At 62.6% G+C, this 113,127-nt stretch carries 109 protein-coding genes and 1 pseudogene (1 of these 110 only partly in view); 43 read left to right on the top strand and 67 right to left on the bottom strand.

Translation table 11 applies throughout. The features are described 5' to 3' along the window. The 5 genes from IB272_RS15830 to IB272_RS15810 all read right to left on the bottom strand — a co-directional run. On the bottom strand, positions 1-915 hold the 5' portion of the coding sequence (locus IB272_RS15830) for an ABC transporter ATP-binding protein (protein WP_034794095.1). The gene continues 87 nt to the left of window position 1, outside the view; the window shows 915 of its 1,002 coding nt (coding positions 1-915); the start codon lies at positions 913-915; its stop codon lies off the left edge, out of view. Between the two features lie 11 nt (positions 916-926). Next, the gene (locus tag IB272_RS15825) at positions 927-1,757 is read right to left on the bottom strand and encodes a carbohydrate ABC transporter permease (RefSeq protein WP_034794097.1); all 831 of its coding nucleotides are present in this window, start codon (positions 1,755-1,757) and stop codon (positions 927-929) included. A gap of 5 nt (positions 1,758-1,762) precedes the next feature. Next, a complete protein-coding gene (locus tag IB272_RS15820) occupies positions 1,763-2,635 on the bottom strand; it encodes a sugar ABC transporter permease (RefSeq protein ID WP_060518902.1) in 873 nt (290 codons plus the stop codon). A gap of 142 nt (positions 2,636-2,777) precedes the next feature. Beyond that, positions 2,778-4,088 (bottom strand): sugar ABC transporter substrate-binding protein, encoded by a 1,311-nt coding sequence (locus IB272_RS15815; RefSeq protein ID WP_060582418.1) that lies wholly within the window; start codon positions 4,086-4,088, stop codon positions 2,778-2,780. A 199-nt stretch (positions 4,089-4,287) separates the two neighbouring features. Further along, positions 4,288-5,241, bottom strand: a complete 954-nt coding sequence (locus IB272_RS15810) for a sugar-binding transcriptional regulator (RefSeq protein ID WP_060605140.1) — start codon at positions 5,239-5,241, stop codon at positions 4,288-4,290. A 312-nt stretch (positions 5,242-5,553) separates the two neighbouring features. Here IB272_RS15810 and IB272_RS15805 point away from each other — a divergent pair, with 312 nt between their 5' ends. Further along, positions 5,554-6,915, top strand: a complete 1,362-nt coding sequence (locus tag IB272_RS15805) for an NAD(P)-dependent oxidoreductase (protein WP_034794104.1) — start codon at positions 5,554-5,556, stop codon at positions 6,913-6,915. A 20-nt stretch (positions 6,916-6,935) separates the two neighbouring features. Continuing rightward, entirely contained in the window at positions 6,936-8,249 is a 1,314-nt protein-coding gene (preA, locus tag IB272_RS15800; RefSeq protein ID WP_034794108.1) for an NAD-dependent dihydropyrimidine dehydrogenase subunit PreA, read from the top strand. Positions 8,250-8,314: 65 nt separating this feature from the next. Here the strand turns inward: preA and IB272_RS15795 are convergent, their stop codons facing one another. Beyond that, positions 8,315-9,337 carry an NAD(P)-dependent alcohol dehydrogenase gene (locus IB272_RS15795; RefSeq protein ID WP_034794110.1) on the bottom strand — a complete coding sequence of 341 codons (1,023 nt, stop codon included), beginning with the start codon at positions 9,335-9,337 and terminating at the stop codon, positions 8,315-8,317. 107 nt (positions 9,338-9,444) lie between these two features. Here IB272_RS15795 and IB272_RS15790 point away from each other — a divergent pair, with 107 nt between their 5' ends. The 3 genes from IB272_RS15790 to IB272_RS15780 all read left to right on the top strand — a co-directional run bounded on the left by IB272_RS15790 (position 9,445) and on the right by IB272_RS15780 (position 13,429). Further along, positions 9,445-10,344 (top strand): LysR family transcriptional regulator, encoded by a 900-nt coding sequence (locus tag IB272_RS15790; protein ID WP_034794112.1) that lies wholly within the window; start codon positions 9,445-9,447, stop codon positions 10,342-10,344. A 327-nt stretch (positions 10,345-10,671) separates the two neighbouring features. Next, positions 10,672-12,348, top strand: a complete 1,677-nt coding sequence (locus IB272_RS15785) for an adenylate/guanylate cyclase domain-containing protein (protein ID WP_060518911.1) — start codon at positions 10,672-10,674, stop codon at positions 12,346-12,348. Positions 12,349-12,499: 151 nt separating this feature from the next. Further along, entirely contained in the window at positions 12,500-13,429 is a 930-nt protein-coding gene (locus IB272_RS15780; RefSeq protein ID WP_051659304.1) for a DMT family transporter, read from the top strand. Between the two features lie 8 nt (positions 13,430-13,437). Here IB272_RS15780 and IB272_RS15775 read toward each other — a convergent pair whose 3' ends face one another. Continuing rightward, positions 13,438-14,091 carry a TetR family transcriptional regulator C-terminal domain-containing protein gene (locus IB272_RS15775; protein WP_034794116.1) on the bottom strand — a complete coding sequence of 218 codons (654 nt, stop codon included), beginning with the start codon at positions 14,089-14,091 and terminating at the stop codon, positions 13,438-13,440. A 282-nt stretch (positions 14,092-14,373) separates the two neighbouring features. On the opposite strand from IB272_RS15775, the gene IB272_RS15770 reads away from it, so the two are divergent. After that, positions 14,374-15,624: a Zn-dependent hydrolase gene (locus IB272_RS15770; RefSeq protein WP_089045634.1), complete on the top strand. Its 1,251-nt coding sequence runs from the start codon at positions 14,374-14,376 to the stop codon at positions 15,622-15,624. A gap of 79 nt (positions 15,625-15,703) precedes the next feature. Beyond that, the gene (gene hydA, locus IB272_RS15765) at positions 15,704-17,158 is read left to right on the top strand and encodes a dihydropyrimidinase (protein WP_060582416.1); all 1,455 of its coding nucleotides are present in this window, start codon (positions 15,704-15,706) and stop codon (positions 17,156-17,158) included. Positions 17,159-17,251: 93 nt separating this feature from the next. Here hydA and IB272_RS15760 read toward each other — a convergent pair whose 3' ends face one another. Next, positions 17,252-17,665, bottom strand: a complete 414-nt coding sequence (locus IB272_RS15760; RefSeq protein WP_060582415.1) for a cupin domain-containing protein — start codon at positions 17,663-17,665, stop codon at positions 17,252-17,254. 121 nt (positions 17,666-17,786) lie between these two features. On the opposite strand from IB272_RS15760, the gene IB272_RS15755 reads away from it, so the two are divergent. The 9 genes from IB272_RS15755 (at position 17,787) to IB272_RS15715 (ending at position 28,045) form a co-directional block, all read left to right on the top strand. Continuing rightward, on the top strand, positions 17,787-18,578 hold the full coding sequence (locus IB272_RS15755) for an ABC transporter ATP-binding protein (RefSeq protein WP_034794266.1): 792 nt from the start codon (positions 17,787-17,789) through the stop codon (positions 18,576-18,578). Beyond that, complete coding sequence (locus tag IB272_RS15750) at positions 18,568-19,032, top strand: GNAT family N-acetyltransferase (RefSeq protein ID WP_060518919.1); 465 nt, start codon at positions 18,568-18,570, stop codon at positions 19,030-19,032. Before IB272_RS15755 ends, IB272_RS15750 begins: the two co-directional genes overlap by 11 nt. Next, positions 19,029-19,364: a hypothetical protein gene (locus IB272_RS15745; RefSeq protein WP_060582414.1), complete on the top strand. Its 336-nt coding sequence runs from the start codon at positions 19,029-19,031 to the stop codon at positions 19,362-19,364. Before IB272_RS15750 ends, IB272_RS15745 begins: the two co-directional genes overlap by 4 nt. A 2-nt stretch (positions 19,365-19,366) precedes the next feature. Next, on the top strand, positions 19,367-20,251 hold the full coding sequence (locus IB272_RS15740; RefSeq protein WP_034794141.1) for an ABC transporter permease: 885 nt from the start codon (positions 19,367-19,369) through the stop codon (positions 20,249-20,251). Beyond that, entirely contained in the window at positions 20,248-21,117 is an 870-nt protein-coding gene (locus tag IB272_RS15735; RefSeq protein WP_060518921.1) for an ABC transporter permease, read from the top strand. Before IB272_RS15740 ends, IB272_RS15735 begins: the two co-directional genes overlap by 4 nt. A 51-nt stretch (positions 21,118-21,168) precedes the next feature. Continuing rightward, positions 21,169-22,161: an ABC transporter substrate-binding protein gene (locus IB272_RS15730; RefSeq protein WP_034794145.1), complete on the top strand. Its 993-nt coding sequence runs from the start codon at positions 21,169-21,171 to the stop codon at positions 22,159-22,161. Between the two features lie 524 nt (positions 22,162-22,685). Further along, complete coding sequence (locus IB272_RS15725; protein ID WP_060582413.1) at positions 22,686-23,873, top strand: efflux RND transporter periplasmic adaptor subunit; 1,188 nt, start codon at positions 22,686-22,688, stop codon at positions 23,871-23,873. Positions 23,874-23,887: 14 nt separating this feature from the next. Beyond that, positions 23,888-27,205, top strand: coding sequence for an efflux RND transporter permease subunit (locus IB272_RS15720; RefSeq protein WP_034794149.1), 3,318 nt, complete (start codon positions 23,888-23,890; stop codon positions 27,203-27,205). Between the two features lie 159 nt (positions 27,206-27,364). Then, complete coding sequence (locus IB272_RS15715) at positions 27,365-28,045, top strand: Crp/Fnr family transcriptional regulator (RefSeq protein ID WP_192444559.1); 681 nt, start codon at positions 27,365-27,367, stop codon at positions 28,043-28,045. 47 nt (positions 28,046-28,092) lie between these two features. On the opposite strand, the gene ureG is transcribed toward IB272_RS15715, so the two are convergent. The 14 genes and pseudogenes from ureG to IB272_RS34955 form a co-directional block, all read right to left on the bottom strand. Beyond that, positions 28,093-28,704 (bottom strand): urease accessory protein UreG, encoded by a 612-nt coding sequence (gene ureG / locus IB272_RS15710; RefSeq protein WP_034794155.1) that lies wholly within the window; start codon positions 28,702-28,704, stop codon positions 28,093-28,095. 78 nt (positions 28,705-28,782) lie between these two features. Beyond that, on the bottom strand, positions 28,783-29,454 hold the full coding sequence (locus IB272_RS15705; protein ID WP_060582412.1) for an urease accessory protein UreF: 672 nt from the start codon (positions 29,452-29,454) through the stop codon (positions 28,783-28,785). Continuing rightward, on the bottom strand, positions 29,447-29,920 hold the full coding sequence (gene ureE, locus IB272_RS15700; RefSeq protein ID WP_060582411.1) for an urease accessory protein UreE: 474 nt from the start codon (positions 29,918-29,920) through the stop codon (positions 29,447-29,449). The genes IB272_RS15705 and ureE overlap by 8 nt, the downstream gene beginning before the upstream one ends. Positions 29,921-29,922: 2 nt before the next feature. Continuing rightward, positions 29,923-30,219 carry a putative quinol monooxygenase gene (locus tag IB272_RS15695; protein ID WP_034794161.1) on the bottom strand — a complete coding sequence of 99 codons (297 nt, stop codon included), beginning with the start codon at positions 30,217-30,219 and terminating at the stop codon, positions 29,923-29,925. A gap of 169 nt (positions 30,220-30,388) precedes the next feature. After that, a complete protein-coding gene (locus IB272_RS15690; RefSeq protein ID WP_034794163.1) occupies positions 30,389-30,928 on the bottom strand; it encodes a peroxiredoxin in 540 nt (179 codons plus the stop codon). Positions 30,929-31,218: 290 nt separating this feature from the next. After that, complete coding sequence (locus tag IB272_RS15685; protein ID WP_060582410.1) at positions 31,219-31,890, bottom strand: TIGR02117 family protein; 672 nt, start codon at positions 31,888-31,890, stop codon at positions 31,219-31,221. A 17-nt stretch (positions 31,891-31,907) separates the two neighbouring features. Then, positions 31,908-33,620: an urease subunit alpha gene (gene ureC, locus IB272_RS15680; protein WP_034794169.1), complete on the bottom strand. Its 1,713-nt coding sequence runs from the start codon at positions 33,618-33,620 to the stop codon at positions 31,908-31,910. Positions 33,621-33,623: 3 nt separating this feature from the next. Then, positions 33,624-34,268 carry a Urease operon accessory protein gene (locus tag IB272_RS15675; protein WP_083523655.1) on the bottom strand — a complete coding sequence of 215 codons (645 nt, stop codon included), beginning with the start codon at positions 34,266-34,268 and terminating at the stop codon, positions 33,624-33,626. A gap of 3 nt (positions 34,269-34,271) precedes the next feature. Then, positions 34,272-34,682 (bottom strand): lysozyme inhibitor LprI family protein, encoded by a 411-nt coding sequence (locus IB272_RS15670; protein WP_060582409.1) that lies wholly within the window; start codon positions 34,680-34,682, stop codon positions 34,272-34,274. Then, a complete protein-coding gene (locus IB272_RS15665; protein WP_060582408.1) occupies positions 34,679-34,984 on the bottom strand; it encodes an urease subunit beta in 306 nt (101 codons plus the stop codon). Before IB272_RS15665 ends, IB272_RS15670 begins: the two co-directional genes overlap by 4 nt. A 98-nt stretch (positions 34,985-35,082) precedes the next feature. Beyond that, on the bottom strand, positions 35,083-35,385 hold the full coding sequence (locus tag IB272_RS15660) for an urease subunit gamma (RefSeq protein WP_034794185.1): 303 nt from the start codon (positions 35,383-35,385) through the stop codon (positions 35,083-35,085). 123 nt (positions 35,386-35,508) lie between these two features. Further along, entirely contained in the window at positions 35,509-36,342 is an 834-nt protein-coding gene (locus IB272_RS15655; protein WP_060582407.1) for an urease accessory protein UreD, read from the bottom strand. Positions 36,343-36,517: 175 nt separating this feature from the next. Further along, positions 36,518-37,492, bottom strand: a complete 975-nt coding sequence (locus IB272_RS15650) for a D-glycerate dehydrogenase (protein ID WP_060582406.1) — start codon at positions 37,490-37,492, stop codon at positions 36,518-36,520. 140 nt (positions 37,493-37,632) lie between these two features. Next, positions 37,633-38,082: pseudogene (locus tag IB272_RS34955) on the bottom strand (alpha/beta hydrolase); the annotation flags it as partial. On the opposite strand from IB272_RS34955, the gene IB272_RS34950 reads away from it, so the two are divergent. Beyond that, positions 38,083-38,499: a MarR family transcriptional regulator gene (locus IB272_RS34950; protein ID WP_060583011.1), complete on the top strand. Its 417-nt coding sequence runs from the start codon at positions 38,083-38,085 to the stop codon at positions 38,497-38,499. Positions 38,500-38,588: 89 nt separating this feature from the next. Here IB272_RS34950 and IB272_RS15635 read toward each other — a convergent pair whose 3' ends face one another. From IB272_RS15635 to IB272_RS15585, 11 genes are all read right to left on the bottom strand, one after another. Further along, complete coding sequence (locus IB272_RS15635; RefSeq protein WP_034798823.1) at positions 38,589-39,707, bottom strand: branched-chain amino acid ABC transporter substrate-binding protein; 1,119 nt, start codon at positions 39,705-39,707, stop codon at positions 38,589-38,591. Positions 39,708-39,821: 114 nt separating this feature from the next. Next, positions 39,822-40,166, bottom strand: coding sequence for a DUF6867 family protein (locus tag IB272_RS15630; protein WP_034798825.1), 345 nt, complete (start codon positions 40,164-40,166; stop codon positions 39,822-39,824). A 24-nt stretch (positions 40,167-40,190) separates the two neighbouring features. Further along, the gene (locus IB272_RS15625) at positions 40,191-40,916 is read right to left on the bottom strand and encodes an ABC transporter ATP-binding protein (protein ID WP_034798827.1); all 726 of its coding nucleotides are present in this window, start codon (positions 40,914-40,916) and stop codon (positions 40,191-40,193) included. Next, positions 40,916-41,800, bottom strand: a complete 885-nt coding sequence (locus IB272_RS15620; protein ID WP_034798829.1) for an ABC transporter ATP-binding protein — start codon at positions 41,798-41,800, stop codon at positions 40,916-40,918. The genes IB272_RS15625 and IB272_RS15620 overlap by 1 nt, the downstream gene beginning before the upstream one ends. Next, positions 41,800-43,185: a high-affinity branched-chain amino acid ABC transporter permease LivM gene (gene livM / locus IB272_RS15615; RefSeq protein WP_060520354.1), complete on the bottom strand. Its 1,386-nt coding sequence runs from the start codon at positions 43,183-43,185 to the stop codon at positions 41,800-41,802. The genes IB272_RS15620 and livM overlap by 1 nt, the downstream gene beginning before the upstream one ends. Positions 43,186-43,189: 4 nt before the next feature. Beyond that, positions 43,190-44,092 (bottom strand): branched-chain amino acid ABC transporter permease, encoded by a 903-nt coding sequence (locus IB272_RS15610; protein WP_034798833.1) that lies wholly within the window; start codon positions 44,090-44,092, stop codon positions 43,190-43,192. 287 nt (positions 44,093-44,379) lie between these two features. After that, on the bottom strand, positions 44,380-46,806 hold the full coding sequence (locus IB272_RS15605) for an FAD-dependent oxidoreductase (protein WP_060583007.1): 2,427 nt from the start codon (positions 46,804-46,806) through the stop codon (positions 44,380-44,382). A gap of 253 nt (positions 46,807-47,059) precedes the next feature. Then, positions 47,060-47,614, bottom strand: coding sequence for a sarcosine oxidase subunit gamma family protein (locus IB272_RS15600; protein WP_060583006.1), 555 nt, complete (start codon positions 47,612-47,614; stop codon positions 47,060-47,062). Between the two features lie 10 nt (positions 47,615-47,624). Further along, entirely contained in the window at positions 47,625-50,582 is a 2,958-nt protein-coding gene (locus IB272_RS15595; RefSeq protein ID WP_113135522.1) for a sarcosine oxidase subunit alpha family protein, read from the bottom strand. Then, positions 50,579-50,857, bottom strand: a complete 279-nt coding sequence (locus IB272_RS15590) for a sarcosine oxidase subunit delta (protein ID WP_060583005.1) — start codon at positions 50,855-50,857, stop codon at positions 50,579-50,581. Before IB272_RS15590 ends, IB272_RS15595 begins: the two co-directional genes overlap by 4 nt. A 74-nt stretch (positions 50,858-50,931) precedes the next feature. Next, positions 50,932-52,182 (bottom strand): sarcosine oxidase subunit beta family protein, encoded by a 1,251-nt coding sequence (locus IB272_RS15585; RefSeq protein ID WP_034798844.1) that lies wholly within the window; start codon positions 52,180-52,182, stop codon positions 50,932-50,934. A gap of 215 nt (positions 52,183-52,397) precedes the next feature. On the opposite strand from IB272_RS15585, the gene cysQ reads away from it, so the two are divergent. Next, positions 52,398-53,174: a 3'(2'),5'-bisphosphate nucleotidase CysQ gene (cysQ, locus tag IB272_RS15580; protein ID WP_060583004.1), complete on the top strand. Its 777-nt coding sequence runs from the start codon at positions 52,398-52,400 to the stop codon at positions 53,172-53,174. A gap of 28 nt (positions 53,175-53,202) precedes the next feature. Here cysQ and IB272_RS15575 read toward each other — a convergent pair whose 3' ends face one another. Further along, a complete protein-coding gene (locus IB272_RS15575; RefSeq protein WP_034798951.1) occupies positions 53,203-53,589 on the bottom strand; it encodes a response regulator in 387 nt (128 codons plus the stop codon). Positions 53,590-53,855: 266 nt separating this feature from the next. Between IB272_RS15575 and IB272_RS15570 the strand changes: the two genes are divergently transcribed. Next, positions 53,856-54,368, top strand: coding sequence for a DNA starvation/stationary phase protection protein (locus tag IB272_RS15570; protein ID WP_060583003.1), 513 nt, complete (start codon positions 53,856-53,858; stop codon positions 54,366-54,368). A 62-nt stretch (positions 54,369-54,430) separates the two neighbouring features. Here the strand turns inward: IB272_RS15570 and IB272_RS15565 are convergent, their stop codons facing one another. Further along, complete coding sequence (locus IB272_RS15565) at positions 54,431-55,186, bottom strand: Crp/Fnr family transcriptional regulator (RefSeq protein ID WP_034798848.1); 756 nt, start codon at positions 55,184-55,186, stop codon at positions 54,431-54,433. Positions 55,187-55,375: 189 nt separating this feature from the next. On the opposite strand from IB272_RS15565, the gene IB272_RS15560 reads away from it, so the two are divergent. Next, positions 55,376-56,233 (top strand): SDR family NAD(P)-dependent oxidoreductase, encoded by an 858-nt coding sequence (locus IB272_RS15560; RefSeq protein WP_060583002.1) that lies wholly within the window; start codon positions 55,376-55,378, stop codon positions 56,231-56,233. Between the two features lie 92 nt (positions 56,234-56,325). Beyond that, complete coding sequence (locus IB272_RS15555; RefSeq protein ID WP_060583001.1) at positions 56,326-57,882, top strand: VOC family protein; 1,557 nt, start codon at positions 56,326-56,328, stop codon at positions 57,880-57,882. Between the two features lie 148 nt (positions 57,883-58,030). Here IB272_RS15555 and IB272_RS15550 read toward each other — a convergent pair whose 3' ends face one another. From IB272_RS15550 to speB, 11 genes are all read right to left on the bottom strand, one after another. After that, complete coding sequence (locus IB272_RS15550) at positions 58,031-58,594, bottom strand: NADPH-dependent FMN reductase (RefSeq protein ID WP_060520347.1); 564 nt, start codon at positions 58,592-58,594, stop codon at positions 58,031-58,033. 182 nt (positions 58,595-58,776) lie between these two features. After that, a complete protein-coding gene (locus IB272_RS15545) occupies positions 58,777-59,730 on the bottom strand; it encodes a ring-cleaving dioxygenase (RefSeq protein WP_060583000.1) in 954 nt (317 codons plus the stop codon). 159 nt (positions 59,731-59,889) lie between these two features. Continuing rightward, the gene (locus IB272_RS15540) at positions 59,890-60,669 is read right to left on the bottom strand and encodes a carbon-nitrogen hydrolase family protein (RefSeq protein WP_060582999.1); all 780 of its coding nucleotides are present in this window, start codon (positions 60,667-60,669) and stop codon (positions 59,890-59,892) included. Further along, positions 60,666-61,466, bottom strand: a complete 801-nt coding sequence (locus IB272_RS15535) for an ABC transporter permease (protein WP_060582998.1) — start codon at positions 61,464-61,466, stop codon at positions 60,666-60,668. The genes IB272_RS15540 and IB272_RS15535 overlap by 4 nt, the downstream gene beginning before the upstream one ends. Beyond that, the gene (locus IB272_RS15530; RefSeq protein ID WP_034798859.1) at positions 61,463-62,317 is read right to left on the bottom strand and encodes an ABC transporter permease; all 855 of its coding nucleotides are present in this window, start codon (positions 62,315-62,317) and stop codon (positions 61,463-61,465) included. The genes IB272_RS15535 and IB272_RS15530 overlap by 4 nt, the downstream gene beginning before the upstream one ends. Then, positions 62,314-63,351: an ABC transporter ATP-binding protein gene (locus IB272_RS15525; RefSeq protein ID WP_060520343.1), complete on the bottom strand. Its 1,038-nt coding sequence runs from the start codon at positions 63,349-63,351 to the stop codon at positions 62,314-62,316. The genes IB272_RS15530 and IB272_RS15525 overlap by 4 nt, the downstream gene beginning before the upstream one ends. Before the next feature lie 121 nt (positions 63,352-63,472). Next, the gene (locus IB272_RS15520; protein ID WP_034798862.1) at positions 63,473-64,552 is read right to left on the bottom strand and encodes an ABC transporter substrate-binding protein; all 1,080 of its coding nucleotides are present in this window, start codon (positions 64,550-64,552) and stop codon (positions 63,473-63,475) included. Between the two features lie 73 nt (positions 64,553-64,625). Further along, complete coding sequence (locus IB272_RS15515) at positions 64,626-65,273, bottom strand: amino acid ABC transporter permease (protein ID WP_034798864.1); 648 nt, start codon at positions 65,271-65,273, stop codon at positions 64,626-64,628. Beyond that, positions 65,270-65,938 (bottom strand): amino acid ABC transporter permease, encoded by a 669-nt coding sequence (locus tag IB272_RS15510; protein ID WP_034798866.1) that lies wholly within the window; start codon positions 65,936-65,938, stop codon positions 65,270-65,272. Before IB272_RS15510 ends, IB272_RS15515 begins: the two co-directional genes overlap by 4 nt. Positions 65,939-65,998: 60 nt before the next feature. Then, positions 65,999-66,793 carry a transporter substrate-binding domain-containing protein gene (locus IB272_RS15505; RefSeq protein WP_034798868.1) on the bottom strand — a complete coding sequence of 265 codons (795 nt, stop codon included), beginning with the start codon at positions 66,791-66,793 and terminating at the stop codon, positions 65,999-66,001. A 92-nt stretch (positions 66,794-66,885) separates the two neighbouring features. Next, positions 66,886-67,947 (bottom strand): agmatinase, encoded by a 1,062-nt coding sequence (speB, locus tag IB272_RS15500; protein ID WP_034798870.1) that lies wholly within the window; start codon positions 67,945-67,947, stop codon positions 66,886-66,888. Positions 67,948-68,171: 224 nt separating this feature from the next. Here speB and IB272_RS15495 point away from each other — a divergent pair, with 224 nt between their 5' ends. Further along, a complete protein-coding gene (locus IB272_RS15495; RefSeq protein WP_034798872.1) occupies positions 68,172-69,218 on the top strand; it encodes a LysR substrate-binding domain-containing protein in 1,047 nt (348 codons plus the stop codon). Positions 69,219-69,236: 18 nt separating this feature from the next. Then, a complete protein-coding gene (locus IB272_RS15490) occupies positions 69,237-70,415 on the top strand; it encodes an aminotransferase (RefSeq protein WP_060582997.1) in 1,179 nt (392 codons plus the stop codon). 21 nt (positions 70,416-70,436) lie between these two features. Here IB272_RS15490 and IB272_RS15485 read toward each other — a convergent pair whose 3' ends face one another. Then, a complete protein-coding gene (locus IB272_RS15485) occupies positions 70,437-71,282 on the bottom strand; it encodes a DMT family transporter (RefSeq protein ID WP_082572801.1) in 846 nt (281 codons plus the stop codon). Between IB272_RS15485 and IB272_RS35385 the strand changes: the two genes are divergently transcribed. Then, positions 71,281-71,415: a hypothetical protein gene (locus tag IB272_RS35385; RefSeq protein WP_256385289.1), complete on the top strand. Its 135-nt coding sequence runs from the start codon at positions 71,281-71,283 to the stop codon at positions 71,413-71,415. The two genes, IB272_RS15485 and IB272_RS35385, sit on opposite strands and share 2 nt — an antisense overlap. 58 nt (positions 71,416-71,473) lie before the next feature. On the opposite strand, the gene IB272_RS15480 is transcribed toward IB272_RS35385, so the two are convergent. The 6 genes from IB272_RS15480 to IB272_RS15455 all read right to left on the bottom strand — a co-directional run bounded on the left by IB272_RS15480 (position 71,474) and on the right by IB272_RS15455 (position 77,607). Continuing rightward, on the bottom strand, positions 71,474-72,907 hold the full coding sequence (locus IB272_RS15480; protein WP_060582996.1) for an aldehyde dehydrogenase family protein: 1,434 nt from the start codon (positions 72,905-72,907) through the stop codon (positions 71,474-71,476). Between the two features lie 16 nt (positions 72,908-72,923). Further along, positions 72,924-73,658, bottom strand: coding sequence for an MBL fold metallo-hydrolase (locus IB272_RS15475; RefSeq protein WP_060582995.1), 735 nt, complete (start codon positions 73,656-73,658; stop codon positions 72,924-72,926). A 4-nt stretch (positions 73,659-73,662) separates the two neighbouring features. Continuing rightward, positions 73,663-74,763: an ABC transporter ATP-binding protein gene (locus IB272_RS15470; RefSeq protein WP_060582994.1), complete on the bottom strand. Its 1,101-nt coding sequence runs from the start codon at positions 74,761-74,763 to the stop codon at positions 73,663-73,665. Next, entirely contained in the window at positions 74,760-75,551 is a 792-nt protein-coding gene (locus tag IB272_RS15465) for an ABC transporter permease (protein WP_034798882.1), read from the bottom strand. The genes IB272_RS15470 and IB272_RS15465 overlap by 4 nt, the downstream gene beginning before the upstream one ends. 2 nt (positions 75,552-75,553) lie before the next feature. Further along, the gene (locus IB272_RS15460; RefSeq protein ID WP_034798883.1) at positions 75,554-76,435 is read right to left on the bottom strand and encodes an ABC transporter permease; all 882 of its coding nucleotides are present in this window, start codon (positions 76,433-76,435) and stop codon (positions 75,554-75,556) included. A gap of 74 nt (positions 76,436-76,509) precedes the next feature. After that, positions 76,510-77,607: an extracellular solute-binding protein gene (locus IB272_RS15455; RefSeq protein ID WP_192444554.1), complete on the bottom strand. Its 1,098-nt coding sequence runs from the start codon at positions 77,605-77,607 to the stop codon at positions 76,510-76,512. A 116-nt stretch (positions 77,608-77,723) separates the two neighbouring features. On the opposite strand from IB272_RS15455, the gene IB272_RS15450 reads away from it, so the two are divergent. Together IB272_RS15450 and IB272_RS15445 are read left to right on the top strand one after the other, a co-directional pair. Continuing rightward, positions 77,724-78,341: a TetR/AcrR family transcriptional regulator gene (locus IB272_RS15450; RefSeq protein WP_060582993.1), complete on the top strand. Its 618-nt coding sequence runs from the start codon at positions 77,724-77,726 to the stop codon at positions 78,339-78,341. A 51-nt stretch (positions 78,342-78,392) separates the two neighbouring features. Beyond that, positions 78,393-78,785, top strand: a complete 393-nt coding sequence (locus tag IB272_RS15445; protein ID WP_060582992.1) for a nuclear transport factor 2 family protein — start codon at positions 78,393-78,395, stop codon at positions 78,783-78,785. Between the two features lie 8 nt (positions 78,786-78,793). Here the strand turns inward: IB272_RS15445 and IB272_RS15440 are convergent, their stop codons facing one another. The 4 genes from IB272_RS15440 to IB272_RS15425 all read right to left on the bottom strand — a co-directional run bounded on the left by IB272_RS15440 (position 78,794) and on the right by IB272_RS15425 (position 82,954). Beyond that, on the bottom strand, positions 78,794-78,943 hold the full coding sequence (locus tag IB272_RS15440; protein ID WP_034798890.1) for a hypothetical protein: 150 nt from the start codon (positions 78,941-78,943) through the stop codon (positions 78,794-78,796). Between the two features lie 134 nt (positions 78,944-79,077). Then, on the bottom strand, positions 79,078-79,992 hold the full coding sequence (locus IB272_RS15435) for a transglutaminase family protein (protein ID WP_060582991.1): 915 nt from the start codon (positions 79,990-79,992) through the stop codon (positions 79,078-79,080). 284 nt (positions 79,993-80,276) lie between these two features. Continuing rightward, the gene (locus IB272_RS15430) at positions 80,277-81,590 is read right to left on the bottom strand and encodes an FAD-binding oxidoreductase (RefSeq protein WP_162732980.1); all 1,314 of its coding nucleotides are present in this window, start codon (positions 81,588-81,590) and stop codon (positions 80,277-80,279) included. Next, complete coding sequence (locus tag IB272_RS15425; protein ID WP_034798892.1) at positions 81,587-82,954, bottom strand: glutamine synthetase family protein; 1,368 nt, start codon at positions 82,952-82,954, stop codon at positions 81,587-81,589. The genes IB272_RS15430 and IB272_RS15425 overlap by 4 nt, the downstream gene beginning before the upstream one ends. Positions 82,955-83,143: 189 nt before the next feature. On the opposite strand from IB272_RS15425, the gene IB272_RS15420 reads away from it, so the two are divergent. Beyond that, complete coding sequence (locus IB272_RS15420; RefSeq protein ID WP_060520336.1) at positions 83,144-83,836, top strand: GntR family transcriptional regulator; 693 nt, start codon at positions 83,144-83,146, stop codon at positions 83,834-83,836. 317 nt (positions 83,837-84,153) lie between these two features. Next, positions 84,154-85,257, top strand: coding sequence for an aminopeptidase P family protein (locus IB272_RS15415; protein ID WP_192444552.1), 1,104 nt, complete (start codon positions 84,154-84,156; stop codon positions 85,255-85,257). A 59-nt stretch (positions 85,258-85,316) separates the two neighbouring features. Here the strand turns inward: IB272_RS15415 and IB272_RS15410 are convergent, their stop codons facing one another. Further along, positions 85,317-85,568 carry a hypothetical protein gene (locus IB272_RS15410; protein ID WP_060520335.1) on the bottom strand — a complete coding sequence of 84 codons (252 nt, stop codon included), beginning with the start codon at positions 85,566-85,568 and terminating at the stop codon, positions 85,317-85,319. 146 nt (positions 85,569-85,714) lie between these two features. Here IB272_RS15410 and IB272_RS15405 point away from each other — a divergent pair, with 146 nt between their 5' ends. From IB272_RS15405 to IB272_RS15350, 12 genes are all read left to right on the top strand, one after another. Continuing rightward, positions 85,715-86,431 (top strand): FadR/GntR family transcriptional regulator, encoded by a 717-nt coding sequence (locus tag IB272_RS15405; protein WP_060605244.1) that lies wholly within the window; start codon positions 85,715-85,717, stop codon positions 86,429-86,431. Next, positions 86,428-87,600: a PLP-dependent transferase gene (locus IB272_RS15400; RefSeq protein WP_192444550.1), complete on the top strand. Its 1,173-nt coding sequence runs from the start codon at positions 86,428-86,430 to the stop codon at positions 87,598-87,600. The genes IB272_RS15405 and IB272_RS15400 overlap by 4 nt, the downstream gene beginning before the upstream one ends. A gap of 69 nt (positions 87,601-87,669) precedes the next feature. Further along, the gene (locus IB272_RS15395; protein WP_060582988.1) at positions 87,670-88,932 is read left to right on the top strand and encodes a sugar ABC transporter substrate-binding protein; all 1,263 of its coding nucleotides are present in this window, start codon (positions 87,670-87,672) and stop codon (positions 88,930-88,932) included. 146 nt (positions 88,933-89,078) lie between these two features. Continuing rightward, positions 89,079-90,014, top strand: a complete 936-nt coding sequence (locus IB272_RS15390) for a sugar ABC transporter permease (RefSeq protein WP_051659467.1) — start codon at positions 89,079-89,081, stop codon at positions 90,012-90,014. 4 nt (positions 90,015-90,018) lie between these two features. Beyond that, positions 90,019-90,852, top strand: coding sequence for a carbohydrate ABC transporter permease (locus IB272_RS15385; RefSeq protein WP_060520333.1), 834 nt, complete (start codon positions 90,019-90,021; stop codon positions 90,850-90,852). A gap of 11 nt (positions 90,853-90,863) precedes the next feature. Then, positions 90,864-91,931, top strand: coding sequence for a sn-glycerol-3-phosphate ABC transporter ATP-binding protein UgpC (ugpC, locus tag IB272_RS15380; protein WP_034798909.1), 1,068 nt, complete (start codon positions 90,864-90,866; stop codon positions 91,929-91,931). Positions 91,932-92,135: 204 nt separating this feature from the next. Beyond that, a complete protein-coding gene (locus tag IB272_RS15375; protein WP_034798911.1) occupies positions 92,136-92,522 on the top strand; it encodes a cytochrome c family protein in 387 nt (128 codons plus the stop codon). Positions 92,523-92,762: 240 nt separating this feature from the next. Continuing rightward, positions 92,763-93,605 carry a cytochrome c oxidase subunit II gene (locus tag IB272_RS15370; RefSeq protein WP_034798913.1) on the top strand — a complete coding sequence of 281 codons (843 nt, stop codon included), beginning with the start codon at positions 92,763-92,765 and terminating at the stop codon, positions 93,603-93,605. A 155-nt stretch (positions 93,606-93,760) separates the two neighbouring features. Next, entirely contained in the window at positions 93,761-95,539 is a 1,779-nt protein-coding gene (gene ctaD / locus IB272_RS15365; protein ID WP_060582986.1) for a cytochrome c oxidase subunit I, read from the top strand. Continuing rightward, the gene (locus IB272_RS15360) at positions 95,536-96,240 is read left to right on the top strand and encodes a cytochrome c oxidase subunit 3 (RefSeq protein ID WP_034798917.1); all 705 of its coding nucleotides are present in this window, start codon (positions 95,536-95,538) and stop codon (positions 96,238-96,240) included. The genes ctaD and IB272_RS15360 overlap by 4 nt, the downstream gene beginning before the upstream one ends. Before the next feature lie 12 nt (positions 96,241-96,252). Then, positions 96,253-96,975 carry a heme-copper oxidase subunit III family protein gene (locus IB272_RS15355; RefSeq protein ID WP_034798919.1) on the top strand — a complete coding sequence of 241 codons (723 nt, stop codon included), beginning with the start codon at positions 96,253-96,255 and terminating at the stop codon, positions 96,973-96,975. Positions 96,976-96,984: 9 nt separating this feature from the next. Next, a complete protein-coding gene (locus IB272_RS15350) occupies positions 96,985-97,359 on the top strand; it encodes a cytochrome C oxidase subunit IV family protein (RefSeq protein WP_034798923.1) in 375 nt (124 codons plus the stop codon). A gap of 48 nt (positions 97,360-97,407) precedes the next feature. Here IB272_RS15350 and IB272_RS15345 read toward each other — a convergent pair whose 3' ends face one another. The 7 genes from IB272_RS15345 to IB272_RS15315 all read right to left on the bottom strand — a co-directional run bounded on the left by IB272_RS15345 (position 97,408) and on the right by IB272_RS15315 (position 105,205). Beyond that, entirely contained in the window at positions 97,408-98,166 is a 759-nt protein-coding gene (locus IB272_RS15345; protein WP_112976603.1) for an ATP-binding cassette domain-containing protein, read from the bottom strand. A gap of 11 nt (positions 98,167-98,177) precedes the next feature. Then, complete coding sequence (locus tag IB272_RS15340; RefSeq protein ID WP_060582984.1) at positions 98,178-99,377, bottom strand: alanine racemase; 1,200 nt, start codon at positions 99,375-99,377, stop codon at positions 98,178-98,180. Positions 99,378-99,388: 11 nt separating this feature from the next. Next, a complete protein-coding gene (locus IB272_RS15335) occupies positions 99,389-100,366 on the bottom strand; it encodes an ABC transporter permease (protein ID WP_034798931.1) in 978 nt (325 codons plus the stop codon). A gap of 154 nt (positions 100,367-100,520) precedes the next feature. Then, complete coding sequence (locus IB272_RS15330; RefSeq protein ID WP_060582983.1) at positions 100,521-101,585, bottom strand: substrate-binding domain-containing protein; 1,065 nt, start codon at positions 101,583-101,585, stop codon at positions 100,521-100,523. Between the two features lie 61 nt (positions 101,586-101,646). Next, positions 101,647-102,708 (bottom strand): substrate-binding domain-containing protein, encoded by a 1,062-nt coding sequence (locus tag IB272_RS15325; protein WP_034798936.1) that lies wholly within the window; start codon positions 102,706-102,708, stop codon positions 101,647-101,649. Positions 102,709-102,734: 26 nt separating this feature from the next. Continuing rightward, positions 102,735-103,994: a M20/M25/M40 family metallo-hydrolase gene (locus tag IB272_RS15320; RefSeq protein ID WP_060582982.1), complete on the bottom strand. Its 1,260-nt coding sequence runs from the start codon at positions 103,992-103,994 to the stop codon at positions 102,735-102,737. Next, on the bottom strand, positions 103,994-105,205 hold the full coding sequence (locus IB272_RS15315) for an ROK family transcriptional regulator (RefSeq protein ID WP_113135517.1): 1,212 nt from the start codon (positions 105,203-105,205) through the stop codon (positions 103,994-103,996). Before IB272_RS15315 ends, IB272_RS15320 begins: the two co-directional genes overlap by 1 nt. 357 nt (positions 105,206-105,562) lie before the next feature. Between IB272_RS15315 and IB272_RS15310 the strand changes: the two genes are divergently transcribed. Continuing rightward, entirely contained in the window at positions 105,563-108,124 is a 2,562-nt protein-coding gene (locus IB272_RS15310; RefSeq protein ID WP_060582980.1) for an FAD-dependent oxidoreductase, read from the top strand. An 81-nt stretch (positions 108,125-108,205) separates the two neighbouring features. Here the strand turns inward: IB272_RS15310 and IB272_RS15305 are convergent, their stop codons facing one another. Continuing rightward, positions 108,206-109,135 (bottom strand): aldo/keto reductase, encoded by a 930-nt coding sequence (locus IB272_RS15305; RefSeq protein ID WP_348646790.1) that lies wholly within the window; start codon positions 109,133-109,135, stop codon positions 108,206-108,208. A 258-nt stretch (positions 109,136-109,393) separates the two neighbouring features. Beyond that, positions 109,394-110,182, bottom strand: a complete 789-nt coding sequence (locus IB272_RS15300; RefSeq protein WP_060582979.1) for an SDR family oxidoreductase — start codon at positions 110,180-110,182, stop codon at positions 109,394-109,396. A gap of 97 nt (positions 110,183-110,279) precedes the next feature. Between IB272_RS15300 and IB272_RS15295 the strand changes: the two genes are divergently transcribed. Then, positions 110,280-110,855, top strand: a complete 576-nt coding sequence (locus IB272_RS15295; RefSeq protein ID WP_060582978.1) for a TetR/AcrR family transcriptional regulator — start codon at positions 110,280-110,282, stop codon at positions 110,853-110,855. 220 nt (positions 110,856-111,075) lie between these two features. Continuing rightward, positions 111,076-112,941, top strand: a complete 1,866-nt coding sequence (locus IB272_RS15290) for a DUF262 domain-containing protein (protein WP_060582977.1) — start codon at positions 111,076-111,078, stop codon at positions 112,939-112,941. Positions 112,942-113,127: the final 186 nt, after the last annotated feature.

Genomic DNA, 113,127 nt, shown 5'->3' with positions numbered 1-113,127 from the left:
GAAATCGCCGCTGACCCGCGCCGTCACCGTGCCGACATTGTCGACATTGACGTGCAGGAAGGTGTCGGAGCCGAGATGCTCGGCAACACCGACCGTGCCCTGCCAGGTTCCGCTTTCCTTCGAAAGCGCCAGATGTTCAGGCCGAATGCCCATCGTGTGCGCCTGATAGGCGGAAGCCGCCGCACCGCTGACGATGTTCATGCGCGGCGAGCCGATGAAGCCGGCGACGAACAGGTTGTCCGGCTTGTGGTAGAGGTCGAGGGGCGAGCCGACCTGCTCGATGCGACCACGATTGAGCACCACGATCTTGTCGGCCATGGTCATCGCCTCCACCTGGTCGTGGGTGACGTAGATCATCGTCGTCTTCAGGTCCTGGTGAAGTTGGCTGATTTCGAGCCGCATGTTGACGCGCAGCGCCGCGTCGAGGTTCGACAGCGGCTCGTCGAACAGGAACGCCTTCGGCTGGCGCACGATCGCTCGGCCGATCGCGACGCGCTGGCGCTGGCCGCCCGAAAGCTGACGCGGCTTGCGGTCGAGATAGTCGGTGAGGTTCAGCACGCGGGCTGCATCCGACACCTTCTTGTCGATGACGGCCTTGTCCTCGCCCGCCATTTTCAGGGGAAAGGCGATGTTGGAACGCACGCTCATATGCGGATAGAGCGCATAGGACTGGAACACCATCGACAGGCCGCGCTGTGCCGGTGGCAGTTCGGTGGCGTTCTTGCCGTCGATGACGATGTCGCCGTCACTGACGTCTTCGAGGCCGGCAATCAGCCGGAGCAGCGTCGACTTCCCGCAACCGGACGGTCCGACGAAGACGACGAACTCGCCATTGTTGATGTCGAGGTCGATCGAGGGGATGACGGCATGGGCGCCGAAGACCTTCGAAACCTTGCTGAGTGTAATGCTTCCCATTGTCGTATCCCTTATTTGACCGCGCCGAAGGTGAGGCCGCGTACGAGCTGCTTCTGCGAGAACCAGCCGAGTATGAGGATGGGGGCGATCGCCATGGTCGAGGCGGCCGAGAGCTTGGCGTAGAACAGGCCTTCAGGGCTCGAATAGGAGGCGATGAACGCCGTCAGCGGTGCTGCCTTGGCGGCACTGAGGTTCAGCGTCCAGAACGCCTCGTTCCAGGCGAGGATGATGTTCAAGAGCAGCGTCGAGGCGATGCCCGGGATCGCCATCGGCGTCAGCACATAGATGATCTCCTTGGAGAGCGATGCACCGTCCATGCGCGCGGCCTCCAGGATCTCGCCGGGGATCTCCTTGAAGTAGGTGTAAAGCATCCAGATGATGATCGGCAGGTTGATCAGCGTCAGTACGATCACGAGGCCGGTGCGGGTGTCGAGCAGGCCGGTGTTGCGGAACAACAGATACATCGGCACCAGCACACCGACCGACGGCATCATCTTGGTGGAGAGCATCCACATGAGCACGTCCTTGGTGCGCTTGGTCGGCGAGAACGCCATCGCCCAGGCGGACGGGATGGCGATGATCAGGCCGATCAGCGTCGAGCCGAAGGAGACGACGACCGAGTTCATGAAGTGCAGGAAGTAGTTCGAGCGGCTTTGCACCTCGTGATAGTTCTCCGTCGTCCAGTCGAAGAAGAACAGCGACGGCGGCGATGCGATCGCCTCGGCCTCGGTCTTGAAGCTCGTCAGGAACGTCCAGAGGATCGGGAAGAAGATGAGGATGCCGATCGTCCAGGCGACGACGGTCACGACGATCTTTCTTTGGGTGGAGACGTTGCGTGCCATGGTTCTCAAGCCTCCAGCGTCTTGCCGATCATGCGCATCAGGAAGAATGCGACGATGTTGGCGAGGATGACCGCGATGATGCCGCCGGCCGAAGCACCGCCCACGTCGAACTGCAGCAGGGCCTGCGCATAGACGAGGAAGGTCAGGTTGGTGCTCTGCGTGCCCGGGCCGCCATTGGTGGTGACCAGAATTTCGGCAAAGACCGAGAGCAGGAAGATCGTCTGAATGAGGATGACGACGGTGATCGCGCGGGAAAGATGCGGCAGCACCAAGTAGATGAAGCGGCTCAAGGCGCCGGCGCCATCCATCTGCGCTGCTTCCTTCTGCTCCTCGTCGAGCGATTGCAGCGCGGTCAGAAGGATCAGTGTCGCGAACGGCAGCCACTGCCAGGCGACGATCAGGATCACCGACATCAGGGGTGCGTTGGCGAGAAAGTCGAAAGGCTGCAGCCCGAAGAGCTTGGCGATCCAGGCAAAGAGCCCATTGACCGGGTTCATGAACATGTTCTTCCAGACGAGTGCCGCCACCGTCGGCATGATCAGGAACGGCGCGATGACCAGAATACGCACGATCCCCTGCCCGAACATCGGCTGGTCCAGCAGAAGCGCCAGCGCGATGCCGCCGATGACAGTGATGAACAACACGCCGAGCACGATCGCCAGCGTGTTGAAGAGCGCCTGGAAGAAAGCGGGATCGGTCAGGAAGTAGCTGTAGTTGGAAAAGCCCGCGAACTCCTCCATCCCCGGCATCAGAAGATTGTAGCGCAGGAACGAGAAGTAGATCGTCATGGCCAGCGGAACGATCATCCAGGCCAGAAGCAGAAGCACCGAAGGCGCAATCATCAGACGCGCGGCGGAGCGGGTGTGCAAGGTCGCCATGGCGTCCCCCCAAATGACGGAATTCAACGCTGTTTCGAGATCGGGTCGGGCGGCGCGTTTTTCCGCGCGAGCCCTGCGGCTACCTTCGGGATTTACCGGGGCGCCAGCCATTTGCGGCCAGCACCCCGGGCCCTTGGGAGCCTTACTTGATGTAACCGGCCTTGGTCATTTCGCGTTCGGTCAGCTTCTGGGCGCTGGCAAGCGCGTCGTCGACGCTCATCTGGCCGGCAAGAGCCGCCGAGAACTGCTGGCCGACCGCCGTGCCGAGACCCTGGAATTCCGGGATCGCCACGAACTGCACGCCGACATAGGGAACCGGCTTGACCGCCGGGTTCTTCGGGTCGGCCGCGTTGATCGAGTCGAGCGTCATCTTCGCGAAGGGTGCTGCCTTCTGGTACTCGGGGTTGGCGTAGAGCGAGGTGCGCGTGCCCGGAGGAACGTTCGCCCAGCCTTCCTTGTCTGCGACGAGCTTCAGATAGTCCTTGCCGGTTGCCCAGGAGATGAACTTCTCGGCCGAGGCGACCTTCTGCGAGCCCGCGGGGATCGCGAGGTTCCAGGCCCAGAGCCAGTTGCCGCGTTTGCCGAGGCCGGTGTCCGGCGCCAGCGCGAAGCCGACCTTGTCGGCAACGGTCGATTCCTTCGGGTTGGTGACGAAGGAAGCGGCCACGGTCGCGTCGATCCACATGCCGCACTTGCCGGTCTGGAACAGCGACAGGTTCTCGTTGAAGCCGTTGGAGGATGCGCCGGGCGGTCCGGCGTCGTTCATCAGCTTGACGTAGAAGTCGAGCGCGTTCTTCCATTCGGGCTGGTCGAACTGCGGCTTCCAGTTCTCGTCGAACCAGCGGGCGCCAAAGGCGTTCGCGGTCGCCGTCAGGAAGGCCATATTCTCGCCCCAGCCGGCCTTGCCGCGCAGGCAGATGCCGTAGACTTCGGCGTTCTTGTCTGTGATCTTACGTGCCGCGTCGGCGATGAAGTCCCAGGTCGGCGCGTCGGGCATGGTCAGCCCGGCCTTCTCGAACAGGTCCTTGCGGTACATCACCATCGAGCTTTCGCCGTAGAAGGGTGCCGCATAGAGCTTGCCGTCGATGGTGAGGCCGGAGCGGATCGCCGGCAAGAGGTCGTCGACATCGTAGTCGGCACCGAGATTGTCGAGCGGCAGCAGCCAGCCCTGCTTCGCCCAGATCGGCACTTCATAGGTGCCGATCGTCATGATGTCGTACTGGCCGCCCTTGGTGGCGATATCGGTCGTCACGCGCTGGCGCAGCACGTTTTCCTCAAGCGTTACCCACTCGAGCTGAATGTCCGGATTCTTGGACGTGAAATCTTCCGTCAGCTTCTGCATCCGGATCATGTCGCCGTTGTTCACGGTCGCGATCGTCAGGGTTTCTGCTTGGGCCAGACCCGACAGTGCGACTGCCGAGCACGTGCCCAGCAGGAAAGTTCTCAAGTTCATCGACTTCCTCCCAGAAGAAATTGAGCATTTGCCTCGCTCATGGGCAATTACTCACTTCTCATGACGAATTGTCAATGCGCATTCGTTGCTGCGGCGCACACAGAAACATTAGAAGATTGTTTTGATTGCCGATTTTTTCGTTTCGCAAATGCGAAAGGCCGGCGCTGGGACCGGCCTTTTCAATCGTTTCGCATAACGATCATGCGTTGAGCAGATAGATCGCCGTCGCCTCATCGGTGATAAGGCCGTTGATAATGCCGCCCTTTACGGCCGCCCGCAGCGCCTCATATTTGCGCTGCCCCTTGGCAAGTCCGATGACAGACGCCCGGTCGCGCGGCGGCAAGGGAACGGAGGCGACGCGCTCGTTGAAGCTGCCCGAGAGCAACGCGCCATCATGATCGAACATCCAGCCACAGATCTCGCCCGCGGCACCCGCCTTGGTCAGACCGGCCATCTCGTCCTGGGCGAGGAACCCGTCCTGGCAGAGCGGCGCGTCCGGGCCGAGCTCGCCGACGCCGACGAAGGCGACATTGGCTTCGGCGCCTAGCTTCAGAGCCACCTGCACCAGGCTCTGGCTGTGCAGCACCTCCCGCTCCTCGGCCGAAGCGGCGAGCACCGGCAGCGGCATCGGAAAATGCCGGGCCTTGACCGCATCGGCCATGCTGAAGATGACGTTGTAATAGGCGGCCGAACCGTCGAGGCCGATATTGCCCGTGAGCGACACGATGCGGTGCTGCGGACATTCCATCGGCGGCAACTGATCGACCGCCGCTTTCAGCGTGCGCCCGGTACCGATCGCCAGCACCTGCGGCTCGGACGATTTCAGCCAGCGCTCGATCTCGGCGGCCCCGGCTTCCGCGATGCCAACGGTCGTCGAGGTCGAACCGGGATCGCTCGGCACCACCTCCACATGTTTCAGTCCGTACCTGTCGCGAAGACCTGCGGCCGCCTCGAGGCAGGCGGCAATCGGATGGTCAAGCCGAACCTTGATCAGCCGCTCGGACATGGCGAGCGAAACCAACCGCTGCGCCGACTGGCGCGAGATTCCCATGACGGTGGCGATCTCATCCTGGGTGCGGCCAGCGACATAGTATAGCCAGCCTGCCCGGGCAGCATCGTCAAGCCTGTTGTTCGCCTCGCCCCTGCGTGCCATCGCTGTTCTCCATTCCCCCCCGATCACGATACTTTTGGATCCTGTCGATCCAAAAGTATCGTGATCGATCCTCATAAGCAGAGCGGGGTGCGGGCGGAAAACCGCGCACACTTTTCCTCACCCCGCTCTGATCTGCTGCCACTATTGCCCCGCCCTGTCAAACATCGGCCAAGAACAAGGGCTTGGCAGGTCTGCCGCAAGGCCCGGGATCACAAGGCTTTTCGCCCGTTTCGACCTTAAATTTTTACCGTTTGATAAAAAAATAAAGCGTGTTACCGTTCCATCATCCTGAGAAAACATTGGGAGCCAAAAATGGGAACGACACAATCTGGGATCCTCGGCGGCCGCCTGCCGCTCGGGGAGTACGAGAGCAATTTCTCCGACCTGCATCCACCGCTCGACAAGCACGAGGCCCTCGTCGCTTCCGACCGCTGTTATTTCTGTCATGACGCGCCGTGCATGACGGCCTGTCCCACCTCCATCGACATCCCGCTGTTCATTCGGCAGATATCGACAGGCAATCCGATCGGCTCGGCCAAGACGATCTTCGACCAGAACATTCTGGGCGGCATGTGCGCCCGCGTCTGTCCCACCGAAACGCTCTGCGAGCAGGCCTGCGTTCGCAACACCGCCGAGGAGCGCCCGGTCGAGATCGGCCGCCTGCAGCGCTATGCAACCGACGTGGCGATGAAAGAGAACAAGCAGTTCTACACCCGTGCTGAAACCTCCGGCCGCAAGATCGCCGTCGTCGGCGCCGGCCCGGCCGGCCTTGCTGCTGCCCATCGGTTGGCCGTCAAGGGCCACGACGTCGTGATCTACGATGCCCGGCCGAAGTCCGGCGGCCTCAATGAGTACGGCATTGCCGCCTACAAGTCGGTCGACGACTTCGCGCAGAAGGAAGTCGACTACGTGCTGGCGATCGGCGGCATCGAAGTGCGCCAGGGCCAGGCGATCGGCCGCGATTTCACCCTCGCCGACCTCTCGGAACAGTATGACGCCGTCTTCCTCGGCCTCGGCCTTGCGGGCGTGAACGCGCTGCGTCTCGAAGGCGAAAGTGCCGAAGGCGTTGACGATGCCGTCGACTTCATCGCCGCCCTTCGCCAGTCGAAGACCAAGGCCGATATCCCGGTCGGCCGTCGCGTCGTCGTCCTCGGTGGCGGCATGACCGCAATCGATGCGGCGGTGCAGGCAAAGCTGCTCGGCGCGGAAGAAGTGACTATCTGTTATCGCCGCGGCAAGGAGCACATGAACGCCTCCGAGTTCGAGCAGGACCTGGCGGCCTCCAAGGGAGTCACCATCCGCCACTGGCTGCAGCCGAAGCGCATTGCCGAAAAGGATGGCAAGGTCGCCGGCATCGAGCTGGAATACACCACGCTCGAAGACGGAAAGCTGACGGCGACCGGCGAAACCGGTATCATTGCTGCCGACCAGATCTTCAAGGCGATCGGCCAGAGCTTCCTCGGAGCAGGCCTCGGCGCGCTGCAACTCGAAGGCGGCCGCATTGTTGCCGACGCCGAAGGGCGCACGTCGCTGCCCAACGTCTGGGCCGGCGGCGACTGCGTGCTCGGCGGTGAAGACCTCACGGTCTCGGCCGTCGCCATGGGCCGCGACGCGGCTGAATCGATCAATCGGGCCTTCGCCGCGGCAGCGCCGCGCGCGAGCGCAGTTGCCTAAGGGATCGGGAGGAGAAACCAATGGCTGATCTTCGCAATAATTTTGTCGGCATCAAATCCCCGAACCCGTTCTGGCTGGCATCCGCCCCACCAACGGACAAAGCTTACAACGTCGAGCGCGCCTTCAAGGCGGGCTGGGGCGGCGTCGTCTGGAAGACGCTCGGCGAGGAAGGCCCGCCGGTCGTCAACGTCAACGGCCCGCGCTACGGCGCGATCTGGGGCGCCGACCGCCGGCTGCTCGGGCTGAACAACATCGAGCTCATCACCGACCGCGACCTCTATGTGAACCTGCGCGAAATGAAGCAGGTGAAGATGAACTGGCCGGATCGCGCCCTGATCGCCTCGATCATGGTGCCCTGCGAGGAAGAGGCGTGGAAGGCGATCCTGCCGCTGGTCGAGGAAACCGGCGCCGACGGCATCGAACTCAACTTCGGCTGTCCGCACGGCATGTCTGAACGTGGCATGGGTGCTGCGGTCGGCCAGGTGCCGGAATACATCGAGATGGTCGTGCGCTGGTGCAAGCAGTACACGCGCATGCCTGTCATCACCAAATTGACGCCCAATATCACCGACATCCGCAAGCCCGCCCGCGCCGCCAAGGCCGGCGGCACCGACGCGGTGTCGTTGATCAACACGATCAATTCGATCGTCTCGGTCGACCTCGACAACTTCGCCCCCAACCCGACGGTCGGCGGCAAGGGCACCCACGGCGGCTATTGCGGCCCGGCGGTGAAGCCGATCGCGCTCAATATGGTCGCCGAGATCGCTCGCGACCCGGAAACCTACGGCCTGCCGATCTCCGGCATCGGCGGCATCACCACCTGGCGCGACGCGGCCGAGTTCCTGGCACTTGGCGCCGGCAACGTCCAGGTCTGCACCGCAGCCATGACCTATGGCTTCAAGATCGTCCAGGAAATGATCTCGGGCCTCTCCGACTGGATGGACGCCAAGGGTCACCGCAACCTCGATGATATCACCGGACGCGCGGTCCCGAACGTTACCGACTGGCAGTATCTGAACCTCAACTACATCGCCAAGGCGAAGATCGACCAGGATGCCTGCATCAAGTGCGGTCGCTGCCACATCGCCTGCGAGGATACCTCGCACCAGGCGATCACGCAGTTCGTCAACGGCGTACGTCACTTCGAGGTAATGGAAGACGAGTGCGTTGGCTGCAATCTCTGCGTCAACGTCTGTCCCGTCGAAAACTGCATCACCATGGAAGAACTGCCGGCCGGCACGCTCGACCAGCGCACCGGCAAGCCGGTCGATCCGAACTACGCCAACTGGACGACCCATCCGAACAACCCGATGGCCCGCCAGGCCGCTGAGTAGCGGATCTCGTCACTTCATCGAAACGCCGCCGGACCACAAATCCGGCGGCGTTTTCTCATGTGCCCTCAGAACTCGACGACGACCTTGCCGAACGGGCCGCGGTCGAGATGCGCCAAAGCCTCGCGGAACTGTTCGAACGAATAGCGCGCATCGATGACTGGCTTGATCGCGGTCCGGTCGATCGCCACGACGAAATCCTGCAGCGCCCGGCGGTGAGCGACGCCAATGCCCTGGATGACCGGCGATTTCAGCAGGACCGGCGTGACCGGCGCCGAGATCTCCGCGCCCTCGAACACCCCGATCACCGATATCCGCCCTTGCACGGCAACCGCCTGCAGCGACTTGCCAAGATTGGCACCACCCGCCATCTCCAGAATATGATCGGCGCCGTGATCGCCGGTAATCTCAAGAACCCGCTCCGCCCAATCCTCTCTTACGCGGTTGATGCCATGGTCGGCGCCCAGAGCAAGCGCGCGCTCGAGCTTTTCCTGGCTGGCCGACGTGACGATGACCTCGGCGCCATGCGCCTTGGCGATCTGCAACCCGAACAGCGATACGCCGCCGGTGCCCTGCACGACGACGCGGTCGCCGGCCTTGGGATGCCCCTTCTCGACAAGGGCGAACCAGGCCGTCACCCCGGCACAGGGCAAGGTGCTCGCCTCGCCATCGTCCAGGCTCTCGGGTGCTGCGACGAACCAGTCCTCGGGGAAAGCGACATATTGCGACGCGACACCCGGGTTCAGGCCGCCAAGGGCAAACGACGTTGGGTGACGAGCCGTTCCCGGCTTTTGACCGTCGATCCAGGTCGGATCGAAAACGGAGATGACCCGATCGCCGGGCTGGAAGCGCGTCACGCCGCGGCCGACCGCTTCCACCACCCCTGCCATGTCGGAGCCCGGCACGAAGGGGAAGGAAAGCGGCATGCCCATGCCGTTTTCCAAGACCAGCTTGTCGCGAAAATTGAGCGACACGGCCGTCGTGCGAACAAGCACCTCACCTGGGCCCGGCTCCGGAACACGGCGCTCGGTAATTTTGAGGTTTTCGGCTCCAAGCGCGTCGATCGTCCATTCCTTCATCAGTCTTGCCATAGTCCGTTCCTTTCACTGGATTGATCTGATGGAGGAAGCATAGCGTTGAATTTATCTCTCCAGTTGCGATAAGAATTCGCCATATTGGTTCTTAAAAGGAGACAATCTTGGAGCGGTTGGGAGGCATTTCGATCTTCGTCGAGGCGGTCGAAGCTGGTGGATTTTCAGCGGCGGCCGAACGGCTGAACCTCTCGCGCTCCGCTGTCGGCAAGACGATTGCCAAGCTCGAACAAAGACTTGGCGTCCGGCTCTTCCATCGCACGACCCGCACACAGAGCCTGACGGCCGAAGGCCAGCTCTATTATGAAAGTTGTCTCAGAGCCGTTGGTGAGATTCGTGCCGGCGAGGCACTGCTGGAATCGGGCAAGCAGGAGATCAGAGGTCGGCTGCGCATGTCCCTGCCCGTGGTTTTCGGACGGCAATGCGTCATGCCGCTCTTGTCGGAACTGCTGGGTCAGCACCCGCTCCTGGAACTCGACGTCAATTTCAGCGACCGCAGGGTCGATCTTGTCGAGGACGGCTTCGATCTCGCCATTCGCACAGGTCCACTGCCCGATGAACCCGATGTGATGGCGCGCAAGGTTGCCGACCAGCCCATGACGGTCTGCGCCTCCCCCGCCTACCTGCAGCGGCACGGCACGCCGCGCAGCATCGATGACCTTCTTCACCATCAGGCGATCCTCTATCGGCGCAGCAGCGATGCGCTTTCCTGGTCCTTCCCGGTCAAGGGAGCGGTACCCCGGCAGGTGACGCCGCCGGCACGGCTGAAACTGGACGACCTGACCTCGATCGCCGATGCGGCGGCAGACGGCTTCGGCCTTGCATGGCTGCCGTGCTGGCTGGTGCGCAGCCACATCGACTCAGGACGGCTCGTCCGCATTCTTACCGATGTGCCCGCCCTCTCCTTCGCAGCCCATGTCGTGTGGCCGCGCACGCAATACATGCCGCCGAAATTGCGGCTGATGATCGACACGCTGGCCGATCGACTGGCCCCCATGATGCAATGATCCGCGGAGCATTCCTGCTTCCGAAGGCGGCGGCGTGCGGATAATGGTCGGCTTTGGCGGCCGCTTCGCCCGGCTCTGCGGATCCCGCCCGCACCCGAGCGCGTTCCTGCGGCCGGATTCGGATGAATAGCGTGCTGCGCCGATAACGAACAGGACACGAAAACGAAACAGATTGTGTAAAAATGGTAAGTTGTCGGCTCGTACGATCTGGATAATAAGGGAGTACTCATACGGGGTGCGTCGCGGGCTCGATCATGGCCGCAACGCGATCTCCAAAGGTTTTGACACTGCAGCCGGACGACGCTCCGGCAGAGCCGGACTTGTTGCTTGACGATCATTTCGGCCAACCGACGCAAGCGAATGCACCTCGTCTCCGGGGCCATACTCGGTACGTTCGTTCTGGCGCATTTCTTCAACCACTCGCTCGGCCTGATCTCCGTCGAAGCGATGGAAACCGCCCGCAAAGGCTTCAATCTCATCTGGCACAGCCTGCCCGGCACGGTGCTGCTCTACGGCGCCCTGCTGCTGCATTTCGCCATGGCGCTCGAAAGCATCTATCGTCGGCAGACGCTCAGAATGCCGGCGCGCGAGGCGCTGAAGATCGTCTTCGGCCTCAGCCTGCCTTTCCTTTTGATCGGCCACGTGACGGCCGCACGCGTCGAGCCACTTCTTACCGGGGTCGACGCGGATTATCCGGACATGCTCCGCATGCTCTGGTCGAATTCCGTCAATGCCACGAGACAATCGCTCGCCCTGCTGCTCGTCTGGGGCCACGGCTGCCTCGGCGCCTGGTTCTGGATGCGCGGCCGCGCCTGGTTCCCGCGTTACGAAATCCTGCTCTACACGGTCGCGATGCTCGTGCCGATCTTCGCGCTGCTCGGCTTCGTCAGCGGCGCCCGCTCGATCGAGGACGGTTACGCCGAACATGGCGGCTACGGCGACCGTTCCTATTCGAAGCCTCAGTTCGACCTCACGCTTCTCGAGGATATTCGGCTCGGCCTCTATTTCGGCTTCGGCGGCCTGATCGCCGGCACGTTCCTGCTGCGGGCCATGCCAAAGGGCGGGCGCATTCGCGTGCGCTATCCCGACGGTCGGGTGGCCACCGTCAATCTCGGCTTCAGCGTGCTTGAGGCGAGCAGGGCCGCGGGCATCGCCCACGTCTCGGTCTGCGGCGGCCGTGGCCGATGCTCGACCTGCCGGGTACGCATCATCCAGGGGCTTGAAGACCAACCGCCACCCGAGGATGCGGAGCTCGCGACACTCACCCGGATCGGCGCACCCGACAATGTCCGCCTCGCCTGCCAGTTTCGCCCTGTCCATAACGTCACCGTCGTGCCGATCCTCGACAGCGACAGCCTCGGCATCAAGAAGCAGATCGGCCGCGAGGGCGGCGAAGGTCGCGAACGGCGCATCGCCGTGCTCTTCTGCGACCTGCGCGGCTTCACCAGCATTGCCGAACACAAGCTGCCTTTCGACACCGTGTTCCTGCTCAACCGCTACTTCGAGATGGTGGGCGAAGCGGTCGAGGATTCCGGCGGCGTCATCGACAAGTTCATCGGTGACGGCGCATTGGCGATCTTCGGGCTGAAGAGCACCTACACGGAGGCCTGCCGGCAGTCGCTTGCCGCCGCCGTGCGCATATCCAAGGGCCTCGAGACGCTGAACCAGACCTTCCGCGGCGAACTCGACGAGCCGCTGCGCATCGCCATGGGCCTGCACGCCGGCCCGGCGATCATCGGCGAGATCGGCTACGGCCAGGCCACATCGCTGACGGCGGTCGGCGATACGATCAACACGGCGAGCCGTCTGGAAGGCCTCGCCAAGGAACACGACGTACAATTGGCCGTCTCGGCCGAGCTCGTCAACCGCGCGGGCCTGGTGATCGAAGGGCATGAGCGGCTGGACATCGGCCTGCGCGGCCGGCAGGCGACGCTCGAAACCTGGATCGTCGGGGATGCCGCCGGTATCTCCACGGCCTTGCAACCGGCACCGTCAAACGCGTAGTGCAACCCCTTGAAAGCGTGAAACAGTTTTTACGCCCGAAGTTGCATACCTTCAAGGCTTTGGATCTTTTCACGGTTTCAATGAAGCGCTGAAATGATCTAGTAGTCGAGATCCTTCCCGCCCTCGCCGCCGATCCAATCCGGAAGCCCGCATGAAACAGGACGTCTCCCCGAAAACCGCGCACCAGGTTCATGCGAAGGGCGCCGAGAAGCTGAAGGCGCACCTGGCGATGATGACCTTCGCCGTCCTGATCGCAGGCTCCTTTTCCTTCGGCGGCCTTGCCACCCAACATATGGGCGCCGGGCCGCTGACGCTCTGGCGCTATCTGTTGACCGTCGTGGTCCTTGGCCTGCTCACCTTCGGCTATGCGCGCGTTCCCTTTCGCTTTCCCAAGCAAGCGTGGCGTTTCGTGATCCTCGGCGGGTTGATCGCCGTCTACATGCTGACGATGTTCAAGGCGCTGGAGTTCACCAGCCCTGTTTCGACAGGCGCGGTCTTCACGCTGATGCCGCTCTTGAGCGCCGGCTTCGCGTTTGTGTTGCTCGGTCAGCATACGCGCCCGGGCGTGCTCGCCGGGCTCATCATCGCTGCCCTTGGCGCCGTCTGGGTGATCTTTCGCGCCGATGTCGGCGCGATCCTTGCCTTCGACGTCGGCCAGGGCGAATTGATCTTCTTCGTCGGCGTCGTCTGCCACGCGGTCTATGTGCCGCTGATCCGCAAGTTCGGCCGAGAGGAAAGTCCATTCGCCTTCGGCTTCTGGGTGGCTGTCTTCACCGTGCCCTGGCTGCTGGTACCGGGCGCGGCCGGTCTCGTCACGGCCGATTTCGCCAGCCTGCCACCGGTCGTCTGGCTCGCCGTCCTCTATCTGGCCGTTGTGACCACGGCGATCACCTTCCTGCTCCTGCAATACGCCTCGATGCGGCTACCCGCATCGAAAGTGCTTGGCTACGGCTATCTGACGCCGAGCTTCATCATCCTGCTCGAAGGTCTGCTCGGTCATGGCTGGACCAGCCTGCCGGTGCTTGCCGGCGCGCTGACCACGGCCTGCGGCCTGCTGCTGATGGCGCTGCTGCCAGATTGAAATGCGGCTCAAGCCGCCGGCTGCTCGCTCACCTGCAGCCCGTCGACGAAGAGCCGTTCCAGGAAGCGTGCCGCATCCTCAAAGCGCCCGTCCCCGGCGTTTCCCTGGCCGAGCACGGCGCGCACCTGCACGTCGAAGTCGGCGTAGTGCTGGGTGGTGGACCAGATCGCGAAGATCAGGTGATAGGGATCGCATTTGGCGATCTTGCCGGCCTTGGCCCAGGCCCGGATTACCTCGGCCTTCTCGTCGACCAGCGACTTCAAGGGCCCCTTGAGCTCGTCCTCGATATGCGGCGCGCCCTGCAGCACCTCGTTGGCGAAGAGCCGGCTTTCGCGCGGATAGTCACGGGCCATTTCCAGCTTGCGCCGAATATAGCTGCGGATTTCGGCGACCGGGTTCCCCTCGGCGTTGAATTCTCGCAAGGGGTCGAGCCAGGTGTCGAGCACCCGGTCGATCAGCGCCCGGTGCATCGCTTCCTTGGTGCGGAAATAATAGAGCAAATTGGGTTTCGACATGCCCGCCACTTCGGCGATCTGATCGACCGTCGAGCCGCGGAAACCGTTGGCGGAGAAGACTTCGAGCGCGGCCTCGAGAATGCGCTCTTCCTTCTCCCCTTGTATGCGGGTCCGCCTCTGGGTCCTGGCCGCTCTCGGTAATACCATATGTCCCCCTGGCCATGCCTGCGCAGCTCGTCGCGCAGGAACCGGCTGCCCAATTTCCGGCCCCGCCATCTTATTGGGCAACAACTTCGTTTTTTTGTTTTTCCGGCTTGAGTGCCGCAACGGAAGTTGTAATGTTTACCAACCGGTCAAATTATCAGCCAGTTCACCGCCAAAGGCAACGGCTGATCGAAGGGCACCAGAAAAAACCAAGCCTGGATTTGACCACGGGAACATGAGGGCGCGCCGATCAAGGCAAAGCCCTGAAAAGATGAGGAGACCGCCGTGGCTGCACCTGGCGAGAACATGCGCGTCAATGCCGACCGCCTGTGGGATTCACTTATGGAAATGGCCAAGATCGGCCCTGGTGTCGCGGGCGGCAACAACCGCCAGACGCTGACCGACGAGGACGCCGAAGGGCGCCGGCTGTTCCAGTCCTGGTGCGAAAAGGCCGGCCTCACCATGGGCGTCGACACCATGGGCAATATGTTCTTCACAAGGCCCGGCACCGACCCGGATGCGCTGCCCGTCTATATCGGCTCGCATCTCGATACCCAGCCGACCGGCGGCAAGTATGACGGCGTGCTCGGTGTGCTCTCAGGCCTCGAGGTCGTACGCTCGATGAACGACCTAGGCATCAAGACCAAACATCCGATCGTGGTCACCAACTGGACCAACGAGGAAGGCGCGCGCTTCGCGCCGGCCATGCTCGCATCGGGCGTCTTTGCCGGCGTGCACAGTCAGGATTTCGCCTATGGCCGCAAGGATCCCGAAGGAAAGACCTTTGGCGACGAACTGAAACGCATCGGCTGGGTCGGCGACGAGGAAGTCGGCGCCCGCAAGATGCACGCCTATTTCGAGTACCATATCGAGCAGGGCCCGATCCTCGAAGCCGAGGGCAAGGACATCGGCGTCGTCACCCACTGTCAGGGCCTGTGGTGGCTGGAGTTCACGCTGACCGGCCGCGAAGCCCATACGGGCTCGACCCCGATGAACATGCGCGTTAACGCCGGCCTTGCCATGGCCCGCATTCTGGAAATGGTCCAGGGCGTCGCGATGGAAAACCAGCCGGGCGCCGTCGGCGGCGTCGGCCAGGTGTTCTTCTCGCCCAATTCCCGCAACGTGCTGCCGGGCAAGGTGGTCTTCACCGTCGACATCCGCTCGCCGGACAAGGCCAAGCTCGACCGCATGCGGGCAAAGATCGAGGCCGAGGCACCGAAGATCACTGACGCGCTTGGCGTCGGCTGTTCCATCGAGGCGATCGGCCATTTCGAGCCGGTCACCTTCGATCCAAAGCTCGTCAGCGCCGTGCGTAACGCCGCCGAGCATCTCGGCTACAGCCACATGAACCTCATCTCGGGCGCCGGGCATGATGCCTGCTGGGCCGCCAAGGTGGCGCCGACGACGATGATCATGTGCCCCTGCGTCGGTGGCCTCAGCCACAACGAGGCGGAGGACATCTCCAGGGAGTGGGCCAGCGCCGGCGCCGACGTCCTCTTCCACGCCGTCGTCGAAACGGCCGAAATCGTCGAATGAGTTTGCGGGCGGGACGAAAGTTCCGCCCTTTTTCGTGGCGGTTGCCTGGCCGCCGGAAGCGCAATCGCGAGGAACAATCATGAGCACTGTCATCAAGGGTGGAACCATCGTCACGGCCGACCTGACCTACAAGGCGGACGTCAAGATCGAGGGCGGAAAGATCGTCGAGATCGGCCCGAACCTGTCGGGCGACGAAACGCTCGATGCGAGCGGCTGTTACATCATGCCCGGCGGCATCGACCCGCATACCCATCTCGAAATGCCCTTCATGGGCACCTATTCCTCGGACGACTTCGAAAGCGGCACGCGGGCAGCCCTTGCCGGCGGCACGACCATGGTGGTCGACTTTGCACTGCCCTCGCCCAACCAGTCGCTGCTCGAAGCGCTCACGATGTGGGACAACAAGTCCACCCGCGCCAACTGCGACTATTCCTTCCACATGGCGATCACCTGGTGGAGCGAGCAGGTCTTCAACGAGATGGAGACCATCGTCAAGGACAAGGGCATCAACACCTTCAAGCACTTCATGGCCTATAAGGGCGCCCTGATGGTGGATGACGACGAGATGTTCTCGTCCTTCCAGCGCTGCGCAGCACTAGGTGCGCTGCCCTTGGTGCACGCCGAAAACGGCGACGTCGTCGCCCAGCTGCAGGCAAAGCTGCTTGCCGAGGGCAACAACGGGCCGGAAGCGCACGCCTATTCGCGCCCGGCCGAGGTCGAAGGCGAAGCGACCAACCGCGCGATCATGATCGCCGACATGGCCGGATGCCCGGTCTACATCGTGCACACCTCTTGCGAACAGGCGCACGAGGCGATCCGCCGGGCCCGCTCCAAGGGCATGCGCGTCTTCGGCGAACCGTTGATCCAGCATCTGACGCTCGATGAAACCGAGTATTTCAACAAGGACTGGGACCATGCGGCCCGCCGCGTGATGTCGCCGCCGTTCCGCAACAAGCTGCATCAGGACAGTCTCTGGGCCGGCCTTGCCTCGGGCTCGCTGCAGGTGGTGGCGACCGACCACTGCGCTTTCACGTCCGACCAGAAGCGCTTCGGCGTCGGCGATTTCACCAAGATCCCGAACGGCACCGGCGGCCTTGAAGACCGCATGCCGATGCTGTGGACCCATGGCGTCAACACCGGCCGCATCACCATGAACGAGTTCGTGGCCGTGACCTCGACCAACATCGCCAAGATCCTCAACATCTACCCGAAGAAGGGCGCGATCCTCGTCGGCGCCGATGCCGATCTCGTCGTCTGGGATCCGAAGCGCACCAAGACGATCTCCGCTAAGAGCCAGCAGTCGGCGATCGACTACAACGTCTTCGAGGGCAAGGAGGTCAAGGGCCTGCCGCGCTTTACCCTTACCCGCGGCGTCGTCGCGATCGAGGAAGGCACGGTCAAGACCCGCGAAGGCCATGGCGAATTCGTCCGCCGCGATCCCTTCCCGGCGGTCAGCTCAGCCCTTTCCAACTGGAAGGAAGTCACCGCCCCCCGCGCCGTCCAGCGCACCGGCATTCCGGCCACGGGCGTTTGAGGCCTCATGTTTCGCGGCTTGCACGTCTTCGCGCCGCTCTGTCCCACCGGACATGTCCCACCACTATGGCGGGGCAGTTCGGCGCGGGCGGCGTCAGGCGGGCACGAACTGATCGAGCTCGGGCAGCAGCACGAGGCTTTCGCGCTGGTTCGGATCCGTGCGCGCGATGACGGCCGAACAGGGCGCGTTCGAGCGGTTCTCCGGCAGATGCGGCATGCCGGCGGGGATGTAGACCATCTCACCGGCCCTAGCGACGACGTGCTCCTCAAGCCTCTCGCCAAACCAGGTCCAGGCCTCCCCGGAAAGTACGTAGATCGCCGTCTCGTGGCTCTCATGCAGATGCGCCTTGGCGCGCGCACCGGGCGGGATCGTGACGATGTGCATGCAGAGCCCGGTTGCCCCGACGGTCTCCGCTGTAATGCCCTCGAAATAGTTGAGCCCCTGCTGGCCGGCCACGGCGCCTTCAGGACGAACCACGCGACAGCCCGGATTGGATGATCGAGACATGAGCGTTCTCCAGAATTCCCTGAAAAACCAGCAACAAACGGCTTCGCACCCAAATCCGCGATTGCATGTTGCCGGTCCGGATAGCAGTCTGACACAGACCAGCCAGAATGAGTATTCGCCGATGACGTCCAATACCGCATCCGTGGTTTCGGCCCGGGACCTCTGCCTGACTTTCGAAACCGCCGATGGCCCGGTGCATGCACTGACCGGCGTCAACCTGGATGTCGCCAAGGGTGACTTCGTTTCCTTCATCGGTCCTTCCGGCTGCGGCAAGACGACCTTCTTGCGCGTGATCGCCGATCTGGAAAAAGCGACCTCCGGCACGATCAGCGTCAACGGCATGACGCCTGAGCAAGCGCGCAACAAGCGCGCCTATGGCTACGTCTTCCAGGCCGCAGCGCTCTATCCCTGGCGCACCATCGAAAACAACATCGCTCTACCGTTGGAGATCATGGGCTATTCGAAGGAAGAGAAGAAGGCCCGCATCGAGCGCACGCTCGACCTCGTCAACCTCTCCGGCTTCGGCAAGAAATATCCCTGGCAGCTCTCCGGTGGTATGCAGCAGCGCGCCTCCATCGCCCGCGCACTGGCGTTTGATGCCGACCTGCTTCTGATGGACGAGCCCTTCGGCGCGCTCGACGAGATCGTTCGCGACCACCTCAACGAACAGCTCTTGAAGCTCTGGGCCCGCACCAACAAGACGATCTGCTTCGTCACCCATTCGATCCCTGAAGCTGTCTACCTCTCCACCAAGATCGTGGTGATGAGCCCCCGCCCCGGCCGCGTCACCGATGTGATCGAATCGCCGCTGCCGCGCGAACGGCCGCTCGGCATTCGCGAAACGCCCGAGTTCCTCGAAATCGCCCATCGCGTCCGCGAAGGCCTGCGCGCGGGACACAGCTATGACGAATAGCATCGGCATCCGCCGGGCCGAACAGACCGACATGGCCGCCTGCGCCGGCATTCTCAACCGCTGGATCGACGCGACGGCCTGGATGCCGCGGGTGCACGAGCATGCCGATGTCGAACGCTATTATGCCGAGACCGTCTTTGCCGAACGCATCGTGCTCTTGGCAGAGGACGACGGCGAGATCGCCGGCTTCCTTTCCCTCTCTGACGACCACCACGTCACCGCGCTTTACATCGATGAGTGGCATCGTGGCGCAGGCATTGGCGCCCGGCTGATCGACACCGCCAAGGCGATGTCACCGGATGAATTGAGCCTATGGACCTTCGAACACAATCGTGATGCCCAGCGCTTCTACGAGCACCAGGGCTTCGAGGCTGTGCGGCGGACCGACGGCGACAACGAGGAGCAACTGCCGGATATCCTCTATCGCTGGCGCGGCAGAGAGGTGCGGGCATGAACCTTACCTTCGGCCTCTGGATGCTCTTGGCAACGACGATCTTCCTCGGTGGCGCGACCGCCTCGCGCGCCTATGTCTCCAACAACCACCTCGGCATGCTCTTGCTCGCACTCGGGCTCTACGTGATCGGCAACATCATCATGGTGAAGCTCATGCGCGAGGGCGGCCTCGGCCTGGCAATTTCGCTGTCGGCGATCGTGCAGCTCGTTATGGTCAATGTCATCGCCTTCACCGTGTTCGGCGAACGATTGAGCCTCACGCAGGCCGCCGGCGTGCTTCTCGGCATCGTCGCAATGGGCCTGATGTTGTTCCCCGCAAGCGGAAAGGCGTGACGATGCAGGAACCAAGTTTCTTCAGGGACAAGTTGGTGCCGGTCGGCACCGTCGTCCTGCTGCTGATCGCCATCTGGTATGTCGCGGTCGTCTTCCTCAACGCCCCCTTCGAGCGTGATACGGCAGCCCGCGCCGGCACCGAGATCAGCTTCTCTGAGATCGTGCGCAACACCATGGCGCAGGAACGTCCGGTACTGCCGGCACCGCACCAGGTGATCGCCGAGATCTGGGACACCACCTTCAACAAGGCAATCACCTCGAAGCGCAGCCTCGTCTACCACGCCTGGATCACGCTTTCGGCGACCCTTCTCGGCTTCGGCATCGGCGCGGCCCTCGGCATCCTCCTGGCAGTCGGCATCGTGCACAACCGCGCCATGGACCGCTCGCTGATGCCCTGGGTCATCGCCAGCCAGACGATCCCGATCCTCGCGATTGCGCCGATGATCATCGTCGTCTTGAACGCCATCGGCATTTCCGGACTTTTGCCGAAGGCACTGATCTCAACCTATCTCTCCTTCTTCCCGGTCGTCGTCGGCATGGTGAAGGGCCTGCGCAGCCCGGAGACGATCCAGCTCGACCTGATGCACACCTACAATGCCTCCCCGTCGCAGACCTTCTGGAAGCTGCGCTGGCCGTCGTCGATGCCCTACCTCTTCACCTCGCTGAAGGTTGCCGTCGCCATCTCGCTGGTCGGCGCCATCGTCGGCGAATTGCCGACCGGTGCGGTCGCAGGTCTTGGTGCCCGGCTGCTGGCCGGCTCCTACTATGGCCAGACGGTGCAGATCTGGGCCGCTCTCTTCATGGCGGCAGCCCTTGCGGCCGTTCTCGTCATGATCGTCGGCTTTGCCCACACCGCCGTCCTGAAGCGCATGGGAGCCAAGCCATGAACCTTCCCGTCCTTGCCGCCGCGATCATCTTCTGGCTCGCCGCCTGGGCCTTCAACGAATGGCTGGTGCGCCAGAACTTCCAGAGCGCGGCCGCAAACAGCGCCGCCCGCTTCGCCGTGCCGGTAATCTTCGGCATCACTATCCTGGTTCTCTGGGAAGGCATCGTCCGCGGCTTCCAGGTCCCCTCCGTGCTTTTGCCGGCACCCTCGATGATCTGGCAAAAGCTGATCAATTCGCTGCCGACGCTTGGGGCCGATTTCCGCCAGACCTTCCTGAAGGCAGTGTTGATCGGCTATGCGCTCGGCTGCGGCCTCGGCTTCGCCGTTGCGATCCTGATCGACCGTTCGCCCTTCCTGCAGAAAGGCCTTCTGCCACTCGGCAATTTCGTCTCGGCCCTTCCCGTCATCGGAGTAGCCCCGATCATGGTCATGTGGTTCGGCTTCGACTGGCAGTCGAAGGTCGCCGTCGTCGTCATCATGACCTTCTTCCCGATGCTGGTGAACACGGTTGCCGGCCTTGCCGCCGCCAGCCACATGGAACGCGACCTGATGCGCACCTACGCCGCCTCCTGGTGGCAGACGCTGGTCAAATTACGCCTGCCGGCCGCCTGGCCGTTCATCTTCACCGCGCTCAAGATCAATTCGACGCTGGCGCTGATCGGCGCCATCGTCGCCGAGTTCTTCGGGACCCCCATCGTCGGCATGGGGTTCCGGATTTCCACGGAAGTGGGACGCATGAATGTCGACATGGTCTGGGCCGAGATCGCCGTTGCGGCGGTCGCCGGTTCCGCCTTCTACGGCGTGGTCGCACTCATCGAGCGCGCCGTCACCTTCTGGCATCCCTCCATTCGCGGAGGGCGCGCCTGAGCCTGCTTGAAGAACTTAAATAAAACGAAGTAAAAACAAGAGGGAACTGACATGAACAAAAGACTTGCATCGCTTCTCGCCGCAGGCGTCTTTTCGCTCGCAGCGTTCCAGGCTGAAGCTGCCGAAAAGGTGACGCTGCAGCTGAAGTGGGTGACCCAGGCGCAGTTTGCCGGCTACTACGTCGCCAAGGACAAAGGCTTCTACGAAGAAGAAGGCCTCGACGTCGACATCAAGCCCGGCGGTCCGGACATCGCCCCGGCCCAGGTGATCGCCGGCGGCGGCGCCGACGTTATCGTCGACTGGATGCCGTCGGCCCTTGCCACCCGCGAAAAGGGCGTGCCGCTCGTCAACATTGCCCAGCCGTTCAAGAAATCCGGCATGATGCTGACCTGCCTGAAGGAAACCGGCGTCACCAGCCCGGACAAGTTCAAGGGTCAGACGCTTGGCGTGTGGTTCTTCGGCAACGAGTATCCGTTCCTCTCCTGGATGGCGCACCTGAAGATCCCGACCGACGGCGGCCCGAACGGCGTGACCGTCCTGAAACAGGGCTTCAACGTCGACCCGCTGATCCAGAAGCAGGCCGCCTGCATCTCCACCATGACCTATAACGAGTACTGGCAGGTCATCGATGCCGGCATCAAGACGGACGACCTGGTGACCTTCAAGTATGAAGACCAGGGCGTGGCGACGCTCGAAGACGGCCTGTACGTACTTGAGGACAAACTCAAGGATCCCGCCTTCAAGGACAAGATGGTCAAGTTCGTGCGTGCCTCGATGAAGGGCTGGAAATATGCCGAGCAGAACCCGGATGAGGCCGCCGATATCGTTCTTGAAAACGATTCCACCGGCGCCCAGACGGAGAAGCACCAGAAGCGCATGATGAGCGAAGTGGCAAAGCTCACCGCCGGCTCCAACGGCTCGCTCGACGAAGCAGACTACAAACGCACCGTGCAGTCGCTGCTTTCGGGTGGTTCCGATCCCGTGATTTCCAAGGAGCCCGAGGGCGCCTGGACACATGAGATCACCGACGCCGCGCTGAAATAGGCCTGTCTCCGCAACGCAAAAGAGGGTCGCACGGCTCAGTATCGTGCGGCCCTCTTCCGTTTTCTTAGCGGTCGTTCGCATCCGCCAAGCTGCTGCCGGGTACCGGGCGTGGGGGTGGTAATCCGGCGAACAACGGCGCTACCTTTGCTTGCCATTGTCAAGATCGTGTCAAGATCGCAACCATAACCGCAGAACGAACGGAATATTGAGGCACCATCGCTTCGTGCACCCTTGTAAGCGTCGAAGGCCGAGATTACATAGGCCACGATGTTTGTTGGAGGCAGGCATGACGGAGGAAGTCTTTTTTCCAGTGCCTTGCCTGCGGTAACCGGTCCCAGTTCCGCCCGCGTCTACGGTCTGATACCGTGCACGCGGAGCGCGAAGTGAGGAATACGCCATCTCCTGTTCCCGAGCACTTTGCCGGGACCTTGTGGCGGTGCGGTAAAATAGCCTGATTGCCCGTGGATCCTGCATCAAGCGGAGATCCGCTCGATATTGTTTCCATTGCCGGGACTGTGAAGCCGATGGCTCAAAAAGTATTGCCTGTCCTCAGCGTGTGCGCTGCGATGACCCTTGGTTCGCTTTCCTTCGCCCGGGCGGAGGAAGCAGCGCAACCGAAACCAGCACCGAGCTTGCCCTCCATCGTCGTGACGACCGCGGTCGACCAGTCGATCAGCGACCGGGTGGTCGCGACCGGCACCATCCAGGCCGTCGAGCAGGTCTATGTCGCCCCGATGGTCGACGGCCTCTCCATCCGCACGCTCAATGTCGATGTCGGCGACACGGTTGAAGCCGGCAGTGTTCTCGTGGTCCTCAACGACGACGCGCTTCGCCTGCAAAAAAGCGAACTCGAAGCCTCGCTTGCCAAGGCCGAGGCCGGGCTTGCCCAGTTGAGCGCCCAGCTCAGCGAAACCAAGGCTAACAACGACGAAGCCAAGCGCGTCAGCGACCGTGCGGCCGAACTCTCCAAGAACGGCACCGTCTCGACGGCCGAGGCCGATCGCGTCCGGGCGCTCGCGATCGCGACGCATGCCCGTGTGCTTTCGGCCGAACAGGCCGTTGCCGTGGCCAGTGCCGACATCAAGGTCGCTGAAGCGCAAATCGACGACATCGACCTGCGCCTCGCCCGAACCGAGGTCAAGGCACCGGTCGCAGGTGTCATCTCGGCCAAGAATGCCAAGGTCGGCGCGATCGCCACCGGTAACAGCGACCCGCTCTTCGCCATGATCCGCGACGGTGCCATCGAGATGAAAGCCGACGTCGCCGAAGCCGATATCATCAAGCTCGCCGTCGGCCAGCCGGCCATCGTGACGCTTGCCGGCGGCAACACCAAGGTCGAAGGCAAGATCCGCCTGATCGCTCCGACGGTCGATCCCGTCAGCCGCCTCGGCACCGTCTTCATCAGCCTAATGGACACCGAGAAGGCACGCGCCGGCATGTATGCGAGCGCGCTGATCACCGCCGAACAGAAGCAGACGGTGGTCCTGCCGCAAACGGCCGTTACCAATGAGAACGGCCGCACCATCGTCCGCAAGGTCGAAAACGGCGTCATCCGCATCCTGCCGGTCAAGACAGGGATTTCCGACGGCAAGTTTATCGAAGTCCTCGAGGGCCTGAAGGCCGGGGAGGAAGTGGTAGCGAGAGCCGGCGCCTATGTCCGCGACGGTGACCGCATCAACCCCGTCAAGTCCGCCGCATCAGCGACCAACTGACAGGAACCGTGACCATGAACTTCTCAGCCTGGTCCATACGCAATCCGATCGCTCCGATCCTCTTCTTCGTCGTCCTGATGGTGCTGGGCTACCAGTCCTTCGTGTCGTTGCCGATCACCCGCTTCCCCAATATTGACGTCCCGATCGTCTCGATCAACGTGACGCAGAGCGGCGCCTCTCCGGCCGAGCTCGAAACCCAGGTCACCAAGGAAGTCGAGGACGCGGTCGCAAGCGTCACCGGCGTCGATCATATCCAGTCGACGATCAACGACGGTACCTCGACCACCGCCGTCATTTTCCGCATGGAGGTGCCTACGGCCCAGGCGGTGCAGGACGTCAAGGACGCGATCGACCGTATCCGCAGCGACCTGCCGACCTCGATCGAAGAACCGATCGTCTCCAAGGTCGACGTCGAAGGCCAGGCGATCCAGACCTTCTCCGTGTCCGCGCCGGGCATGTCGCTCGAAGAACTCTCCTGGTTCGTCGACGACGTCATCAAGCGTGAGATCCAGGGCAAGAAGGGCATCGGCCGCGTCGACCGTTACGGCGGCGCCGACCGCGAAGTCCGGGTCGAACTCAACGAAGACAAGCTGAATTCGCTCGGCATCACCGCCGCCGACGTCAACGGCCAGCTGCGCCGCATGAACATGGACCTCGGTTCCGGCCGTGGCCAGGTCGGCGGCAGCGAACAGGCGATCCGTACGCTGGGCGATACCCGCAATGTCGAGCAACTCGCCAACACGATGATCTCGGTGCCGAGCGGCCGCTTCGTGCGCCTGTCCGATCTCGGCACGGTCACCGATACCTATGAGGAACCGCGTTCCTTCTCGCGCTTCAACGGCAACCCTGGCGTGACCTTCGCGGTCTTCCGGGCGAAGGGCGCCTCGGAAGTCAGCGTCGCCGAGACGGTCGCAAAGTCGCTCGAAAAGATCCGCGCGGCCAACCCCGACGTCACCATCGAGATGGTCGACGATTCCGTCTACTTCACCTACGGCAACTACGAGGCGGCGCTGCACACGCTGATGGAAGGCGCGCTGCTTGCCGTCATCGTCGTCATGCTCTTCCTGCGCAACTGGCGGGCAACGCTGATTTCCGCCGTGGCCCTGCCGCTATCGGCGATCCCGACCTTTTGGGTCATGGACCTGCTCGGCTTCTCGCTGAACCTCGTCAGCTTCCTGGCGATGACGCTCGCAACCGGTATTCTCGTCGACGATGCGATCGTCGAGATCGAGAACATCGAGCGGCACATCCATATGGGCAAATCGCCCTATCGCGCCTCGATCGAAGCGGCGGACGAGATCGGCCTTGCCGTTATCGCGACGACCTTCACCATCATCGCGGTCTTCGTGCCCGTATCCTTCATGCCGGGCATTCCTGGCCAGTACTTCATCCAGTTCGGTCTGACGGTCGCCGTGGCGGTATTCTTCTCGCTGCTCGTCGCGCGTCTGATCACGCCGGTCATGGCCGCCTATCTGATGCGCCCGTCGGACGCCGGCAGTGATCATCATGACCGGGACGGCTTCATGATGCGCAACTATACGCGCCTCGTGGTCGCCACGACGAAGCACTGGTACACCCGCTACCTGACGCTGCTTGCGGCAATCGTCTTCTCGGTCGGGTCTGTCTTCGCGCTCGTCCTCTTCGTGCCCGGCAGCTTCCTGCCGCCGGAAGACGCCTCGCGCGTCAGCCTGTCGATCGAGCTGCCGCCGGACGCCATGCTCGAGGACACGGACCGCACCACCACCGAGATCTACGATCGGATCAAGGATATCGAAGGCGTCGACAACATCTTCGTACTCGGCGGTGCCTCGCCGAAGGGCGACCTGGAACTGCGCCGCGCGACGGTGACGGTGCTTCTCAAGAAGCTCGACCAGTCGCTCGTCAACAAGATCGTCAATGACGTCATCGGCCGCACGCCGGTGATCGGCGCGTACCTGCCGAAGATGCCGCCTGCCGGCCGCATCATCCCGCAGTCGCAGATCGAGAAGGAAATCTTCGCTCGCGTCCGTGACATTCCGGATGTGCGGGTGATCAAGCTCAACGACCGCGGTGAGCGCGACCTCTCCTTCAACCTGCTCTCCAACAACGAGGCCGATCTCGACCAGGCGGTGGCGACGCTGGAAGGCAAGTTGAGGAGCGACTCGTTGCTGGCCAATGTCAGCCCGGATGGCGCCCTTCCCCGTCCGGAACTGCAGATCCGTCCGCGGGACGAGCAGATGTCGCGCCTCGGCATCACCACCGCGCAGATCTCCGAGGTGATCCGTGTCGCCACCATCGGCGATATCGACGCGGCGCTGACCAAGATTGCCCTCGACGGGCGGCTGATCCCGATCCGCGTGCAGATCAACCGCGACTTCCGCACGGATATCGCCGCGATCCGCAATCTGAAGATCACGACCGCCGCCGGCGCCACCGTGCCGCTGTCGAGCGTTGCCGACATCAACTATTCGGAAGGCCCGAGCTCGATCAAGCGCTACGATCGCAACCGCGTCGTATCGCTCGGCGCGGACCTCCCGGTCGGCGTCGCGCTCAACACCGCCTCGGAGCGCTTCAAGCAGATCGCCGGCCAGGCCGATCTGCCGAAGTCCGTGCAGTTCCTCGAAAGCGGCGACGCCGAGGTGCAGGCGGAAATGCAGCAGAGCTTCGGCAACGCCATGCTGCTCGGCCTGATGCTGGTGCTGGTGGTGCTGATCCTCTTGTTCAAGGACGTGATCCAGCCCTTCACCATCTTGTTCTCGCTGCCGCTCGCAATCGGCGGCGTGGCGGCCGCGCTGATCCTGACACAGAACGCGCTATCCATGCCGGTTCTGATCGGCATCCTGATGCTGATGGGTATCGTCACGAAGAACGCCATCCTGCTCGTCGACTTCGGTATCGAGATGATGCATCACGGCATGGACCGGCAGGTCGCCATGATCGAGGCCGGCCGCAAGCGCGCCCGCCCGATCATCATGACCTCGATCGCCATGTCGGCGGGCATGCTGCCCTCCGCACTCGGCGTCGGCGAAGGCGGTTCGTTCCGCGCCCCGATGGCGATCGCCGTGATCGGCGGCATCATCGTCTCGACGGTGTTAAGCCTCGTGATCGTGCCGTCGTTCTTCCTGATCATGGACGACCTCTCGCGACTGCTCGCCCGCATCTTCGGCCGCTTCGTCGGCAAGAAGGACGAGGAAAACCTGCCGCTCGACCGCGAGGCCCTCACGGATCTGGTGCACGAGCAAGGCAAGACGATCGAAGGCCTGGAGGACCGGCTGAAGACGCTGGAAACGGACCAGACCAAGGGACGGTCCGGCGGCAAGGTCATCAACCACCCGGCGCTCGCTGCCGAGTAGGTCATCGCCGAAGAGGCTCTCCGCCCGGGGCGGCCACAATTCTAAAGCAAGCCCGCGCCCTGCAAGCGCGGGCTTTTTGTGATTTCTATTTGATCGAGGTCAAACCAAGATCTGCAAAGCCCTCTACCCTAGCACTGGATTTTACTCAGGACGGGTACGATGAAGACGTTGCGATTGAACTCGAACGACAGGGCAGTGCTGCTCCGCTCCTGCTTTTTCGAAAAGCTGCCGGCGGCGGCGTCGAGCGCCATTCTCGATGATGTCGTGGTTTCCACACACGAGGAGCACGACATCCTCTTTGGCCAGGGCGAGGCACTGGATCAAGTCTTCTTGGTCCTCTCCGGTCTGGTGCGGCTCTACCGGCTGGGCAAGGACGGGCGCGAGGCGGATATCGCCGTCTTCCCGAAAGGCGAACTGTTCGGCGAAAGCGCCATGTTCCTTGGCAACCGCGCCACCGCCAACGCCCAGGCGATCGAGACGACGATGCTTGCGCGCATCGACAGCCGCAGGCTTCGCAAGCTGGCCGAACAGACGCCCGAGATCGCCGACGCACTTATGCAGCTTTTGTGCCGGCACGCGCAAATGGCGGAGGATTGCCTGGCCGAAGACCGGCTGCTCACGGCACCGCAGCGGGTCGCGAGCTATATCCTCGGCAATTGCCCCGATGGCATCACCAACTTTTCCTTCCGCCTGCCCTTCCAGAAGAATGTGCTGGCCGGCAAGTTGGGCCTGGCGCCCGAGGCACTGTCTCGCGCCTTCTCGGCCCTTCGCCGCTCCGGCGTCACCGTCAAGGGCCGCGTCATCGAGATCCATGACCGGCAGGCGCTGGAGCGCTTCTGACGCGCTGACGAAGGTTCAGGCGCCAGGAGCAACAAAAGCGGACGGCGTCAGAGGCCGCCGTGCAGCGTCAGGAAATCGACGATCCGGTTGATGCCGTCGCCGCGCTTCATGTCGGTAAAGACGAAGGGCTTTTCCGCCCGCATGCGCGTCGCATCCCGCTGCATCACGTCGAGATCGGCCCCGACATAGGGCGCCAGATCCTTCTTGTTGATGACCAGAAGGTCCGATTTGGTGATGCCCGGCCCGCCCTTGCGCGGGATTTCCTCGCCCTGGCAGACCGAGATGACATAGATCGTCAGGTCAGCGAGATCAGGCGAAAAGGTCGCCGCAAGATTGTCACCGCCGGATTCGATGAAGACGACATCGAGATCGGGGATGCGGCGGTTGAGATCGGCGATCGCCTGCAGATTGATCGTGGCGTCCTCGCGGATCGCCGTATGCGGGCATCCACCGGTCTCCACCCCGACGATGCGATCGGAGGGCAGCGCCTGCATGCGCACCAACGCCTCGGCATCTTCCTTGGTGTAGATATCGTTGGTGACGACGGCGACGGAGTACTTCTCCCGCATCGCCTTGCAGAGCTTGTCGGTCAGCGCCGTCTTGCCCGAGCCCACCGGCCCGCCGATGCCGACGCGAAGGGGACCGTTCTTCGATGCCATCTGGATGTCCTTTCAAGGTGGAAGCAATTCCAGGGAAGCGTGAGACAGTTTCCGTCCGAAATTGCGCAGTTCTATGAGTTACGAACGGAAGAGCCGCGAATGCAGGCTCTCGTGTCTGAGCGACGAAATATCCGCTGTCATCGTGGCCGAGCCGAGATCGTCGAGCGAGGCGCCGGCGGCCTTGACGGCTGTCGCCGCGATGACCGGTTCGAGTGCTGCAATGATGCCGACGCCATCGCGCTGGCCGGTCACGCCGCAACGGATCGCCACCGAGACGGCGTTCGAGACCGAGGCGTTGAGATAGGCGGCAAGCGCCGGCTCGAGGCCCGTTTCATGAGCGCCGGCGACGGCACCGACTGCGACCGGATAGGCGACACTCTCAGGCAGCGCATCGAGAACCGGATGCGGCCACGAGCGCGCCGCTGCCAGAAACGCCTGGCCCTGCAGCATCGTTTCCATATGGCGCTCGCGGCCTCCCGCCAGGGCTTCGGCAAGCTCTGCCGCCGCAGCCAGCCGGGCATGGTCGTTCACGGCGCGATAGCTCTCGGTCAGAAGCAGCGCATCGTTCCAGCCGTAGCCCAGAGAGATGACCGCCTCCAGCCAGTTGCGAAGCTCGCCGGCGTCGCTCACCAGACGGTCGTGAACCGCCTGCTCAAGCCCGCTGGAATAGGAAAACGCGCCGACCGGAAAGGCCGGCGACATCCATGTCACGAGGCGAAGCAGCGCTTGCGTGTCGACCCGCTCAGCCATGGTGGTGATGATTATGGCCATGATTGTGGCCGCCGGCATGGTAGGCGCCGCGCAGCGGATGGAAAGGCAGCGAAACCTCGTTCACCGCCGCGCCCAGGCCTTCGAGCATCTGGCGGATCACCGGATCGCGGGCAATCAGGATGCGGCTCTCTTCGAACTGTGCCGGCAAGTGGCGATTGCCGAGATGCCAGGCAAGCTCGATCAGATGCATCGCGTCGCGCGGGCGGATCTCGTAGAGCGCCTCGGGCGCGGCAGCGATGCGGATATGGCCGCCGCCTTCGAGCACCAGGAGGTCGCCATCGGCAAGCATAACCGCTTCCTTGAGATCCAGCATCACCACATCGTCGTTTTCGAGATGCAGCAACTTGCGGCGCAGATGCCGCGCGTCGTGCGTCAATGTCACGCTATGAAGCGGCGCAATATCGGCCGGCCCCGGCGAGAGAACCTCTGTCGAACGATAGGGCATCGTCAGAGAACCTCGACCTTTTCCGGCGTCACGAGCTCGAGGCGCGCCTCGACGAGCAGGTCGGCCATCGCCGCCTGAAAGGCCTTCAGATGTGGTTCCTCGAAATGCGCGTCGACGGCTGCCTTGTCCTTCCAGGTTTCGACAAAAACCAGCGCGTCGGGCTCGGCCGGCTTGCGGTAGAGATCATAGGTGATGCAGCCGGCCTCGCGCCGGGTGGCCTCGATCAGCGGTGCTGCGAGCGACACTACCTCATCCCCCTTGCCGGGGTGTGCGGTCAGGTAGGCGATAATGTAAACCATTGAACCCTCGATATCTTTTCTGCCGGCTACTTTAGCAAGAAAAAGCCCTGGCGCCAGCGGCGCGTGCGGCTTTTCAGGCGCTTGCGGCGGCTGTACCGCGCAAGAAAAAGCCCGAAGACCGGATCCGATCTTCGGGCTCTTTCCAATCAGGAACGATAGGTCGCTGCCATCAGGCGGCAAGCTTCTGGGACTTCAGCGTCTCCAGAATGTTCTGCGGCGAGGAAACGCCATAGGGGTCGCTGTCGCAGTTGTCGGAATAGCCCTCTTCCTCGAACCACTGCTCGACAACGCCGTTGTTGACGACGGCAGCGTAGCGCCAGGAGCGCATGCCGAAGCCGAGATTGTCCTTGGCGACGAGCATGCCCATCTTGCGGGTGAACTCACCCGAACCGTCCGGGATCAGCTTGACGTTTTCGAGGCTCTGGGACTTGCCCCAGGCGTTCATGACGAAAGCGTCGTTGACCGAGATGCAGTAGATTTCGTCAACGCCCTCGGCGCGGAAATCGGCCGTCAGCTTTTCGAAATCGGGCAGCTGGAAGGTCGAGCAGGTCGGCGTAAACGCGCCCGGCAGCGAGAACAGCACGACGCGCTTGCCTGCGAAGTAATCGTCGGAGGACACGTCCTCCCAGCGGAACGGGTTCGAGCCGCCAACGGCCTCGTCGCGAACGCGGGTGCGGAACGTTACAGCGGGTACTTTTCTGCCAAGCATCGTCATCTCCTTTGGACCACGATGATTTGGATCGGTTCGACCAAAATCATGAACGTGATCGTCTCTTGTAAGTTAGAGCGGGATACATGCGGAGAACCGCAAACCGCTCTGGCGCAGCTCTCGGTCGGCAGGTCTTGGGAGGATTGCTGGCAACCGAGGAAGGTCAGCCGTCTTCCTATCGGATATTGCGCTGCGACGCAGCACGAAAGGCCCCAATTCACATGCGAGCATGGCAGCCATGCGGTGGCCGCATGGCTGCCGCCTGCCAATCACTGCCTGCCAATCATTGCTCAATTGTGGAGCCGCAGCGACAGCCCGAGGCTTGGCGGGACCGGGTTCCACAGGCCCGTTCGCAAGCCCGCCTCACGCAACGCCCGCGCCGTCCATGTGTTGCAGCCGAAAAGCGCGTTGAAGCTGCCTCCGGCCTCGAAGAAGCGGTCGTTGCCATTGTAGGAAAAACCCTCGATCGAAACGACAGCTCCGGCCTCGCGGGTGAAGCTTTCGGCAATAAAGCCGAGCAGCCGATCGTATCCCGCTTCGTCCAGCTCGAAGCCGGTGACGGCAGCCTGCGGCTCGACGATCCGACCGGCGATATCCACATGCATCACCGAGCGGTCGACGGTCAGCGCCTTGAACACGGGCCCGGGCTTCAGCTCAGACCAGGTCGGCGTTTCCAGATAGAAGGACCGCCCGCCCCAGCCAAAGATCAGCCATTCAGCCTGCGGATGCGCAAGCGGCACGCCGGCCGCCTCGACAAAGCCGAACCGCGCTCGAATCTCGTCCGTCAGGGGTATGGCGATGTCCGTGTGGATCGGGCCGGAAAGCAGAAGGATGCGCGTGCCCCCTGCTCCCGCCGCAGAGGCGGAAACCGGCAGGAGCGGCCGCGGCAGCAAGGTTCCGGCAACGATGGCAAGTATCGCCGCCAGTAAGCCGAAGAAAGCCCATTTCAGGCCACGCTTCATTCCCTGTCCCTGCTTGTTCAGAACAGGAAATAGCGCTGTGCCATCGGCACGACCGTCGCCGGCTCGCAGGTCAGAAGCTCACCGTCGGCGCGCACCTCATAGGTCTCCGGATCGACCTCGATATGCGGCAGCAGGTTGTTGTGGATCATCGATGCCTTGCCGATGCCGCCACGGGTGTTGCGGACCGCCACAAGCTGCTTGGCAACGCCGAGCTTGGCGGCAAGGCCGGCGTCGAGCGAGGCCTGCGACACGAAGGTTACAGACGAACTCGTGCGGTTCTTGCCGTAGGCGGCAAACATCGGCCGGTAGTGCACCGGCTGCGGCGTCGGGATGGAGGCATTCGGATCGCCCATGGGTGCCATCGCGATCGAGCCGCCAAGAAGCACGAAGTCGGGCTTCACACCGAAGAAGGCTGGGTTCCAGAGGACGAGATCGGCGCGCTTGCCGACCTCGATGGAGCCGATCTCATGGCTGAGGCCGTGGGCGATCGCCGGATTGATCGTGTATTTGGCGATATAGCGCTTCACCCGGAAATTGTCGTTGTCGCCGGTTTCCTGCGGCAGCGGCCCGCGCTGACGCTTCATCTTGTCGGCAGTCTGCCAGGTGCGGATCGCCACTTCGCCGACGCGGCCCATGGCCTGGCTGTCAGACGAAATGATCGAGAAGGCGCCGATATCATGCAGGATGTCCTCGGCGGCGATCGTCTCCTTGCGGATGCGGCTCTCGGCAAAGGCGATGTCCTCGGGGATCGACGGCGACAGGTGATGGCAGACCATCAGCATGTCCAGATGCTCGGCAAGCGTATTCTTGGTGTAGGGCCGCGTCGGGTTGGTCGAGGACGGAATGACGTTCGGCTGGCCGCAGATCTTGATGATGTCGGGCGCGTGGCCGCCGCCGGCCCCTTCCGTGTGGAAGGCATGGATGGTGCGGCCCTTGATCGCCGCGATCGTATCCTCGACGAAGCCGCTCTCGTTCAAGGTGTCCGTATGGATCATCACCTGCACGTCGTATTCGTCGGCGACACCGAGGCAGCAATCGATCGCCGCCGGCGTCGAGCCCCAGTCCTCATGTAGCTTCAGCGAGGTGGCGCCGGCGAGCACCATTTCCACCAGCGCGCCCGGTCGCGACGCATTGCCCTTGCCGGCAAAGGCGATGTTCATCGGGAAGCCATCGGCCGCCTCGATCATGCGGGCGAGATGCCAGGGACCGGAGGTACAGGTGGTGGCGAGCGTGCCATGCCCCGGCCCGGCGCCGCCACCAAGCATGGTCGTAAGCCCGCTCACCAGCGCTTCCTCGATCTGTTGCGGGCAGATGTAATGAATGTGGCTGTCCATGCCGCCCGCGGTGATGATCTTGCCTTCGCCCGCGATGACCTCCGTGCCGGGACCGACGATGACGGTGACGCCCGGTTGCGTGTCCGGGTTGCCGGCCTTGCCGATGCCGGCGATGCGTCCGTCCTTGAGGCCGATATCCGCTTTGACGATGCCCCAGTGATCGACGATCAGCGCATTGGTGATGACGGTGTCGACGGCGCCCTCGGCGCGTGTCGCCTGACTCTGCCCCATGCCGTCGCGAATGACCTTGCCGCCACCGAACTTCACCTCCTCGCCATAGGTCGTGAAGTCCTTCTCCACCTCGACGAAAAGTTCGGTATCAGCGAGCCGCACCTTGTCGCCGACCGTCGGGCCGAACATGTTGGCATAGGCCGCGCGCGACATCTTGTAGGGCATGGTTCAGGCTCCTTGGGACGAAGTAGAAATGGGATGGAGGCGGCGAAGACGGCCGCTGGCTGCAAGCGCATCGACATGGCGGCGCTCGGCGGCGAAGGGATGCCATTCCCAGCCGACATGGCCGAAGCCGGCAAGAACGACCTCGTCGTCGGGTGTCGCAAGATGCGCGAGCACATCGGCAATGACGATCATCCCGCTCGATGGAACGACATAAGGGGCCGGCGAAAAGCCGGCGAGATCCTGCTCCACCTGGTCGTGCACATCGACCGGGACGACGCGAAAACCGCGGTTGGTCGAACGGGCGAAGCTCTCGAAACCGACAGTGTAATCGTCGCAGAAATCGTCGAGATCCGGATGCGTTTCCGCAAGCCCGGCCCGCATGGCGGCAAACTTCGCGCCGGAGCGAACGCACCATATCTCCCGCGCCTGGCGCACGGCGGCATTCGTCTTCCAGCGACCACCGCCGAGCATGGAAATCCCCGGGCGTCCGGTATTGCAGACCGCGACGATATCGGTCCTGTGGCCACCGGAGCCGACAGAGCGGCAATCGTTGAAGCGCACGACCAGATCGGCGGCATCGATCGTTGCGCCGGCGCCGTCAGGCACCTCGCCATTGCCCACGATCATGATGACGCGGCGAGCCTGCAACGGTCAGTTCCCTTGAGCTTCGAGAAATTCGTTGAGTTCGGCGGTACGCTTCTGCGTGAGCTGGGCAAGGCAGCCTGAAACCAGCATCGGCTCCGCCTGGCCGCCTCGGGCCTGGAAACCGGCCAGCTCGCATTGTCCGTCGCGATAGCCGATCCAGGCGCGCTGCGCCGTCTTCAGCGCCTCGACCGCGCCGATATCGGCGCCTTCCAGCTCCTTGTCGACCTTCTGCGCCGCCATCATCGCCTGCCTGTAGACCGCATTCAGTTCCGCGTCCGCCGCTTCGTATTCCCGGTAGGCGCAGTCATTCAGATCCGGCTGAGCCATCGCATTCGCGCAATCCACGTCCGGCTCATCCTCGGCGAGCGCCGGGGTGGCAAGCACCAGAAGCAAACCGAGAACCGGCAGCACTCTCATAGCTTGCCCATCACCTGCTGGCGGAAGCCATAGACCTCGCGCTTGCCGGAAAGCGGTATCAGCGTCACCTGGCGCGTCTGGCCCGGCTCGAACCGCACGGCCGTGCCGGCGGGAATGTCGAGCCGGCAGCCGTAGGCTGCTTTCCTGTCAAACTGCAGCCCCGCATTGGTTTCAGCGAAGTGATAGTGGCTGCCGACCTGGATCGGGCGGTCGCCGGTGTTGGCAACCTCGATCGTCGTCGTGTCGAGACCGGCATTGAGCTCGATCTCTCCGGCCGCAGCAATGATTTCTCCTGGGATCATGGTCTTCTCCTCAAGCCGCCCTCGGCCGGCCGCATGCTTTTGTCCCGCGTTCAGGCCTCAGGCACCCTGCGCCAACAAGCCACGTCCTCACCTCACGCTTAGCGGATCGGCTCGTGCACGGTGACGAGCTTGGTCCCGTCAGGAAACGTCGCCTCGATCTGGATGTCGTGGATCATCTCGGGGATTCCCTCCATCACCTGATCGCGCGTCAGCACCTGGGCGCCCGCCTCCATCAGTTCGGCAACCGAGCGCCCGTCACGCGCGCCCTCGACGACGAAGTCGGTGATCAGCGCGATCGCTTCGGGATGGTTGAGTTTCACGCCGCGCTCCAGGCGCCTGCGGGCGACCATGGCCGCCATCGAAATCAGCAGTTTGTCTTTCTCGCGCGGGGTAAGATTCATGCGTCGCCACCGGTTGTTCGTGAAGCAATTCCCTGGAAATCTGCGAAGCGGTCTTCCGCCAGGAATTACAAAGTTTCAATGCGTTAGATCATTTCACTGTTTCAAATAAAAATGCGAAACGAGCTAGAGAACCCAGACTTTCGGCACAGTCTTCTGCTTGCGCAAGTGCGAAATAACCGGGATGAGGATTTTTCTGAGCGCGAAGCCATCCGGCGCCACGAAACGGGCAACCAGCTTGTCGCGGCCATGGACCTGAAAATGGCTGATGCCGACGCCCGCTGCGCCATCGACGAGCGACCGAAGACGCGGCAGCAAGGGTTCGCAGTCGGGACCGACATGGAGCAGCGTGGCGAAGGCGGCCCCGCCATCGAGCACCGCCTTGCGCTGACTGAGGCGCGCGACCTCTCCTGATAGCGCCAGATTGTCCGCATGCAGCAGCTTGCCCTCGACGCGGATACGCCAGCGATCGCGGAAGAGCCCGGTTTCAACCGCCTCGCCCATCGCCTTGCGACCGAGCAGAACCGCTTCCACCGCGAGAAACGTCGCGTCGGCAGCAAGCTCCACCTCCAGCGAGCGCGACAGCGAGGCACGGTCGAAGAGGATCGTCTCCTGTGGCAACCAGTCGACACGGGCGCCGGCGGCAACCTCGATGCGCGTTTTCACTTCGACGGTATCGGCGCTCGCCTTATAGATCTTCTCGCAGGCCTGCGTCGTCACCGTCACATCGGTTCCAGCCCCCGCCGCGACCTCCCAGACCATGCGGTCGCCGCCGGTGAGGCCGCCGGAGGAATTGATGAGCACTGCCTCCATCGAGGTGTCGAAGGTCTTTGGCAGGCGGATCTTGGCGCAGCCTTCCTGGTAGAGTTCGGCAATGCGGCTGTGGCCGAGCGCCGCCTTGGCGACCACCCGTCCCTTGCCCCAGGCCCGCTGCGGGGCGATGCGTGCTGCCTTGTCCATGTCAGACCGCTAAGCGGCGTCCTTCATTTTCGACGCGGCGCCCCATAGGCCCGATCGCCTTATCTTGGCGCTATCGTCCGCATCGCGGCACGACAAGTCAAGTTATTGTTTTGCAAAGAAAATCGTCAGCATGCCGCATTTCCGTGCAGGCCTTGCGCAGAAAACGGGCAGCCGCCTACGCCACGCGATCCGGCGGTTCGCGACCGTCGAAAAACGCCGTGATATTGTCGGCCACCTTCATGCCCATGGCGACGCGCGTCTCCTCCGTGGCACTGCCGAGATGTGGAAGCAGCACGACATTTTCCAGCCCGCGCAGACGTTCCGGCACGTTCGGCTCCGCCTCGAAGACATCGAGCCCGGCGCCGCGAATGACGCCGTTTTCGAGCGCCGCAATCAGCGCCGGCTCGTCGATCACATCACCCCGCGCCGTGTTGACGAGGTAGGCGCCCTTTTTCATCAGCGCCAGCCGTTCGGCGTTGATCAGGTGACGGTTTTCGCCGCCGCCGGGGCAATGGAGCGACACGAAGTCTGCAACCTTCAATACGTCCTCGACCGTGTCGAGTTGACGCGCACCGTAGCGGCTTGCCTCGGCCGGGTCGATGCGCGAGCGATTGTAGAAGACGACATCCATGTCGAAGCCGAAATGACAGCGCTTGGCCATGGCCTTGCCGATGCGGCCGAAGCCGATGATGCCGAGCGTCTTGCCGGTGACCTTGCCGCCGATCATGTGGGTCGGCCGCCATCCGCTCCATTCGCCGGCCCGTACCTGCCGCTCGCCCTCGCCTGCCCGCCGCGCGACCGCAAGCAGCAACGTCATGGCGATGTCGGCGGTGCAATCTGTGAGAACGCCGGGCGTGTTGGTGACGACGATGTCGGCAGCCTTGGCGGCCGCGACGTCGATGTGATTGTAGCCGACGCCATAGTTGCCGAGGATCTTCGCGCGGAGGCCGCCACCGGCGAAGAGGTCGGCCGGAAGTCGATCAGAAACTGTCGGAAGAACGGCGTCATAGGTCCGGAGTGCTTCAGCCAGTTCTGCAGCCGTCAGAGGCACGTCCCCTTCGTTCAAGGTGACGTCGAAGCGTTCGGCAAGCACCTGCTCCACCGCCGCCGGCCAACGACGGGTGAGGAGAATGCGGGGTTTCGAGCTCATGCCTGCCTCCGGATCAGAATCGCTGCGAGATAGTGCACGAAACGGCGCGACGCGACAGCTATCTCCACAAGCGAAACACCTATCACGAAAAGCAAAAAAGAGGCGCCGTTGCGGGCGCCTCTTCTCGGGCTTCGGACATGTCAGGCCTTGGCGAAGGCGAGCAGGTCGGCGTTGAGCTGGTCCTTGTGCGTGTCGGTGATGCCGTGCGGTGCGCCGGCATAGACCTTGAGCTCCGCATGCGGCACCAGCGTCTTCGAGGCCCGTGCCGCCGCATCGATCGGCACGATCTGGTCGTCGTCGCCATGGATGATCAGCGTCGGGACGTCGAACTTCTTCAGGTCCTCGGTAAAGTCGGTCTGCGAGAAGGCGACGATCGAGTCATAGGTGTTCTTGTGTCCCCCCATCATGCCCTGCAGCCAGAAGCTGTCGATCATGCCCTGAGAGGCGACCGCGCCCGGGCGGTTGAAGCCGAAGAACGGACCGGACGCGATGTCGCGGTAGAGCTTCGAGCGATCCTTCAGGCTTGCCGCCTGCAGGCCGTCGAAGACTTCCTTCGGCAGGCCGCCGGGGTTCTTGTCGGTCTTGAGCATCTGGCGCTCGATAGTTTCCTGTGCTTTGCGGTCTATTCCGCAAACCACGCCTTCACGCGCATCTACAAGCCGCTGCTGGAAGAGCTCGATCTCACCTATCCGCAATATCTGGTGATGGTGCTGTTGTGGGAAAAGGACGACCAGACGGTCGGCAGCCTCGGCGAGCGGCTCTTCCTGGAATCGAGCACTTTGACCCCGATGCTGAAGCGCCTGGAGGCCGCCGGCTACATCGCCCGCGTGCGCGATAAGGCGGACGAGCGGCAGGTCCGGGTGCAATTGACCGAGATGGGCAAGGCGCTGCGGCAGAAGGCAATCGACGTGCCCCGCAACCTTGGCGAAGCGACAAAGCTCGGCCCCGGCGATCTCGAGCGACTGCGCGCCGAAGTCTCGTCGCTCAGAGACACGCTATTGAAATAATAGACCGCTGCGCCGAGCGTCACCAAAAGAAAAGCCCGGCGATTGCTCGCCGGGCCCCAACCAGTCGGACACAAGGTCCGAAATCAGAACTACTCGTTCTGGAAGTAGTTGTACTTGCCGTCGTCACCCTTCTTCCAGGTGTACATGACGTAGTCTGGACGCGTGATGTCGCCCTTTTCGTCATAGCCGAGTTCGCCGATTGCGGTCTTGAACGGACCCTTTGCCTTGATGGCTTCGGCAACTGCCTGCGGGTCGTTGCCGCCGGAAGCCTTGGCAGCTTCGGCGATGACCTGGAGAGCGGCGTAGGCGTAGAGCGTGTAGGCTTCCGGTTCGAAGCCGGCAGAGCGGAACTTCTCGACGAGGTCCTTGGCAGCCGGGTTCTTGCGCGGATCCGGAGCGAACGTCATCAGCGTGCCGTCAACGGCGTCGCCGGCGATCGAGGCCAGTTCGTTCGAAACGATACCGTCGCCCGACATCAGGGTAGCCTTGAGGCCCTGGTCCTTCATCTGGCGCATGATCAGGCCAGCTTCGGTGTGCAGACCGCCGTAGTAGACGATCGAAACGCCGGCTTCCTTCATCTTGGCGATCAGAGCCGAGAAGTCCTTGTCGCCGGTGTTGATGCCTTCATAGAGGGCTTCGGTGAGACCGGCTTCGTTCATCGACTTCTTGGTTTCGTCGGCAAGGCCCTGACCATAGGGGGTCTTGTCGTGAATGACGGCGATCTTCGCGTCCTTGAAGTTGGCAGCGAGGTAGGCACCGGCAACCGCACCCTGCTGGTCGTCACGGCCGCAGGTACGGAACGTGTTCCAGAGACCGCGCTCGGTGAACTGCGGGTTGGTGGAGGCCGGGGTTACCTGCAGGATACCGTTTTCGGCGTAAACTTCAGAAGCCGGGATGGACACGCCCGAGTTGAAGTGACCGACAACGAACTTCACACCGTCAGCAACGAACTTGTTGGCAACCGAAACGCCCTGCTTGGCATCCGAAACGTCGTCGCCGAGCACAACCTTGATCTGTTCCCCATTGATACCGCCAGCGGCATTGATGTCAGCGGCGGCCTGCTCTGCACCTTTCTGGAGCTGTGCACCGAAAGCGGCGTTCGGGCCAGTCAGCGGGCCGGCGACACCAACGAGAATATCAGCCCAGGCGCTGCCGCTGAAGGCAACCATAGCCGTCAGCGCGACCGCCGACAGAAGAGACTTTTTCATCTTGTTACTCCCAATTATTCGAGCGGGTCTCGTTACCAACCTGCGCAATGCCCACCATAGTTGCGCCGGTGTTTCTTTCGCACCGGCCGCGGCGGCCGGCGCGCGCTGTTCCCTTTATTTGGCTTTCCAGGAGAAAGGCGAAGCCTTCTCATAGAGCCAATAGTAGTTATTGGTCATTTGCTTGGTCCGGTAGTACCGGAAACCTGCGGTAGCAAACAACAAAAGTACGATCGTGTCCACGATATAGTATTGCAGGCTGAACATGGTGCCTTCGAACAGCGCATGGTGGACGAAACGGATGCCCAGTCCCAGCAACGCCACGTAGAGGATGAGCCGCGGCATGCCTTCCCAGCTTTCAGCCACGCTCTTGCCCGTGCGCCAGGCGGTCCAGCCGCCAAGCACGCAGCTTATGAAAAGAAACTGCCAGATCGACACTTCTTCGTAGAGAATTCCCTGCATGTCACTTGCTCCAGATGCGGCCGGTCAATGACGGCCGCCTTCGAGATAGGCCGCGCGCACTTCCGGATTGGCGAGCAGTTCCTTGCCGGAACCGCTCATCGTCACCCGGCCGTTCACCATCACGTAGCCGCGGTCCGAAAGCTTGAGCGCGCCGAAGGCGTTCTGCTCGACGAGGAAGACCGTCAGCCCCTCCTCCTTGTTGAGTTTCTTGATCGCTTCGAAGATGCCCTTGACGATCAGCGGTGCGAGACCGAGCGACGGCTCGTCGAGAAGCAAAAGCTTCGGCCGGGCCATCAGCGCACGGCCGATCGACAGCATCTGCTGCTCACCGCCCGAAAGCGTGCCGCCGCGCTGCGCCTGGCGCTCCTTCAGGCGCGGGAAAAGCGTAAACACCTTTTCCACGTCCTGGTCGAAGTGCTTCAGGTTGTCGAGGCTGGCGCCCATCTGCAGGTTTTCGAACACGGTCATGCGCGGGAAGATGCGCCGACCCTCAGGCGATTGCGCAATACGCAGCCGGGCGATCTCGTGCGTCGGCATACGGGTGATGTCCTGGCCTTCGAAGAAGACCGAACCGGTGCGCGCCTGCGGGCTGCCGCAGATGGTCATCATCAGCGTCGACTTGCCGGCACCGTTGGCACCGATCAGGCAGACGATTTCACCACGGTGAACTTCGACATCGACCCCGCTGAGCGCCCGGATGTTGCCGTAGTAGGTCTCGACGGCTTTGACTTGGAGAAGTGGCGCCGTCATCAGTGGGTGCCCCCCTGCCCGCCTTCGATTTCCTCGATTTGTTCGATCACCTCTTCAACCTCTTCATCCTCGACACCCAGATAGGCCGCAATGACCCTCGGATCGTTCTTCACGAAATCCGGTGTGCCGTCGGAAATCTTCTGTCCATATTCCAGGACCACCACGTGGTCGGAGATCTCCATGACCACGGACATGTCGTGTTCGATCAAAAGAATCGACGTGCCGGTATCTGCGCGAATGCTTTTCAGCAATTCGTTGAGCGCCAGAGACTCGCGCGGATTGAGACCGGCGGCCGGCTCGTCCAGGCAGAGAAGCTCGGGCCCGGTGCACATGGCACGCGCGATCTCGAGACGACGCTGGGCGCCATAGGAGAGATCGCCGGCCGGATCGTCGGCACGGTCGATCAGCGACGCCTTTTCCAGCCAGTGCTTGGCAAGTTCGATCGCCTCGTGCGACGCCTGGCGGTAGGCCGGGAAGCCGAGCAGACCGAGGAAGGTGTAGCCGGATGCCTGCATCAGCTTGTTGTGCTGCGCGACGAGCAGGTTTTCGAGCACCGTCAGACCGGAGAACATCCGGATGTTCTGGAAGGTACGCGCTACCTTGGCGAGCTTGGTGATCTCGAAGTCCGGCAGACGCTCCAGCAGGTATTCCTTGCCGGCCTTCTGCTTCATCGTGATCATGCCCATCGTCGGCTTGTAGAAGCCGGTGATGCAGTTGAACACCGTGGTCTTGCCCGCTCCGTTCGGGCCGATCAGCGCGGTGATGTCACCGCGATAGGCTTCGAAGGAGAAGTCGTTGATGGCCATGAGACCGCCGAAGCGCATCGACAGGTGCTCAACCTTGAGAATGGGGTCTTTTGTCATTGTCGTTGTCTCGCGGGCCATCAACCGTGCCCTTCCTTGGTGAAGCTGCCGGAGACTGCCTTGCGTTCGTGCAGGAAGGCTGTCGGTTCGCGTGATCCGACGAAGCCGCGCGGCTTCCAGACCATGACGACGACCATGGCCAGGCCAAAGATCAGCATACGGTAGAGTTCAGGTGTGAAGTCCGGTCCGAAGACCATCTTCAGGAAGGAAAGCTCGCGCAGGATTTCGGTGCCGCCGATCATGACGGCCGCAGCGACCGCGATGCCGGTGAGCGAGCCCATGCCGCCGAGAACCACGATCGCGAGAATGACCGCGGATTCCAGGAAGACGAAGGATTCGGGCGACACGAAGCCCTGGCGCACCGCGAAGAACGAGCCGGCGATGCCGCCGAACATGGCGCCCGTCGCAAAGGCGGTGAGCTTGGTCGTCACCGTGTTGATACCGAGCGAGCGGCAGGCGATCTCGTCCTCGCGCAACGCTTCCCAGGCGCGGCCGATCGGCATGCGGCGCAGCCGGATCGTCACGTAAGCCGTGAGCAGCGCAAGTGCCAGGATCAGATAGAACAGGAAGATCTTGTAATAGGCCGACGACATCGGCAGGCCCATCATTGCTGCAAATCCGTCCTTCGAGGCATCGAACTTGATGCCGAACAGCGTCGCCTTGGCGATACCGGAGACGCCGAAGGTACCCTTCGTCACTTCGGTCCAGTTGATCAACACCAGTCGGATGATTTCACCGAAGGCGAGCGTCACGATCGCCAGATAGTCACCGCGAAGACGCAAGACCGGGAAGCCGAGAATCATGCCCCAGAAGGCGGCGAGAATGCCGGCGACCGGAAGAAGAACCCAGAAGGACAGGCCGAAATAGGTCGACAGCAGGGCGTAGGAATAGGCACCGACCGCGTAGAAGGCGACGTAACCCAAGTCCAGCAGGCCAGCGAGGCCGACGACGATGTTGAGCCCCCAGGCCAGCATCACGTAGATCAGGATCTGGATGCCGAAATTGTCGACCCACTTCAGCGAGCCCTGGACGCCGAAGATCGCGACGACGAGCGGCGGATAGATGAGCAGGAACGCAATCGCGAGCTTGGAGAAGTTGCGGCTGAAGAAGGTCTCCTCCTTCACCGCATCCTCGGCCTCGGCCTTGGCGGCCTTGCGCCGAGCCATGGCCGGCTGGACATAGGCAACCATCAGGAAGCGGCCGACGGCAGCGACGATCACGAAGATCGCCAGCAGTCCCCAGCGCTGGTTGAGGATAAGCTCGTTGCGGATGTTCTGGTCGGACTTGAGACCGACGAACAGCACGAAAAGGCCGAGCGAAATCAGGCCCGCGAAGACAGCCTCGCGCAGGGCCCGCGCCGTCACGTCAGTGCCGGCGCTTGCAGTCGTAGAAGCAATGTTTGCCATGGAATTATACCTTCTCGACTTCCGGTCGTCCGAGAATGCCAGACGGCTTGAAGATCAGGACGATGGCGAGAATGGAGAAGGTCGCGACGTCCTTGTAGTCGATGGTGAAATAGGCCGACCAGAGGGACTCGATGAGCCCGATCAACAGTCCGCCGAGAACGGCGCCCGGCAGCGATCCGATGCCGCCGAGAACGGCCGCGGTGAACGCTTTGACGCCAGGTACGAAACCGTCGGTGAAGACGACGACGCCATAATACATCAGATACATCGTGCCGGCGACGGCAGCGAGTGCTGCACCCATGATGAAGGTCACCGAGATGGTGCGGTCGACGTCAACACCCAGCAGCGCCGCCATCTTGCGGTCCTGTTCGGTCGCGCGCTGGGCACGGCCGAGCGGCGTCTTGTTGACGATGTACCAGAAGATCGAAAGCAGAGCCGCCGTGATGACGATGATGATGATCTGCTTCAGCGAGATGGTGATGCCGAAGACTTCGTAGACCGAAGAGACGAGCGGCGGGATCGGCTTGTTGCGCGGGCCCTGCGTCACCTGGATGAAGTTCGACAACGCAATCGACATGCCGATCGCGGTGATCAGCGGCGCAAGCCGGAACGAACCGCGCAGCGGCCGATAGGCCACTTTCTCGATCGTCCAGTTCCAGAGACCTGCGGTCAGCATGCCGACGATCATCATCAGCAGGAGAGCAAGTACAACCGGGACGCCCCCGATGAATGTTGTGAGAATAAGAAAGACAATCAAAGCAGCAAAGCCGCCGAGCATGAAGATATCGCCGTGGGCGAAGTTGATCATGCCAATGATGCCGTAGACCATGGTATAACCGATTGCGATCATACCATAAATAGACCCAAGAGTCAGCCCGTTGACGAGCTGCTGGACGAAATACTCCATCAATCTTCCCCTGGACCAGATCCATAACGGTCCGGTCTCTTGTTTTTTGAGCTCATTGTTGAGCGCTGTGTTTGCTCGATTCCATACCTCTTTCAAACGAAAAGGAAAGCTAAAAAACGCGACTTCGCCAAAAACTTCCTCGATAAAATCGATTTGACGCTTTTACAGCCAGAAAAATCAAATCTTTCGCAGCTTTCGCCCGCGAAATCATCAACTTTAGTCGTAAAAGCGTCGGGTATTCTATGAAGCTTCGACAGCCACTTCGGTCTGCATTACACCTCGAATGCTCAGGCGCGCATGCGCTGGCCGTTCGAATCGAACAGCGGATGCGGCTGAAGACGGGCCGGCAGGATCTCACCCAAGAGTTCGATCGACCAGCCATCGCTTCGGTCGGCGATCTCCTTGGGCACGTAGCCCATGGCGACCGAAACCCCACTTGCATGCGCATAGCCGCCCGATGTCACCCAGCCGCGCACGACACCGTCGAGATAGATGGGCTCGTCGCCGATGACGTCCGCATCCCTCGCATCGAGCACGAAGGTCCGCAGCCGCAACGCGCCGCCATCCGCCTTCTCCTTCACGGCCGCCGCCTTGCCAATGAAATCGGCATCCTTGCCGGTCGCGACGAAACGGCCGAGCCCAGCCTCGACCGGGCCATAGAGCGGACGATATTCGCGCGCCCAGCTGCCGAAGGATTTTTCGACGCGCAATGCATTCAGCGCCCTCAGGCCGAACAAACGGATCCCGGAAGCCGCCCCCTTCTCCATCAGCAGTTCGAAGAGATAACGCTGGTACTCCGGTTTCATCCAGATCTCGTAGCCGAGATCGCCGGTGTAGCTGACGCGGCCGACGAGCGCGGGCGCCATGCCGAGATCCATCCGGCGGATGTCCATGAACGGGAAAGCGGCGTCGGAGACATCGAGATGGGTCAGGCTTTCAAGCACATCGCGCGCCTTCGGCCCGGCGATCGACAGGCCGGCCAGCTCCAGCTTCAACGCCTTCAGCGTCACCGAGCCGTCCGCCGGCAGATGCGCCTCGAACCAGCGCATGTGGTAGTCCTCGGCGATGCCGGATCCAACAAGCAGGAAATCCCCCTCTTCGAGCTTGGCAAGGGTGAAGTCGCCGATCAGCTTGCCGTCCTCCTTCAGCATCGGAGCCAATGTCATGCGCCCCACCTCAGGGATGCGGCAGGCAAGCATGCGGTCGAGCCAGGCGTCAGCGCCCTTGCCGGTGATCGCATATTTGGCAAAGCCCGATGTCTCCATCAGGCCGACGCCTTCGCGCACGGCCCGGGCCTCCGCGCCCACCGTCTCGAAATCGGTCGAGCGCCGCCAGGAGAAGGCGTCCTTGACGCCTTCGGGTGCAAACCACAGCGGCGTTTCAAGCCCGTAGGACGCGCCGAAGACGGCGCCCGCAGCCTTCAGCCGGTCGTAGATCGGCGTCGTCAACAGAGGCCTTGCCGCCGGCAGCTCCTCGTTCGGATAACGGATCGAGAAGCGACGCGAGTAGTTCTCGCGCACCTTGGCATTGGTATAGGCAAGCGTGGCGAAATCGCCGTAGCGCGAAACGTCCATGGCAAAGACGTCGAAGCCGGGGTCGCCATGGATCATCCAGTTGGCAAGCGCCAGGCCGACGCCGCCACCCTGGCTGAATCCGGCCATGACGGCGCAGGCCGACCAGAAATTCCTCAAGCCCCGCACCGGGCCGACCAGCGGGTTACCGTCCGGCGAGAAGGTGAAAGGACCGTTGATGATCTTCTTGATGCCGGCCTTGTTGAAGGCCGGGAAGTGCCGGAAGCCGACCTCGAGTTCGGGCGAGATACGGTCGATGTCCTCGGCGAGAAGTTCATGGCCGAAGTCCCAGGGCGTCGTGACGGGCGACCACGGACGGCACGCCTTCTCATAGGTGCCCATCAGCATGCCGTTCCGCTCCTGGCGGAGATAAATCTCGCCGTCGAAATCGACACAGTGCATCAGCTCCTTGCCGCGCGTCTGGTTGAACTCGATGACCTCTGGCATGTCCTCGGTGATGAGATACATGTGCTCCATAGCGAGCACCGGGAGTTCCAGCCCCACCATGCGCCCCACCTCGCGGGCCCAGAGGCCGGCGGCGTTGACGACATGCTCGGCGACAATCTCGCCCTGGTTGGTGATCACCCGCCAGCAACCGTCTTCCCGCTGCACCAGGTCCTCGACCTTGGTGTGCAGATAGATCTCCGCACCGTTCTTCTTCGCCGATTTGGCATAGGCATGCGTCGTGCCATAGGGATCGAGATGCCCCTCGACCGGGTCGAACACCGCGCCGACGAATTGGTCGGGATCGAGCAGCGGCATCAGATCGTGCGCTTCCCTGGGTGTCAAAAGTTCAGCTTCGAGCCCCATGTAGCGGCCCTTGGCAAGGATCGACTTCATCCAGTCGAAACGTTCCTTGGTGGCGGCGAGCATCATGCCGGAGGTCATGTGCAGGCCGACATCCTGGCCGGAATACGCCTCGATCTCCTTGTAGAGCTCGACCGTATATTTCTGCAGCTTGGCGACGTTCGGGTCACCGTTGATCGTGTGCATGCCGCCGGCCGCGTGCCAGGTGGAGCCGGAGGTGAGTTCCGATCGTTCGAGCAGCACGGCATCGGTCCAGCCGAATTTCGTCAGGTGATAGAGCACCGAACAACCGACGACACCGCCTCCGATAACGACGACCTTGGCATGGCTTTTCATGCGTACACTCCGTCTCCCCATGCTCCTGCCGGAGGCATGGCCAAATTGTCAGGAAGAAACTCAGGCACGGCGACCGCTTGCTTCAGGGACAGAAGTGCAAGCGACGAATGATGAAAGCCTAGTCAGAAAGACGGCGCCGATAAAGACACGGCTGCGAAGGACGCTTGTCCATTTCCGCCGTTTGCTGGCGGATGGGCGACCTGTTTGCGGCATTACATGCCGCATTTGATTTCGACCTCTTGAAGGGGCCGTCTCAATCCGAGAAGGCGGCGGTGAGATCGAAGGCCCGCCCCATCTTCATCAGGTCATCGAAGAGCGATTCCGCATAGCTCCGCGGCACGATCAGCTCGAACGTGTCCTCGTTCGTCCGGGCGAGATTGACCGGGATGTGACCGCACAGCGCATTGGTGCTGCCGCCAACCGTGAAGGCTGAGGGATGAAGATCAAGGCCGATGCCCTTGGCGAGGATGCTGCGCACGTTCGGGCCGGCGATCCGGAAGACGACGCGCCCATCGCTTTGGTCGACAACATAGGCACCGCCGTCGCAAAGCTCTTCGAGCCAACGCACGAGCCCGCTCGGCGCTTCCACCTCGGAGACGACAAGCCATTCCCCCGGTGCCGAAAACCGCATGGACAAGTCGGACTGTGCGGCGATCGCCTCACGCACGGTCTCCTCCCGGCCAACGCGCGCAAGAACCGTGGCCATCGTGCGCCAATGCCCGACCATCAGGTGGTCGGCCGCCGGCGACGTGGGTGCCGATCGCAGTTTCTGCTCCAGTGCGTGGCGGTTGTTGTAGTCGCGAACCATCACCGCCTCCTCAGGCCTTCAGCTTTGCATTTTGCGGATCGACGAAGACCGGGTCGCAGACCTCGGCGACGATCTCCTGATCGCGCAGCTTGTCGAACACCACGACCTTCTCGCCATAGCGTTCGCGCCCGGATTTCAGGAAGGCGAGCGCGATGGCGTGCCCAAGGACCGGCGAGAAACCGGCCGAGCTGACCCAACCCTGATCGTTCAGCGTCGAGGGCTTGGTCCCCTCCTTCAGAAGATGCGCTCCGGCCCGCATGTCCTTGTCGGCATCGACGGGCTTCAGACCAACGAGCTGCATGCGATCCGCCGCCGTCAGGCCGTAGCGCGTCGACAGGCGCTTGCCGATGAAGTCGGTCTTCTGCATCGAGAGCATTCGGCCGAGCCCGGCATCGTCTGGCGTCACGCGACCGTCGAATTCGGCATGCGTCAGCAGACCCTTCTCCAGCCGCAGCACGTTCAAGGCTTCGACGCCATAGGCACAGATTTCATGCGGCCGGCCGGCCTCCATGATCTGGTCGGCCACCGCCTCGCCATAACCTGCCGGCACCGCCAGTTCGAAAGCCAGCTCCCCGGAGAAGGAAATGCGAAAGAGCCGCGCCGACACGCCGCTTTTCAGGGCGATCTTGCGGGCTGACAGGAACGGAAACGCACCATCGGAAATATCGCCATCGACGATCTGCTGCAGCACCGCGCGCGCTTTCGGACCAGCGATCGCCATCTGCGCCCATTGGTCGGTCGACGAGGTGAAGCGGACTTCGAGTTCCGGCCAGAGCGTCTGGGCGCAATATTCCAGGTGCGCCATGACGGGACCGGCCATCGCCGTCGTCGTGGTGACGAAGAAATGTTCCTCGTCGAAGCGGCTGACCGTACCGTCGTCGAAGACGAAACCGTCTTCGCGCAGCATCAGGCCGTAACGCGCCTTGCCGATCGGCAGCTTCAGGACCGGGTTGCAATAGAGACGGTTGAGGAACTCCGCAGCGTCGGGGCCGAAGACCTCGATCTTGCCGAGGGTCGAGACGTCACAGAGGCCGACATTGGCCCGCACGTTCAAGACTTCTCGATCGACGCTGTCGCGCCAGGTCTTTTCGCCGGCGCGCGGGAACCATGCGGAACGATGCCAGAGCCCGGCCTCGACGAAGGTCGCGCCATTTTTCATCGCCCAGCCATGCAGCGGCGACTTGCGCGCCGGCGCTGCATGCTCATCGCGCGCCGTGCCGGCAAGTGCACCGAAGGAGACCGGGGTGTAGAACGGCCTGAAGGTGGTGGTGCCGACCTCTGCCGGGCTGACGCCGCGCATGCCGGCGAGAATGCCGACGGCATTGATGTTGGAAAGCTTGCCCTGATCGGTCGCCATGCCGCTGGTCGTGTAGCGCTTGGCGTGCTCGACATGGCCGAAACCTTCGCGCAGCGCCAGGCCGAGATCCTTCGCATGCACGTCGTTCTGGAAATCGACAAAGGCCTTCGATTTGGCGCCCGGCACATACCAGAGCGCTGAAAAGGACGTGGCCTCTTCGCCATCGACGACCGGTGCTGCGGCCGAGCTGGCGCTGAAACCGAGGTCGGCCGCAATCGCTGCGGCCTTCTCCGCACCATCGGACAGGCAGCCCGAGAGCGTGTAGACACCGTTTGCAGCGCCCACGGGACGCAGGCCGCCACCGACATCGGGTGCGACGAAGGCGTTCAATTCCTCCAACCAGACCGGTCTTGCGCCGCGCTGGCAGGCAAGATGCACGACAGGGCTCCAGCCACCGGACATCCCCAGCGCATCGCAGGCGATCAGTTCCTCGAAGCCGGAGCGTTCGACGAAGATGCCCTTGAGGCGCTGCCTGCCCTTGGTGTCGACGATCGAGGCCGAGCGGATCACCCTGACACCCTCGGGCGCGTGATCGGTCGCCTCAGCGCGGGCGTCGACGATCGCCGCGATGGCGACGCCCTTGGACGCAAGGGCCCGCGCCGTGCGGTACCCGGCGCTGCCGCTGGTAAAGATCGTGATCTGCTTGCCGGCGGCCACACCATAGCGCTCGGCATAGGTGGTCATGGCGCCCGCCATCATCACGCCGGGCCTATCATTGCCGCCGAACACCAGCGGGCGTTCCTCGGCACCGGTTGCCATCAGCGCGCGCTTGGCAACGATGCGCCAGACACGCTCGCTCACGAGCTTCGAAGACGGTTCAGCGACGTGTTTCTGCACGCGTTCAACCGCGCCGAAGACGTTGTCGTCATACCAGCCGAAGACCGTGGTGCGCGAAAGCAGCGTGACGTTGGGCAGCGCTTGCAGTTCGGCGACGGTGCGGTCGGCAAAGACCGATGCCGGCGCGCCGTCGATGGTCTCGCCGGTCGCAAGCAGGGAGCCGCCGAGCCGGAAATCCTCGTCGGCGACGATGACCCGAAGGCCGGCGCGGCCGGCCGTCAGTGCTGCCATCAGGCCGGCGGGACCGGCACCGACGACGAGCAGGTCGCAGAACGCCCAGGACTTCTCGTAGCTCTCGGGGTCGCGCTCCAGCACCGCCCGGCCGAGGCCGGCGGCGCGGCGGATGATGGGTTCGTAGACGCGCTCCCAGAACTGCTTCGGCCACATGAAGGTCTTGTAGTAGAAGCCGGCGCCGAGGAACGGCGAAAGGACGCCGTTGACCGCCCCGACATCGAAGCCGAGAGACGGCCAGCGGTTCTGGCTTTTGGCAGTCAGCCCGCCATAGAGCTCGGCGACGGTCGCCTTGGTGTTGGCATCGGTGCGGGCACCAGTGCCGAGGGTGACGAGCGCGTTGGGCTCGGAGGGCCCGGCACTGACGATGCCGCGCGGCCGGTGGTATTTGAAGCTGCGGCCGACGAGCAGCTGGTCATTGGCAAGAAGTGCGGAGGCGAGCGTATCGCCGGAAAATCCGCGCAGCGGCCGGCCGTCGAAGGTGAAGCTCAACGTTTTGCTGCGATCGACGAGACCGCCGGAGGAAAGACGATAGCTGGTCATCGCGCAGCCCTCCGCGCAAACTCGGCCGCATCGACGACGGAATAGACCTCGTGGGTGGCCGTATCGCGCTCGACCACCAGGAAGCGGCGACAGCCGGCGATGTGATGCCAATGCTCCAACGTGCGCCCACGCGGGTTGGCGCGCACATAGACGTAGTCATGCCAGGCCTCGTCCGAATCCATCAGCTCGGGACGGCCGCGCGAGGCGTCGCTGCGGATCGCGAATTCTTCCTTCGGTCGGACCCCGCAATGCGGGCAGGTAATCAGGCTTGCCATCGTCTTCCGTGTCCTGAAGCCGCACTCCGGCTTCCTGTTCATTCCATACGAGCCGGCGGGCCGGCCGTGTCCTGTCAGTGAAGGTTGGGCTGCGGGCCGGCGCCGGCCTCGTCGACGGCATAGCCGCGGGCGAAGCGATCGAGCCTCAAGGCGCGCGCCACCGGATGGGTGTCGTTCTTGGCGATCAGGTGGGCGAAGCAGTAGCCGGAAGCCGGCGTCGCCTTGAAACCGCCGTAGCACCAGCCGCAGTTCAAGTAGAGATTGTCGATCGAGGTGCGGTCGATGATCGGCGAGCCGTCCATGCTCATGTCCATGACGCCCCCCCAGGCGCGCAGCACCCGAACGCGCGACAGGCCGGGGATCATCGTTACCCCCTCCTCCATCACGTGCTCGGCGGTCGCCAGATTGCCGCGCTGGGCATAGGACGAATAGCCGTCGATCTCGGCGCCGAAGACGAGGCCGCCCTTGTCCGATTGCGAGATGTAGAAGTGGCCGCCACCATAGACGATCACGTGATCGATGCAGGGCTTCAACCCCTCGGTCACGAAGGCCTGCAGCACATGGCTTTCCAGCGGCAGCTTCAGATCGGCCATTTCGCCGACGCGCGAGGTGTTGCCGGCCGCCGCCAGCGCCAGCTTGCCGCAGCCGATGAAGCCCTTGGTCGTTTCGACGCCGGTGACGACACCGTTTTCGCGTCGGATGCCGGTCACTTCGCAATGCTCGATGATGTCGACACCATGCTGGTCGGCGCCGCGGGCATAGCCCCAAGCGACCGCATCATGCCGCGCGGTACCGGCGCGGCGCTGCAGCAGGCCACCGAGGATCGGATAGCGGGCATGATCGTAGTTGAGGAAGGGGATCATCTTCTTCAACTGCTCACGCTCGATGAGCTCCGCTGCCACGCCTTCCATCCACATGGCATTGCCGCGGCGCACATAGGCATCGCGCTGGCCGTCGCTGTGGTAGAGCATGATGACGCCGCGCTGCGACAGCATCACATTGTAGTTGAGATCCTGCTCCAGCCCCTCCCAGAGCTTCATCGAGAACTCGTAGAAGGGCTCGTTGCCCGGCAGCATGTAGTTGGAACGCACGATCGTCGTGTTGCGGCCGACATTACCCGAGCCGAGATAGCCCTTTTCCAGGACCGCGACGTTCTTCACGCCGAATTCCTTGGCGAGATAATAGGCGGTCGAGAGCCCATGGCCGCCGCCGCCGACGATGATCACGTCATAGTGGGATTTCGGCTGTGGCTGGCGCCAATGCGGTTTCCAGTTCAGGTTTCCGGAAAGGGCGTTCCTGACAAGCGAGAAGGCGGAATAACGCATGAAGGCATCCAGTTCAGTTGCGCCGGCACATTTGCACAGCCGGAACGCGGAAGCAAAGACGCAAAGCCGCTCGCAATTGCAAAAAAGCTTGAGATGCTCCGCCCCGCAGATCAGCTGCGACCACGCGTAAAGAGCCGCCTTCCATGTCAAAAGCATGGCTATAATCTTCCTCTCAATATGCTATGGGCCTGATGACGGACCGAAAGACAGGGCGAATGCTGGAGATACTGCAACAATCGGCAATAACGGCGGGTCGGGCCATTCTCGACATCTACAATGCCGGGCCGGAGGTCACCCACAAGCCTGACTGCTCGCCGGTCACCGATGCCGACACGACGGCCGAACGCATCATCCTGGCAGACCTCGCCTCGGCCTTTCCGGACATCCCCGTGGTCGCCGAGGAAGCGGTGTCTGCCGGCTTCGTGCCGGAGACTTCCGGCAAGTCGTTTTTCCTTGTCGATCCGCTCGACGGCACCAAGGAATTCATCAGCCGCAACGATGACTTCACCGTCAACATCGCGCTGATCGAAAACGGCGCGCCCGTCGCGGGCGTCGTCTACGCCCCGGCGCTTGGCATCCTCTATGCGGCACACCATGGCAAGGCGGTAAAGTCGGTTATTGATGGCAGCTTTCGCCTGACCGAAGAAACGATCATCGGCTGCCGCAGCTGCGGGGATCGCATGGTGGGGCTCGCCAGCCGCTGGCACAACAGCGCCGAGACGATCGACTACCTCGAAAAACACGGCATCGCCGATTACCGGACGGTCGGCTCGTCCTTGAAATTCTGCCTGCTCGCCGAAGGCGTGGCCGACGTCTATCCCCGCTTCAGCCGGACGATGGAATGGGACACCGCCGCTGGCGACGCGATCCTGAGGGCCGCCGGTGGCGAAACGCTGACGATGGATGGCACGCCGCTCACCTACGGCAAGCGCAACCAGAAGGACGACAGCGACTTCGCCAATCCCTGGTTCGTATCGCGCGGCAAGCCCTGAGCAGGTCGCGCAAGGGCTGAGGCGGTTCCTAAGCCTCTCTCGTCTGGATCCCAGCGGCGATCAGCTGGCCGATCGATTTCTCGTTAAAGGGTTTGTCGATCCGCGGAACGTGCCTGAGATAGGTCGGGAAGTGCTCGGCATCGCCGTAGCCGCTGGTGAAGCCGAACGGCATGCCGCGGGCAAGCATGGCATCGGCAACCACGAAACTCGTGTGATCGCCGAGATTGACGTCGAGGATCGCGAAATCGAAGGCCTGGAGCGCCAGCAGTTCCAATGCCTGGTTCGCATTTCCGGCGATCGTAACCTGCAATATTCCGAGAGAAGCGAGGATTTCCTCGACGTCCATGGCGATGATGAAGTTGTCCTCGAGAACGAGGACCGTCCGGACGGACGGTGAAAGCTCGGCCATGTCAATGCACTCCATTTTTCACGCACAGCGACGGCAGTCATCGTCGCTGCAGGCGCATTTCCAGGCGGAATGCCGTCCAGAGTCCCGGAACCTCCACTGAGGCAACGGCAACGACTGAGCTTAGGCTCCAATGGCCTGACCTGGCATTTAAAAAAGACATGTGAGCGTCATGACGGGATCGGGAACAAGCCTTTCGTCGCGGCGTTCAGTTCATGCGGCGTGGCCCTCGGCCGCCTCCGCTCGACATTCCAAGACAGAACTGGAGCAGAAGAATGAAACAGACTGCCGCCGTGCTGAAGCCCAAGGTCAGGGACGAAGAATTCGACATCGGCCTGACGAAGGCCTATCGCCAGCAGATGGCAACCGCGCTTTCCGATATCCTTGCCGATACCTACAAGCTGGTGATCAAGAGCCACATCTACCACTGGAACGTGGTCGGACCCCTGTTCAAGCCGCTGCACGAACTGACCGAAGAGCACTACAACGCGCTGTTCAAGGCAACCGACATCATTGCCGAGCGCATTCGCGCCCTTGGCCACCTGGCGCCGGCGAAGCTCGCCGAAGCAAAAACCTTCGCCCCCAGCGCCGCCTCGGTCAACCACACGACGGCGGCCGAGATGGTGGCAGACCTGATCACCGATCACGAAGCGGCGGCGCGGCGCATACGCGAGGCCGGCACCAAGGCCGATGAAAACGGCGACCTGGTCACGACGGACATGCTGACCGATCGCCTCAACTTCCATGAAAAGGCTCTGTGGATGCTGCGGGCGATCGTTGCCGCCTGATCTCCCCCACCTTGACATCGATGCGGCCCCGGCGCCGCATCGATCGGCTTCGACTGGGCACGTCAGATGAACGGCCGCTTGGGTTCGCGGAGCCCTTCCCAGCCTGAAACCGCAAGCAGGCCGTCGATGTCGCGGACATTGCAGCCCTTCTCCGCCCAGCGGATCAGGCCCCGTTCGGCAAGTTTCTTCAAAGTCTTGTTGGTGTGAACGATCGAAAGACCCAGCGTGTCGGCCACATGCTGCTGGCTGATCGGAATGGCGACGCGGCTGTTGCTGAAGAGGTCGAGCACCTCCGCCCGCTGATAGAGGAAGGCGATGAGATAGGCCGCCCGCTCCAGCGCGGATCGGCGGCCGATGCTCAAGAGGTTTTCATCCAGAATGCGCTCCTCGCGTGCAGCGATCCACGTGAGATCATAGGCAAGCTCAGGGTAGTTCTCGAACAGACGGTTGAGCTTGCCGCGCTCGAAGACGCAGAGAGTGACGGGCGACAGCGCTTCGATCGAATGCTGCATCTCCCCCATCAGGCTGCCCTGCAGTCCGATCAGATCGCCGGGCATCACATAGTTGAGGATCTGGCGGCGGCCGTCATCGAGCATCTTGTAGCGGAAGCCCCAGCCGGAAAGCACGGTGAAAAGGTGCGCACTGTGCGCGCCTTCGACGAGTATGGTCGCGCCACCATCGACCGCCAGTTCGCCAGTCTTGAACTGCGAAACGAAGGCAAGTTCTTCGCCGGTAAAGGCACGAAAATGATCGAGCTTGCGCAAGGGACAGCTTTCGCAAGGGGTGCGCTTTTCGTTGCGGGCTGTCATTTCGTTCATCGTTCCATCCACCGCATGCGTTCGTTCAGGCTTTTGCGTCCAAAACTGCAAGTAGCGCCGGCATCGCAGGTGACAAGATACAACCCTGAAAACACTTGGTTTTCCGAAGCGCCATCGTTGCCATGATCATGGACAGCCAGCCCTTGGCGCCCTATCTCTTGCACTCGACCCCGCCACAGGAGCTTCACCATGTCCCACCCTGCCTTCGCCCCCGGCAATGTCGCCGTCGTTACCGGTGCTGCTTCCGGCATCGGCCTTGCGGCTGCCAGACACTTCGCGACGCTCGGCATGTACGTCGTGCTCACCGACCTCGCGGGCGACAAGCTGGAGAAGGCGGCCGCCGAAGTCGCAGCCGCCTCGCCCGGCGGGGCGCGGCACGTCACGGCCATCGCGACAGACGTCTCGCGGCCCGACACGCTGGAAGCGCTTGAGCGGGAGGTTCATCAGCGGCTCGGCGACGTGCATGTGCTCATGAACAATGCCGGCATTCAGCCCGGCAGCGCGATCCTCGGCCCCTTGGCCGCCTGGGAGGCGACGCTCGGGGTCAATCTCTGGGGCGTCATCAACGGTTCGCGCGTCTTTGCATCCCGGATGATCGCCCACGGCAAACCGGCCGTCATCATTAACACTGGCTCGAAACAGGGCATCACCACGCCGCCCGGCGACCCGGCCTACAACGTCTCCAAGGCGGCCGTGAAGGTCTTTACCGAGGCGCTGGAGCACGAGCTGCGCAACACCGCCGGAAGCCAGGTCCACGCGCACCTGCTGATCCCCGGTTTCGTCTACACCGGGCTGACGGCTGGCGGCCGCACGGAAAAGCCCGCCGGCGCCTGGACGTCGGAACAGACGGTCGGCTTCATGATGGAGAGCCTGGCGCGCGGGGATTTCTACATCCTCTGCCCTGATAACGACGTGCCACGCGCGACCGACGAACGGCGTATCCTCTGGGCCGCCGGCGACATCGTCGCGAACCGGCCGCCGTTGTCGCGCTGGCATCCGAAATATGCGGATGCCTTCAAGGCGTTCCTCGACAGGGATGGCGATTGATCCTCCTACGTTGACACTGCGTTCTCGGCGACCCTTCTGGTGCTGGCGGGACACATCGTGTTTTGTGGGACGACGATAATGAGGGACTAAGAATGACGAGCGGCATCCATCACATCACCCTGATTGCCCGGAAGGTCCAGGCAAACGTCGACTTCTATGTCGGCTTTCTTGGCTTGCGCCTGGTCAAGCGGACGGGCGGCTATGAGGACGCCAACCAGCTGCACCTTTTTTACGGCGACGCCGAGGGTTCGCCGGGTTCGCTCGTGACCTTCCTGATGTGGGAAGACGGCGGCCGCGGCCGCGTGGGCCATGGCCAGCCGAGCGAAATCGCGTTTGCCATCCGGCCGGAGAGTATCGGCTTCTGGCTGACCCGCGCGCTGCAGTTCAACATCGCCACGTCAGGGCCAGCGCAGGAGTTCGGTGAGCCGGTGCTGCGGCTCAAGGATCCGGACGGTGTCATCGTCAAGCTCGTCGGCACCGAGTTGGTTTCGGGTGCGGCCCCCTGGAGCCCGCGCGATATCCCGGCGGAAGACGCCATCCGCCGCCTGCGTGGCGCCACGATCCTCACGGAAAAGCCGGAGGATTCCGTTCGCTTCCTGACGTCCCATTTCGGTTATACGGAAACCGGCGCAACCGACGCGATCCGGCGGCTCACCTCCGCCTCCGGCGACACCATCGACGTGCGCAATGCAAGCGGCTTCTGGACGTCTGCCCCCGGAACCGGAACGATCGATCACATCGCCTTCCGCGCGCCCGACCGAGCCGCCGTGGAACGGGTGCACGAGGACCTGCAACGGGATGGCGCGGGCGCGATCAATGCGCATGACCGCAAATACTTCTATTCGCTCTACGTCCGCGAACCCGGTGGGTCGCTCTACGAACTGGCCAGCGACGTGCCCGGCTTCACCGTCGACGAACCGAAGGAAACACTCGGCACCGAACTCTTCGTGCCGGCGCATTTCAGCGCCGCGCGCGAAGAAATGCTGCTGGCCATGCCGCAGTTCGCCCTGCCGGGAGAACCGCGGCTGACCGAGCGCGACCTGCCCTTCGTGCACCGCTTCTATCACCCTGGCGTGCTGGATGACCGCACCTTCATGCTCTTGCACGGCAGCGGCGCCAACGAAACGCAGCTTCTCCACCTCGCCCATCAGGTCGACAGGCAGGCGACGCTTGTCGGCATTCGCGGCCGGTCGAACGAGGAGGGAACGCCGCGCTGGTTCCGGCGCTATTCGCCGACGACCTTCGACCAGAAGGACGTGCGGTCGGAAGCCGAGGCCTTTGCTGCCTTCGTCGAGGGTGCCCGCGACGGCTACCGCATCGATCTGGAGAAGACGGTTTTCATCGGCTACTCCAACGGCGCCAATCTTCTGGTGGCCCTGATGCTGTTGTATCCGGGGCTCGTGCGCAATGTCGTACTGATGCGCTCAATGCTCGTCCTCGACGACGTGCCGCCGCCGGATCTCTCGGGTACGAAGGTGCTGCTCCTGACCGGCAAGCACGACAGCTACGGCGACTTCGCTCCACGCCTCAGGGAAGAGCTCGTCCGCACGCGCGCGGATCTGACCGCGGTCGACCTCGACATGGGCCACGAGATCGGCGCGCCAGATATCGCGGCTATCCAGCAATGGCTGCAGGATAAGGGCCTCTAAGCGTTTCTGAGGTCGTTTCGGCGAATGCTTTCGAGAAATCCAACAGCGCTCGCTCCCTCACCCTCATGCTTGGGCTTTGCCCGAGCATCCATACCCAGTCCTGTCCGCGATGTCCGGGGCAGCCTTAGCGCCTCACTGTGTCGGCAGACTACCGCGCTCCCTCAGCGCCGGCAAAATCCGCAAATGCCTTGACGAAGGCGGCGAGCCGGTCGCGGGCGTCCGTGTCCGTCAGCGTCCCCGCCTCATCGAAAAGCGTATCCGCCTTGGGCAGCATCAGGCGCTTGCCGGACCAGAGCTCGGCGCCGAGCGTGCGCATGACGGGCAGCCAGGCGTTCTGGCTGAGAATGGTGCCGAAATTGCCGGGCGAGCTGCCGGCAAGCGCAAAGGGCCGACCGCGAAACACCTTGGCGATATCGGCGGAAGGCCGGCTCATCCAGTCGATCGCGTTCTTGAACACGCCGGGGATGGAGTTGTTGTATTCCGGCGTGAACAGGATGACGCCGTCGGCAGCCATCACCTTTTGCTTCAGCGCCGTCACGGCGTCCGGAATGCCGCTCTCCTTTTCGACATCGCCGTCATAGAGCGGAATTCCGTGCAGCGTCGCGGTGTCGAATTCGACGCCACCAGGCGGGTTTTCCGCGGCCGCCCGCATCAGGCCGGTGTTGAACGACGCCTTGCGCAGGCTCCCGGAAATGCCGAGGATTTTTGTCATGAGGTCTGGTCCTTTTCCAAGTCCTTGCGGGCGCGCCTCGAAGCGCGAGGCGGGATGCCATCGACATAGGCAACGCAACAGCTGTCATGATGGGTCCGCGCGGAACCGATGTCCAACGGGATCAGAGGGATAGAGACAAAAAAGCCGGGGACGAGCCCCGGCTTTTCGTTGGGATCAGACCGTTAGACGAGCGGCTTCAGCCGGGCCTCGATCTGCGCGCGCTTCGGCTCCAGGAACGGCGGCAGAGACAGGCTCTCACCGAGCGTTTCCATCGGCTCGTCGACGGCAAAACCGGGACCATCGGTCGCGATCTCGAAGAGGACGCCGTTCGGCTCGCGGAAATAGAGCGAGCGGAAATAATAGCGCTCGACCTCGCCGCTCGACGGCAGACGGAAGCCGTTAAGCCGTTCCGTCCACTCCGTCAGCGCCGCATTATCAGGCGCCCGGAAGGCGACGTGGTGCACGGCACCGGCGCCCTGACGCGCGATCGGCAATCCCGGTTGGACGGCCACGTGCAGTTCGGCCGCAGGACCGCCCTCGCCCATGGTGAAGACGTTGACTTCCCCCTCGCCGTCCGGCGACGGATAGGTGCGGGCCTTGCTCATGTTCATCACATGCGTCAGGACGAGTTCGGTGTTGGTGATGTCAGGCACGCTGATGGTGATCGGTCCGAGGCCCTTGATCTGGCGCTCGGCCGGCACCGGGCTCTTTTCCCAGGGGTGTGAGGGCGCAAGCCCGCCGTCGTCGACCAGCCGGAAACGTTGGCCTTCGCCATCCTCGAAATCAAGCGCGGTGCGGCCATCGATCTCCGTGACCTCTCCACTCGTGACCTTGAGTTCGTCGAAGCGGTCCTTCCACCAGCGAACGGTTTCGGCGCTGCCGACCCTCAGACCCGTGCGCGAAATGCTGTGCGTGCCGCGCCCTTCCGGCCCGACCGGCCAGTCGAAGAAGGTCAAGTCCGTGCCGGGCGTGGCGCGCCCGTCGGCATAGAAGAGGTGATAGGCGGTGGTGTCGTCCTGGTTGACGGTTTTCTTGACCAGCCGCAGCCCGAGCGTCTCGGTGTAGAAGCGCAGGTTTTCCGGTGCGTTGGCGGTGATCGCCGTCAGGTGATGGATCCCAGTCAGTTGCAAGCTCATGATTGCCTCCAATGCGTTGGCATTGCTGTTGAGCCCAATATGGGATGCCGCATCGTTTCCGACAGTAGACCAATAGAGAACAGAACGTTCTCCTCAGGTGAACAACAAACGGCCCGTCCGCGCTGCCATCGCTGAGGCGCAACGGCGATCGAGGCGCGCTCAGCGGCGATTGAGATCGCCGAGATAGGTGTTTTCAAGGCGGGAGATTGCGTAGGCCTTGGGGTCGATGTCGACGAGGAGCACGGCTTCCTGCCCAGACCCCGCCTTGGCGAGCAACTGCCCGTCGGGTGCTGCAATGCGCGACAGCCCGGCGAAGGAGAACAGCGAGTCCGAACCACAATGGTTGATGTAGGCGACGAACACCTGGTTCTCGAAGGCGCGCGTCTGGATCATGTGCTCGGCGATGAAATCGCCGGACCAGCCCGCCGGCAGCGCCGTCGGCACCAGCACGGCCTCGGCGCCGGCGAGCGCCAGCCGCCGCACATTCTCCGGAAACTCGACGTCGTAGCAGATCAGCATGCCGCAGGTGACGCCACGATGTGTGAAGAGCCGCGTCGACGGCTCCGGCGCGCGGAAGATCGAACGCTCATAGTCGCCGTAGAGATGGGACTTGCGGTAGACGACCGGCGCGGCATCGCCATCGACATAGACGGCGCTGTTATAGACGTCGTCGCCGTCGCGCTCGGCAAAGCCGGCGATGAGCGCAATGCCCGTCTCAGCGGAAATCGCCTTGAGGCGCCGAACGATCGCGCCATCCGGCGCCTCGGCGAGCGCTGTCAACGCCTCGCCGGCGCCATAGCCGGTGACGCCGAGTTCGGGCGTCAAAAGCAGCGTCGCCCCTTGTCCTGCAGCTTCCGCCGCGGCACGGGCAATGCGGTCAAGATTGGCGGCGACGTCACCCGCCGCCGATTGCATCTGGAGGGCGGCGAGCTTCATCATTTTCCATCCGACGACATGGCGCCAAGCAGCTTCGGCAGGTCGCCGAAACGGGCAACGAGGCTGAAGATCACCGCGGCGGTCGTGACGAAGAGTACCGTCACCGACGCCATGGTCGGCGTATAGCCGTAGCGCAGCGCATTGAAGATCTTGATCGGCAGCGTTTCCACCGTGAAGCCGACCGTCATGTAGGCAACGATGTATTCGTTGAGCGACAGCACGAAGGCGAAGGCGTAGCCCGACACGATATAGGGCAGAATCAGCGGCAGCACGACGGTGCGGAAGATCGTGCGCTCATCCGCCCCCATGGTCGAGGCGGCCTCGACCAGCGAGCGGTCGATCGAGGTGAAACCGAGCGACAACGTCACCAGCGGCAGCGTCACGAAGAAGATTGCGTGGCTGACGACGGCCGTCCACGGCTGGCCGTAGAAACCGACCGTCGCCCAGAAGGTGAGCATGCCGAGCGCGGTGATGACAGGCGGCAGCGTGAACGGCGCGACACCGAGAAGCTGGAAAATGTTCGCCCACGGCGCGATCCGCCGCCACAGGAACCAGGAGAGCGGCAGCGCGATCGCCACCGCAAGCGCCGCCGAAAGCACGGCCAGCGTCACCGAGGCAAAAAGGGCGTTGCGCCATTCCGGATTGAGGAAGATCTCGCCGTACCAGGAGAGCGAAAAGCCCTGCGGCGGGAAGGCGAGCGTCTGCTTCTGGTTGACCGAGACGCCGGCAACGACGATCAGCGGCAGCGACAGGAACAGGCCGATCAGGAAGAAGTAGGCCTTGCGGAAGATCGAGATCATGCCGCTTCTCCCTTGCGTCCGGCAATCACGGTGAGCGCCACGAGGCCGAGCGTGACCAGCACGAGGAACACGGCCATGGCGGCGGCAAACGGCATGTTCGACTGGTAGATCGCCTGGTCGGTGATCAGCACCGACAGCGTCCAGTGCTGCGGCCGGCCGAGCAGCTGCGGCAACAGATAGGAGCCGAGCGCGAAGATGAAGACCATGATCAAGGTGGCGGTGATCGTGTTGCGCAACGCAGGCACGACCACGGTGAAGAAGGCCTTGAGCGGTGATGCGCCGAGTGTGCGGGCGGCTTCCGTCAGCGTCGGATCGAGGCGCACGAGCGCCGGGAAAAGCACCAGCACCGTATAGGGGAAGGCCTGATAGACCATGCCGGTCAAGACCGCGCCGAAGCTCGGCGTCAAGGCCTTGGCCTGCTCCATGATGCCGAGCGCAACGAGGATGTTGGTGATCCCGGCCGTGCGCGAAAACAGCGTCGACCAGGCAAAGCCGATGATGACTTCCGAGAGCGACAGGATCGACAGGAGCGCCACCAGCCACACGACCTGTACCTTCCGCGCCATGCGCGTCAGCATGTAGGTGAAGGGCAAGGCGAGCACGACGCAGCAGATCGCCACGATGACGGCGAGCATCAGCGAAAAGCCGAGCACACCGCCGAAAAAGACCGAGAGGAAGCGGGCGTAATTGTCGAAGACGAAGGCCGGCGTATAGAAGCCGCCCTGCTGGCGCTGGAAGAAGCTGACGGCGATCATCGTGCCGAAGGGCACGACGAAGAAGATCGTCAGCATGGCCGCCGGAAAGAGGAGCGGCAGGTAGTCGCCAAGGGTCTGGGGCGGTTCGCGTCTCATTTCTTCAGCACCACGCAGACATCCGGAGTGAGCGCGATGCCGACCTCCTGGCCGACGGAAACGTCAGGCCGGGCGCGCGGCGTCGAGACGGCGACAATCTGGTGTCCCGCGATATCGACGAAGGTTTCGATCGTGCCGCCGAGATCGCGCACGAAGGTGACCTTGCCGGTGAGCGCCCCGGCGCCGGGCGCCGTCAGGTGCACGTCTTCCGGGCGAACCGACAGCGTACCCTTGTTGGCGCCCGCAGGCAGGGCGAGGCCGGGGACGACATGACCGAGCACTTCCGCGCGGCCGGCACTGTCGGCCTGAACGTCGAGCAGGTTGGTCTGGCCGATGAAGTCGGCGACAAAGCTGTCGGCCGGGCGGCGATAGATTTCGATCGGCGACGCAGCCTGGCGGATCTCGCCGCCGCTCATGACGACGACGGTGTCGGCCATGGTCATCGCTTCGCGCTGGTCGTGGGTAACGACGATGGTGGTGATGCCCAGCTTCTGCTGCAACTGGCGCAGTTCTACCTGCATCGCCTCGCGCAGCTTCGCGTCGAGTGCCGAAAGCGGTTCGTCGAGCAGGAACAGTTTCGGCGAGATCGACAGCGCGCGGGCGATCGCCACGCGCTGGCGCTGGCCGCCGGACAGCTTGGCGACCGGCCGGTCGGCATAGCCCGAGAGATGGATCATCGACAGAAGCTCGTCGACGCGCTTCTTCTGGTCTTCTTTTGCCGCACCGCGGATGCGCAGGGGGTAGGCGATGTTTTCGCCGACGGTCAGGTGCGGAAACAGCGCCAGCGACTGGAACACCATGCCGAGGTTGCGCTTGTGCGTCGGAACCCGGGTGATGTCCTCGCCGTCGAGCCGGATCGCACCGCCGGTCGGCAGATCAAGCCCGGCGATCATGCGCAGCAGCGTGGTCTTGCCGCAGCCAGATGGTCCGAGCATGCAGACGAAGGTGCCGTGCGGCACCGTCAGATCGACATTGTTGACGGCCCTGAAGGCTCCGAATTCCTTGACGACGTTTTGAAGGGCAAGTCCGGACATTGTTTCTCCGCGAGGATGGTCCCCTCCGCCTCATGGGAGGGTTTCAGGCGGGGAGCGGCTGCAAGGCCCCTCCCCGTCGTTATGCTTGTGGCTCTCCCCGGAGGCCGGGGAGCTGGCCGGATCAGCCGACGATCAGCTCGGTCCACTTCTGGTTCAGCCAATCCGACTTGGTCTGGTAGAGATCGTAGCGCGGAATGATCGGCTCGATATCCGACGAGACGGCTGCGAATTCCTTGTCGGTCAGATCCGTAACCTCGCGCTTGACGGTCGGCGACGTTCCGACCTTGCGCGACAGCGTCGCCTGGATCGAGGGTTGGCACATGTAGTCGATGAAGATATGGGCTTCCTCGGACTTCTGCGAGGCACGCGACAGTGCCCAGCAACCGGAATCCTGAATACCGCCTTCCTTCGGGAAGGTGGAGCGGACCGGGTGACCGTCGGCAGCAGCAAGGCCGGTGACGTCGTGATAGTACTGGCCCATCGGGATTTCGCCCGACTTCAGCGACTGCTCGAACTGCGCCTCGTCGCGGTACCACAGGCGAACGTTGGGCTTCACTTCAGCAAGCTTGTCGAACGCCTTGAGAAGGCCTTCTTCGGTGTCGAGCGCATTGGTGCCGCCGAAGAACGTCTTGGCCGTCACTTCGAGCAGGAACGAGTTGGAGACGAGCGCGAGCAGGCCGAGCTTGTCGGCGTTCGCCGGATCCCAGAAGGCGGTCCAGGAGGTCGGCGCTTCCTTGTAGACGTCGGTGTTGGTCACCAGCGTGATGTACCAGGAAACAGCGCCGATGCCGGCAATGCGTCCGTCCGGATACTTGTTGACGAAGCGATCAAGCAGGTTCGAGGCATTCTTGATCTTGGCGGTATCGAGCGGCGTCCAGAGATCGGTCGACTGGCCCTTCAGCATCGCGACCTGCGACATCATCGAAACGTCGGCTGGGGCCTGGCCGGCGCGGGCGGCCTGTTCGAGCTGGACGAGCCAGGCTTCACCGGTCGGTTCCGCGATCGACTCGACGGCAATGCCGGTCGCTTTGGTGAATTCCGGGAAGATGTTCTTGTCGAACGAATCCTTGAAGTAGCCGCCATAGACGCCGACCTTCAGCGACTTGTCCTGCGCGCGCAGGATCGACGGCATCGCCAGCATGGAGGCACCGGCAAGGCCGGCGCCGAGCAGCGTGCGGCGCTTGATGGAAGTGGTGATCATTCGCGTTCTCCTTTGTTTCGGCGGTGATCCGCCTTGTTCCCTGTTCTGTTTGATTTCTTGCACATTTTCAGTCTCAGTGCGCGGCTGTTTTGCGCTCCAGCATGCGCGAATATTGTGTCAGCGGATAACACAGCACGAAGAAGATCACCGCGACCAGCCCATAGACCGTGAAAGGTTCGAAGGTTGCATTATTGATCGCATTCGCGGTTCTGAGAAGCTCTTCGAAGCCGATGATCGAGGTCAGCGCCGTGCTCTTGATGAGCTGCACGAGGAAGCCGACGGCGGCCGGCCGGGTGATGGCGAAGGCCTGCGGCAGGATGACGAGCCGCAGTTCCTGCAACCGGTGCAGCCCGAGGCTCGCGCCGGCATCCCACTGCCCGCGCGGCAGTGCCTCGACCCCGCCACGCCAGATCTCGGCGAGATAGGCACTGGCATAGAAGGTCAATCCGAGGGCTGCCGCCGTCCACGGCTCGATGCGGAAACCGAGCATCGGCAGGCCGAAGAACATCAGGAACAGCTGCATCAGGAGCGGTGTTCCCTGGAAGAGCGCGATGTAGCCGGAGCCGAAGCGCCGCGCCCAACGGCGCTCGGAAATGCGCGCTGCAAGGACGGCAAGCCCCACTGCTGCGCCGCCGGCAAAAGCGACGATCGACAGCAGGATCGTCCACCGCGTAGCGAAGATCAGGTTGCGCAGGATGTCCCAGAAGGTGAACTCGATCATGACACGCCCGCTCCAAGCACGCGGCGCCCGCCGGCGACGAACAGCCGCCGAAGCGCCATCGACAGGCCGAGATAGATCAGCGTGACGACGAAATAGGTCTCGAATGAGCGGAAAGTGCGCGCCTGCAGCAGGTCCGCCTCATGCGCCAACTCCCGCACCGCGATCTGCGAGACGACCGCCGATTCCAGCATCATGATGATCACCTGGCTGGTGAGCGCCGGGAAAATCACCTTCAGCGCCTGCGGCAGGATGATCTTGACGAAGACCTGGCGGGGCTTAAGCCCGAGCGCAAACGCCGCCTCGCTCTGCCCCTTCGGCACAGCATCGAGACCCGCACCGACGATCTCGGTCGTATAGGCCGCCATATTCAGCGTCATTGCGACTATTGCCGCGACGATCGGGTCGAGTCGGATGCCGAGGCTCGGCAGGCCGAAATAGATGAAGAACAGCTGCACCAGGAACGGCGTGTTCCTGACGACTTCGACGTAGACGGCCACCGCCTTGCGCAAGACGCCATAACGGCTGCGGCGAGCGGCGGCGAAGAGAATGCTGATCAGGATGCCAAGCACCGTGGTGCAGGCGATCAGGAACACGGTCATGGCCGCGCCATGGGCGATTGCGCCCGCGGCGTCCTTGAGCCAACCGAAGCTGAGGCCGTAGCCCATCGTCGCAACCTTTCCTCAAGCGGGCCGCGAGGGGATTGCCCCCCGCGGCCACCGAGCTTGTTAGTCCTTGAGGTTGTCGGGGTTGAGCGGCGTCTTCAGCCAGGCCTCCGAGCTCGCGTTCAACTTGCCGTCCGAGAGCATTTTGGCAACGGAGTCGTTGACCGCCTTCTTCAGGCCTTCCTCGCTCTTGTTGAGACCGATATGCGACGGCGAGGTCAGAAGCTGGAACTTCTGCTCCGGTTTCAACGCTTCCTGGCGGGCCAGCACCTGGGCGCCGACGTCGTTGCCGACGACCATCAGTTGCGTCTGGCCGGAGATGAAGGCCTGGATCACAGCATTGTAGTTGTCGAAGCGCTGGATGTCGGCATTGGCCGGGGCCGCCTCGGTAAGCGAGGTGTCTTCCAGCGTGCCGCGATTGACGGCGATGGTCTTCTCGGCAAGGTCTTCCTTGCCGGCAACCTTCAGTTCCGCCGGGCCGATGACGGCGATGTAGTAAGGCGCGTAAGCCGCGGCAAAATCGATCACCTCGGCGCGCTCCTTGGAGAAGCCGACGCTCATCAGGATGTCGACGCGCTTGTCGTTGAGATAAGGAATGCGGTTCTGCCCTGTGACGCTGACGAGGTTGAGCTTGACGCCGAGATCATCGGCGATCTGCTGCGCGACGTCGACGTCATAGCCCTTGATGCTCATGTCGGCGCTGGCCGAGGAGAACGGCGGGAAGTCGGAGAAGATGCCGACATTGATCTGGCCGGCGGACTTGATATCGGCAAGCGCGTCGGCCTTGGCGATGCCGGCGGCGGCCCCGAGCATCAGGGCGGCGGCGAAGGCTGTCTTCAGTTTTGCATGGATCGTCATGGTAATTCCCCTACCCGGAAGCTTTGTGATTGTGCAGTCTGGTGGTCGGCCGCCGTTTCCGGTCCGGCAGCCGACGAACCCTTAGTCAGGCCTCAGGCGGACTTGCCCGTGATCGCCGGGCTGAAGACCATGAGGCTCAGGATTTCGAAGAGCACCTGCGCGCCCGCATGGGCCGTGTTGGTGGTCGAGTCATATTGCGGCGCCACTTCGACGACGTCGCCGCCGACGAGGTTGATGCCCTTGAGGCCACGGATCAATTCCAGCACTTCGCGGGTCGTCAGACCGCCGACTTCCGGCGTGCCGGTACCCGGCGCGAAGGATGGATCGAGGCTGTCGATGTCGAAGGACAGATAGGTCGGGCCGTCGCCGACGATCTTCTTCGCTTTCTCGATGATCGCGGGAATGCCGAGACCGGTCACTTCCTCCGCATGGATGACGGTCATGCCGGACTCGTAGGAGAACTCCCAGAGATATTCGGCCGAACCGCGGATGCCGATCTGCACGACGCGGGTCGGGTCGAGCACGCCGTCGAGCACCGCGTTTCGGAACGGACCGCCATGGTGGAACTTGGTGAGGTCGTAGGCGCCGCCGGTGTCGCAATGCGCGTCGATGTGGATCATGCCGACCGGGCGCTTCTTGCCGACCGCTTTCAGGATCGGGTGGGTGATCGAGTGGTCGCCGCCGACCGACAGCGGCAGCACGCCGGCATCGACGATCTGGTTGATGCGCTTCTCGATGTCCTCATGGCTGAGTTCCAGCCGGTAGCGGCTCTGGAACGGCACGTCGCCGATATCCGCGACGCGGAGTTCCTGAACCGGCGTGCAGCCGAGCACGTGGTTATAAGGACCGATACGCTCGATCGAGCGCAGCGCCCGCGGTCCAAAGCGCGAGCCCGGACGGTTGGTGACGCCAAGATCCATGGGAATGCCGACGATCGCCACCTGCAGATTGCCGAAATCCGGGTTCTCCGCGTCAACAGGCATGTGCGGCGCCGTCAGGAAGGTCGGGATGCCGGAATAGGGCGCGAGACGTGTGCCGCTCTTGTTGAAGATCTTGTCGGCGACCTTGCGGAAGGTCGGGTCGAACAGCTCGCCGCCATGGCTTTCGCCATACTTTGCCTTCAGTTCGGCAAGCTTGTTGTCGTTCCAGGCCATCGATTCAATCCTCCGTCTTCCATAGCCTGAGGCATGCGCGCGAAGGCGCCACAGATATCTGTCTGCGGAAGGGGCCGGCTCGTCCGGCGCGTTCATGTTCCCCAGGCGTTTTCGCCTTTGTTGATGAATATTAGGCGGCAATTCCCCTAGAAAATCAATTGACATTGTTATAGCGTTTCGTGTGAGAAAAATTCACATCACAGCAACCGCCGGAACGCCCCGATTTGTCCAGCCGCCTGCCTCCCCTCAACCCCTTGCGCGCCTTCGAAGCGACGGCGCGGCGGGGCTCCGTTTCGGCCGCGGCGCGTGAACTCAACGTCACCCACGGTGCGATCAGCCATCAGATCCGCGCGCTCGAACTTTCGGTCAAGGCGGCGCTGTTTGAACGCGGCGGCAAGCGGCTGAAGCTGACGCCGCAGGGGGCATTGCTGCTGCCGGCCGTCACCCACGCCTTTGCCGAAATCGCCGCGGCGACCGCAGCGATGACGCGGCCGACGACGAGCGGCGAACTGCGCATCACCTGCGTCCCGGCGCTGCTTTCCTTCTGGCTGATCCCGCGGCTGCATCTTTTCACCGAGCAGTATCCGGACGTGCGTCTGACGCTGATCGCCTCTAACGACGAGGCGTATCTCCACTCGCCCGACGTCGACGTCTGCCTGATCTATGGCGACGGCAACTGGTCCGGCGCCTGGGCCAAGCTCTGGAGCCGTCTCGAACTTTTCCCTGTCGTCAGCCCGACGCTGCTCAACATGCGGCCACTGCGCTCGGTTCGCGACCTGCGCGACCACGTCATGCTGCATGGCGACGATGGCCGCGAATGGAACACCTGGCTTGCGGCGGCGGATGCCAGCGACCTGCAGCGCGGCCAGCAGCATTTCATGAGTGACGCACGGCTTTCGACCGAGGCCGCCCTGCACAACCAGGGCGTCGCGCTCGGCGATACGATTACCGCCGGCAGCCTGATCGCGCGCGGCGAACTGATCGCCCCTTTCGACCTGACGGTGCCCGCCAACGACGCCTTCTTCGTCGCCTGCCGCAACGAGGTGCTGGCGGCACCGATCGTGCGCATCTTCATCGACTGGATGTTCGAAACCCTCGAAAGCGACCCGATGCCGGAACTGCAGACATCGGCGCGCACGATTATTCGCAGCCGCACCTCGAAATCCGAGCCGACAGATCGTAAATCGGAGAAGAACGGTTTTCAGCCGGTTTCGGCGCCGAGCCGTGCTCGCCGCACCGATCGTCCGCAGAAACGCAAAGCCAAGGCCTAACCCACAGGAACACCCGTCATGCCGCATTTCAACCCGCTCGTCGAAAAGCTCTCGCCGCCGCCCGTGCCCTCGGTGCTGGCCTGGGCGAAGTCCTACGATGGCTCCCGTGGCCCGCTGATCGACCTGTCGCAGGCAGTGCCCGGCTATCCCGCCCATCCGGACATGCTGGCCTGGCTCGGTGAGGCTGCAGCCTCAACCGCTTACACCGGCTATGGCGCGATCGAAGGCGAAGCGGAGCTGCGTGAGGCCTATGCGGCGCATGTCGCCGGCCTCTATGGTGCTGCGGTCGCCGCCGACAACATCCACATCACCTCGGGCTGCAACCAGGCCTTCATCTGCACGGCAATGGCCATTGCCGGCGCGGGCGATACGATCCTGATGACCAACCCCTATTACTTCAACCAGGAAACGACGCTGTCGATGCTCGGCATCAATGTCGAGCTCGTACCTTGCGATGCCGGCGCCGGCTTCCTGCCGGAGGTCGATGCAATTGCCGCGGCACTTCACCCCGGCATCCGGGCGCTCGCGCTGGTCTCGCCCAACAATCCGACCGGCGCCGTCTACCCGCCGGAGCTGCTCGCCCGTATCTACGAGGCCTGCCGTGCCAAGGGCGTCTGGCTGATCCTCGACGAAACCTATCGCGACTTCCTGCCCGATGCCTCCGCAGCGCCCCATGGCCTGCTGGCCACCGAAGGCTGGCAGGATAGCTTCATCGGCCTCTACAGCTTTTCCAAGTCTTTCTGCATCCCGGGCCATCGCCTGGGCGCGATCACCGCCGGCCCTGCCGTCATCGAGCAGGTGACGAAGATCATGGACAACCTGCAGATCTGCGCGCCGCGCTCAGCCCAGGCCGCGGTCGCGAAGGCAATCCCGGCTCTTGCCGACTGGCGTCAGACGAACCGCGCCGAAATCGCGGCACGAGCCGATGCGCTACGCGACGTCATGAGCCGCCTGCCGAAGTGGAAGCTGCAGGCGGTCGGCGCCTATTTCGCCTATGTCCGCCACCCCTACCCGGATATCGATTCGCAGTTCATCGCCGAGAAGCTGGCCAAGCTCGCCGGCGTCGTCTGCCTGCCCGGCGACTATTTCGGCGAAGGCCAGGAGAACTACCTGCGCTTTGCCTTCGCCAATGCCGACGCCGAAACGATCCGCAAGCTTGAAGAGCGGCTGGCGAACTTCACGCCACCCGGTCTCTGATCGGAATGTAGTCGCGCGGCGTTATCCGCGCCGCGCGATCAATATGCCGACAAGCACGATCGCCCCGCCGATCGCCTGCATCAGCCCGACCGGCTCGGCAAGCAGGAGCCAGGCGAGGATCGCCGCCACGACCGGCTGCAACAGCAGGGTCAGCGACGAAAATGCGGGCGGTAGATAGGCGAGTGCGTAGGTGATCGCCACCTGCCCGCCGGCATGGCTGACGAAGGCGAGCCCGAAAAGCATCGCCCAGCCGAAGGCGGTCGGCGGCAACAGCGACGGCTCGAACAGGACGGCCATCGGCAGCATGCAGATCGCAGCCGAAGCCGTGCTCCAGATCATGATGCGCACGGTGCTGAACAGGCTGCGCAGCTGCCCGATCGCCAGAATATAGCCGGCGTAGAACATCGCCGCGACGACGGCCACGCCATCGCCGAGCAGATTGCCGTCACCCAGCGCCATCGGGCCGCCCTTGAGGATCACCACGCCCGCGACTGCCGTTGCGAGGCCGAGGGCGAAGACGGCGCTGACGCGCGAGCGAAACAAAAGCCAGCTCGTGAGCGTCACGAAGACGGGCGCGAGATTGGCAAGCAGCGTGGCGTTGGCGACCGATGTCTTGGTCAACGCATAGTGCCAGGCACCGAGATCGATCGCGAGAAACACGCCCGGCAGGACCAGAAGCGCATATTCCGAGAGCTTTTCCGGTCGCCGCCCCCCGGCGCCCTCGGGACGAAACCAGGTCCAGGCGAGAAGCGGGATCAAGGCCAGCGCCACGCGCCAGAAGGCGGTCGCCATCGGCCCGACTTCCGACAGCCGCACGAAGATCGGCGAGCCGCCGATCGCAGCGCCGCCAATGAGAAGGGCAGCCATGGCAACGCGATTATGGGAATGGGAAGCTTGGGTCACGGGAGGCATCCGGAAGGGCGCGGTCGTCTGGGGCGGTAAGCCGACGAGCTACCAGATGCGGACGACCGGTGACAGCCCTGCAAGCGCCGAAGCCTGAAAGAAAAAACGGCCGCCGCAGATTGCGACGGCCGTCATTCAAGGACGTAGCGCTGTGTTCAGGCAGCGTCGGGAACGTGAACGGTCTTCACTTCGAGGAAGTCCTCAAGGCCGAACATACCGCCTTCGCGACCGTTGCCGGACTGCTTGTAGCCGCCGAACGGGCTGCCGTAGCGGTGCGGCCCGCCATTGATGTGCACCATGCCGGCGCGCAGGCGTCCGGCGACGCGCTCGGCCCGCTCCGGGTTGCCCGTCTGCACATAGGCGGCAAGGCCGTAGTTGGTGTCGTTGGCAATCGCGATCGCCTCCTCCTCGGTGTCGAAGGGGATGATCGCCAGCACCGGACCGAAGACTTCCTCGCGGGCGATGCGCATCTCGTTGTTGACGTCGGCAAAGATCGTCGGCTTGACGAAGTAGCCGGTCTCGAAGCCCTCCGGCTTGCCGGCACCGCCGACGAGCAGCCGCGCGCCTTCGGCAATGCCTGCTTCGATCAGCGCCTGCACCCGGCCGAACTGGATGTGGCTGACGAGCGGTCCGATATGGCCGCCCTCTTGCGTCGGGTCTCCGACTTTCGCCTCGCGGCCGACGCGCTTGGCGATCTCAACCACCTGGTCATAGACGCTACGCTCCACCAGCATGCGGGTCGGCGCGTCGCAGGACTGGCCGGAATTGTTGAAGCATTCGAGCACGCTGCCGGTGACGCGGTCTTCGAGATCGGCGTCGGCAAAGACGATGTTCGGCGACTTGCCACCGAGCTCCAGCGTCACGCGCTTGACCGTTTCGGCGGCATCCTTGCTGACGGCGATGCCGGCGCGGGTCGAGCCGGTGAACGACATCATGTCGATGTCGGGATGCTTCGACAGCGCGGCACCGGCGTTGATGCCGTCGCCGTTGACGAGGTTGAAGACGCCGGCCGGGAAGCCCGCCTCATGCACCATTTCAGCGTAAAGCATGGCATTGAGCGGCGTGAACTCGCTCGGCTTCAATACGCAGGTCGAGCCGGTTGCGAGCGCCGGCACCACCTTCAGCGCGATCTGGTTGATCGGCCAGTTCCAGGGCGTGATCAGGCCGCAGACGCCGATCGGCTCGCGCAGGATCACGTCGCCGTTCGGCAGCCGGTCGCGGGTCTTCAGGCGCTTCAGCGCATCGATGAAGCCCTGCAGGTGGCCGACGCCGACATCGGCCTGCTGCTCACGGGTCATAGTCTTCGGCGCGCCGAGTTCCATGGTGATGGTGTCGACCATCTCGTCATAGCGGCGCTTGTAGACGGCAAGCAGCTTTTCAAGCAGCGCCAGGCGCTCCTCGACGCTCGTCCGGCTATAGGTCGCAAAGGCCTTCTTGGCCGCAGCAACGGCCCGGTCGATGTCCGCGGCCGTGCCCATGGAGATCACCGCAACCGGCTTTTCCGTTGCCGGGTTCAGGACCTCGAGGTCGTTGGCGACGATGGGATCCACCCAGGTGCCGTTGATGTAGAACTTGCGTTTGTCGAGCATTCGCTCCTCCTTCCCGTCAGTTTGTCTTTTGTTTTTCAGCAAGCCATTCAAGGATTAGCGCTCGGTAACGCTCACCCGAAAAGCTCGGAAAATGTCCGCCGTGAACGATACGCGCGGGTATCTTCAGCAGCCGTTCCATCGACGCCAGATAGTCGTCGGCGTTGGAATGATAAGTGTCCTCGATCAGCGGGCCATCGTAGAGGATGTCGCCGGAGAACAGGATCCCGGTCTTCGCCTCGAAGAGCGCAATCCCGCCGGGCGAATGGCCGGGCGTGTGGATCACCTGGAAGACGCGGTCGCCGAGATCGATATGGTCGCCGTCTTCGAGCAGCCGCGTCGCCGGCGCCGCCTTCACCGCATAGGTGGTGGAGGCGTAGGGCTCGGGCGGCAGCGCGTCGAAGATCTCGTCGGCGACGTAGGGGTCGGCGAGCGTGTTCTTGCGCGTCGGATGCGCCAGCAGTTCCGCCTCGGCCGAATGCACGCAGCGGCACTCGAACTCGTGATGGCAGCCGATATGGTCGAAGTGGGTGTGGCTGGCGACGGCGTCCAAGGCGCGTTCGGTGACGAGGGGCACCCATTGCCGGAGCGACACGACACCCATGCCGCTATCGACGAGCATATCGCGGTCGCGGCCGCGCACATGCCAGATGTTGCAGCGGTAGAATTCCTGGATATAGGGCTCATCGACAGCGGTGACGCCGTCGTCGAGCCGCCTCACCCGGTACCAGTCCTGAGGTGCAATTCTCTGCATCGTGCTACGCATGTCCACCCGTGGCGGGCAAGGCTACGACGTCGGCGGCGCGCACGGCAAGCGGCACAATCTCGCCCTCGCGAACGCTTGCCGATTGCGGCAAGTGCGCGACCAGCGCCCTCGTGTCCGCCGCACAGGGCTGCAGGTGGCAGCGGTAATGCGTGCCGAAGAAAGCGCTGCCGGCAACCCGCGCCTCACCAAGCGCCACTGTCGGACCCTCTGCCTTGTCGTCAGCGCGGAAGTGTTCCGGCCGGATGGTCAGTGTAATCCGGTCGCCGGCCTTCGGCGACGATGCGGTAAAGTTGCCAGTCGGCAGCGCCAGGCTGCCGAGCGGGGTTTCGACACGGGCGGAGCTGGCGTCCGCCGCCGCCACACGGCCGGAAACGAAATTGACCTCGCCCATGAAGCCCGCCGAAAACAGCGAGCGCGGGCGCATATAGATCTCCGATGGCGGGCCAAAATCCTCGATACGGCCCTGGTTCATCACCACGATCCGGTCGGCGATCGCCATCGCCTCTTCCTGGTCGTGGGTGACGTGCACGAAGGTCGTGCCGACGCGCTTTTGGATCGCCTTCAGCTCGTCCTGCATCTGACGGCGCAGTTTCAGGTCGAGCGCGCCGAGCGGTTCGTCGAGAAGCAGCACATCCGGGTCGACGGCAAGCGCGCGGGCGAGCGCCACGCGCTGGCGCTGGCCGCCCGAGAGCTCGTGCGGCCGCTTGCCGGCGGAAGCCTTCAGACCGACGAGATCGAGGAAACCGAGCGCCCTTTCGTCCCGCTCGGCCTTGGCAAGGCCGCGCATCCTGAGGCCAAAACCGACATTGTCGACAAGGCGCATGTGCGGAAACAGCGCATAGTCCTGGAACATCGTCGTCGTCGGACGCTTGGCCGGCGCCACATAGGTCATGTCCTGCCCCGCGATCGTCACGCGTCCCGCGCTTGGCGACTGAAAGCCGCCAAGGATCGACAGAAGCGTGGTCTTGCCGCAGCCGGACGGCCCGAGCAGCACGATGAACTCGCCAGCCCGGATATCGAGGGAAACGTTATCCAGGGCCGTGAAGGCACCGAAGGTCTTGCTGACGTTTTCGATCGAGACAGGAGCTGTCATTGTTTTTTCGTCCTTCCGAACAGGGAAAGCTCAAGGATGAGGAGCACGGCGACAGAGGCTAAGAACACCAGCGAGCCGATGGCATTGGTCTTGGGGTTGAGGCCGGAGCGCAGCATGCTCCAGATCTCGACGGGCAGCGTCACGTCGAAGCGCGACAGCAGGAAGGCGATGATGAACTCGTCCCAGCTGAAGGTGACGGAAAGGAAGAAGGCAGCAAGGATCGACGGCATCAGCATCGGCGCCGTCACCAGCGCCATCACTTTGAAATCGTTGGCGCCGAGATCGCGCGCCGCCCGCTCGATGTTGATGTGATGATCCCCCATCGAGGCATAGATGATGGCAAAGCAGAGCGGCAGGTTGATCACCACATGGCCGATGCCGACCGTCATCAGCGACAGCGGGATATGCAGCGCGTTCATGAGCGACAAAAGGCCAAGCGCGATGATCAGGTAGCTGACCGTCATCGGCGCGATCAGCAGTCCCCTTTGCAGCGCCGAGCCGGGCAGCTTGTAGCGCGCGAGCGCATAGGCTGCGAGAAAGCCGAGCAGCACGGAGATGACCGAGGAGACGAGCGCCACGACCATCGAGTTACCAAGCGCTGCCATCAGCTTGCGGTCGGCGAAAACCGCCTCGTACCATTGCAGCGAAAAGCCGTTGAACGGCGGCACCGGCAGGCGACCATCCTGGAACGAGAACAGCACCAATACGGCAACCGGCAAGAAGATGAAGGCATAGACGAGGACGAGATAGGTCCAGGAGAGCACGCTTGCGGAGATCTGGCGCAGCATCGTCAGGCCCTCTCGATCTTCAGCCAGCGAGCGCAGGCGAGATAGGCGACGGTGACGGCGAGCATCAGCACGATCGACAGCGCCGCTGCCATCGGGAAATCCGCCCGGCGCCCGAGCTGCAGCATGATGATCTGCGGCAGCACCAGTTCGTTGTTGCCGCCGAGGATCTGCGGCGTGACATAGTCGCCGATGCAAAGCACGAAGGTAAGGAAAGCGCCGGTCATGATACCGGGCAGCGTCAAGGGCAGCACCACATGCCAGAAGGTCTGGAAGGCATTGGCGCCGAGGTCTGCGGCCGCGCGGCGGTAGTTTGGCGAAAGCTGGATCAGGTTGGAATAGATCGTCAGCGTCAAAAGCATGACGAAGAAGTGCACGAAACCGATGACCGTGGCCGTGCGCGTGCTCGCCAGCTCCAGCGGCTCGGAGATAAGGCCGATGCTCATGAAGACCTGATTGATCACGCCGTTCTTCGATAACACCAGCAGCCAGGAATAGGAGCGCACCACATAGGAGGTCCAGAACGGCAGGATCGCCAGGATCAGCGCCATGCGCTGCAGCCGCTTCGGCACGCGCTCGGCGATGATCCAGGCGAGCGGATAGGCGAGCAGCACCGAGATCACCGTGACGATAACGGTGATTTCGAGCGAGTTGACGAGCCCCCGGAACAGCGCGTTTTCGGAGAAGAAGCGGACGTAGTTGTCGAAGTTCCAGGCATGGACGATGTCCCGCCCTTCCCGCTTCCAGAGGCTCATGGCCGCCATGAAGGCGAAGGGCACGACGAAGAAGGCGACGGTCCACAGAAGCGCTGGAGCAACGAAGCCCCAGGCCTTGCGCCGGTCGGCGTCTTCAAGCGCTGTCGCTGATGTCAAAGCGGTGTCTGCCATTACCGTCCCAGATCAAAGGATTTCGGCGAGCGAAGAAGAAGGGCGAGCGCGACACATCGCGCCCGCTGCTTTCATTACTGCTGCAGCATTTCCGTCCAGGCGTCCTGGAACTGCTGGTCGAGATCGGCCGACGGGATCGGATAGAGCTGCGTCTTCTTCAGATATTCGGCCTGCTGGTCGAAGCGCAGGGCCGCCTTCTGCTGGTCGGTCAGGTGTTCACCCGCCTTGGCATTGGCCGGCATCGCCCAGTAGCAGGAAGAGGTCGCAAGCCGCGCCTGGCCCTCGGGGCTCACGATGTACTGCACGAACTTCAGCGCCAGATCCTGCTTGGTCGAACCCTTCATCACGCCGATCGACTGCGCCCAGCGCACAGCGCCCTGCTCGGGGATGGTCCAATCGAGGCTGGGCTTGTCGGCCGAGAGAACAGCGGTGATCCATTCGCCACCGCCGACGAGAATGTCGACTTCGCCGGTCGCAAGCGCGGTCTGCGATGAGACGACGTCGCTCACCTGCTTGGAAACGGCCCGCATTGCCGCGAGCTTTTCCTTGATCGCCGGCATGTCCGCGTCGCTCAGATCGGCGGTCTTCTTGCCGAGGCCAAGCCCGACGAGACCGATCATCGGCAGATAGTAGTCGTAGAGCGCTATGCGGCCCTTGTATTTATCCGACCAGATAACCGAAAGGTCCTGCATGTCCTTCGGGTCGACCTTGGTCTTGTCGTAGGAAATCGTGTTGTAGCCGAACTTCTCGGTGACGGCGTAGGTCTTGCCGTCCTTGGTGTTGTTGGCCTCCATGCGCACTTCCGGGAAAATGTCGGCGGTCGGCAACGCATCGGCCGGCATTTCGGCAAGCAGATCGAGGTCGATGGCCCGGTGCACGTCGACGCCGTCGATCACGAGCACGTCCCAGTCGCCCGGTTGCGACTGGTCGAGGATCGAGAGCCCTGCCCCGGTACCCTCATAAACCTTGACGTTGACCTTCACGTCATTGGCCTTCTCGAACGGCTCAAGAAGCGCCGGATCGGTGTGGTCGCACCAGACGAGCGCATTGAGCTCTTCCTGGGCAAAGACCGGCGCGGGGGCCGCGACCGTCGACAGAGCGGCGATCGCGATTGCGGCCGTGGAGGAGAAAAAACGGCGCAGGCGCGCACCGTCACGAACTGACTGCATCATGCTGTTGCCCTCTTGTTTTGACGCTCGTTTCGGCGTCTTCAAAAAAAGATTGAATGAATTCATTTTTTAAGTCAATCTCAATTTTGAACCAATTCATAATTCGGGGAAACACTGGAATGACAGGGCTGCGCGCACGGCAAAAGGCGGATCGCAACAGGCGAATTCTCGACGCCGCCGCCGCGCTTTTTCGCGAAGTCGGCTACGACAGCGCACGCATCGAGGACATTGCCGAGCGCGCTGAAATTTCGGTCGGAACCTTCTACAACTACTATGAAAACAAGGGCGACATCCTGCTCGCCACCGTATCGATGGAAGTCGAGGAGGTGCTCGCCGGCGGCGGATCGATCGTCGACAACCCGCCCGCCTCCGTCATGGGCGCACTCGATGCGCTGATCGGCGAATACTACGATCACTCGCTCTACTATCTCAGCAAGGAGATGTGGCGCACCGCGATGGCGATCGCCATCCAGCAGCCGGAGAGCCCGTTCAGCAAGCGCTACACCGAACTCGATCGTCGGCTATGCGAGCAGGTTTCGACGCTGATCCGCAAGCTGCAGGCCAAGGGCGTCGTCGCACTTGATGTCGATGCCGAGGCGGTCGGCGAGATGTTCTTCAACAATCTCAACATGATGTTCACCGAGTTCGCGAAGCGCGAAACCATGTCGCTCGACGATCTCAAAGCGCGCGTCTCACGCCAGAACCGCCCGCTGGCGACGCTCATTGCAGTGCGCTGACCATCACGAAGACCACCGGAGCAGTCTGCTTCCGGATAAAGAGGGAACCCCATGAAAGATCTCGAACAGTCGGTGCTTCAGGCCGCCGACCGGCTGGTTGCCGCTTTCGCCAGGCATGACCGGACAGCCTATTTCTCCGCGTTCGCGCCGGATGCGACCTTCATCTTCCACACGCTCGACCGACCGCTGAAAAGCAGGGCGGAGTACGAGGCCGAGTGGTCGCTTTGGGAGGAACGGGACGGTTTTCGCGTGCGCGCCTGCCGGTCGAGCGAGCGAAATGTGCAGACGGTGGGCAATGTCGCGGTCTTCACCCACCGGGTCGAGACCGAACTGGAATTCAATGGAGAGCCCGCAACCGCGGACGAACGGGAAACGATCGTGTTCGAGCGGAAATCGTCAGGAGAGTGGCTTGCCGTGCACGAGCATCTGTCACGGCAAAGCTGAGGCAGCCGTCAGAAGGCGCCGACGACGACGGCGCTGACGAAAGAGAAGGCGGCAACGATGGCAATTGCGTGCGGAACGAGATGAACATGTGAGCGGCGTTGCGGTGTGGTCCCGTAGAGTGCGTAGCGGGACTGGATCATCGGTTTCGCTGCGTTCATCGCGTCTCTCCGTTCCTGCGAGGGCCACGGCCCATCGACTGTCTTGTTCTCCTATATTTTCCATTGAGTTTGTAGATATTAAATTCCGCAAATCGCATAAATCGTAAAAAATCGGTTCGCCGCCATCGCGCTCATCAATGGCGGTTGCGGTCGCGGTCCTGAAGATGCTTCGCCCAGGTTTCGCTGAACCATGGGGTGAGCAGCGAAACGTCGAAGGCGCGATGCGAGCCTTTGAGCGCGCTATCCGTTTCGACGCAGGTCCAGACGGTGAAAGCGGTGAGCTCATGTTTGCCGAAGGTCTGGATCAGCGGAATGTCGGCGGCATCACGGCCGCGGGCAACCGCGATGCGCCCCGCCCGCCGCTGGTTGTTCTTGGCGTCGAACGTATGCCAGCGATCGCCGAGATAGACCTCGAACCAGGCATTGAAATCCATCGGCGCAGGATGTTCGCTCGCGGGGATATCGGCCATATAGCCGTTCACGTAGCGCGCCGGCATGTTCATGCAGCGACAGAGGGTGATCGCCAGATGGGCGTAGTCGCGGCTGACACCGACGCGATCCTCATGCGCCTCGAGTGCCGTGCGCATCGCCTGTGCATAGCCGTAGCTGAAAACGAGGCGTTCATGGACATAATCGCAAATCGCCTGGACGCGCTCCCAGCCGGCTGGCACATCGCCGAACAGACGCCAGGCAAGCGCGCCAAGCCGGTCCGTTTCGCAGTAGCGGCTGGCTGCAAGATAAGGCAGCCACTCGGCGGGCAGGTTCTCGACCGGCACCGCATCCGCCAATGGGTCCGTGGCGTCGAGCCTGCCGTCATCCTCTATCACCGCATCATAGCAGAGCTTGAAATCGCCCTCGGGCACAGTCATCCGGAAGCAGGTGTTGCCATGCGGATCAGTGATCTGCTCCATCTTCACTATCGGCGAAGAGACTGGACCATGCTCGCGCCGCAGGCATGAGCGCCGTTCCGGCACGACGGAAAGATAGGTCATCATCGGGGTCGGCTGCGGGCAACGAATGCCGATTTCATAGCCAAAGCGCACGAACATCGCGAGGTCTCCCAGGAAATCAATCGGGAGCGATAGGCTCCCCGTTTGCTTGCCCGCAGCGACAGGCGGGCGATCCTTGGTGACCGATTCAGCAAGCGCCAGATGCGGGCGGTCACAGGGCAGAGACGCAAAGGCCCACTTTGAGATGGCGGACCCCTGCCGCAGAAGGTCGATACTATCGCATCGCCAATCAGGAGGGAAACACATTCGACGCGAGATCGACCGCTGACCGCCGCCGAGACGGCGGTCCGCCCGGCCAAAACGCCGCTGCGCGCGGATTGTTCCTAGAGCCCGGCCGCGTCCTTGAACTGGTACCACCAGGAACCGATGGTGGAATACTGCGCCCGGAACATGCGCCCGCCCGGGAACGGATACCAGGGCAGCTTCTCGAAGACGTCATAACGCGTGGTGTCGCCGTCGATCGCCTCGGCGAGCGTGCGGCCGAAGAGGTGCGAACCGGTAACGCCGTGGCCGCTATAGCCATGGGCGAAATAGGTGTTGCTGCCGATCCGGCCCATCTGCGGCACGCGGGTGAAGGAGAGCGCGAAATTGCCGCTCCAGGCATAGTCGATCTTCACGCCCTTGAGCGCGGGGAACACCTTTTCGAGATTGGGCTTCAGCTTGGCGACCACGTCGGCCGGATCGGTTCCGCCATAGACGGTACCGCCACCGAAGATCATGCGCTTGTCGGCCGAGAGCCTGAAATAGTCGAGGATATAGCGCACGTCCTCGACGCACATGTCGCTCGGGATCAGCGAATGGGCAAGCTCTTCGCCGAGCGGCGCCGTGGTGATCATCTGCGTCGAAACCGGCATGACGCGCGAGACGAGCTTCGGCACGGCATCGCCGAGATAGGCATTGCCGCAGAGAACGACGATGCGCGCCGAAACCTCGCCGCCTTCAGTATAGACGGTCGGCCGCGCCGCCTCGTGGTCGACACGTGTCACCGGCGACTGTTCGTAGATCGTGCCGCCAATGCTTTCGAAGGCACGGGCCTCGCCGAGCACCAAATTGAGCGGATGCATGTGGCCGCCGGTCGTATCCAGCATGCCGCCGCAATAGGCATCCGACTTGACGAGCTTGGCGAGCGCGTCACGGTCGAGCAACTGGTGATCGTCCATGCCGTATTTGCGCCAGAGCGCCTGCTTGGCTTCGAGCTCCTTCATATGCGCCGGCGTATAGGCGGCGTAGATATTGCCCGGCTTCAGGTCGCATTCGATCTGGTACTGGCTGACGAGGCGGCGGATGATCTTGCCGCCCTCCTGCACCAGCCCGCCGATGAAGCGCGCCGCATCCTCGCCGTAGCGGCGCTGGATGGTCGCGAGACTGGCATTAAGGCCGTTGACCACCTGACCGCCGTTGCGGCCCGAAGCGCCCCAGCCGACCTGCGCGCCCTCGATGACGACGACCTTGTAGCCTTTTTCGGCAAGATGGATCGCCGTCGACAGACCGGAATAGCCGGCGCCGACGACGCAGATGTCGGTCTCGACCCGGCCCTGCAGCCGGACCGGCGTGCGGATGATGTTGCGGGAGGCGGCGTAGTAGCTGGTCGGATAGCTGCCGTCTCCGGCATAGGATTTCTGTTTGGTAAGCATCAGACGATTTCCAGATAGGCGCTGAATTCGTAGTCCGTGACCTGCTCGGCAAAGCCCGCGATTTCCTGGCGTTTGCAGGCGATCAGCATCGAGCGCAGCACGGGATCGAAGATTTCGGCGGCAATCGGTCCTGCCTCGAAGCTGTCGACCGCTTGCCCCCATTCCGAGGGAATTTTGGGCAATTTCTCCGCTGCATAGGCCCGACCCGAGACCGGCGCCGGCGGCTTCCACTTGTTGCGGATGCCGACCAGGGCAGCACCGAGGATCGCGGCGATGACGAGATAAGGATTGGAGTCGGCACCGGCGACGCGGTGCTCGATACGCCGCGCGGCAGGATTGCCGCCGGGAATACGGATGGCCGAGGTGCGGTTCTCGTAACCCCAGCAGACGGCGGTTGGCGCGTGCGTATCCGGCCGCAGTCGCCGGTAGGAATTGAAATGCGGCGCAAACAGCAGCGTCGTCTCGGCCATGCCGCGCAGTAGACCGGCGACGGCGTTCTTCAGCATCGGCGAGCCCTCGTCGCTGCCGTCGTTGAAGACGTTGTTGCCCTCCTCGTCGAGCAGGCTGAAATGGATATGCATGCCATTGCCGGAACGGGTGCCATAGGGCTTGGCCATGAAGGTCGCGGCGAGCCCATGCTTGCGCGCCACGCCCTTGACAATGCGCTTGAAGAAGATCGCGTCGTCGGCCGCCTTCAGCGGGTCGTCGGTGTGGAGCAGGTTGATTTCGAACTGGCCGATGCCGTTCTCGGCGATCGCCGCATCCGCCGGCACGTTCTGCCGGGCGCATTCCTTGTAGACGTCGGAAAAGAACTCACCGAAATCGTCGAGTTCGTCGATCGAGAGGATCGCATCGGAATCGAGACGCTTGCCGGTATAGGGCGAGATCGGCGGCACTGCGCTGTCCGGCTCCGGGTCGATCAGGTAAAACTCCAACTCGGTCGCGACGACGGGGCGAAGGCCGAGCTCCTTGTACTCCCGCACGACCGCCGCCAGGGCCTGGCGCGGATCGGCGAGAAACGGCTTGCCGTCCTCAAGCTGCAGCCAGAGCGGCACCAGCGCGCTCGGCCGCGAGGTCCAGTTGACCGGCAGCGCGCCGCGGCCAGTGACACCGCAGATGCCGTCGCGGTCGCCGCTCGCAAACACCTGCTCGCTGTTGATGATGTCCTCGCCCCATACGTCGACACCGACAATCGAGAGCGGCATGCGGATGCCGCCGCCGAGCACCTTGCCCGCCTGCTCCACCGGCACGCGTTTGCCTCGCATGATGCCGTTGAGGTCGCAGACGACGGCTTGGATGCTTTCGATCGGCCCGTTCTGCTCGAGCCATGCCTTGAATGCGCTGGGATCTTCCGCGTCGAGCGACATATCGCAAATCTCTTTTTGTGATCACATTTTCAGAAAGTTGACATAATTCTGGAATTGGAGTCAAGCAGCGGCAGTGCTATCAGGCGTTTGACGTAGAGCGGGACGCGGAAAAGTGTATGCAGGCGTTTGCCAAACACCGCTCTCGCTGATGAGAAAGCCATCGCAATTCGGGCAAAAGGACATGCGCACTTGAAACCCCTTGTCTTACCGCCGCTTGCGCGCCCCGACGGCATGACCACGCATGACTATGCCTTTCACCGGCTGCGCCAGGCGATCATGGTCGGCGCGTTCCGACCCGGCACCTCCGTCACCATCCGCGGTCTGGCCGAGGCGCTTGAAAGCAGCCCGACCCCGGTGCGCGAGGCGCTTAGACAGCTGACCTCGATCGGCGCGCTGCAGTTCCTCGAAAACCGCCGCATCGTGGTGCCGCACATCACGCCCGCCCGCTTCGAAGAACTGATCTCGTTGCGCATCGCGCTCGAAAGCCATGCGGCTCGCCGGGCCGTCGCTCATCTTTCCGAACGTCAGATCGAGAAGATCACGGCGATCGACGACAGCATCGAGACGGAGATCCGTCGGGGTGACAAGGTGGCGGCGCTGATCGCCAACCAGGCGTTTCACCGGATGATCTACACGGCCAATCCCGATGCGGTCGCCATGCCGCTGATCGAGAGCGTCTGGCTGCAGCTCGGCCCGATCCTCGGCATCGCCATGGAACACGTGACCGAACTCTACGTGGTCGACCGCCACCGCGAGGCAATCGAGGCGCTGAGGCGCCGCGATGAGAACGCTGCTGCCGACGCGGTCGCTGCCGACATCCGTGAGGGTATCGGCGGCTTCGACCAGCAGGCGGTTGCACGGTTACTGCGATTGGCTGCCTGAGGCGATGCCGTCACAAATTTTAGTGTGACTAAAATTCCGTATTGACAACGCTCAGCCACAGCACCAAAGTCGTGCAAATACAGAAGCATAGCGACGGGAAGCGACCAGCCTCCCGGCCTCATGTTCGTGCATTCGAGGGGGAGGTGTCCGCTTGAAGAGCCAAAGATCCAAGTCCCGCCGCAAGACAGGCGCGGGCCTCAAGCATTCCCCATAGCCGGCGACGCGCCGATCTCCGGTGCTCCTTTCCCCCTCACCTTCGGCCACGGCCGCATGACCGGCTGTGGCATCTGATTTCTCAAGCCAGAATTGGAAACACCATGAAGGAACTCACCAAGAGCCGTTTTGCAGCACTCCGCCGCACGATGGCCGAAAGCAATGTCGGCCTCGTCGCGTTGGCGCCGGGATCGCATATGGATTGGCTGATCGGCTACCATCCGCATCCCGACGAACGCCCGTGCCTACTGCTCATCGGCCCGGAGAAGGAAGCGTTCCTGATGCCGGCGCTCAACGCCGAAGGCACGCGCGAGCACACCGACATCGCCTTCCACAACTGGGCCGATGACGTTGGCCCGAGCGACGCCCTGACCGCAGCGCTTGCCGATGTCGGCGCCGCAAAGCCCGGTCGCGTCGTGCTCGACGAAACCATGCGCGCCGATTTTGCGCTGCTGCTGATCGATGCGCTGCCCGCCGATACCGCGCGCGAATTCACCCCGGCGACGCTCGGCGCACTCCGCATGCGCAAGGACAAGAGCGAGTACGCGCTTCTGAAGATGAATGCCGGCATCGCCGATCGCGCCATGCAGGCGGCATTCTCCAAGATCCGCCCGGGCATGACCGAGAAGGAACTGGCCGCCGACATCCGCGCGCACTTCGCCTCGGAAGGTGCGGCACCGGCCTTCTGGATCGTCGGCGCCGGCGGCAACGGCGCCTTCCCGCATCACTCCGCCAGCGAGCGGGTGATCGAGGAAGGCGATGCCGTCGTTATCGACATCGGCGGCCGCAAGCAGGGCTTCCCGAGCGACATTACGCGCATGGCGATCGTCGGCCGCGCGCCCGAAGGCTACGGGCAGATCCACACGATCGTCGAAAGGGCCGTCCAGGCGGCACTGAAGGCGGCTCGCCCGGGCGTGCTCGCCAAGGAGGTTGATGCCGCTGCCCGCAAGGTGATTTCGGACGCCGGTTATGGCGAGTACTTCGTCCACCGCACCGGCCACGGCATGGGCATCGACGGCCACGAGCCGCCCTATATCACCGCGACCTCGGAAACCGTGCTCGAAGAAGGCATGGTCTTCTCGATCGAGCCCGGCATCTATCTCCCCGGCCGCTTCGGCATCAGGCTCGAGGATATCGTTATCCTCCGGGAGGATGGGCCGGAGGTTCTTTCCTCGCTCCCCCGCGACGTTCACGTCGCGAAGGTCTGATCAAAGTTGCGGCGCCCCAAGGCGCCGCTTCTCTTTGCGCTCTTCGTCGAGCCCTGCGGCTATTGAACCGGCCGCTTGCGCGGCTTCGCGAGCTCGCTCCCCTTCTTGCCGGGTTGTTTCTTGTAGACGGGCTGCTGCTGCTCGACCGGTGGCCAGATCCAGTAATAGCCATAGGGCTTGCGCTGGATCCCCTCGTAATACTCGCCCTTCCGCGTCCGCATCTGAGCCTCGGCATCCCCCGCAGCCGCCACCATGACGAAGAACGCGCCGAGCACGGCTGCGACCACGAACTGATATTCCGATTTCATCATCACCAGAGCTCCTTGCCTCCCTTGTCTACGCCTGAGGCGGGCGGGGTCAACAGTTGTGCGTCTATCAGTTCTTGCTTGACGACCCCAACTGGCTTGATCATATTGGTGAGATGTCAGACCAATTTGGCCTCTGGGGAGGGAGCCGAATGAATGAACCGGCAAGAGCGGCACTGATGCCCCTGCCCCCGGCCGACCGGGCTCAGCAGGTGATTGCCGCGTTGGCTGACTACATCGAACAATCGGGCCTGAAACCCGGCGAACGCCTGCCGGCCGAGCGCGAGCTGATGACGGCGCTGGTCGTCGGCCGCTCCACGATCCGTGAGGTCATTCGCCACTTCCAGGCACTCGGCGTCGTCGAGGCGCGCAAGGGCAGCGGCACCTATCTCTTGCGCACGATCTCCGGCGCGACCGTCCATATGCCGCTCACGCTCGACGCGGCGCACCTGCGCGACGTGCTGTTGATGACGCTCGAAGTGCGCCGCGGCATCGAGGTCGAGGCCAACATGGTCGCCGCCCGCCGGCGAACCGAAGACGACCTGAAGGTCATCGAAATCAGGCTCAACGAAATGGAGCGCGTGCATATCGCCAAGGGCACGTCGGGGCCGGAAGACCTGGCCTTTCATCTGGCGATCTACGACGCCACCCACAATCCGCTCTTTCGCCAGCTGCTGGAACAGATGCGCGAGGCCTTCGAGCGCTTCTGGGACCATCCTTTCGACCGAACGGACTTCGCCCGTCGCTCCTTCCCGTTCCACCGCACCCTCTTCAACGCGATCGCTGCTCAGGACCCTGAGACCGCGCGCGAAGAAACGCTGAAAATCCTCGCGATCGTCGAGGAAGACATCAAGGAAATGTCCAAATGACCAACGGCCTCGATCCGTTCGACCACGCCTCGCTGATCGTCGCGCATGACGAAGGCCACGCCTTCGACGCCGTCGTGCCGCCGATCGTGCAGACCTCGCTCTTCACCTTCAAGGACTATGACGACATGGTCGCCTCCTACCGGGGCGAGCGCGTGCGGCCGATCTATACCCGCGGCCTCAACCCGACTGTGCGCATGTTCGAGGAGATCCTGGCGAAACTCGAAGGCGGCGAGGACGCGATCGGTTTTGCGAGCGGCATGTCGGCGATCTCCTCGACCGTGCTTTCCTTCGTCGAGCCGGGCGACCGGATCGTTGCCGTCAACCATGTCTATCCCGATGCCTTCCGCCTGTTCGGCACGCATCTGAAGCGCATGAAGATCGAAGTGACCTATGTCGACGGCCGCGACGAGGAAGCGGTCGCCAAGGCGCTGCCCGGCGCCAAGCTCTTCTACATGGAAAGCCCGACGAGTTGGGTAATGGACACCCACGACGTCGCTTCCCTTGCCCGCCTGGCGAAGGACCAGGGCATCATCACCGCGATCGACAACAGCTGGGCGAGCCCGATCTTCCAGCAGCCGATCTCGCTCGGCGTCGATCTCGTCATCCATTCGGCCTCGAAATATCTCGGCGGCCACTCGGACGTCGTCGCCGGCGTCGTCACCGGATCGAAGGAACTGATCGGCCGCATCCGTTCCGAAGCTTATCCCTATCTCGGCGGCAAGCTTTCTCCCTTCGACGCCTGGCTCTTGATCCGCGGTCTGCGTACCTTGCCGATCCGGATGAAGTCGCACGAGCGCTCGGCGCTTGAAGTCGCGCGCCGCCTGCAGGCTCACCCGCTGGTCGAGACCGTCTGCCACCCCGGCCTTGGCAACACGTTGCCGCCGGGCCTTTCCGGCACCTCCGGCCTCTTCTCCTTCATCTTCCGCGAGGGCGTCGACGTCAGGCGCTTCGCGGACCATCTCGAACTCTTCAAGCTCGGCGTGTCCTGGGGCGGGCATGAAAGCCTCATCGTGCCGGGCGAAGTCGTGCTGTCGCAGAAAGCCCAGCCCAATTCCGCGGCCGCCTTCGGCATCTCGCCGCGATCGGTACGGCTCCATGTCGGTCTGGAGGGAACGGAGGCCCTCTGGAGCGATCTCGAAGCGGCGCTCGCCGTCGCTTCGACTGACTGACTGGAGCGGGATGAGGATCCCGGTCCGCCCACTTTGAACCAAAACCAACGAAGAAAAGAGGGAACAGAAATGAAGAAACTGATCACTGCCACGCTTCTCGCCAGCCTCATGGCTGGAAGCGCGCTCGCCGACACCAAACTGAAGCTCGTCGAGGTCATCACCAGCCCCGAGCGCACCGAGACGCTGAAGTCGATCGTCGCCAAGTTCGAGGCCGCCAACCCCGGCACGACGGTCGAGATCATCTCGCTGCCCTGGGGCGAAGCCTTCCAGAAGTTCGCGACCATGGTTTCAGCCGGCGAACTGCCTGACGTCATGGAAATGCCCGACACCTGGCTGTCGCTCTATGCCAACAACGGCATGCTCGAAAGCCTCGAGCCCTACCTCGCCAAGTGGGAACACACCGGCGGCCTGACGGAACGCGCGCTCGAACTCGGCCGCGACGTCAACGACACCGCCTACATGCTGCCCTACGGCTTCTATCTGCGCGCCATGTTCTACAACAAGAAGCTCTTGTCGGAAGCCGGCGTCAACGAGCCGCCAAAGACCATGGACGATTTCGTCAAGGCGTCCGAAGCCGTCTCGAAGCTTCCGGGCAAGTCCGGCTACTGCCTGCGCGGCGGCCCGGGTGGACTCAACGGCTGGGTCATGTTCGGCGCCACCATGGCCGGCAGCAACACCTTCTTCAATGAGGACGGCACCTCGACCATGAACGGCGAAGGCTGGGTCAAGGGCCTCACCTGGGTGATCGATCTCTACAAGAAGGGGCTGGCGCCGAAGGACAGCGTCAACTGGGGCTTCAATGAAATCGTCGCCGGTTTCTACAGCGGCACCTGCGCCTTCCTCGACCAGGACCCGGATGCTCTGATCGCGATTGCCGAGCGCATGAAATCGGAAGACTTCGGCGTCACCACCATGCCGAAGGGCCCGAGCGGCAAGGCTTTCACAACCATCGGCTTTGCCGGCTGGTCGATGCTGTCGGCAAGCCAGAACAAGGACCTCTCCTGGAAGCTGATCGAGACGCTCGAAGGGCCGGAAGGCAACATCGAGTGGAACAAGCGCACCGGGGCGCTTCCGGTACACAAGTCGGCCGAGAAGGATCCCTTCTATGCCAGCGCGCAGTTCAAGGGCTGGTTCGACGAACTTGCCGACAAGGACGTCGTCCTGACTGTGATGCCGACCTACCTCGAGGAATTCGCCTTCTTCAAGGACTCGCTTGCCATCAAGACGACCCAGGAAGCCTTGCTCGGCGATATCACGCCGCAGCAACTCGCCGACCAGTGGGCCGACTACCTCACCAAGGCACAGCAGAAGTTCCTCGCCAGCAAGAAGTAAGCTTTTGGCCGGCGGCGGTTCGCCGCCGCCGGCCCTCATAACTCTTTGAGCGGAATGAAGTGTGCGCGGTCTCCGCCCTTCCCGCTCCGACCTAGAATCGAGGCACGCCCGAAAAACCGGCGGCCGCACAGGGGAAATTTCGATCGATGGCCTATGTCGCCCGCCAAAGCGGCCTGCCGGCAAGCAGGACGCCGCTGAAGAAGCGCATCGCCGATGGCGCCGCACCCTATCTCTATAGCGCGCCGGCGCTGATCCTGATCGTCACCGTGATGCTGGTGCCGCTGGTGCTCGGCGTCTCCTACGCCTTCCGCGATATCCAGCTCCTGAACCCGTTCTCCGGCGCCTATATCGGTCTTGATCATTTCCGGGCGCTGTCCGAGGACCAGGCCTTCTATCGGGCGTTGCGCAATACGCTCTGGTGGACCGGTGCCTCGGTCTTCTTCCAGTTCGTTTTCGGTCTGATCCTCGCATTGCTGCTCGACAAGCCCTTCTACGGCCGCGGCCTCGCCCAGGCGCTCGTCTTCCTCCCGTGGGCGGTGCCGAGTTTCCTCGCCGGCCTTAACTGGGCCTGGCTGTTCAATCCGGTCGTCGGCCCCCTGCCGCACTGGCTCTTCGGCCTCGGCATCATGAGCGAACCGAACAACATCCTGTCCGACCCGCAGCTTGCCATGTGGGGGCCGATCATCGCCAATGTCTGGTGGGGCATACCCTTCTTCGCCATCACGCTGCTAGCAGCCCTTCAGGCGATCCCCCGCGACCTCTACGAGGCCGCCAGCATCGACGGCGCCGGCCCAGTGCAACGTTTCCTGTCGATCACGCTCCCCTTCCTTGCGCCGACGATCGCCATCACCATCCTCTTGCGCACCGTCTGGATCTCCAACTTCGCCGATCTCATCATCGTCATGACCAATGGCGGACCGGCCGACCGCACCCAGATCGTCGCCAGCTACATCTTCACCCAGGCCTTCAAGCGGCTGGATTTCGGTTACGCCTCGGCGATCGCGCTCGTGCTCCTGGCGCTGCTGCTCGCCTATTCGATGCTGATCGTCATCCTGCGGCAATGGCTCCTGAGCAAGGATTGAACCGATGCGCGCCAAACCTCTTTTCCTCATGATCGCGCACCGGCTGGCAATCCTTGCCTACATCGCGTTTGCGCTCTTCCCGCTCTACTGGCTGCTGAAGGTCGCCGTCACGCCCAACGATCTGCTCTACTCCGAAGGCATTCGAATGTGGCCGTCGCGCGCCAGCCTTGAGCACTTCGATTTCGTGCTCCGCCACAGCGCCTTTCCGGTGTTTTTCAAGAACAGCCTGATCGTCTCGGGTTCCACCGCCGTCATCGTCACCATCCTCGCCTCGCTCTCGGGCTACGCCCTGTCGCGCTTCAATTTCCGCGGCAAGTACTGGCTGGTGGCGCTGATGCTCCTGACGCAGATGTTCCCGCTGGTCATGCTGGTGGCGCCCATCTTCAAGATCCTCTCGCCGCTCGGGCTGACCAACAGCCTCACCGGCCTTGTCATCGTCTACACCGCCTTCAACGTACCGTTTGCCACTTTCCTGATGCAGTCGTTCTTCGACGGCATCCCGAAGGATCTGGAGGAGGCCGCGATGATCGACGGCGCCACCCAATTCGTCGCCTTCCGCCAGATCATCCTGCCGCTGACGCTGCCCGGCATTGCCGCAACGCTCGGCTTCGTCTTCACCGCAGCGTGGAGCGAGCTACTGTTCTCGCTGATGCTGATCTCCGGCAACGATCAGGCGACGTTCCCCGTCGGGCTTCTGTCCTTCGTGTCGAAGTTCTCCGTCGACTTCGGGCAGATGATGGCCGCCGGCGTGCTCGCGCTCATCCCCGCCTGCCTCTTCTTCCTGCTCATTCAACGCTATCTCGTCCAGGGCCTCACGGCCGGCGCGGTCAAAGGCTGAGGATTGTTCTCATGGCTTCCATCGATATCGCCAATATCCAGAAATCCTACGGCATCCACCCGGTCCTGCACGATGTTGACCTGAAGATCGGCGACGGCGAGTTCGTCGTGCTCGTCGGCCCGTCAGGTTGCGGCAAGTCCACGCTTCTGCGCATGATCGCCGGGCTCGAAAGCGTGACCTCGGGCGAAATCCGCATCGCCGGAAAACGCGTCAACGAACTGGCCCCGAAGGACCGCGACATCGCAATGGTGTTTCAGTCCTACGCGCTCTATCCGCACATGTCGGTCGCCAAAAACATGAGCTACAGCCTGAGGCTGAGGAAGGTCGCCAAGGAAAAGATCGCAAGCGTCGTCTCGGGCGCTGCCGCCAAGCTCGGTCTCGACCCGCTGCTCGAACGCCGCCCCCGTGCACTTTCGGGCGGACAGCGCCAGCGCGTCGCCATGGGCCGGGCCATCGTGCGCGAACCCAAGGCGTTTCTCTTCGATGAGCCGTTGTCGAACCTCGACGCGCGCCTCCGCGAACAGATGCGCGCCGAGATCAAGAAGCTGCACAAGGACTTGGGCGCCACATCGATCTACGTCACCCACGACCAGATCGAGGCGATGACGCTCGCCGATCGCATCGTCGCCATGAACGGCGGCTTCGTCCAGCAGGTCGGAAGCCCTCTTGATCTCTATGACCGCCCGGCCAATCTCTTCGTGGCCGGCTTCATCGGGTCGCCCGGCATGAACTTCTTCGAGGGAACCTATCGCAACGGCACCGCCCCGCGCTTCGAGACCGAAGGCGGCATCATCGTTCCGGCCCAGCCGCATCCTGCCTTGACGGACGGCGCCAGGGCGACGCTCGGCATCCGGCCGGAGCATGTCGAGATCGGCGTCGAAGGCCCGGATGCGCTGAAAGCCAATGTCGACCTGGTCGAACCGACGGGCTTTGGCATCATCCTGCACCTCTCCTTCGGCCGTGCCGGCTTCAAGGCGTTTACCAACGACCGCCGGTTCCTCAACGTTTCCGGCTCGCTGCCCGTACGCCTGCCGGTCGAGCGGCTGCACTTCTTCAACGCCGACGGCAATCGCGTCTGAGCGCCGGCAGCGACATGGCGAAAATTTAGGCGCATCCGGCAAACCGGCCGGCTGCGCCGGTTGACTTCCACAAAGCGAGGCGTACCGTCGTCGTGTCGCAAGTATCAACCGCCGTGGCGCCAACTTAAGAGAAGCAAGCACCGCCAAAACGACAGATTGACGATAGCCTTCCTTGCCTGCGCCCGGCGATATTGAGGAAGTGTCATGCGAATTCTTGTTGTTGCCCTTGCCTTTTCGACAACGATGCTCTGTCCGTTCGCTGCCCTGTCGCAAGAGGGCGATGCGGCCGCCGGAGCCACCGTCTTCAAGAAATGCGCCGTCTGTCATGTGGCCGACAGCGACACCAACAAGGTTGGGCCATCGCTCAACCATCTGTTCGGACGAACGGCAGGCACTCATGCCGACTTCAGCTACTCACCGGCGATGATCGATGCCGGCAAGGGTGGACTCGTCTGGGATGAGGCGCATCTGCGCGACTATCTGCACAATCCAAGGACCAAGGTGAAAGGCACGAAAATGGCCTTTGCCGGTTTGAAAGATGATACGGATATCTCCAACCTCATCGCCTATCTCAAGCAGTATTCGCAGTAACCTGCGGAGACTAGACGCAACCGCTGCTCGCACGGAGGCGGCGAATTGCGACTGTTCGACGTTCGTGTAATAATTGCAGCTACAGCACCGCATGTCTGACCAGATGCGCAAAGGTCGCTGTAGAACTTTGAATTCCTGCATGTTTTGCCGTTTGATCGGCGACGATTAACGGAAACATGCAGAAGGCTCTACGGATTGCGTATTCATGCCCACAGCCGCCAGCGGCGAGGAGGGACAGAAATGGCCGTGGTAGTTGTTCTGGTTTTGGTGGCCGTCGGTTCGGTGTTGTTCCATCTGTTGAGCCCATGGTGGTGGACGCCGATCGCGTCCAACTGGAATTACATAGACAATACGCTCATCATCACCTTCTGGATTACCGGCGTCGTCTTCGTCGCCGTCGTGCTTTTCATGGCCTATTGCGTCCTGCGTTTTCGGCATCGCCCGGGAAACCGGGCGGCCTATGAACCGGAAAACAGGAAGCTCGAAGGGTGGCTTGCCGGCGGCACCACGCTCGGCGTCGCCGCCATGCTCACCCCCGGCCTTTTCGTCTGGCACCAGTTCGTGACCGTGCCGGATGGTGCGGCGGAGGTAGAAGTCGTCGGCCAGCAATGGTTGTGGAGCTTCCGGCTGCCCGGCGCCGACGGCAAGCTCGGTACGTCGGAGACCCGCGACATCACGCCTGAAAATTCGCTCGGCCTCAATCGCAACGATGCGGCCGCCCTCGACGACGTCGTCATCGAAGGCGGCGAGCTGCATCTGGAGGTCGGCAAGCCGGTCAAGATCCTGCTGCGATCGGTCGACGTGCTGCATGATTTCTACGTGCCGGAGTTCCGCGCCAAGATGGACATGGTGCCGGGCATGGTCACCTATTTCTGGCTGACGCCGACGCGCACCGGCACGTTCGAAGTGCTGTGCGCGGAACTCTGCGGCACCGGTCACCCACAGATGCGCGGCACCGTCGTCGTCGACAGTGCCGCCGATTATCAAGCCTGGCTCTCGCAACAGACGACATTCTCGCAATTGCAGGCAAAGGCAGGAACGAAAGAAACGGCGCAGGCAGTGAATGCCGCCCCGGCGCAATAACACGCGCCCCGACGGCCAAAGCGGGATGAGGAAAAGTGCTCGCGATATCCGCCCGCATCCCGCTCGTGAGGAGACGCAATTCCATTGTTGGACGTGCGGAATTGCAGGTTCAAGGCGTTGGATCGAGATGATCCGGTGTTGGGAGGTTCTCGCAGATGGTCGATATCCGGTCAGGCACGGGCGAACAGATTGGCCCCGCGGAAGTGGAGGACGTGGAGCTCTATCATCCCCATAGCTGGTGGACGCGTTATGTCTTCAGCCAGGATGCGAAGATCATCGCCGTGCAATATGCCTCGACCGCGATCGCCATCGGCATGGTCGCCCTCGTGCTCTCCTGGCTGATGCGGCTGCAGCTCGGCTTTCCCGGCGCCTTCGCCTTCATCGATGCGGAACGCTACTACCAGTTCATCACCATGCACGGCATGATCATGGTGATCTATCTGTTGACTGCGCTCTTCCTCGGCGGCTTCGGCAACTACCTGATCCCGCTGATGCTCGGCGCGCGCGACATGGTCTTCCCCTATGCCAACATGCTGAGCTACTGGCTGTATCTGCTGGCCGTCCTCGTGCTCGTCGCGAGCTTCTTTGCACCCGGCGGGCCGACCGGCGCCGGCTGGACGCTCTATCCGCCACAGGCAGTACTTTCCGGCACGCCCGGCGGCAAGGACTGGGGCATCATCTTGATGCTCTCCTCCCTCATCCTCTTCGTCATCGGCTTTACCATGGGTGGCCTCAACTATGTCGTCACCGTGTTGCAGGGGCGCACGCGCGGCATGACCTTGATGCGCATGCCGCTCACCGTCTGGGGCATCTTCACGGCGACGGTGATGGCGCTTCTCGCCTTCCCCGCCCTCTTCGTCGCCTGCGTCATGATGCTGTTCGACCGGGTGCTCGGCACCAGCTTCTTCATGCCGGCGATCGTCGAGATGGGCGAGCAGCTGCAGCATGGCGGCGGCAGCCCGATCATGTTCCAGCACCTCTTCTGGTTCTTCGGCCATCCGGAGGTCTACATCGTCGCCCTGCCCGCCTTCGGCATCGTCTCCGATCTCATCAGCACCCACGCCCGCAAGAACATCTTCGGCTACCGCATGATGGTCTGGGCGATCGTCATCATCGGCGCGCTCTCCTTCATCGTCTGGGCGCACCACATGTATGTCAGCGGCATGAACCCCTATTTCGGCTTCTTCTTCGCCACCACCACCCTGATCATTGCCGTGCCGACGGCAATCAAGGTCTACAACTGGGTGCTGACGCTCTGGCGCGGCGACATCCACCTGACGCTGCCGATGCTGTTCGCGCTGGCCTTCATCGTCACCTTCGTCAATGGCGGGCTGACCGGTCTGTTCCTCGGCAATGTCGTCGTCGATGTGCCACTCTCCGACACGATGTTTGTCGTCGCCCATTTCCACATGGTCATGGGCGTTGCGCCGATCATGGTGATTTTCGGGGCGATCTATCACTGGTATCCGAAGATCACCGGCCGCATGCTCAATCAGGCGATGGGGCAGATCCACTTCTGGGTCACCTTCGTCGGCGCCTATCTGATCTTCTTCCCGATGCACTATCTCGGGCTGATCGGCATGCCGCGCCGCTACTATGAGATGGGCGAGACCGCCTTCGTGCCGGCATCCGCCCATACGCTCAACGAGTTCATCACCATCATGGCGCTGATCGTCGGCGCCGCCCAGATCGTCTTCCTCTTCAATCTCATCTGGAGCATCCGCCACGGCCGCGAGGCCGGCGGCAACCCCTGGCGGGCAACGACGCTCGAATGGCAGACGCCGGAAACGCCACCGCGGCATGGCAATTGGGGCAAGGACCTGCCGGTCGTCTACCGCTGGCCCTATGACTACAGCGTGCCGGGTGCAGCGGAAGATTTCATTCCGCAGACTGAGCCGGGTTCCGTAGGCCACGCGCCGGAGGGGGCCTCATGAACGTCACCCTCGTCTTCCTGGCGGTGATCTTCGCGATCGCCGCCTGGTGGCTCAGCCGGCAGCGGCTGTTCTCGAAACCCTGGCTGGAGGTCGGCCACGCCCACGACCCCCGCCCGCGCGGTAGGCCTTCGATCCCGCCTGCAAAAATCGGCCTTGGCGTCTTCCTTGCTGTCGTCGCCGCGCTCTTCTCTCTCTTCATCAGCGCCTACTTCATGCGCATGGCCTCCACCGACTGGTGGTCGACGCCGATGCCGAAGATCCTCTGGCTGAACACCGCCATCCTTGCGCTTGGCAGCCTGCTTCTGCATGCGGCCCGCGTCACTGCCGAACAGCATCGTGACGAGGCGAGCCGCACGGCGATGATCGCAGCGCTTGCCGCCGGTCTCGCCTTCCTCGCCGGCCAGGTCTTTGCCTGGCGGGAGTTGACCGACGCTGGCTTCCTGCTCGCCGACAATCCGGCCAACAGCTTCTTCTACATGATCTCGGGCATGCATGGCCTGCACATCCTCGGCGGCCTGTTCGCGCTTACCCGGGTCATCGTCAAGACGCGCACCGGCCCGATGGGCGAAAAGGCCGTGCTGTCGATCACGCTCTGCGCCACCTACTGGCATTTCATGCTGGCCGTATGGCTGGTGCTTTACGCGCTCTTTTCCGGCTGGGCCAACGACTTCGTCGAGCTCTGCCGGTCGCTCTTGACTTGAAGGAGGCAAGGCATGTCCGCCGAGACACATTCGCCTGTCCGAGAACCGCTCCATCGCCCCGCGGGACTTGCCGGCTTTGCCGCCGACTGGGCCTCCGACCAGCGGACGTTCAAGAACGTCTCCTGGGGCAAGGCGATGATGTGGATCTTCCTCTTGAGCGACACCTTCGTCTTCGGCTGTTTCCTCATCGCCTACATGTCGGCGCGCATGTCGACCGCCGTTCCCTGGCCCAATCCGAGCGAGGTCTTCGCCCTGCACATCGGCGGCTCGGACGTGCCGCTGATCCTGATCGCCATCATGACCTTCGTGCTGATCACCTCAAGCGGCACGATGGCCATGGCCGTCAATTTCGGTTACCGGCGCGATCGCAAGAAGACCGCTCTGCTGATGCTGCTGACCGCCCTTTTCGGCGCCACCTTTGTCGGCATGCAAGCGTTCGAATGGACGAAGCTGATCACCGAGGGCGTGCGTCCCTGGGGCAATCCTTGGGGTGCTGCCCAATTCGGCTCGACCTTCTTCATGATCACCGGCTTCCACGGCACCCACGTCACGATCGGCGTCATCTTCCTGCTGATCATCGCGCGAAAAGTCTGGCGCGGCGATTTCGACACTGAACGGCGTGGCTTTTTCACGAGCCGAAGAGGACAATACGAGATCGTCGAGATCACCGGCCTCTACTGGCACTTCGTCGACCTCGTCTGGGTCTTCATTTTCGCATTCTTCTATCTGTGGTGAGGCATGGCCATGACGGAAACGACTGTTCACACCCACGCGGCACCGGCAGCAAAAGTAGAAGGCCACGCACAAACGCACCAGCAACACCCGATCGGTCTTTATCTGGTCGTCTGGCTGCTGCTCTTCGTGCTCAGCACCTTCTCCTACCTCGTCGACTATGTCGGGCTGCAGGGTTATCTCCGGTGGTCGCTGATCCTGATCTTCATGGTACTGAAGGCAGGGCTGATCGTCGCGATCTTCATGCACATGGCCTGGGAACGGCTGGCGCTGATCTACGCGATCCTGCTGCCGCCGCTGCTGGTGCTGGTCTTCGTGGCGCTGATGGTCTCGGAATCGCACTACGTGCTCTTCACCCGCCTCACCTTCTTCGGCGCCGCACCATGATTGCCAACCGGCGCCGCCCCAATGGCGGCACCGCTGGACACATCCGCCTCAGTGTTGCTGAAGCCCGGTGATCATCGCGATGATCTCGTTTTTGTCGGTCTTGGCCGTCTCACGGATGCCGATCTGCTTGCCGCGGCGCAGAACGCAGATGCGGTCTGCGAGCTTGAACACCTGATCGAGGCTATGGCTGATGATCAGTACGCCGATGTTGCGGCTTTTCAGCGATTCGACGATCTCCTCGACCTTGGCGGTTTCGGCAACGCCGAGTGCTGCCGTCGGCTCATCGAGCAGGATCAGCTTGCTCGCCCAATGGGTGGCGCGGGCAATCGCGACGCCCTGGCGCTGGCCGCCCGAGAGGTCGCGGATCGTCGCATGGGCCGAGGGGATGCGGACATCCAGTTCCCTCACTAGCGTTTCCGTCTCGGAAATCATCCGGCGACGGTCGAGCAGGCCGAAACGGTTTACCGGCTCGCGGCCGAGAAACATGTTCATATAGACCGTCTGCTGGTCGGCAAGTGCCAGATCCTGATAGACGACCTCGATGCCATGGGCGCGCGCCATCGTGGCGTTCGACATCGCCACGGTCTGGTTTTCGATGGTGATCGTTCCCGAGGTCGGCGTGTAAACGCCGGAGATGATCTTGATCAGCGTCGACTTGCCGGCGCCGTTGTCGCCGACGAGCGCCACGATCTCGCCCGGACGGACGTCCAGCGAGAAGTTCTCGATCGCGGTGACGCCGCCAAAGGTCTTGCGGATGTCCTTCAGCTTCAGGACCGGCTCTGCTGCAGCACTAACGTTCGCGTTCATGACGTCGCCCCTCATACCGGCCAGGCTGCGGTTTCGCCGAAACCGTTTTCGATCGTTTCCACCTTCGGCGCGCCCGTGGAGATACCCGACACGCCGACGACATAAGCGCGCGTGACGAAGGCCTGCCCGCGGAAGCCGAACACCGCCGTATCGCCAGGCTTCGGCGCCGCCGCACCGCTGGCGTCGATCATCGCGTAATAGTCGATCGCCGAGGGGGGCGGCACCTCGACGCTTCGAAGCGCCGATGAAGCCGTCGTCGGCTCACTCGATACGATCGCCTTGACGTCGTAATCCGGGAAGATCGGGTCGATGTAGAAGCCGCCGCCGAAGCAATAGGCCTTGCCGCCCGAGAGATGGGAAACTTCGGTGAGGTAGAGTACCGCCGGCAGTTCCGGCAGATCTTCCATCACGTGCAGTGCGGTGGTGCCGTGCAGACCGTTGCCCGGCTCGCACTGCGTCGCGCCCGCTTCGGCAAGAGCCGGGAGCATGACGCTGGAGGTCGTACCCGGCGCATTCACCTCGATCCCGTTGCGGCCGGCCTTGGCCAGCGCCTCGGCAGCTTTCGAGAGCGTCGCGAGATTGTGTGTCGGCTTCACCTTGCGGCTTTCATGGTCGAAGAGCAGCGCCGGAAAGGTGGTGATGCCGGCAAAGCGGCCACCGGCGAGCGCATCGAGACGATCCGCCACCGCGGCAACGTCGCTGGCATCGAACCCGCCTTCATGGCCGCGGTAGAAGGTATCACCTTCCGCCCGGATACGGGCGAGCAGATCCTGCCGATAACCGGCTGCATGTGCGCCAGCCGCCGCTTCTGCAGCCTTTTCGCCGTTGAAGACCGTCCAATAGTCCGGCCGGAAGGTTTTCGCTGCGGCAGCCGCCTCGTGGCGCGCGACCTGCTGCAGGTGGCCGAGATGGCCGACCTTCAGGCCCGCCTTGTGGGTGGCGCGGGCACAGGCCATGTCGACGGCAACCGAACGGTCAATGCCACCACGCTTGACCGCTTCGCAGAAGGAACTGGAGCGGCCCACCTGCTTGGTCATCGCAAAGGTCTTCAGGCCGAGGCGATGGGCCTCGTTGCTCATAATCGCCGCATTGGCCTCGACCGTGTCGAGATCGAGCACATAGGCGTTGGCCGGGAGCTTGCCCTGCTGGTGCAGGCTCATCGCCGCTTCGATGAATGCCGGGTTGCGGCGGCGCAGAACGTCGAGAAACATGAAATCCTCCTTCAGCGGGACTTTTCGCGCAGCGACACGGCGACCGCAGCGAGGATGATGAGACCGCGAACGATCATCTGGTCGGATACGGAAAGGCCCATCAGGATCAGGCCATTGTTGAGCATGCCCATCATCAGCGAGCCGACGAGCGCGCCGATGATCGTGCCTTTGCCGCCGTTGAGCAGCGTGCCGCCGACGATGACGGCGGCGATCACCGTCATCAGGTCGGTCTCGCCAAGCGTATACTTCGCCGCCTGCAGGCGACCGGCGTAAAGCAGGCCCGCAAGGCCGGCGAGACCGCCGCTGATCATCAGAACGGCCAGCCGAATGCGCGGCACGCTGATGCCGGAGACGCTCGCTGCCCGGCTGTTGTCGCCGGTTGCCAGCACATGGGCGCCGAAGCGGGTTTCGCGGTAGATGACATGGCCGCAGACGACGGCAACGAGGGTCCACCAGATCAGCGAGGGCACGCCGAGGAACGAGCCCGAGCCAAAGAAGCCGGTAAAGGTGCTGTCGGTCACGGGGATCGAGCGCAGGTTCGTCATCGAGCGGGAGACGCCGGCAAAAAGCCCGAGCGTCGCCAGCGTCACTAGGAAGGACGGCAGTTTGACATAGGCGACCAGTGCGCCGTTCAGGAGCCCGATCAACACGCCGGCGCCGATACCGGCGACGACGCCAGCCACCAGGCCGTACTCGTTGATCGTCACCGCCGCCGCCAGTGCCGAGACGGCAACTGTCGAGCCGATCGACAGATCGATCTCACCGGCCGACATGACGAAGACGAGGCCGATCGCCATGATCGTCACCGGTGCTGTCTGCAGCATGATGTTCGACAGGTTGCGAACCGTCAGAAACCCGCTGTCGCGAAGCACGATGGCGAAGAACAGAAAGATCGCCAGGAAGCCGAGATAGACGACGTATTGCTGCAGGTTGAGGCGACTGACGAGGCTCGCCGGCTGGCCGCTCGCGCTGGAATGGGCACTGGACATTATTCTTCCTCCGAAAGCAGGGGGAAAGCTCCCCCTGCACTACGGCGCCGCGGGTCTGGTCAGACGCGCAAAGGTCGCCGCAGCACTATGAAAAGCTGCATGTGTTGTCCCAAATCGACGACGATTTGGGACGCATGCAGCGGGCATCATTTCATCACTTCATCGCATCCGCGATCGTCGCGGGCACATCCTTGTTCAGAGACTTCTTCCAGCCGTCGGCGACCGTTGCCTTGGTCACGGCAAGCGAGTCGACCACCAGGAAAGGCTCGGCCTTCTTGCCGACCAGCGACCCTGCCGCGGCGCGCGCTGCGGTGACACCGATATTGTAGGCTTCGTCGGCGACGAGCGCCGCGATGTTGCCGCCCTTGACCATGTCGAGTGCTGCCGGTTCGTTGAGGTCGAGCGTCACGATCTTGGTGTGGCTGTTGCCGGCGCCGCGCAGCGTCGAAAGCACGCTCAGTGCCGGCTCCGCCCAGGTCACATAGATCCCGTCGAGATCCGGGTTCTGGGTGATTATCCCTTGCGCGATTTCCTCGCTGCGGGCCGGATCGGCCATGCCGGCCTCGGCAACGATCTTCATGTCGGGATAGTCCTGCTCGATCGTCGACTTGAAGGCGCCATCGCGCTGGTTGGTCACGTAGAAGTCGGCGTCATGATAGATATAGCCGAGCTTGCCCTTGCCCCCGAGCGCATCCGCCATGGCAACGGCCGCCTTGTTGCCCATCTGGAAAAGGTCGTCCGAGACGATCGTCACATAGTCCTTGCCGTGTTCGTAACCGGCCGGCGAATTGTCGACGAAGGCGAGCTTCACACCGGCGGTGCGTGCCGGATCGTAAACCACGGCCGCGCTTGCCGGGTCGACCGGCAGCGACAGGATGATCGAGGGCTTCTTGGCAAGCACCGTCTCGACATCCGCCTTCTGGCGGGCTGCATCAAAGCCGGCATCGGTCTGTGCGACCACCTCTACGCCGAGGCGCTTGAACTCGTCCTGGGCACCGCTGTTGACCGCGTTGGTGTATTCGCTCATCTCGTGCCAGACGAGCGCTGCGGTAAACTTGCCGTCCTTGATCTGCTGTTCCTGCTCCGCCGTCAGCGTCAGGCTGCCCGCCGGCGTCGGCGTCTCGCCATGCGGACCCGTGGTCTTGCCGTCAGCGGCAAAGCCGGATGTCGCGGCAAAGACCGTTGCCAGCAACGCGAAATGTCTCACTGCCCTGTGCATATCTGCCTCCCTTTTAGGAATGACGCCGCCGGAAGCGTCCTCTCTCCCGGCGGCCACCTGATTACTTGGCCGCGTCGAGCACCGACTGCGGCGCATCGCGGTTGAGCGACTGCTTCCAGCCGTCCGCGACGTTTTCCTTGGTGACGGTCAAAGCCGGGGCAACGACGAAGGCCGGCGTCTGCTGGCCGAGAAGCGACTTCAGGCCGGTCGCAGCCATGGCGCGTCCAAGCTCATAGGCCTTGTCGGCAACAAGCGCGGTGACGTTGCCGCCCTTGACCATGTCGAGCGCGACCGGTTCGGCAAGATCGAGCGTGACGATCTTGGTCTTCGTATTGCCGCTCGAGCGCAGGGCAGAGAGCACGCCGTCGGCAGGCTCGGCCCAGGTCACGTAGATACCGTCGAGATCAGGGTTCTGCAGCAGCATGGCGCTTGCCAGCTCCTCGGCACGTGCCGGGTCTGAGATGCCCTGCTCGGCAACGATCTTGATATCCGGATAGTCCTTCTCGATCGTCGACTTGAAGGCCTGGTCGCGCTGGTTCGTCACATAGTAGCTGGCATCGTGGAAGATGTAGCCAACCTTGCCCTTGCCGCCGATCGCCTTGGCCAGCGCATCCGCCGCCTGCTTGCCCATCTGGAAGAGATCGTCGGTAACGATCGAGGCATAGTCCGTGCCCTGCTTATAGCCGCTCGGCAGGTTGGAGAGGAACACGAGCTTGCTGCCATCGGTCACTGCCTGGCGGAATGCTTCGGCCGAGGTCACCGGATCGAGCGGCAGCGCCAGGATGACGTTCGGCTTGGCGGCAAGCGCGGTTTCGATATCGCTGCGCTGGCGGGCAGCGTCGAAGCCGGCATCCGTCGTCACCGCGATCTCGACGCCGGCGCGGGCAAACTCATCCTTGGCACCGGCCGAAACGGCGTTGGTGAAGTCGGACGAGGTATGCCACAGCAGCGCCGCCTTGTAGCCCTTGCCCTTGAGCGCGCCGATATCGGCATCGGTCAGGGCGACATCGGCGCTCGGCGTCGCGCTCTCGCCGGACGGACCGACCGTCTGGGCAGAGGCGGCGTTTGCGGCAAGCACGAAACCGCTGACGAGTGCGGCAGCCATCAATTTCTTCAGAAGCATTGTCGTTCTCCCTCTTGTTTGGCAGTTCAGTCCATGACGCCGCAGTAGCGCGCCATGAAGGCGGCAAATCCGACGATCCCGGCGAGGTATTCCTCCACCTCGACCCGTTCCTCGTAGGTATGGCAATTGCGGATGTCGCCGGGCGCGCAATAGACGGCAGGCACACCCAAGCGGTTGACGAAGAATGGCGATTCCGACCAGAAGGGCGCGCCTTCGATGACGCCGCGCCCACCCATGGCTTCGGCCATGGCGGCTGATAGCGCACCGACTTCGCCCGCCGTTTCGTCGATTTCAGCCGCCGTGCCGCCAAGCGCATGGTCGCGGCCGGCCGGATAGGAAAACTCGACCGTGATTTCCGGATCGGTGATCGCCGAGCGCACCGCAGCCTCGATCTCGGCCGCCGCCGTGTCCAGCGATTCCCCTGGCAACAGTTTGCGGATCAGCGACAGTGTGCAACGCTCGGGCACGGCGATGTAGCCGCCGCCGGCAAGGCCGGTGATCAGCAGGAAACTGCGACCGATCAGCTTGTGCTCGGCCCGCGCGGCGATCTCGTCGGAGTGTTTCCAGAGAGCCGACATCGCCGCGTGGCTGGCGCGCAATGCATCCTTGCCGAGTTCGGGTACGCCGAAATAGGCGGACTTCCCTGTAATCGTGATGTCGGCGATGAAAAATCCGATCTGCGCCGGATAGACGGACAGCCGTGTCGGCTCGACATAGACGACGAAGTCCGGACGGACGATGTCACCGGTCTCGATGCGTTCGACCAGATCCTTGATACCGGCGGAGACACCGGTCCCCGGCTGACCGCTTTCCTCGTCGCCGACGAAGGCAAAGGCCACGTCCCCGGCCAACGCAACGCCGGACTTGTCGAGCAGCGACAGCGCCGCAAGCGATGCGCAAATGCCTGCCTTCAGATCGCCCGAGCCGCGCCCCCAGACCGCGCCATCGATGATCGGTGCAGCGAAGGGATCCTCGCGCTCGGTACCGGCCCAATGCTCGCGCCAGCCGTCGACATGCACCGTATCCGTATGGCCGATGAACAGCAGGCGTGGCCCCTTGCCGCGACCCTTGCGCTCCGCCCAGACGTTCGGCCGACCCGGCAGAAACTCCGCCGTTTTCAAGCCTTCCAGGCCAAGGCGCTGCATCGTTTCGGCCAGAAAGGCGACGAAGTTCGCCTCGTTGCCGGTAATGCTCTCACGCCCGATGGCGCCACGAAAAAGATCAATCGCCGTCTCGCGGTCAAGCACCGCGCGCAAACGTTCGATCAAGCCGTCATTCATCGTCATCACATCGCCTCCCGAAGCGCGTTGACGTTTGCCCGCGGCAGCGAAATCCGGCCATCGGGCGCATCGACCCCGAACAGGGTGTTGTGCAGCTGACCGAGCCCGATCGCCGCCGCCCCGATGATCGCGGCGCGCGCGCCGAGTTCACCGGTCTCCACATTGACCGGATAGGGGAAGCACTGCGGCAGGAAGGCTTTTACCCGCTCAAGCATTTCCGGCCGAAGCCCGATGGATCCGCCCAGGATGACCTTCTGCGGGTTGGCGATCGCGGCAATCGCGGCAACGCCGGCTGCCAGATACCGCGCAGTGTCATCCAGCACCGTCAGCGCTGCCGCATCGCCCGCTTCTGCCTTGGCAAAGATGGTGGGCACGGCAACGGTCTTGCCCGAAAGCGCCGCGTAACGTTCCGCCATGCCATGCGAGGCAACCGCGCGCTCGAAGGCGCCGGTGCGCAGCGATTCCGCCTCGAACGGGTCGGAGCCGAGTGGCAGGAAACCCATTTCGCCGGCCGCATTGCTGACGCCGCGCACCAGATGGCCGCCGACCATCAGGCCGCTGCCGACGCCGGTGCCCAGTGCCACATAGGCGAGGTTGTCGATCCCCTGCCCCTGGCCCAGCCAGTTTTCGCCAAGGACGGCAAGATTGACGTCGTTTTCGAGCATGGCTCCGAACCCGAGCACCTCTTCGAAGGCGCCGACGACATCCATCGTGTCGAAACCGGCAATGTTCGGCGCAAGCAACACACGGCCGGTCTCGCTGCAGGGCGCGCCGGGAACGCCTACCACCGCAAGCCGGATCTTCTCGCGAGCGATCTTCTGTCGGTCTGCCGCATCAAAGGCCATGGCAGCGATCTGCTCTACGACGAAGCGGCCGCCCCGCGGATCGGTCGGCGCCGTGTCTTCGGCAAAGATCTGGCAGGCGAGATCGGTGATCGCCACGCGCACCTTCGTGCCACCGAGGTCGACGGCGATGATGAAGGCGGCATCGCACACCAGTTCGTAGGTGACGGCAGTGCGCCCGACATGGCCGCTGGTGCGCCCCGTCTCCTGCACCCAACCCTCTTCTTCGAGGCCGCGGACGATCTCCGAAATGGTCTGCTTGGAAAGGCCGGTCTGCTTCGAGATCGACGCACGCGAAATCGGACCGCCCTGGACGATCGCCTCCATGACGGAGCGCTGGGAGAACTTCCGGGAGATGCGCAAGCTGTCGTTCACGGGGACCTCTTTTAATTCGTTCTGTTACCGAACTTATTAATATCACGCATCGCTGTCAATCTTACCCGATGGGATTATCTTTCGTGGCCAACGCCGCGATCACTGGAACGCAGGTAGATCGCAATGACGCATTCGGATGCGTCGCCATTTGCGATATGCTAGATGAAATCAGATTGGCGCTGAGAGGCGCTTTTTCTCACGAAATCAGTGGCATGACCGTCTCTGCAGCTCTCGTTCCGCGAACCGCAAAATGCTCGGCTCTGGTCGTGCAGTTTGATGAGAATGTCGTAGACAGGCTCTGGTCGGGGCGGATCAGGCCCTAAAATCCGGCATCCAATCCAACTAGGGTCGCAATCAATGGCAGAGTTTCCGCAAAAGGCGAAAGTCGTAATCATCGGGCTGGGTGGCATCGTCGGTGCTTCGATCGCGCACCACCTGATCGAGCGCGGCTGGGACGATATCGTCGGCATCGACAAGTCGGGCGTACCGACCGATATCGGCTCGACCGCACACGCCTCGGACTTCTGCTACACCACCAGCCACGACTATCTCTCGGTCTGGACGACGCAGTATTCGATCGATTTCTTCGAGAAAATGGGCCACTACGCCCGCATCGGCGGCCTGGAAGTGGCGCGCACCGGCGACGATGTCTGGATGGAAGAGATCAAGCGCAAGCTGTCCTCCGCCAAGGCCTTCGGCACCCGCGCCCACTATGTCTCGCCGGCTGAAATCAAGAAGATGTTCCCGCTGATCGAAGAAGATCAGGTCATGGGCGGCATGTTCGACCCGGATGCCGGCCTCGTCATCCCGCGCTCGCAAACGGTTGCCGGCAAGCTCGTCGACGCCGCGGAAAAATCCGGCAAGCTGCAGGTCTTCGGCAACACGCCGGCAAAGTCGCTGATCGTCGAAAACGGCCGCATCAAGGGCGTCGTCACCCATCGCGGCACGATCATGGCCGACCACGTCATCGTCTGCGCCGGCATCTGGGGTCGCCTGATCGCTGAAATGGTCGGCGAAGACCTGCCGGTCATGCCGGTCGACCATCCGCTCACCTTCTTCGGCCCGTACAACGAATTCGAAGGCACCGGCAAGGAGATCGGCTTCCCGCTTTTGCGTGACCAAGGCAACTCGGCCTACATGCGCGACACCGGCGACCCGAAGACCACCGAGGGCGGCCAGATCGAGTGGGGCTATTACGAGACCACCAATCCGCGCCTCTGCCATCCACGCAACATTCTTGAAAAGCACGAGGCGCGCCTGTCGCCTTCGCAGCGCGACCTGGAGATGGAACAGATCATCGAGCCGCTCGAGCGCGCCATGGAACTGACGCCGATCCTCGGCGAACTCGGCTACAACGAGAGCCATTCCTTCAACGGCCTGCTGCAGGTCTCGGCCGCCGGCGGCCCCTCCTGCGGCGAGAGCCAAAAGGTGCGGGGCTTGTGGTACTGCGTCGCCATCTGGGTGAAGGACGGCCCCGGTTATGGCAAGCTGATCGCCGACTGGATGACAGACGGCCGCACCGAGATCGACCACGCCTCGATCGACTATTCCCGCTTCTATCCGCACCAGCTGGAAGAAAAGTTCATCGAGGGCCGCTGCTTCGAGGCGGCGCAGAAGATCTATTACCCCGCCGTGCACACCCGCGAACCCTACGCCACCGGCCGCAACGTCAAGCGCTCGCCCTTCTACGAGCGCGAAAAGGAACTCGGCGGCTATTTCATGGAACTCGGCGGCTGGGAGCGCGCCCACGGCTACGCTGCCAACGAGCACCTTTTGGAGAAGTATGGCGACCGCGTTCCGGTACGTGAAAACGAGTGGGACAGCCGCCATTTCTGGCGCGTCTCCAACGCCGAGCATCTGGCCATGAGCGAGGACTGCGGCATCGTCAATCTCTCGCACTTCCATATGGTCGACATCGAAGGCCCTGATCATGTCGAGCTGCTCGAATGGCTGTGCGCCGCCAAGGTCGGTGGCGACGGCAATATCGGCAAGGGCATCTACACACACTTCCTCGACGACGAGGGCATGGTACGGGCCGACTTCACCGTCTTCCGCATGACCGACCGCTGCCGCCTGGTGAACGGCGCCGACGCCGGCCCGCGCGACTTCCAGTACATGCGCCGCGTCGCCGAAGATCGCAGCCTCGACGTCACCATCACCGACGTCTCGGAGAAGTTCATCACCATCGGCATCTGGGGTCCCAATGCCCGTGAGACGCTCAAGAAGGTGGTTGCCGATCCCTCGGGTCTCGACATCGAGAACTTCGCCTTCGCCGCGATCAAGCCGATCGAGATCGCCGGCAAAAAGGTCACCGCCTTCCGCATCTCCTATGTCGGCGAGCAGGGCTGGGAACTGCACATGAAGTACGAGGACGGTCTCGCCGTCTGGGACGCTCTGCGCTCGACCGGCGTCATGGCCTTCGGCGTCGAAACCTATGCGAACTCGCGCCGCATGGAAAAGAGCCTGCGCCTGCAGAACGCCGACCTGCTTACCCAGTACAACCTCATCGAAGCCGACCTTGCCCGCCCAAAGGTCAAGGACGTGGACTTCCGCGGCAAGGCCAAGCATCTCGAATACAAGGCGCGCGAACATCAGCCGGCCATGCTCTGCACGCTCGTCATGACGGAGAATACCGACAAGAACGGCGTGAAGCGCTATCCGGTCGGAGCCCTGCCGGTGATGGATCCGGAAACCGGCAAGGTGCTGGTCGATGAACTGGGCCGCCGTTCCTACACCACCTCGATCGCCTTCGGCCCGACGATCGGCAAGAACATCGCGCTTGCCTATCTGCCCTGGTCACATTGCCAGGTCGGCCGCAAACTCAACGTCGAATACTTCGCCGAGACCTATCCGGTCGAAGTCGTCGGCGTCGGCTACAAGCCGCTCTACGACCCCGAGAACCTGAAGCCGCGCAGCTGATCAGTCGGCTCCGGTCAAAAACAAGAAAGGCCCGCTCGGATTCGAGCGGGCGTTTTTTTATGGTCCGCGGACCAATCGAGGTCAGGGCAGCACGTGCCCGGCTGCGGTGAAGAGCCGATACCAGTCCTCGCGCGACAGCGTGATATCAGCGCCCGGCGCAATGTCTGCGAGCCGCTCGGGGCTGGTCGTTCCGAGAACCACCTGAATGTTGGCCGGATGCCGGGTGATCCAGGCATAGGCGATCGCGGAAGCCGATACCCCGTACTTGCCCGCGAGTTCGTCCAGCAACCGGTTGAGTTCCGGAAAGTTCTTCTCGTCGCCGACGAAGACGCCGCCGAAGAAGCCTTGCTGGAACGGCGACCAGGCCTGCAGCGTCATCCGGTTGATCCGAGAATAGACAACAACCTCGCCGTCGCGGTCGATTGACTGCTCGAGACCGGCCATGTTGGCGGCGATACCGAAAGCAACGGACGGCGCATGCGCAATACTGAGCTGGATCTGGTTGGCGACGAGCGGCTGGCGCACCGCCGTCTTCAGGAGATCGATCTGTCGCGGCGTGTGGTTCGAAACGCCGAAATGGCGGACCTTGCCGGCCTTGTGCAGCTGCTCGAACGCGTCCGCCACCTCCTCCGGCTCCACCAGCGCATCCGGACGGTGCAGCAGCAGGAGATCGAGATAGTCGGTTTTCAGCGCCGCGAGCGAACGGTCGACGGACTGCAGGATATGCTCGCGCGAGAAATCGAAATAGCCGCGGCGGATCCCGCACTTGCTCTGGATGACGATCTGTTCGCGCTCGGCAGGCTTCAGCCGCACGGCCTCGCCGAAACGGCGCTCGCAGGCATGCAGCTCACCGCCATAGATGTCGGCGTGATCGAAGACATTGATGCCGACATCCCGCGCCTTGCCGTAGAGCCGGGCAATGGCGTCGTCGCTGAGATCGGCGATCCGCATCAGGCCCAGAACGGCGGATGATACGGCGAGGTCAGTTGTTCCCAGATTGAACTTTTTCACCGGCGTCACGCTTTCACAGTCAATGGCGTTTGAAGGGGGATCTTGCAGCGCCGCCAGACGCGGCGAGCGATTTGCGAATCTCTGATCCCCAATCTCTACCAGCCAGGAGACGCTTGGCAAACGCCAAGGCGGCACCCGGCAAGATCGTGCGACTGCGATTTCAAGAGGTGAGGAACGCCGGCAACAGCAGGCGTCCTCCGGTGGCCGTCTGCTGAGCGGGAGGTGACGAGGTCACCGCCTCCCGCTCCGGCGCATGCCTCAGGCAGCGGATCGATAACGATCGGCCGGCTCCGACTGCGCAAAATTCGGCAGCATCGCCTGGCGCGCGGCTTCGAGGCTCTCCCATTGCGCCGCCTCCGGAAGCGGCGGGATGGTCACCAATTCGCGACGGTCGAAGCCGACCAATGCAGCATCGACGAGGTCTCCGACCTCCATCACCCCGGCGATCGTGTTGACGTCCACGCCGGCATGATCCCAGATCTCGGTCCGGGTGGCCGCAGGCAGCACCGCCTGGACATAGACGCCCTTTGCCGCCAGTTCCACGTTCAAGCCTTGCGACAGGAACAGCACGAAGGCCTTCGTCGCACCGTAGACGGTGGCGCCCATTTCAGGTGCGAGCCCCACGACGGAGGCAACATTGATGATCGCTCCCTCACCCGTTTCGGCAAAGCGGACCGCCGCGGCGTGCGCGAGCCTGGTGACGGCCGTCACGTTGAGCGCGATCAACTTGGAAAAATCGTCGGCCTTCTGCTGAAGAAAGCCCCGGGGGATCGAGGTGCCGGCATTGTTGATCAGCACGCCGATGCGGCTGTCCTCGCGCAGGCGCTGCTCGATCCCGGCAAGATCGCGTTCGTTCGTCAGGTCGGCCGGAACGACAGAAACATCGACACCGGTTTCGCGGCGAAGACGCGTGGCCAAGGCATCGAGGCGTTCCGCGTTGCGGGCGATCAAAACGAGATCGTGGCCACGTCGGGCAAATCGTTCCGCATAGACGGCGCCAATACCGGTGGATGCACCGGTTACAAGGACTGCAGCTTTCTTGCTCATCGGTCATGCTCCTTTGATTTATTCATGATAGTCATCATGTATTTGGATATATGATGGGTATCATGTATAATGTCAATCGGAATTTTAGGAGGCGGTGATGCGCGTGAGCCGACAGCAAGTCGAGGAAAACAAGAAAACCATCCTGGAGGCTGCGGGCCGGTTGTTCCGCGAGCGTGGCTTTGACGCCGTCACGGTTACCGATGTCATGAAGTCCGCGGGCCTCACCCATGGCGGGTTCTACGGTTACTTTTCTTCCAAGGATGATCTGATCGCACAGACCTTGGCCGGACTGCGAAGCGAAACCGAGCCTCAGACGGCAGACCTCGCAACGGTCGCACAGCGCTACCTTTCACCGGCGCATCGCGACGATTTCGGCCACGGCTGTCCGCTCGCAGCCCTCGGTTCAGAGGTCAGCCGCCAACCTCAAGCGGCGCGCGCGGAAATGTCAGCCTTCCTCGAACGACAGTTCAAGCGATTGGGGAAGATCGCGCCCGGATCGGACGAAGGGCAACGTCGCCGCGCCGCAATCGCGACGTCGGCGACCATGATCGGCGCCCTCATTCTTGCAAGGATGACGGACGACCCAAAACTGTCGGACGAGATTCTCGACGAAACCCGCGCCTGGCTGGCGGCCCAGGATAAGCAAAAGTCCGCCGCTGACGACCGTGCCTAAGGAAAACTCAACCCCGGCAAACCAGGGCCGCGACACCAGCCGCATCTCGGTTGCTCTTAGCGTGCACAATCGTATCCCGCTGCAATCCTCATGTACCGCATCACAAGTATTTCATGGAGCCCTTCGATCAACTTCGACATGAATACTGGCGGTTGAGGCAGCATTGAAATACGCCTTGCGATAGCCTATGTCTGCGCGATTGCATCGGGGATTATAGATAATGTCGTACGTCAATCCATCTACTCAGAGCGTCAAGACGTTTTTCCAGAGCCGCTATTCGCTTCCGTTCTTCCAGCGGGAATATAACTGGCAGGCAAAGCACTACACAGAACTACTGGAGGATATTCAGGACGCCTTTCTCCTCCACTACGATGCGACCCATGCTCGAAATCAGGTATCCGCGTACCTACCCTACTTCTTAGGCTCGGTAATTACATCTGTTGAGAATGGTGGCACAAAGCCGCTAGTTGATGGGCAACAACGACTCACATCGATCTTTTTGCTTCTCGCTTACCTTAATCGCTACCGTGTTGAGAAAAAGATTGAAAAATCGGTAGACCTTGCATCGTTCCTCGGCAGTACAAGTTATGGCGCGATAGACTACAATATCGAGTTCTCTGCACGCCGTAAGGAGATATTCAACAAGTTCAACGACCACACTAAAGATGCCGCCACCGTTATTGATGAGGCCGGAGATATTGCTAATCTCGATGAGGGCGACAAGAAGATTTTGGAGGCCCTACGCTCGACGGACGACTTGATAACCGACGAGGTAAAAGGAGCTATCGCTTACTTTATTGACTATGTCCTTGAGCGTGTGCTCCTCATCGATATTTCGGTGACAAATGAGACAGAGGCACATCGTGTATTCGTGACAATGAATGATCGCGGTTTGCGTCTCGGTCCGATTGACCTTCTCAAAGGGCTAATACTTTCGAAAATTTCCGATCCGGCCAAAAGCCAGGAGTGCCATACCGCGTGGATGGATATGATCAACGCGCTGAAGATGATCGATCCGGAAGAGGATTCGCTGTTTTTCCGTAATTTATTCCGCGCCAAGTGGGCCGAAACGATGCGGGGCAAAACGAAGGGCGATCCAGCCGGTGACTTCGATGTCATTGGCGATGCCTATCACCGTTGGTTCGAGGACAACGCTTCAAAATTGGGGCTAATTACGGGTGACGATTACATCCGCTTTGTCACCGTTGACCTAAAGAAATACGCCAGTATTTATATGGCAATCAAAGCCGCTGAGAGCAGCCTAACTACGGATCTTGAACCGATCTACTACAATGCTCTTAGGAAATTCAGCGGACAATCGATGATCCTGCTGTCTGCAGTTAGCCTTGATGATTTGGAATCCGACTGGAAGAAAAAGGTCGGTCTCGTTGCAACGTATATCGATTTAATACTCACCATGAGAACCATCGATGGGAAGCAGAACAATTACGATAACCTGAAGGAAATTTCGTTTCAGCTTACTAAGCAGGTTCGAAATCACACGTTTGATGAGCTGATGAAGATTGTCGAGTCAGATTGGGATAAACAAGCGGCGTCCATCGATAATGTGAGCGCCATGACCTACACAAAGTCGGATCGTATGGGAATCTTGTACGTGTTAGCGCGGATAGCGTCGTTCCTTGAAGAGTCGATGACGCTCACGAACATTACAGGTTTCACGGCCTACATGCAGCGTGACAAAGGAGCCAAAACGTTCGACATCGAACACATTTTCGCAGAGGCGTTCAACACGACCAAACTGCCGGCCACACACGGCTTTGCCGATATCCGCGAGTATTCAGCACTGCGAAACAATCTCGGCGCTCTAGTTCTGCTGCCGAGGTCGCGCAATAGATCACTTCAGGCTGCTGCTTACGCTGACAAAATTGCATCCTATTCGACCGAAACCATATTGGCCTCCAGTCTCACCCCGCAATTTTACCAAAATCATCCGAACGTGGTGAAGTTCTTGACTGACAATCCCACTCTCAACATGGTTGCGAAGACCGACTTCACCAAGGACGACATTGATGATCGTGGGAAACTCTACACGGAAGTGTCTCGGTTGATTTGGAGAAAACCATAGGCTCACGGCACAAAAAAAGCCCTCCCTGAGGAAGGTTCAACTTCGCGCCCCGTTACGAGAGAGCTGGCTCGGGAAATTTGAACAGCGGGGATAAGTGGAATTTCTGCCTGACTTTGGCATAGATGCCGGAAACAGGAGAGACCATGACGAGACGACCGCGCCGGAACCACAGCCCGGCTTTCAAGG

Source organism: Ensifer sp. ENS08 (assembly GCF_014852195.1).
Lineage (GTDB): Bacteria > Pseudomonadota > Alphaproteobacteria > Rhizobiales > Rhizobiaceae > Ensifer > Ensifer adhaerens.
Note: the sequence above shows the minus strand (reverse complement) of the source record. Positions and strands in the feature narration are given on the sequence as shown.

What these genes read in the sequence shown, in the direction of transcription:
- IB272_RS15825 (WP_034794097.1), bottom strand. Translation starts at nt 1,757, where the DNA reads ATGGCACGCAACGTCTCCACCCAAAGAAAGATCGTCGTGACCGTCGTC.
- IB272_RS15820 (WP_060518902.1), bottom strand. Translation starts at nt 2,635, where the DNA reads ATGGCGACCTTGCACACCCGCTCCGCCGCGCGTCTGATGATTGCGCCT.
- IB272_RS15815 (WP_060582418.1), bottom strand. Translation starts at nt 4,088, where the DNA reads ATGAACTTGAGAACTTTCCTGCTGGGCACGTGCTCGGCAGTCGCACTG.
- IB272_RS15810 (WP_060605140.1), bottom strand. Translation starts at nt 5,241, where the DNA reads ATGGCACGCAGGGGCGAGGCGAACAACAGGCTTGACGATGCTGCCCGG.
- IB272_RS15805 (WP_034794104.1), top strand. Translation starts at nt 5,554, where the DNA reads ATGGGAACGACACAATCTGGGATCCTCGGCGGCCGCCTGCCGCTCGGG.
- preA (WP_034794108.1), top strand. Translation starts at nt 6,936, where the DNA reads ATGGCTGATCTTCGCAATAATTTTGTCGGCATCAAATCCCCGAACCCG.
- IB272_RS15795 (WP_034794110.1), bottom strand. Translation starts at nt 9,337, where the DNA reads ATGGCAAGACTGATGAAGGAATGGACGATCGACGCGCTTGGAGCCGAA.
- IB272_RS15780 (WP_051659304.1), top strand. Translation starts at nt 12,500, where the DNA reads ATGAAACAGGACGTCTCCCCGAAAACCGCGCACCAGGTTCATGCGAAG.
- IB272_RS15775 (WP_034794116.1), bottom strand. Translation starts at nt 14,091, where the DNA reads ATGGTATTACCGAGAGCGGCCAGGACCCAGAGGCGGACCCGCATACAA.
- hydA (WP_060582416.1), top strand. Translation starts at nt 15,704, where the DNA reads ATGAGCACTGTCATCAAGGGTGGAACCATCGTCACGGCCGACCTGACC.
- IB272_RS15760 (WP_060582415.1), bottom strand. Translation starts at nt 17,665, where the DNA reads ATGTCTCGATCATCCAATCCGGGCTGTCGCGTGGTTCGTCCTGAAGGC.
- IB272_RS15755 (WP_034794266.1), top strand. Translation starts at nt 17,787, where the DNA reads ATGACGTCCAATACCGCATCCGTGGTTTCGGCCCGGGACCTCTGCCTG.
- IB272_RS15750 (WP_060518919.1), top strand. Translation starts at nt 18,568, where the DNA reads ATGACGAATAGCATCGGCATCCGCCGGGCCGAACAGACCGACATGGCC.
- IB272_RS15745 (WP_060582414.1), top strand. Translation starts at nt 19,029, where the DNA reads ATGAACCTTACCTTCGGCCTCTGGATGCTCTTGGCAACGACGATCTTC.
- IB272_RS15740 (WP_034794141.1), top strand. Translation starts at nt 19,367, where the DNA reads ATGCAGGAACCAAGTTTCTTCAGGGACAAGTTGGTGCCGGTCGGCACC.
- IB272_RS15735 (WP_060518921.1), top strand. Translation starts at nt 20,248, where the DNA reads ATGAACCTTCCCGTCCTTGCCGCCGCGATCATCTTCTGGCTCGCCGCC.
- IB272_RS15730 (WP_034794145.1), top strand. Translation starts at nt 21,169, where the DNA reads ATGAACAAAAGACTTGCATCGCTTCTCGCCGCAGGCGTCTTTTCGCTC.
- IB272_RS15725 (WP_060582413.1), top strand. Translation starts at nt 22,686, where the DNA reads ATGGCTCAAAAAGTATTGCCTGTCCTCAGCGTGTGCGCTGCGATGACC.
- IB272_RS15720 (WP_034794149.1), top strand. Translation starts at nt 23,888, where the DNA reads ATGAACTTCTCAGCCTGGTCCATACGCAATCCGATCGCTCCGATCCTC.
- IB272_RS15715 (WP_192444559.1), top strand. Translation starts at nt 27,365, where the DNA reads ATGAAGACGTTGCGATTGAACTCGAACGACAGGGCAGTGCTGCTCCGC.
- ureG (WP_034794155.1), bottom strand. Translation starts at nt 28,704, where the DNA reads ATGGCATCGAAGAACGGTCCCCTTCGCGTCGGCATCGGCGGGCCGGTG.
- IB272_RS15705 (WP_060582412.1), bottom strand. Translation starts at nt 29,454, where the DNA reads ATGGCTGAGCGGGTCGACACGCAAGCGCTGCTTCGCCTCGTGACATGG.
- ureE (WP_060582411.1), bottom strand. Translation starts at nt 29,920, where the DNA reads ATGCCCTATCGTTCGACAGAGGTTCTCTCGCCGGGGCCGGCCGATATT.
- IB272_RS15695 (WP_034794161.1), bottom strand. Translation starts at nt 30,219, where the DNA reads ATGGTTTACATTATCGCCTACCTGACCGCACACCCCGGCAAGGGGGAT.
- IB272_RS15690 (WP_034794163.1), bottom strand. Translation starts at nt 30,928, where the DNA reads ATGCTTGGCAGAAAAGTACCCGCTGTAACGTTCCGCACCCGCGTTCGC.
- IB272_RS15685 (WP_060582410.1), bottom strand. Translation starts at nt 31,890, where the DNA reads ATGAAGCGTGGCCTGAAATGGGCTTTCTTCGGCTTACTGGCGGCGATA.
- ureC (WP_034794169.1), bottom strand. Translation starts at nt 33,620, where the DNA reads ATGCCCTACAAGATGTCGCGCGCGGCCTATGCCAACATGTTCGGCCCG.
- IB272_RS15670 (WP_060582409.1), bottom strand. Translation starts at nt 34,682, where the DNA reads ATGAGAGTGCTGCCGGTTCTCGGTTTGCTTCTGGTGCTTGCCACCCCG.
- IB272_RS15665 (WP_060582408.1), bottom strand. Translation starts at nt 34,984, where the DNA reads ATGATCCCAGGAGAAATCATTGCTGCGGCCGGAGAGATCGAGCTCAAT.
- IB272_RS15660 (WP_034794185.1), bottom strand. Translation starts at nt 35,385, where the DNA reads ATGAATCTTACCCCGCGCGAGAAAGACAAACTGCTGATTTCGATGGCG.
- IB272_RS15655 (WP_060582407.1), bottom strand. Translation starts at nt 36,342, where the DNA reads ATGGACAAGGCAGCACGCATCGCCCCGCAGCGGGCCTGGGGCAAGGGA.
- IB272_RS15650 (WP_060582406.1), bottom strand. Translation starts at nt 37,492, where the DNA reads ATGAGCTCGAAACCCCGCATTCTCCTCACCCGTCGTTGGCCGGCGGCG.
- IB272_RS15635 (WP_034798823.1), bottom strand. Translation starts at nt 39,707, where the DNA reads ATGAAAAAGTCTCTTCTGTCGGCGGTCGCGCTGACGGCTATGGTTGCC.
- IB272_RS15630 (WP_034798825.1), bottom strand. Translation starts at nt 40,166, where the DNA reads ATGCAGGGAATTCTCTACGAAGAAGTGTCGATCTGGCAGTTTCTTTTC.
- IB272_RS15625 (WP_034798827.1), bottom strand. Translation starts at nt 40,916, where the DNA reads ATGACGGCGCCACTTCTCCAAGTCAAAGCCGTCGAGACCTACTACGGC.
- IB272_RS15620 (WP_034798829.1), bottom strand. Translation starts at nt 41,800, where the DNA reads ATGGCCCGCGAGACAACGACAATGACAAAAGACCCCATTCTCAAGGTT.
- livM (WP_060520354.1), bottom strand. Translation starts at nt 43,185, where the DNA reads ATGGCAAACATTGCTTCTACGACTGCAAGCGCCGGCACTGACGTGACG.
- IB272_RS15610 (WP_034798833.1), bottom strand. Translation starts at nt 44,092, where the DNA reads ATGGAGTATTTCGTCCAGCAGCTCGTCAACGGGCTGACTCTTGGGTCT.
- IB272_RS15605 (WP_060583007.1), bottom strand. Translation starts at nt 46,806, where the DNA reads ATGAAAAGCCATGCCAAGGTCGTCGTTATCGGAGGCGGTGTCGTCGGT.
- IB272_RS15600 (WP_060583006.1), bottom strand. Translation starts at nt 47,614, where the DNA reads ATGGTTCGCGACTACAACAACCGCCACGCACTGGAGCAGAAACTGCGA.
- IB272_RS15595 (WP_113135522.1), bottom strand. Translation starts at nt 50,582, where the DNA reads ATGACCAGCTATCGTCTTTCCTCCGGCGGTCTCGTCGATCGCAGCAAA.
- IB272_RS15590 (WP_060583005.1), bottom strand. Translation starts at nt 50,857, where the DNA reads ATGGCAAGCCTGATTACCTGCCCGCATTGCGGGGTCCGACCGAAGGAA.
- IB272_RS15585 (WP_034798844.1), bottom strand. Translation starts at nt 52,182, where the DNA reads ATGCGTTATTCCGCCTTCTCGCTTGTCAGGAACGCCCTTTCCGGAAAC.
- cysQ (WP_060583004.1), top strand. Translation starts at nt 52,398, where the DNA reads ATGCTGGAGATACTGCAACAATCGGCAATAACGGCGGGTCGGGCCATT.
- IB272_RS15570 (WP_060583003.1), top strand. Translation starts at nt 53,856, where the DNA reads ATGAAACAGACTGCCGCCGTGCTGAAGCCCAAGGTCAGGGACGAAGAA.
- IB272_RS15565 (WP_034798848.1), bottom strand. Translation starts at nt 55,186, where the DNA reads ATGAACGAAATGACAGCCCGCAACGAAAAGCGCACCCCTTGCGAAAGC.
- IB272_RS15560 (WP_060583002.1), top strand. Translation starts at nt 55,376, where the DNA reads ATGTCCCACCCTGCCTTCGCCCCCGGCAATGTCGCCGTCGTTACCGGT.
- IB272_RS15555 (WP_060583001.1), top strand. Translation starts at nt 56,326, where the DNA reads ATGACGAGCGGCATCCATCACATCACCCTGATTGCCCGGAAGGTCCAG.
- IB272_RS15550 (WP_060520347.1), bottom strand. Translation starts at nt 58,594, where the DNA reads ATGACAAAAATCCTCGGCATTTCCGGGAGCCTGCGCAAGGCGTCGTTC.
- IB272_RS15545 (WP_060583000.1), bottom strand. Translation starts at nt 59,730, where the DNA reads ATGAGCTTGCAACTGACTGGGATCCATCACCTGACGGCGATCACCGCC.
- IB272_RS15540 (WP_060582999.1), bottom strand. Translation starts at nt 60,669, where the DNA reads ATGATGAAGCTCGCCGCCCTCCAGATGCAATCGGCGGCGGGTGACGTC.
- IB272_RS15535 (WP_060582998.1), bottom strand. Translation starts at nt 61,466, where the DNA reads ATGATCTCGATCTTCCGCAAGGCCTACTTCTTCCTGATCGGCCTGTTC.
- IB272_RS15530 (WP_034798859.1), bottom strand. Translation starts at nt 62,317, where the DNA reads ATGAGACGCGAACCGCCCCAGACCCTTGGCGACTACCTGCCGCTCCTC.
- IB272_RS15525 (WP_060520343.1), bottom strand. Translation starts at nt 63,351, where the DNA reads ATGTCCGGACTTGCCCTTCAAAACGTCGTCAAGGAATTCGGAGCCTTC.
- IB272_RS15520 (WP_034798862.1), bottom strand. Translation starts at nt 64,552, where the DNA reads ATGATCACCACTTCCATCAAGCGCCGCACGCTGCTCGGCGCCGGCCTT.
- IB272_RS15515 (WP_034798864.1), bottom strand. Translation starts at nt 65,273, where the DNA reads ATGATCGAGTTCACCTTCTGGGACATCCTGCGCAACCTGATCTTCGCT.
- IB272_RS15510 (WP_034798866.1), bottom strand. Translation starts at nt 65,938, where the DNA reads ATGGGCTACGGCCTCAGCTTCGGTTGGCTCAAGGACGCCGCGGGCGCA.
- IB272_RS15505 (WP_034798868.1), bottom strand. Translation starts at nt 66,793, where the DNA reads ATGACGATCCATGCAAAACTGAAGACAGCCTTCGCCGCCGCCCTGATG.
- speB (WP_034798870.1), bottom strand. Translation starts at nt 67,947, where the DNA reads ATGGCCTGGAACGACAACAAGCTTGCCGAACTGAAGGCAAAGTATGGC.
- IB272_RS15490 (WP_060582997.1), top strand. Translation starts at nt 69,237, where the DNA reads ATGCCGCATTTCAACCCGCTCGTCGAAAAGCTCTCGCCGCCGCCCGTG.
- IB272_RS35385 (WP_256385289.1), top strand. Translation starts at nt 71,281, where the DNA reads ATGGCAACGCGATTATGGGAATGGGAAGCTTGGGTCACGGGAGGCATC.
- IB272_RS15485 (WP_082572801.1), bottom strand. Translation starts at nt 71,282, where the DNA reads ATGGCTGCCCTTCTCATTGGCGGCGCTGCGATCGGCGGCTCGCCGATC.
- IB272_RS15480 (WP_060582996.1), bottom strand. Translation starts at nt 72,907, where the DNA reads ATGCTCGACAAACGCAAGTTCTACATCAACGGCACCTGGGTGGATCCC.
- IB272_RS15475 (WP_060582995.1), bottom strand. Translation starts at nt 73,658, where the DNA reads ATGCAGAGAATTGCACCTCAGGACTGGTACCGGGTGAGGCGGCTCGAC.
- IB272_RS15470 (WP_060582994.1), bottom strand. Translation starts at nt 74,763, where the DNA reads ATGACAGCTCCTGTCTCGATCGAAAACGTCAGCAAGACCTTCGGTGCC.
- IB272_RS15465 (WP_034798882.1), bottom strand. Translation starts at nt 75,551, where the DNA reads ATGCTGCGCCAGATCTCCGCAAGCGTGCTCTCCTGGACCTATCTCGTC.
- IB272_RS15460 (WP_034798883.1), bottom strand. Translation starts at nt 76,435, where the DNA reads ATGGCAGACACCGCTTTGACATCAGCGACAGCGCTTGAAGACGCCGAC.
- IB272_RS15455 (WP_192444554.1), bottom strand. Translation starts at nt 77,607, where the DNA reads ATGATGCAGTCAGTTCGTGACGGTGCGCGCCTGCGCCGTTTTTTCTCC.
- IB272_RS15450 (WP_060582993.1), top strand. Translation starts at nt 77,724, where the DNA reads ATGACAGGGCTGCGCGCACGGCAAAAGGCGGATCGCAACAGGCGAATT.
- IB272_RS15445 (WP_060582992.1), top strand. Translation starts at nt 78,393, where the DNA reads ATGAAAGATCTCGAACAGTCGGTGCTTCAGGCCGCCGACCGGCTGGTT.
- IB272_RS15440 (WP_034798890.1), bottom strand. Translation starts at nt 78,943, where the DNA reads ATGAACGCAGCGAAACCGATGATCCAGTCCCGCTACGCACTCTACGGG.
- IB272_RS15435 (WP_060582991.1), bottom strand. Translation starts at nt 79,992, where the DNA reads ATGTTCGTGCGCTTTGGCTATGAAATCGGCATTCGTTGCCCGCAGCCG.
- IB272_RS15425 (WP_034798892.1), bottom strand. Translation starts at nt 82,954, where the DNA reads ATGTCGCTCGACGCGGAAGATCCCAGCGCATTCAAGGCATGGCTCGAG.
- IB272_RS15415 (WP_192444552.1), top strand. Translation starts at nt 84,154, where the DNA reads ATGAAGGAACTCACCAAGAGCCGTTTTGCAGCACTCCGCCGCACGATG.
- IB272_RS15410 (WP_060520335.1), bottom strand. Translation starts at nt 85,568, where the DNA reads ATGATGAAATCGGAATATCAGTTCGTGGTCGCAGCCGTGCTCGGCGCG.
- IB272_RS15405 (WP_060605244.1), top strand. Translation starts at nt 85,715, where the DNA reads ATGAATGAACCGGCAAGAGCGGCACTGATGCCCCTGCCCCCGGCCGAC.
- IB272_RS15400 (WP_192444550.1), top strand. Translation starts at nt 86,428, where the DNA reads ATGACCAACGGCCTCGATCCGTTCGACCACGCCTCGCTGATCGTCGCG.
- IB272_RS15395 (WP_060582988.1), top strand. Translation starts at nt 87,670, where the DNA reads ATGAAGAAACTGATCACTGCCACGCTTCTCGCCAGCCTCATGGCTGGA.
- IB272_RS15390 (WP_051659467.1), top strand. Translation starts at nt 89,079, where the DNA reads ATGGCCTATGTCGCCCGCCAAAGCGGCCTGCCGGCAAGCAGGACGCCG.
- IB272_RS15385 (WP_060520333.1), top strand. Translation starts at nt 90,019, where the DNA reads ATGCGCGCCAAACCTCTTTTCCTCATGATCGCGCACCGGCTGGCAATC.
- ugpC (WP_034798909.1), top strand. Translation starts at nt 90,864, where the DNA reads ATGGCTTCCATCGATATCGCCAATATCCAGAAATCCTACGGCATCCAC.
- IB272_RS15375 (WP_034798911.1), top strand. Translation starts at nt 92,136, where the DNA reads ATGCGAATTCTTGTTGTTGCCCTTGCCTTTTCGACAACGATGCTCTGT.
- IB272_RS15370 (WP_034798913.1), top strand. Translation starts at nt 92,763, where the DNA reads ATGGCCGTGGTAGTTGTTCTGGTTTTGGTGGCCGTCGGTTCGGTGTTG.
- ctaD (WP_060582986.1), top strand. Translation starts at nt 93,761, where the DNA reads ATGGTCGATATCCGGTCAGGCACGGGCGAACAGATTGGCCCCGCGGAA.
- IB272_RS15360 (WP_034798917.1), top strand. Translation starts at nt 95,536, where the DNA reads ATGAACGTCACCCTCGTCTTCCTGGCGGTGATCTTCGCGATCGCCGCC.
- IB272_RS15355 (WP_034798919.1), top strand. Translation starts at nt 96,253, where the DNA reads ATGTCCGCCGAGACACATTCGCCTGTCCGAGAACCGCTCCATCGCCCC.
- IB272_RS15350 (WP_034798923.1), top strand. Translation starts at nt 96,985, where the DNA reads ATGACGGAAACGACTGTTCACACCCACGCGGCACCGGCAGCAAAAGTA.
- IB272_RS15345 (WP_112976603.1), bottom strand. Translation starts at nt 98,166, where the DNA reads ATGAACGCGAACGTTAGTGCTGCAGCAGAGCCGGTCCTGAAGCTGAAG.
- IB272_RS15340 (WP_060582984.1), bottom strand. Translation starts at nt 99,377, where the DNA reads ATGTTTCTCGACGTTCTGCGCCGCCGCAACCCGGCATTCATCGAAGCG.
- IB272_RS15335 (WP_034798931.1), bottom strand. Translation starts at nt 100,366, where the DNA reads ATGTCCAGTGCCCATTCCAGCGCGAGCGGCCAGCCGGCGAGCCTCGTC.
- IB272_RS15330 (WP_060582983.1), bottom strand. Translation starts at nt 101,585, where the DNA reads ATGCACAGGGCAGTGAGACATTTCGCGTTGCTGGCAACGGTCTTTGCC.
- IB272_RS15325 (WP_034798936.1), bottom strand. Translation starts at nt 102,708, where the DNA reads ATGCTTCTGAAGAAATTGATGGCTGCCGCACTCGTCAGCGGTTTCGTG.
- IB272_RS15320 (WP_060582982.1), bottom strand. Translation starts at nt 103,994, where the DNA reads ATGACGATGAATGACGGCTTGATCGAACGTTTGCGCGCGGTGCTTGAC.
- IB272_RS15310 (WP_060582980.1), top strand. Translation starts at nt 105,563, where the DNA reads ATGGCAGAGTTTCCGCAAAAGGCGAAAGTCGTAATCATCGGGCTGGGT.
- IB272_RS15300 (WP_060582979.1), bottom strand. Translation starts at nt 110,182, where the DNA reads ATGAGCAAGAAAGCTGCAGTCCTTGTAACCGGTGCATCCACCGGTATT.
- IB272_RS15295 (WP_060582978.1), top strand. Translation starts at nt 110,280, where the DNA reads ATGCGCGTGAGCCGACAGCAAGTCGAGGAAAACAAGAAAACCATCCTG.
- IB272_RS15290 (WP_060582977.1), top strand. Translation starts at nt 111,076, where the DNA reads ATGTCGTACGTCAATCCATCTACTCAGAGCGTCAAGACGTTTTTCCAG.